This is a genomic window from Mucilaginibacter sp. (assembly GCF_036568825.1).
In the GTDB taxonomy this organism is placed as follows: domain Bacteria; phylum Bacteroidota; class Bacteroidia; order Sphingobacteriales; family Sphingobacteriaceae; genus Mucilaginibacter.
The window spans coordinates 57,672-173,014 of the sequence record NZ_DATCRU010000007.1; the positions used below are offsets into that span (position 1 = coordinate 57,672).

Consider the following 115,343-nt stretch of genomic DNA (forward strand, 5'->3'; position numbering starts at 1 on the left):
AGGCAAACCAGGTATAGGAGATCACGAACATGTGCAAGAACTTTTGCAACGCGTTCAATCGGTATTAAGAGCTAAAGAAACTAAGTATGTTGTATTGAATATTCATAGAGATAACCTGGATAAGGCAATCGCGTTACTTCCAGGTATAAAAAGTCCATCAGTTGTTCCACTGGCCGATGAAGGCTGGGTTGCCGTACACACAGTAATACCTGAAGACGATTTTTGGGACAGGATCAACCAACTGAGACAAGCCGGCGCACAAGGCATTACGGTAATGCCGATTGAGAAAATCATATTTTAGAAAGTTGGCAGTTACCAGTTTGCAGTTTGCTTTTTTAACTGCCAACTGCACACTGCACACTGCAAACTGAACAATGAGGACATACAACTATTCAGATTTAAGCAAACAGGATATTCAAAAATTGGTTCAGCGCAATGTTGATCCGGCAGATGAAATACGCAATGTGGTTGAAGACATTATCAACAATGTCCGCATCCATGGCGATGCTGCTTTACTGGATTATGCTGCTAAATTTGATAAGGTTGAACTGAAAAGTTTGTTTATTGGAAAAGATGAGTTGGCTCAACTCGCTTCTGAACTGCAGCCGGAGCAAAAGAATGCACTTGATACTGCTTACAACAATATCAAGAAGTTTCACGAAACGCAGCTTCACACCGAATCAAAGGTAGAAACCATGCCCGGTGTAACCTGCTGGCGCGAGTTGAGGCCTATTGAAAGAGTTGGTCTTTATATCCCGGGTGGAACGGCTGTTTTACCAAGTACTTTCTTAATGTTGGGAATACCTGCCCGAATTGCAGGCTGTCATGAGATCGTGGTATGCTCTCCACCTCAAAAAGATGGTAAAATCAATGCTTACATCGCTTATGTAGCTCAGTTACTGGGAGTAGAAAAGGTATACCTCACAGGTGGCGCACAAGCGGTTGCAGCTATGGCATATGGCACTGAAAGTATCCCTAAAGTTGACAAGATATTTGGCCCAGGTAATCAATATGTTACCAAAGCAAAAACGATTATTCAATCTACTACCAATACCGCTATCGATATGCCCGCCGGGCCATCGGAAGTTTTGGTAATAGCTGATGAAAGCGCCATACCTTCCTATGTAGCTGCCGACTTACTAGCACAAGCTGAACATGGAGTTGATAGTCAATCAGTATTGGTTACTACTTCACATCAGTTTGCAGAAAAAACAGTTGAAGAACTCAATAAGCAATTACCAGTATTACCACGTGCTATAATAGCAGGAAAGGCGATTGATAACTCCTATATCGTTGTAGCAAATGACTTAAATGAAGCCATGCAATTCAGCAATGAATATGCACCGGAACATTTGATATTGGCTACCGATCAATGGCAGCAAATAACAGGGAAGATCATCAATGCAGGCTCTGTATTCTTAGGAAATTTAACGCCGGAAAGTGCGGGTGATTATGCCTCAGGGACCAATCACACCTTGCCGACAAGTGCTTATGCGCGGGCTTACTCGGGTGTATCGGTTGATTCTTTTGTTAAGAAGATTACGTTTCAGCACATCAGTCCTGAAGGGATACAAAGCATAGGCCGCACAGTAGAGGTTTTGGCTGAATTGGAAGGTTTACAGGCGCACAAGAATGCAATAAGTGTAAGAACACGATTAAAGGATTAAATAGATGACCAGGATCAATCTTAAAAATCAATAAAATCGTTCAATCGTGTTCAAAATGAAATAAGACAATGTTTGACATCAACAATATATTAAGAGAAAATATTAAAAACCTAACCCCCTATTCATCCGCACGTGATGAGTTCCAGGGTGAGGCCAGCGTTTACCTGGATGCTAATGAAAATGCATTCGGTTCTCCACTAGAGCAGAATTATAATCGCTACCCTGATCCTTTACAGTACGAGGTAAAAAAGCGTTTGAGTGAGATCAAAGGTGTTCCACCTCGAAATATCTTTTTAGGTAATGGCAGTGATGAGGCGATAGATATTTTGGTAAGAGCATTCTGCAATCCGGGTGTTGACAATGTAATTCTCGTGCCGCCAACTTATGGCATGTATGAGGTATCGGCCAATATCAATGACATCAAAATAAAGAAAGTACCGCTTACAGAAGAATTCCAATTAAACCTGGAAGGTATTGCAGAGGCAATCGACAATCACACCAAAATCATCTTCGTTTGCTCACCGAACAATCCGACGGGCAATTCGATGAACCGCGACGATGTCGAAACGCTCCTTGCAAACTTCAATGGAATTGTAGTGGTTGATGAGGCTTACATCAACTTCAGCAGACAGAAAACCTTTATTCAGGAACTAACAGAATATGCCAACCTGGTAGTTTTGCAAACTCTTTCAAAGGCATGGGGTCTGGCGGGTTTGCGTGTAGGCATGGCTTTTGCCAGCGAAGAGATCATTGAGATAATGAATAAGGTAAAACCTCCTTATAACATCAATGATGCATCACAGCAGCTTGCTTTGAAAGCGTTAGAAAACGTCGACCAGGTAAATGGTTGGATCAAAGAAACTTTGGTACAGCGCGATAAATTGGTACTTGAATTAAAAGATTACGATTTCGTGGTCGATATTTATCCTTCGGATGCTAATTTTATACTGGTGAAAACAACTGATCCACGGGGCATTTATACTTACCTCGTGGAACAAGGTATCATTGTTCGCGACCGTTCAAAAGTGACTCTTTGCGAAGGCTGTTTGCGGGTGACAGTTGGAACATCTGACGAAAACAACATCTTATTACAAGCTTTAAAAAACTATAAATGAGCGCACCAAAAAAAGTATTATTTATAGACCGCGATGGTACGCTGATATTGGAAACAGCAGACGAGCAAATCGACTCGTTTGCAAAACTTGAATTCTACCCGGGTGCTTTACCGTGGCTATCCAAAATTGCAAAGGAACTGGATTTTGAACTAGTGATGGTGACCAACCAGGATGGTTTAGGCACATCGTCGTATCCTGAAGATACTTTCTGGCCAATACAGAACTTCGTTGTGAAAGCATTTGAAAATGAAGGCGTAAAGTTTTCGCATTTTGCTATCGACAGAACTTTTCCGCATGAGAACGCTCCTACCCGTAAGCCAGGTACAGTATTGCTTACCCAATATATTGGTAATGATCAATATGACCTAAAAGGTTCATTTACTATCGGTGACCGCAAAAACGATATTTTACTGGCTAAAAATATAGGCGCAAAAGCCATCTGGTTAAACAATGGCTCGAACCTGGGCGGTGCTGAGTTTACGCAGGAGCAACACGATGCTCTGGAGGATGTTATCGCTCTTGAAACAACCGACTGGCAAAAAGTTTACGAGTTTTTGAAAGTAGGTGAACGTGTTGCCGAACATCGCCGCACTACCAAAGAAACTGATATTTATATCAAACTTAATCTTGACGGCAAAGGCACAGCCAAAGTATCTACCGGCGTTCATTTCTTTGATCACATGCTGGATCAGATCGCCCGTCATGGCAATATTGATCTGGAAATTGAAGCTAAAGGTGATCTGCATATCGATGAGCATCACACCATTGAAGATACAGGTATCGCATTAGGTGAAGTGTTTGCCACCGCATTAGGTGATAAAAGAGGAATTGAACGTTATGGCTTCTGTCTACCAATGGATGATTGCCTTGCGCAAGTAGCCATTGACTTTGGCGGAAGAAACTGGCTGGTATGGGATGCCGAATTCAAACGTGAGAAGATCGGCGAAATGCCTACGGAAATGTTTTATCATTTCTTTAAGTCATTTTCAGACGCTGCAAAATGTAACCTAAATATCAAAGCCGAAGGACAAAACGAGCATCACAAAATAGAAGCCATCTTTAAAGCTTTTGCCAAAGCAATAAAAATGGCCGTTAAACGAGATGTGAATAACATGGTGTTACCTTCCACTAAAGGAGTACTTTAAAGAGTTGGCAGTTGCCGGTTTGCAGTTTGCATGATGTAGACTCAAAACCAATGTGCCAACTGCAAACTAATAACTGCAAACTGAATGATTGGAATAATACGATACGGTGCCGGAAATATTTTCTCACTAACTGCCGCTTTGGACAGGTTAGGCATAAAATATGGTATGGTTCATAGTGAAGCAGATTTTGAACAATTTGACCGCTATATCATACCCGGTGTAGGACATGCCGGCGCTGCCATGAATAAGTTGCAGCAAAGTGGTATGGTTGAAAAAATAAAGGCTATACAGAAACCTACGCTTGGGATTTGTGTCGGTATGCAACTGCTTACCGCTCATTCAGAAGAAGGTGATGCTAACATGCTGAATATCTTTCCGATAAAAACCAAACGGTTTACGGACAGTGCCGAATACAAAGTTCCGCACACCGGCTGGAACCAGGTCTACAGCGAAAAAGAGAGCCCGCTGTTTAAAAATATTCCAATCGGATCACATTTTTACTTTGTACATTCATATTTTATTGAGTTCAACCCGGCATATACGTTGGCCTCAACTAATTATAGTTTAAAATTTTCGGCATCAATTTGGAGAGATAACTTCTTTGGAGTTCAGTTTCACCCCGAAAAGTCGGGCAAATTTGGCGAAACATTACTAACTAACTTTTCAAACTTATAAAACGATGTATATAATTCCGGCGATAGATATTTTAAATAAACGTGTCGTAAGGCTGCGTGAAGGTGATTACGAGCAGGTAACCGAATATGATGTTACCCTCGAAGAAATGATCGAAAAGTACAAGTCGCATGGTACCGATTTCATTCATATCATCGACCTGAACGGTGCAAAAAACGACTTCAGTAATCAGCAGTACTTGTTTGATGTGATCCGCAAAACGGACATGAAGGTGCAATATGGTGGCGGCATACGTAGCATAGATAAGGTTAAAGAACTGATCGATGCTGGTGTACACCGTGTAATCGTTGGCACGCAAGCAATCACTAATCCAAGCTTTTTGCCAGATCTAAGCAAAGAAATCTGCGGAAAGGAGAAGTGTTCAGACCAGGTGATCGTAGCGATAGATGTTCTGGACGAAGTGATCAAATACTCAGGCTGGATGGAAAGCTCCCCTATCAAACTGATGGACTACGTTAACCGATGTTTGCAGTTGGGGTTTTTCCGCTTTTTATGCACCGATATCAATAAGGATGGAAAACTGGCCGGTGCAGGTATCGAATTATATCAAAAACTGCTTGACCGCTCGCCATTTATCAAACTGATCGCATCAGGCGGTATTAGCTCAATGAAAGATATTGAAGAACTGAGTAAAATAAAAGTGGAATCAGTGGTAGTCGGCAAGGCGATTTACGAAGGGCGAATCAATATAGACGAGATCAAGAATTGGAATTTGAAATCACTAATTTCAATATGAGCCTCGCAAAACGGATTATTCCCTGTCTGGACGTTAAAGATGGGCGCACAGTAAAAGGTGTGAACTTTGTAGACTTGCGCGATGCAGGTGACCCGGTTGAATTGGCCTGGAACTATTCTAATCAAGGAGCTGATGAATTGGTGTTCCTGGACATTACAGCAACACATGAGCGTCGGAAGACGATGGTGGAATTGGTAAAAGCAGTAGCACGCCAGATCAACATCCCTTTCACTATAGGTGGGGGCATTAATGAAATTGCTGATGCAGATGCTCTTTTAAACGCAGGTGCCGATAAAATATCCATCAATTCGGCAGCGGTGCGCCACCCGGCATTGATAGATGAATTAGCAAAAGCATTCGGCGTTCAATTTGTTGTAGTGGCCGTTGATACACGTCATGTTGATGGTAAAAACATTGTTCACCTGAATGGCGGTAGAATACCTACTGAAAAAGAAACGTTTGACTGGATACTGGAAGCAGAAGATCGTGGTGCGGGCGAAATATTGCTCACCTCGATGGATCATGACGGAACAAAAGGCGGTTTTGATAACCAGTTTTTGAAGCAGGTGAACGACGCTGTTCATATACCGGTAATTGCATCAGGCGGTGCGGGTAAAGTGCAGCACTTTGTGGATGTATTTGAAAAGGCTAATGTGGATGCCGCATTAGCAGCTTCTGTGTTCCACTATGGCGAAATATTGATCCCTGATCTGAAAGAGATATTAAAGCAAAATCATATTGAGATAAGAAACCTCTCCTAGCCTCTTCAGAGAGAAACCTATAATAAAAACATAAAATGGCTATTGATTTTAACAAAAGCGACGGTTTAGTTCCGGTGATCATACAGGATGAGCACACTCTTGAAGTGTTGATGCTTGGCTATATGAACCAGGAAGCCTATGATAAAACTGTTAAGGAAAATATTGTTACCTTCTTCTCGCGCTCAAAAAATCGTTTGTGGACAAAAGGCGAAACAAGTAACAATTTCCTCCATGTAAAAAGCATAGCGCAGGATTGCGACAATGATACTTTATTAATAAAAGTAAAAGCCGACGGCCCTACCTGCCATACCGGGGCAAGAAGCTGCTTTAATACGGAATACAATCAGAATTTCATTCTGCAACTAGAGCAGATTGTTAACGACCGCTATGAGAATCCGCAGGAAGGCTCGTATGTAAATAAACTACGTGAAAAAGGCCTGAATAAAATAGCCCAAAAAGTAGGTGAAGAAGGCGTAGAAACTGTAATAGCTGCGTTGGCGGAAACAGAAACAGATATGATCAACGAAGCATCTGACCTGGTTTTCCATTTGATTGTTCTGCTACGCGAAAAAGGCCTTAGCCTGGAGACTATTGCTAAGAATTTGGAAAGCAGGCATAAATAAGTTGGCAGTTGCCTGTTTGCAGTGGGCAGTAAGTTTAACTGCAAACTACCCACTGCAAACTGCAAACTGACAAAATGATCACCACAACTAAAATAGCAGAACTCACCGGCCACGGTAACCCGATATTTTCACTGGAGCTATCTCAAAAGCCGGGCATATTATTCACCGGCGGAAATGATAAAGGGTTGGTGGAATGGAGCCTGAAGGATAATGCCTTTATTAAGGTAATGTTCCCGGTGAAGGCATCTGTTTATGCAATTTACTGTCCGCAAGGTTATCCTCTCCTTTTCGCAGGATTACGAAGCGGCCATGTGTTGGTTTTCAACTTTATCGAACAAAAGATCACTCACGTTTTACACGGCCATCAGGCGCCTATCTTCGACATTAAATCAGTTCAACGAAAAAGCGAATTGCTGGTAGCTTCCGAAGATGGTACTGTGTCAGTATGGAACCTGAAAGACCTGCAAAAAATTTATACCATTCCGGTTTCCCAGGATACTATTCGCAGTATCAGTGTTTCTCCGGATGAAAAACAAGTGGTTTTTGGTTGCAGGGATAACTCCATTAAGATGTATGACGTAGAGGACTATTCTCTTATTAAAAGTCTTCATGGTCATACCATGGCAGTATTCGCTGTTCAATATGCGCCGGATGGCAGCTATTTAGTATCCGGTTCGCGTGATGCACAAATCAAAATATGGGATGCACTAAACTTCGAGCTTGTCAAAAACATTCCTGCTCATATGTTTGCTGTAAATCATATCGCGTTTCATCCATCATTACCCTACTTCGCGACAGCAAGTATGGATAAAAGCATCAAAATATGGGGTGCTGATGATTTCAAATTATACAAGATCATCAGTCGTGAAAAAGGCTATCCGGGCCATGTATTATCTATAAATAAACTTGCATGGGACGGAAATCACCTCATTTCTGTAAGCGATGATAAACGCATCATCATATGGGATATTCAGTTTGATGCTTCCTGATTATGCCTCATTTTTATTTTGCCACAAACTTATTACACATGCCAATTAAGTATAAAAAACATTAATTTGCATCCGATAATTTTTAACTGATCATCATGAACAAATTACTCCTCGCTATACCACTCCTGGCGTTGGCGGCAACGGTTAATGCCCAGCAAGGGCCTCAGTTAACCGCAAAAGATTACGAACACGCCGAAAAATTTCTAAATTATAACACCGCCCCGCTCATCGACCATGAAAACGTAAATGCGGTATGGTTTGACGGTGATAAATTCTGGTATCGTGTACTAACTGCAAAAGGCAGTGAGTTTATATTGGTTGACCCCGCTAAAAAAACACGCGCGGCAGCATTTGATCAGCAAAAATTAGCAGCTTCTTTATCAAAAGCTACCGGTAAACAATACGAAGCCGATATGCTGCCATTCAACTCTATCAGCTTTTCAGCTGATGGTAAAGCAGTAATTTTTGAGGCCGATGGGAAACAATGGAGCTGCAACCTGCAAACCTATGCTTGTCAGCCTGATGACTCGCATACAAAAACAGGCAAAGAAAGAAGTCGTGGACGAAGAAGAGCTGAAATAGAAGTTACATCGCCGGATGGTAAAAAGGTTGCTTACATAAAAGATTATAACCTGTGGGTACGTGATGAAGTAAGCCATAAGGAAATCCAATTAACCACCGATGGTATAAAAGACTTTGGATATGCTACCGATAATGCTGGCTGGAAACACAGCGATGCAGCCATTCTGCGCTGGTCGCCTGATTCAAAAAAGATTGCGACTTTCAAACAAGATCAACGCAATGCAAGCGATATGTACCTGGTTTCGACCAATGTAGGCAAACCAAAACTAAAAGAATGGAAATATCCATTACCAGGCGATAAGGAAATTGCGATGATCCACCGTGTTATTATTAATGTTGATGAACCTAAAGTGATCAATTTGGATGTAGCTCCTGATCCGCACAGGGCAACCTTAAGTGATGATATTTCAAGCAGCGGCACTTTCGATGATGTGGATTGGAGTCCGGACGCAAGTCAGCTGGCTTTCGTTTCTACCTCTCGCGATCATAAAGTGGAGAAAATGCGCATAGCTGATGCAGCTACCGGAAAAGTCAGAGAGGTGTTTGAAGAATCAGTACCGACTCAGTATGAATCCGGCTGGGGTACTATCAACTGGCGTTATCTGTCTAAAACTAAGGAGATCATCTGGTTTTCAGAACGCGACAATTGGGGACATTTGTATCTATATGATGCAACTACCGGAAAAGTAAAAAACCAGATCACTAAAGGCAATTGGGTAGTTACACAATTATTAAAATTAGACGAGAAAAACCGTGTAGTATACTTCATCGCCGACGGACGCGAGGCTGAAAACCCTTATTTCAGCCAGCTATGTAAAGTAGGCTTCGATGGTAAACATTTCGCTGTGCTTACTCCTGAAGTTGGCAATCACCAGGTAACCTTCTCGCCTTCTGAGAACTATTTTATCGACAGCTATTCACAACCGAATGTGCCTCCTGTAACTGTTTTAAGAGACCTGAATGGTAAAATAATCACCGACCTCGAAAAAACAGACATATCAAGGCTTGAAGCTACCGGCTGGCATGCGCCAACTCCGGTTAAACTGATTGCACATGATGGCAAAACCGATATTTATGGTTTAATGTTTACGCCAACCAAAATTGATCAGAATAAAAAATACCCGGTAATAGATTACATCTACCCGGGCCCGCAAGGCGGAAGTGTTGGCAGTTGGTCGTTCTCTGCTTCAAGGGGCGATAACCAGGCTTTGGCTGAATTAGGTTTTATAGTTGTAGCAATAGAAGGCACAAGTAATCCATTGCGTTCAAAGAGCTTCCATGATATGAGCTATGGCAACATGGCCGAAAATACTCTGCCAGACCAGATAGCGGGCATTAAACAACTGGCAGAAAAGTATGGCTATTTGGATACTACCCGTGTAGGTATCTGGGGCCACTCGGGCGGTGGTTTTGCTACAGCGACTGCCATGTTTCGTTACCCTGATTTCTTTAAAGTTGGTATCTCAGAATCCGGCAACCACGATAACCGTAATTATGAGGATGATTGGGGCGAAAGATATGATGGCTTGGTAAATAACTCTAACTACGATGCACAGGCTAATGAGAACTATGCTAAAAACTTGAAAGGCAAATTAATGCTCGCACATGGTTTAATGGATGATAATGTTCCACCACAAAATACTTTATTGGTGGTTGAAGCACTGGAAAAAGCGAACAAGGATTACGACTTAGTCGTTTTCCCAAATGCCGCACATGGCTACGGGGGCTTTTCGCCATACATGATGCGTCGCCGCTGGGATTATTTCGTAAAGAACTTACTAGGAGGAACTCCACCACAGGAGTATCAGCTAAAATCCAAGCTGGATCCGCGCAATGCGTCGAGATAATCAGGTAATGTGCAGACATATGAAAGACCACTTTCCTTAAAAGAGTGGTCTTTTTATTTTTAATTAAAAAAACTATATTGCGCTTGTAATGTTATGCTACGGTGTTCATTACTGTGGAGTATATGGAAAAAGTGATCAAAATCAATGCTGATAACCTGGCTGCGCTTAAAAACAAGCGATCAGATCATCCAAAATATTTAAATGACCTGATTGCATCTCTGCATACCTGCGCAGAAAATTATAAAAAGCTGGCCAGTCAATCTGACCTGTCAGAATTAAAGGAAATTGCCGACAAACTGGCTTCTGAACGTACTGAATTTGCGATCACACTTAAAGAAGGCTTTCGGGACAAAAGCAGGAAAGATCGTAATGCATTAAATAAGATCAAGCCATTATTGGTTAAGCTTGTAAAAAGTGTAGCTCAGTCAAAAAGCGATCAGGCTATGGTCAGCACAATATTGAAAAATGAACTTAATGCTGCCAGGAAATACAATGCCTACCTTTTTAACCACATCCCAACGGTAGAACAACTGCACATACTTTTAGAACAAAAAAGAGCTGTGAATGAGGCCATTGATATTTTCAGAGCTGGTTATACTTTACAGGTCCAGGGAATAAGTATGTTGGCAACAGAAATTGCCTGATGTTATTTACTGGCGGCCACCGCAATTTTCGAATCAGCTGTACCATAGTATAAATACCATACGTTTTTAAACTCAGTTAATCCCTCCAGGAAACAAACCTGGTTCACCTGCCCGGTTATTTCATAAGGTTTTTCAGGACGTATAAACCAGGTATCCATACGCCTGATGATCTTCGTTGGGTCGTTCTTATCAAATAATACCTGAGCAGCAGCATAAGTACCATCGGGTAATGATTTATCACCGTACTCTCTCATATTTCTGCTATTGTAGATAAGCCGTATCCCTTTATCGGTTAGCATTGCCGGAGGTCCTGATTCAACCAGGTCGCTATCAAACTTGCCTTCACGGGTTGGTAATACTACTTTCAGATCTGGCATGGTTAAGGCTTGCGATCTTAGTTTTACCGGCGGATGCTCACCCGCCTTCATTTCTACCGGCGTCCAGTCAAGCAGATTATCTGAATAAGCACACCATATTTGTGTATCGCCCCAATACATCCAGTATTTACCATTGATTTTGACAGCCACTGGCTGACCATCTTTATAAACCGAGACAATAGAACCGGATTTACTCCACAACTTCGCATATTTGCCACTATAAGCTTTTGCAAATACACTGCCGTGTTTTGCCCAGTGTTGCAGGTCTTTTGAGGTGGCTTCCAGTAATCGTGCAGTTTGGCCGTCATATGCTGTATAAGTCATATAATAAGTACCTAGGCTATCTTCAACCACACGCGGATCTTCACAACCGCCCTCCCATTCCAGTTTTTTATACTGGTCATTATCCGGGTACAGTACAGGTGCGGGCATGCGGGTAAAGTGAACGGCGTCTGTACTCACTGCTAAACCAATTCGTGATGTACCACCTGGCTTTCCTATTTTATCCTGGGCGCGATAAAGCATATATACTTTACCACCCTTCTGAACTATCGCCGGATTAAACACATCCTTTTCTTCCCATAGAACTTTGGTTTTGCGTATCGGATCGGTAAAGCTTGCAGTACCTGGCTGTAAAATTGGGTTCACGCTGTCCAGCTTTTTAAATGGAAGCAATGCCCAATCGGGTATTGAATCAGTTTTCGTTGTTGATTGTGAAGCTTGGTCTGATTGAGACTGATTATTGCTGCAGCCACAAATAATTAAACAGCTAAGAATAAAAGGTAAGATATAGCGCATCATAGGGCTGGTTAAATTGGTTTACCAAAATAAAAAAAGGCAGCCATTTATTCAGCTGCCTTTCACAAATCTTAATATCAAAACTTTACTTTTTCATCATCAGTTTCTTAACAACAGAGTCGCCTACAACCGTACCGAAACCATGTGACACTATACAGGAATTATGAAAGTGTATACCGCCGTAAAACCGCGCCAGGACATTTTCTTCCGCTGCATCTTTGAATGATTTATAGGAGCGATTTTTTATCCCGAACTCCAGTTCGGATGTATCAGTGTAAGCAATATGATCTCCTAATACACTGGTAAGCGCCTCCGCTGCTGCTGCTGATATAGTACAGTGGCCACACGTGTATTCCGGGAATGGTGGTGTTTGTAAATGCGGTCGCCAATTCTTATCAAAAAACTTATTGATAATGGTTTCAGGACGTGCTGTCTTATAAACGTACTTGGCCGTCCACGACTCAATAAAGGCATCAAACAAAGCGATAGCGGTTTTTGCATATGCACATACTGTAGTATTAAAATCAGCATTAACTTTTTGAGCCCCAATACCTACAATGCTCATCCAATGCCCCGGGGGTGAGAATTTCTTAGTCACAAACATCACATGGCCCGATACATTTAATTTGCCTGGATTATCATCCCAAAAATCAGCGATGTGCGCCTGCTCAGGGCTCAGGCTATCGACTGTATTTTTTATATAAATCACCTCCTTGTAGTACTGGCTTTTAGGATCGGTAACATTGAAGGTCGGTGGCGGCGGACAGCTATACTCCTTCGCATCGTGCATTACCATCGTCCTGATCTCACCCCAATGCGGTTCAATGGCTTCCGAATAAGCAGGAGGGGTTGGAACCCATCTCCATGCGGAGTCGTTTACAGCAAACTTAGGAGCGCTCCTGGTTTTGGCATAATTATCCTTTTTGCTCCACGCCATAATAGAAGCAGCAACTGCATTGGCATAATTTTCGGAATTGGTGATCATTTCTGAAGGCATGCCATGAGTAACTGCGACCTGGTGCAGGCTGTCGGTATAATCCTTCATACTGCCTTCTGGAAAGGTTACCGCCTCGCCTACTTTACAAAACGCCAGGATGGATGCGTATTCGTAATCTATCTTTTCACCCGCAGCTGGCTTAGCTACTTTGGTCAATCCGTTAACCTGCCCTACTAACGAATTATATTTATCGGGGTGACCTGCAGCAATTACTTCATAGCCTGCAATAGCAGCATAGGCATAGTTGCGGGAAGCTACCACCGGTGAAAAGTTATTACCCATTACTACGGCATTAAGATCATGAACGGTCCGGCTGTACAGGGTTGGGTCATGCAGTATCTTCTCATAGTCTGGCTTTTTACACGAGGTAAAAAACACAGTGGCGATCAGCACAAAAAATAAAAAACGTCTCATAAATATTAATAGTTTAAATTGGTCATTTGATGGTATAGGTCTTCTTGTCCACCCCAACACCGGTTATTGTTACCGATTTCCATTTAGCTGGCAGGGTGCTCTTCACCTGAACAATTCCCTGAGGTGTTATATCCAGTCCGCCGAAACCCATCAACAAGCTTTGAACTATGCCTCCGGCTCCGGTTGCAAAATAAGGATTGGTACCGCCTTTAGTCTCAGCAATCACCCTGAACGGTGGATTAAGATTTGGCTCATAAGCATCTTTAAAAAAATGTAATGCTTTATCCCCATTACCGAGCCTTGAATATAATAACGCGAATATGCCCTGTGTCATTGCCGGCGTACCTTCATTTGGCACACGTGTTTCGTAGTATTCCAGGTCTTTCTTTATTTGCGCCTGGTCGGTAATGGTTTTCAGTGGATAAGCAAGCAGGTTAACATCGGCTTGTTTAATACCTTCGCCTTTATAAGATGCAAATTCTTTGGTTACTCCATTATCCATTTTCAGGATTGGAATATTTTGAGCCACCACTTCCCAATCCGGGTCAGCTTTAAGACCTAATATTTTAGCTGCTTCGGCAGCATTGCGTAAGTTGGCAATGGCAGCAGCATTGGTAAAGGCATCGTTGTCTATATTTTCAGCCCATTCATCGGCTGCAACTACGTCTTTGATATCATAATGCCCGGGGCCATTCCGTTCTACCCTGCTTGCCCAAAAATCGGCAGTGGCGGATAATATTGGCCAGCCTTTTTCCTGCAGCCATTGCTTATCCTGGGTTACACAATAGTAATTCCAGGCAGCAAAGGCAACACAGGCTGTGATGTGATGTTCAAAAGGCCCGCTCAATGCCCACACAGGCGTTTCTTCTACCCCGCTGTCGGCACTCTCCCATGGGAACATAGCGCCTTTATAGCCGTGAGAAAAAGCGTTTTGCTTAGCAACAACCAAACGTTGATAACGGTATTCAACCAATGATTTGGCTATCTCAGGATGTAACACCAATAAGGCAGGATACATCCACAAATCGGCATCCCAAAACACATGCCCATTGTAGCCTAAACCCGATAAACCCATTGGCGAAGGCGAATAAGCAGTTCCCGCACGCGAGAATGAATACAGGTGATATAACATGCTATGTATATCTTGCTGCGATTGAGGATCGCCTTCAACTTTGATATCGCTTTTCCAGAGTTCATCCCAGGCTTTTTCGTGGTATTGCACCAAACGGTCGCGACCTTCCAGTTTGGCGAACATGGTTAAACGTTCAGCCTGGTTCAGCGGGTCAGCATCATGTGCAGAAGTAATGGATGATCCGGCAACGGCATATTTATAGGTTTGGCCAGCATCGATCTTTTTGCTGAACTTCATCAGGTGCATGTTATTGTCCCACATTTCGTGGATCACACGGGGTTCCTGTCCATGAGCTTCATTAAACAGGAAAGTATTTGATGCACACAACAGCAATTTGCCGGTAGGACTTTTTGCAGTTGAAGTGAGCAGACTGATGGTCACATGTGGACGATCAATCTCATTATAATAATTCTGTACATCCTTTAAAGCATCCGGCGCTTCCATAATGCTGGCAGTAGTGATGTTGATAGGCTTTTTAGCGGTGATGGAAATATCCATTAAGACAGTAAAAGGCAGATGGCGCAGAGAATAGTAGGTGTATTTGATAGAGGCCTCGTCACTATAATCAAATGTGGTGGTGAAAGCAGCATGCTGCATATCCAGTTCCTGTTTAAAATTGTGGATATTCTTTGCCTCAACCCTGTGGCCATTGATCTCCAAATACATATTGAGCAGGTTAAAGCTATTCAGGAAATTACTCACCCTGCCCCTCCCATAAAGATCATACGCACCAGCCAGCACCACATTTTTCACTTTAAATGGCTCTGGTGACGATACGATGCCGATCATACCATTAGCAACTGTAACGCCATAATAGTCTGACGGATCGATCTTGTCTGCCTTTATCACCCACTCATCTTGTGCATGCACAACCGAACTGTACAAAACAGCTATACCTACCAATAACCTGTATATTTTATTCATTTCTGTTAGTTTGGTTTGAAAAATTCAATTGGTCTGTTATTTATCGCCACCGCATAGATCGTCCCTTTGGCTGTACGGATGGCCTTAATATCACGCACTTCCCCCCTTACTAAAAACTCTGACGCTATAGGTGAAATAAATTTATAATTTCTTGTTTTATCTATCAGCAAAACATCGCCATAATCTGCATCGTAACGCCCCTCAAAAGGCACTACGCCGGAGTAATTTCCTCCTGTTATTATTCCCATACCCGGTAATGCAGCCAGCCCAAACAGCGGCGCCACCTGCATATTGGATGGCAAAGCCTTAAATTGAAAATTACCGTGTCCCTTATTGTAGAATATGCCTGACGTAAATGAATTGGCTATCCAAGGCTTATTGCTCAGTGAATCTCCAAATATTTCCTGCACCGTTTTCCCGGCAAAATCGTGGTAGTACAAGTACTTCTTTTTAAGAATAGGCACTTGTTTTTCAATATCTCCTTTGCCTAAAAAGGTATAGTCCTTTTTGTCGATACTGTAAGTGAGCATTGGGTCGATAGTACCATTTTTGTCCAGGTCAGTTAAAAATAGTTTTACAGGATCTTCAGCTGTCGGTTTTAATTTTGAATTCCAGCCATAGTTACCGGCTATGATGTCTGTTTTACCATCACCATCCACATCAGCCAAGGCAATACGTTGCCACCACCCTGAGAGTTTATCCAGTTCATCATCATGCTGTTGCACAAGTTTTCCTTTGTGATTCATGAATATTTTTACAGGCATCCATTCACCAGCTACAACCAAATCGGGCCAGCCATCTCCGTTCATATCCGCGAAGCCGGCAGATCGAATAAGTCCGGCATATTTCAATTCATCCGGTATCTGCGCTTTTTGATAATGTCCATGACCATCATTCATCAAAAGATAAGATTCGGGTATTGTTCCATAACCCAACACAGGGGGAGCACCTGCAACGAAAATATCAGGATATCCATCATGGTTGATATCAGCAACCGCTACCGCCGACTTATTCAATCTAATTACAGGGATATCATTTGATTCCTTAAAATTTCCTTTACCATCGTTAATATATAAATGATCAGCCAGAGCCGCTTCTCCATCGGGTAACTCACTGCCACCGCTGACTACATACAAGTCAGGAAAACCATCGTGATTTGCATCCAGGAAAACAGCATCAACACCTTCACTCAAGGCATCGTTTACAAATGCTGGCTGCTGAGATTGTTTGAACCTGCCATCCGATTGCTGAATAAATAATGCTCCTGGCTGGCCTTTTGCACCGCAGATATAAAAGTCGTCCAATCCATCGCCATTCACATCTGCAACAGCCATTCTTGGCCCTTCCTGCGATTGCATATGCGGTATTAACGGTTGCAAATTGAAATCGACAAAGTTGTCTTCCTGGTGTTGCCATTTGATACCCACCTGTTTAGTGATATTAGTAAACATGGGCGCCTTAGGCGGAAAGAATTTGCTATAATTAAAATGACCGGCAGCATTTTTCTGGTCGGCCGTCAAAGTCTGATCTGATTTTACATTTCTGATAACCTGGTAGGTCTGATCAGGCCAAATAATCAGTAAACTATCTACTTTTGGAGTATTGCCCAAGCCAAAATGCAATTTTGGTTCTACAGATGATTGGAAACCGCGGGTTAGCATTAGTTGTTCGTATTGCATGTGCCCGCCTGAGAATGCATAGGCTTTAGCTCCTATTCCAAATCGATTATCTTCTTTACCATTAAATTTCAAGCTAATGTAATGTGTGCCTTTTGATTGATTTTTGTAGATACAGGCCTCATGATTCATGTTGTTGGTCACTAAATCGAGATGACCATCATTATTGAGGTCGGCATAGGCAGCGCCGTTTGAGATCATTGCATCTTTAACTCCCCACAGCAGACTTTTATCAATAAATTTCTCGCTGGATGTACCTTTAAAAATATAGCTATGAGATTCCCCGCCCGGCATTTTATCAATTACAGTGTGATCCAACTGGTGCGATGAATTGAGTATGGCCTGTACCGAGAAATTGGAAATAAAGCTTACATAATCCATATCTGTGGGCCTGCGCTTAATTCCGTTGGCTATGAACAGGTCCTTTATTCCATCATTATCGAAATCAGCCAGTAATGGGCTCCAGCTCCAATCAGTCGCATCGACGCCATCCATCAAACCAACTTCACTGAAGGCCTCTCCATTCCCAAGATTTTTTTGCAGGCAATTTCGTGAATATTGATATTGAAAGCCACCATTCAGTATTTTCACTTTATACTGATCGTATGATTCGTCACCGACATAGGTCTTCAGTATTTTCTCATCGCCGGGCAGCATGTCAGCAGTCACAATATCCAGTTGGCCATCATTATTAAAGTCTGCCATATCATTACCCATGCTGAAACGGCTGTAATGGTTAAAGTGCTTTGCGCCTGCCTCGGTAAATGTGCCGTTGTGATTATTGATGTAATAATAATCGTTCTCGTGAAAATCGTTACCTACGTAAATATCTTCCCAACCGTCATTATTCAAATCGCCAACAGCCACACCTAAACCGTAGCCTAATGCACTGCTGTAGATACCCGATTTAAGCGTAACATCAACAAAATGCCCGTTTTGGTTCAGGTACAATTTACTGCCTGCCTGGTTATTTACTTTCCTGCGCAGACTAGTATCCCCATAGGTCTCGACAGAGTGGTTAGATTGATTGAGCAGAAAACAATCCAGCTTACCATCGTGGTTATAATCAAAAAAGGCAGCTTGGGTTGAATAGCCTGAGAAGTCGAGGCCGTATTCGGCAGAACGTTCCGTAAACGTACCATCATGATTATTGATATAGAGCAGGTTATGGCCTTTCAAATCAAGCTTTCCTGCAACTGCACAAACGTAGATATCAAGATAACCGTCATTATTTACATCGGCCATCGTAACGCCTGTACACCAATCGGCGGTACCGTCAACACCAGCTTTATTTGTGATATCTTCAAACTGATAATTGCCCTTATTCAGGTAGAGTTTATTGCCACCTTTTTTATTTGAGGTAAAATAAATGTCAGGTAAGCCATCATTATTAATATCTCCTACGGCAACGCCACCACCATTATAAAAATATAAATATTTTAAAATTCCGGGGGCATCTTCATCACTCAGTTTATTTACAAAATGGACATTGGTTTGTGATGACGGCAGTAATTCGAACAGCGGTTGCTCTGTTTCTTTTTTCTGGCACGAAGAAATTATCAGCGCAATTAAAATAAGGACAGGTAACAAATAAAAAACCTTCCATCTATGGCTCACACAAACAAAGCTTATGGTCATTTATTATACCTCTATTTTTGAAGAAACCGAAACAAACAGGAAGTAATAACAATGTCGTTTTCAGAATAACTTCTCGGTCTCATTGGTGTAAATTTTTAGGCGGTTAAAGCGATAAAAGTATTAATTAATAGCAATGAAACCAAGTTTGCGGCGGAACAAAACTGTTAAAAAATTTCGGTCAAATATTGCCCTGTTATACTCAGAAAAGGTTTTTTTTCTATACTTTCGGATTTGTTCTGCTACTAAACTTAAATGAAGAAGAAAATTATTATTCTGTCGTTGCTCATACTGATCGTCGCTGCTTGTTTTATACCTATTACCCTGCAAAAAACTGTCTCTATAAAATGGTCGTTCATTAGTGTCTATCGCGAACTGATCTTACCAACAAACTGGGCCAAATGGAGAACTGATCTACGTAAAGATTTTGCCGCTGATTCGTCCAAAATTGACATCAAAAAAGAGAATTCTTCATTTGCTATCCGATATCAAGATAGAGCGTTAAATGTAAGTTTTAATGAAAACGTATTTAATGTTACAGATGGCTGGAATAGCAAAAGGACCTACACTTACACTGTCGTTCCCCAAAAGGATTTAAAAAAAACTTCGGTCATTGTATCTGATAAAACCACTTTGATTGGCTACCTGCTATCAAAGTTAAAATCGAAGCCGCTTGCCTACACTCATATTGACGATCTGAAACAATTTATGGAAACAGACAGCCTCCTGTATGGCTTTAAAGTTTTCCGGAATGGCGTTGCAGGCAGCTATATGCTTGAAATAAAAAGAAAAGTATTGACCAAAGATCAATTTACTGAGGCTTCAAAAATGCATGCAACATTACAACACTACCTTGAAACGCATGGATTGAAAAAAACGCAACCACTAATAGCACAATTTTTACCTACCGGTACCGATTCTACCCAGGTGAATGTAGGTTTCTATATTGATAAGGAAACGGCCGTCGAAAAAGGTGATATTATTTTTGCCCGAATGCCTAAAGGCGGTCCGCTTTACTCCGTGAAATACAACGGGAAATTTAATCAGCGATCTAAAGCATATATAGCCCTTCGTCAATACTATACTGATCACTATTACCAGTCTGCTATTTTGCCTTTTGAAACCTATCTTGATGACAGACTCCCGGCATCGGATACTGATAAAGTAAATATTCAGGTGAACTTCAGCGGTTTTTTTTAGCGGTTATAAATAATTCAGCCCGGATCGTACAACTTCCGGGCTGAATTATTACTTCTCAATTCCCTTTAAATAATTGCAGTGCATCATTATTACGGGCCACAATAATTTCTTTGCCGCCTTTAGTATTGATCAGAGATGCATCCCTCACTTCGCCCAATACAAATAAGCCGCTTTGTACAGGAGGTAAATAATCAAATCCATGTTTTTTGTTGCCCAGGTAGGTTACCCCATAATTTGCATCGTATCTTCCGATTTCCGGTTTCAATCCATAAAAATTACCACCTAAAAACAGATCATTTATACCATCGTGGTTAATGTCCGTTACCAAAATGCTGAATACCGGCGAAAACTGAGCTCTAATCGGCAATGGTTTCATATCAAATGATCCTTTACCCCTGTTATAAAAAACGCATGTCTGGGTTTGATTTACGGTTAAGACCAATGCATTTTTTAGTTGCTCTTCGGTGAATATCTCATCAATGCTTTTACCTGCATAGGCGTCATACCGCAAAAATTTCTTTTTCATAGCAGGCAGCTGTCTGATGATATCATCATGCAGGTTGATTGGGTATGCTTTACCATCTGTTTTATAATAAACCGGGATACATTCTACCTGTCCATTGTTATCAAAATCAGACACATACAATTTAGCCGGATGATCAGCATCTGCTTTTATTTTTGAATTCAGCCCATTATTACCCGCAATCAGGTCTGGTTTGCCATCACCGTCGAGATCAGCAACTGTCAAACAATTCCACCAGCCGGATGAATTTTCCAGTTCTCCTGTTTTTTGTAGTTTGCCATTTACATATTTAAGAATAGTTACCGGCATCCAATCACCAACTACAACCAGTGCTTTTTTGCCAGAACCATCAATATCCACCCATTGCGCATCGGTTACCATGCCCAGTTTTTGCAATTCTGGTGCAATGCTGGCTGTTACATCAGTAAAATTCCCATGCCCGTCATTTCGCAAAAGTTTACTCGATGGTATAACTCCATATGTACCCGGCACGCATCTTCCTCCGATAAACAGATCACCGTTATTGCTGTTCAGGCGCACACAAGAGGCATTGATAGGAACAATAGGCCAGCCGCTTAGCTTACGGGTAAAGTTTCCTTTGCCATCATTTATGTACAACCGGGCAAACAGATTTAGTGAGCCTTCCTTTTCCAGGTTACCGCCTGATACCACCACCAGGTCCATATCGCCATCGTGATCGACATCAACAAATAAAGCACCGATATCCTCGCTGTTTTTATCCTGTTCAAATGCAGACTCGCGTTTTCTAACAAAAGTGCCGTTTGGCTGCTGGATAAAAAGTTTTGCCGTATCGCCTGTTGCATTTCCGACAAAAAAGTCTTCCAAACCATCGCCATTCACATCGGCAACAGCCAGTTTTGGCCCTTCGGTTGAAAGCATTTTAGGTATCAGCCTTTGATCATCAAAATCTTTATAATCATTCTCTTTATGATAAATGTCACCTTTAAAACTGGTAGCAGTAATATTCTTATAAAATGGTTTAGCTGTTTGAACCGCGGGTGCAAAATTCAACTTCGCATCCGACTGTTTCAAAGTAATTGTAGTATTGGTATTGATATTCTTCAATATCTGCATTTTCATATTTGGCCAAACAATTTTTAAACTATCAATAGTTTTATAAGTACCTGTACCAAAATTTAATACGGGTTCAACACTGCTTTCAAATCCCCGGGTAGGCATTTGTTCGAGCACCTGTTGCATGCCCTTGGTATAAATAGTAACCCTGGAACCGACACCGAAAGTATTCATGCCCTCACCTTTCAGGTTTATTTTAAGGTAATGCGCATGTGTGCGTTCGGAAGTCATATTCCTGTAGATGAAAGCCTCGCCGTTTTCATTATTCACCACCAAATCGAGGTCACCATCTCCATCAAGATCGCCATAGGCTGAACCATTGCTAAAGCTTGGTGTAGAAAACCCGAGCGGAATACTTTCGTTTTTAAATTGGAGGTTCTTTTGATTGACAAAGCCATAACTGGTAATTGGCGTTTTCGGCATTTTATCGAGCAGTTTCTTAGCCTTAAAACCGCCATTTCTGATTTGCTGCATTACTTCGTCACTGCTGAAGTAGGTCAAAAAGTCCTGATTTGTTAAATCACGGCTGATACCGTTGCTTACAAAAATATCTTTCCAGCCATCATTATTAAAATCAAATGCCAGTGCACCCCAGCTCCAATCTGTAGCATTTACTCCTGCTAAATCTGCTATTTCACTAAAAGTTCCGTCGCCATTGTTCAGTTGCAAACAGTTTTGGGTGAATTGGTGATGAAAACTGTTCTTCAGCTTGGCATTGTAAATGTCGTATTCATCAAATTTCGTAGTTGTTTTAAGACGATAATCGCCTTCAGGCAGCATGTCTGTGGTAAAAACATCCAGGTTTCCATCGTTATTGAAATCTGCCATATCCGACCCCATAGACGATAAACTCATATGCCGGATAGCCTCATTGCTTACCTCGCTGAATTTACCATTATGCAGATTTTTATATAGATAATCGTGCTCAAAAAAATCGTTGGAGATGTACATATCTGTCCACCCATCATTGAACAGGTCACCGGCGGTTACACCCAAACCAAAACCAATTTCACTACCATATATGCCAGCCTCGGCACTTATGTCTACAAACTTTCCGTTATCATTCCTGTAAAAACGGTCGCCATTCTGTGGGTCGCGTACATTACGCAAATCGCGGTCATAACCAAAGCTGCCTATTGCCCTGTAGCTATTGTTCAATACAAAACAATCCAGGTCACCGTCATGGTCAAAGTCAAAAAATATGGCCTGGGTAGATAATCCTTTATCTGCCAACCCATATTTTGCTGCTTCCTCCTTAAAAGTGCCGTCTTTCTGATTAATATATAGCTCATTTGCCCTGTCGGCATCTTTCATTCCCCCGCTGTTTGAAACATAAATATCCAACCATCCATCGCCATTAATATCTACCATCGTTACGCCCGTATGCCATCTGTGATATCCTTTTACTCCGGCTTTTGCGGTTACATCCTCAAACTTCCAATTCCCCTTGTTAAGGTAAAGTTTGTTTTCGCCCTGGTTAGAAGTAAAGAAAATATCTGGCTTCCCATCATTATTCACATCACCAATGGCTACTCCGCCCCCGTTATAAAAATTTCGGTAATTAAATACGTTAAACTCGCCATCGTCAACCACCTTGTTATCAAAGGTTATACCTGTTTGGGAAGATGGCTGCAATTGGAACAAAGCATCTTCTGATTTAGGTGCATCGGTATGCTTGCAGGAGATTAAAAATAATGGAACTGCAAAAAACAGTAGCGGGGAATAATATTTTCTCATCATTAGTTGGTAAGCGAATATACAGAACTAAAATGGAGCGGTAATGTTATTGCCGCTCCATTTAGGATTTATTCTGTTGAATATTCTTATTGAGTATAACCAGGATTTTGTTTCAGGTTTTTATTTTTCTGAAGTGCTTCCTGCGGAATTGGGAATATCCATGAATGCTGATCAGCATCAGGGGTCTTAAACTGTTTTGCATCACCAAAGTGACCATAGCGAAGCAAGTCTTCTCTTCTCCAGCCTTCCCAAACAAATTCGCGGCCTCTTTCAGATAATAAACTGTCGAGGTTAAACGCTGCTGTAGTAAAGTTTGATAAGCCTGCTCTTTCCCTTACAGGTCCAACGTAAGTTAAAGCTTGTGCTGCATCTCCTGTTAGGCGCATTATACACTCTGCTTTCATCAGGTATACATCTGAATAGCGGAATAATGCAAAATCGGCGTCCTGGCTCTGGAAACCCGGAGTGATCTGCCATTTTTGCTGACGTACGCCTTCAGCTTCGTGCGCATTGCTAAGGCTGGTAACCGTTGGTTCAAAATCCAAAGGTCGTGAACCATCACTCGCACGCGTTGTCAATGGGGTAACTCCATCTGCATCGTATTGCTGCCCTACCTGCCATCCGTTCCTGCGCGTATCAGCGCTGTTGAATTTGCCGTAATAATCAGCATTAGCGCAGAAACCATTCCAAGGCCCACCGGTAGATCCCCAGTTATATTTGTTAACCTGGTTATAGTGGAAGGTCATCATTTGTATTTGCAAACCTTGGGCATAGATATGATCGTAAGGTATTACGAAAATATTTTCAGTTGAGCCCGTATTATTGCTTGAAAAGTTATCAAGGAAATTCGGCATTAAAGCATACCCAGCTCCCAATAAAGAATCGCACAAGGCTGAACATTTTGTGTAACCATCAGTACCACTTGAGCCGGTGATTACGTTCTGATTAAGGTATAATTTTGCAAGCAAAAAATAAGCTCCCCATTTGTTAAGTCTGCCATACTGGCTTGGATCTTGAGCCGGCGTTTTGGCACTCAGCGTAGGTGCTGTTGCCTGTAGCTCTGATACGCAGAAATTGTACACATCTGTCGGAGTGCTTTGTGACACCGTTGATGCATCCTGACTCGCTGATTTCAGCAGTGGCACGGGGCCAAAGTTTTTTACCAGAAGATAATAGTAGTATGCACGCAACGTTCTCAACTCATTAACTGAGTAAGCAGTATTTGGTGTAGCCGGCAGTCCCTGTAATAACGAGATGGTGATGTTTATTTGGCCCAAAGCGTTATAACAGTTGTCCCAGGAGCTTGAAACGTTGGCATGTCCCGGCTCATAAGTGTGCAGCCATAATGTAGACCATTCGCCACCGTCTGACCAGTCCCCCCCCACACGCGTCGGGATGATCAGCGCATCAGTGGTTTCCTCGGAGGTTAGAATGATATTGGTATTACCGGTAATGCTTTGTAATTGCGTATAGGTACCCAATACGATCGATTTAAGATATGCAGCGCTTCCGGCAGCTGCAGTCTGCGTAACGGAATCCTTGGTTGGATTTAGCTCTTTTTTACAGGAATAAACTCCTGCAACAACCAAGAGAGCCGCTACGATTACTAAATGTTTCTTTTTCATTATAATATGATTTATAATTATTTCAATACCATGTTAACACCAAATGATAACTCTCTTGGACGCGGATAAATCGCTCTGATATCAATACCTTGCGAGCTGCCCGTTAAAGCGAATGCATTATTTACTTCCGGATCTACACCTTTATATTTGGTAAAGGTATACAGGTTGTTACCTGCTACATATATATGCAGTTTATCAATGTACTTGTTGTCATTTATCTTAAAGCTGTAACCCAGGTTCAAGCTCTGAACTTTCAGGAACGATGTGCCCTGCCACCAGAATGATGATGGTTCTGATGCACTCTTAATACCATATTGTGTGGCATCGGCCAATACTCCATAAGTACCTAACTTAGCCAAACTGGTATAGTCCATCGCAGCTTCATTAAAGGCATGGCTGCCGTATTGGCCGCGAAGGAAGATATTCAAATCGAACTGTTTGTAAGTAAACGAGTTGTTGATCGAATAGGTGAATTTAGGATCGGTAGTATAGAACTTGCGGTCCTGGGTACTGCCGTCATCAGAATAATTAAGCGTACTTACATCTGTAGTAGCCGTCCTTGAACCGTCGGCATTATATTTCCAGAATTCCTGTTGTCCGTCAGCAGTTATGCCTGCATATGTTGGCAATAACAATGTACCTACAGGATAACCAACTTTCAGGTATGCAATATTTGATATACTACCGCTGATACCCAAACCTGATGTGCTACCCACATTGGCTTGTGTAACATTGAAGGTAGTACCATTCAAAGAACCTGAAAGGTTCAGGATCTTGTTACGGTTAAGACCGAAGTTGATACCCGGAGTCCATGAGAAGTCGGAATTGCTTACGGCTTTATAATTCAGGCTGAACTCAAAACCTTTATTGCTCATGCTGCCTATGTTAGCAAGAATTGTAGATACAAAATACGTACTTCCTGTTGGTACAGTATACGGATATAATAAGTGGTTGGTTTTTTTAGAATACCAGTCAAAAGTACCATTTAATCTGCCGTTGAACAGGCTGAAATCAGTAGCAATGTCGGTGCTGGTTACCACTTCCCATCTTAATGAAGAGTTTGCATTTTGTACTGCAAACGCTGCAGGCAAAAATAATCCTGATGTACCATCATAATACTTCTGTCCATTAGGACCGAACAGGAATTGAGAGGTGTAATCGCCGATAGCTCCCTGGTCGCCCACAGAACCATAACTGGCCCTTAATTTCAATGAGTTAATCCATTGCACGCCTTTCATAAAATCTTCCTGGCTGATGGTCCATGATGCACCAAAAGAAGGGAAAACACCGGATTGATTGTTCAAACCCAGCTTATTAGAATTATCATACCTGATGTTTGCGGTAAAATTATATTTATCAGCAAGATTATATTCCAACCTACCAAATAATGACTTAAGTATATATTGTGCATTATTTGAACCTATATCAGCAGTTGATATGCTGTTGGCAGAACCGATCGCTTCATTTGGCTGATTAATATCATTGAAGTCGTGGGCACCCACACGGAATTGCGAGTATGCTTCGGTGTAATGCTCAGCACCACCTAACACATTGATCCTGCTCTTGCCGAACGTCGCTTTATAGTTAATAGTACCACCGTAAGTTGCGTTGGTATAATCCAGCTCACCTTTGTCCACATCACCATGGCCGGTTAAGGTAGGTGTGTAATTAAGCGGATCAGTTACTGCGCTTAATAGACCCTGAGTAGGCAGGAAACTTGTTGCGCTTGTTGGAGGATAATAGGTAAAATAGGTTGATACTCCATGAGCAACGTTAGCGTAAGGGCTAATGGTCAGTCCTTTTGCCAGAGTATAATCCAATTGAATTCTTCCATTAAGCACGTCAGCAACACGTTTGTTCTGTATGTAAACTAATTGGGGCACAGGGTTCGCTTCCTGCGTATTATTGATAAACTGGTAATAATTTGGATGATTAGGATCCGTCACCGAAATTACCGATGGCACGGCCGCCGCATTAAGCACCGCGTTTTTATCAGCTATGTCCCCATTAGTATGCGTACCTGATGCGCTGATAGTGATCAATAATTTATCATCCAACGCTTTCTGATCGAAGTTAAAACGTCCCTGCAAATCTTTTCTATCCGAACCTAATAAGATACCTGGTTGGTCTGTATAAGTTGCAGAAGCACGGTAATGTCCTTTTTCTGTACCACCAGATAAAGCAAGATTTTCATTGTGTGTAAAGGTGCTTCTTGTAATTTGTTTAAACCAGTTGGTATTAGCTCCCTGATCTGCAGTAGTTGACGGAGTATCCGGTACAAACGCTTTCATCGGATGTCCATAAAACGATTGATAAGCAGAAAGGTATTGAGTCCTGTTCATAAAATCAGGCAGCTTTTCTGGTGATTCTGAAGCTATGTAAGAGTTAAATTCAACACGCATTCTGCCTGCTTTACCTGATTTGGTAGTGATCAGGATAACACCACCTGCAGCACGTGAACCGTAGATGGCTGCACCTGACGCATCTTTCAAAATGTCATAAGATTCGATGTCGTTTGGCGATATACTTCTTATATCAGCGCCAACAACACCGTCGATAACGTATAACGGGTCGTTACCACCTGATAATGATACAGTACCACGGATACGTACGGTTGGGTTATCATTCGGGTCACCGCTTGAGGTATTGATAACCACGCCTGCGGCTTTACCCTGTAATTGTTGTAATGGGTTAGTAGTAACACCTTGTACGAAATCGCTTGAAGATACTTTTACAACAGCACCCGTAGCGTCTTTCTTGCGTACGGTACCGTAACCTACTACCAACACTTCGTTAAGAGCAGTGCTGGCGGCGTCTAATGTAATGTTTAATGGCGCACCGGTTAATGGCACGTCCTTTTTGTTGTAACCAACAAAAGAAACGGAGATTGCGGTAACCGAAGAAGGTACTGAGAGTTTGAAGTTACCATTCACATCGGTAACCGTACCTGCGGTTGATCCTTTAGCTACAATGGATACTCCCGGAATGGGCGAACCATCTTTTGAGTCTGTTACTTTACCTGTAACTACTACGTTTTGGGCCAAAGCAGGCAGCGCAAATAAACATAGCAAGATAAAGCAGCAACTTACTTTGAGTAAATTTTTAAAATGCATAAAATTTGGGTTGAACGGTTTATTGATTAGTTAGTTAGTTTTAGCAATAGTAAACCTATTTGTTATAAATATTTTGAGATGTAAATATTCTGATATAACTAGTTTACACTCGGCTGTTTGGCTAAGGGGGAATGTTGGTATCCTTTCTTTTTTTCATTTAGTTATTGGTTTACAAATCGGTTATAAAATAATACAGCATCTCGCATAACCTAAACTATTCAGTTACTTGAAACCTTAAAACAAAAATTGTAAATACAATTAATGAACTAAGTAATTACACTTTTGTGTGCCGGTAAATTATTTTATTTGGTTAATTGGTTATTAGGGAAAATCCGATGTAATCTAAGTTACTACTTTTTAAAATTACAAGCAACTTTTTCGTTACATCATATCCTATTTAAAGCAAAGTAATAAATACACAGCAAAATTACCTATTTGTTTATGTAGAATATAAGAAAATAATGAATTTTTTAAATTTAAATATCTCATTTTAAGATACTTACAAAAAAATATGCTTTAAAAAATATAAACGTTATTTAGGGAAATAAGGTACTTATTTAACCCTTTTGAGTATTAATTTAACAGAATAATCAATTGCAGATGTTTGGGAAAACCGCTTTTTACGCGTTGTAAAAAGCGTTGTACTTTGCAGTAATTCTTTTTAAAGGATGATTTAATCCTGCGTTTTACTTAGCACTTCAATGGCCTTTATATCCATAATACGGTGGTCAAATTCGTCACTTGGAACTAAGGCTTTGGCCTTGATACGCATTTTGTAAACATAGATGGTATTCACGGAATACTCCAGGATATTAGCTATAGTTTCCACATCGCTGATACCGAGCCGCATCAGAGCAAAAATTCGCAAATCCGTATTTAATACTTCATTGTCTTTTGGCCATATCTGGTCTTCTTTTTTAAAAAGGGAGTTGAAGGTGCTTATGAAGTTAGGGAAGATTTTGAGGAAGATATGATCAAAAGTATAAAAAAGAGTCTCCCTTTCCTTTTTAATATTGATCTCATTTACAGAAACTAACACATCATCATATTTCTTTATAGTGATCTTCCGCTCAACATTTCTTTTCAGCTTTTCAAGCTTTAATATATATCCGGATATAACGTTGAAGAAATAGCCGATATATTCTTCTTTGATATGAGTATCCTCTATCAACTTCTGGTTGATCTTTTCGAGCAGCACATTTTTTTCTTCAATTATACGCTCCTTTACCTTCAGCCTTTTCAGTTGAATAAACACGATAAATGATACCAGGGATATTATGATCGCCACAACTGTGATAGACAGCAGGTAGATCAGGAATTTATTCTTTTCATTCTCTGTGATAATGATCTTTTGTGCTGCAACAATGGGTAAAACAGCTCCTATTTCAATTTTACGCAACCTTGCACCATAAAATTGCGCATCCTTGTCTGCCTGTTTTATAAAATCATAGGCCTGGTTTACATTACCTTGCTTAAACAGCTCCTGGCCCAACTTAAAAATGGCCAGCGTTTCCTTAGTTGACGAACGGATATCATTTATTGCACCTACAGCCAATAATCCTATCCTGTCTTCCGCGTGTTCCGGTCCGGGATAGAAAGAACTCAGTGCGGTTGCCGACATTGCCCTTTGATGTGCTGTAAGCGGATAATGGTCTAAAAGATCAATATAATATCTGGATGGTAACTGCGACTGGCCCAATCGTATTTGCCGGTCACCCAAATGACGCAGCAACTCAAATGAATTAGGTTTGGATAAGGCAATGGCCGAATCCAAATATTTAAGCGATTGCACCTTATCAAAAGGCGCAAAGAATTTATCGTTATTATAATCTGAAAGATCAGAATAAGTGCGCTCTCTTATGGAATAATATTCCAGTTTGGAGCTATCATTGAGCAATCGGGTATTGATGTGCTCAAGACTTTCGAAAGTTTCTTTGAACATTCCCGCAGACATTAAAAGAAAAGCGACCCTGATCTTCGTATCATTTTCCCAGGTAAGGTTATGCGATGCCTTACTTATGTTCATTAATTTTTGGGTATAGGTATAAGCGGTTTCAAACTGGTATGATTTATATTCTTCATACAATTGGGTGCAAATACTATACTGGGTATTATAATCGGTCTTTGGGGCTGCGTCTAACCTGGCTTTTAGCCTTTTAATCCTGAATTCCTTTTGGCTGTCATACATCCTGATCTTTGATAATTCAACTTTTAATTGTGACAAAAGGCTATCTGTTTTTGCAGATGAGTATGCTGAGTATCCAAGAAATGACAAGAACAGGGTTAATAAAAATATTCTCATGTCTCAACCAGGGGTTTTAGATGCCTAAATCTATACTTAAAAAATGAGTTTCTGCTTAAAAATGATAAAAACAATTTTAAATTTTATCAATCAAAAACATTGATAGCGCATTAGGAAGGTCATTTTCATTCATATTTTTTTTATAAAAAATTGGCACTAAACTCTTAAATAGAAATTCTTTATACCTTGCTTATTATTAATATCTTACCAATTTCTGACCTGTAATAACCTAACACCTGTTATAAGCATGAAAAAACTATTATTAACATTATTTCTGTTTGTTGTTTTTGGCGTTTCATATGCCCAGATACATACCCCACGACAATTATTTCCAGGTTTATTTGAAGCTGTGCAGCTATCTGATATTTTCCCCGATAATAAAACCTTTGTTGATGCTACCCCACGTCGGGATCCTGAACTGATCATGAAGGATTATAATGATAAAAAAGACAAACCTGGATTTGATCTGAAACAGTTTGTAACTGAGAACTTTGTAGTGCCCGGGCCAAACTCCAACGTTTTTAAGACCGACGTTTCTCTGGGCATACGCAAACATATTGATACGCTATGGCATGTGCTTTACCGCAGGCATGATACGGTTTCCAAATGGTCGTCCCTGATACCTCTGCCGAATGATTTTGTGGTACCAGGCGGGCGTTTCCGTGAGACTTACTATTGGGACTCTTACTTTACAATGCTTGGTTTACAGGAAAGCCATCAAACGCAGATCATACAAAACATGATTGGCAACTTTGCTTATATGCTTGATAAATATGGCTTCATCCCTAACGGAACACGAACTTATTACCTCACCCGTTCGCAACCGCCGTTCTTTTCAATGATGCTTGATCTGTTGGCCAAAGATGAGGGCGATGGTGTATTTGTAAAATATCAACCTGAACTGATAAAGGAATATAATTTCTGGATGAATGGCGCGGATAAAGTAAAACCCGGTGAGGCTTACCGTATGGTGGTGCGAATGAAGGATGGCGAACTCCTTAACCGTTACTGGGACGATTCAGATCAACCGCGCGAAGAATCCTATAAAAAAGATGTGGATGCAGGAAAATTAACTAAGCAAAAGCTAAGCGATTTTTACCGGAATATTCGTGCGGCGGCAGAGTCAGGATGGGATTTTAGTACCAGATGGATGGATACCACAGGTAAACTGGAAACTATTCAAACCACCTTTATTGTGCCTGTCGATCTTAATTGTTTGCTTTATCATCTTGAGCTTTCTATTGCAAACTCTTATCATTTGCAGGGTAATGGATTAAAGTATAGAGAATACACAACCAAAGCCTTACTACGCAAAAAAGCCATACTGAAATATAGTTGGAACGAACAGCTTGGCTGGTTTATGGATTACAACTGGAAAACCCGCCAAAAGACGCCTCATCAGACCCTGGCAGGAACTTTCCCGCTTGAATTTAAAATAGCTGACGCTAAACAGGCGGCGAAAATAGCTTCTGAATTAAAATCTAAATTCCTAAAATCAGGTGGACTGGTTACTACATTTAAGCGTTCCGGTCAGCAATGGGACAGCCCGAATGCCTGGGCGCCGTTGCAGTATATGGCTATTGATGGTTTGAATAAATACAATTATTCCGGTCTTGCCCGTTCGGTTGCCGAAACGTGGATCAGTACAAATATCCGTGTATTCAACTCAACCGGTAAGCTGATGGAAAAATATAATGTATTGGATACTGATGCAAAAGCCGGTGGCGGCGAATATCCTTTGCAGGACGGTTTCGGCTGGACAAACGGCGTATTGCTTAATCTGCTGAATAAGTATCACATGGATAATTTATAAACTATCAGTTTTTCTTTATCCTGAATGTGTGGCTGCCTGATGGACTATCTACTATGATCCAATTACCTTCGGTAGAGTCGGGCTTTGCACTTTTTCCATCTACCAGCAAGGTGTAATTATCCGATAATTTTGGCAGATATACCTGCGCGGTTGTATTAGCCGGAATAGTTGTATTTAGATTAAAAAAGGCACCTTCATCCTTAGTTAGATCAACCAAAATCTCACCATGAATGCTGGGCAGCTTCATTTTTGCCCATTTCAGATCGCCGGGTTGTGGTTTGATGATGATCTTGCCAAACCCAGGCTCAGCAGGCTGTATTCCCATAATTCTACGCGGAATAATATGTGCCGGCGATGCGCTCCAGGCATGGCTCCAGCTCAAATCCTGCGGATCGTATTTTAAATCCCAGGCCTCGGTAGTCATAGTAGCTCCCATTCGGATCATGTTCAGCCATCCCCGGTCGGAGTCATTTGTCATCAACTCAAGTGCGTAATTGCCCTGTTCTGCATTGTATAAACCTTCCATCAGGTAATTGGCGGCATAAACACCGCAGGCCATCCATTTTGATTTTACATAATTCACTACGCTTTCCTTATACTGATCCGGCACCAAACCAAAAGCAAGCGGAAACAAATTGGCTTGTATGGAGGCATGCCTGCTGCCGATACCATCAAAATAAATTTTGCTTGTCTTGTCGAAAAAGTCTTCATTAAACTTCTTCTTCACCTTTTCAGCCTTGGTTTCAAACATTGAAGCGTCCTCTGGATGATTCGTAGCCCATGCGATTTTGGACATCAACACTAACGCTCTGTAATAGAAAGCATTAACAACCGTATTATAATCCTTGCGCTCGTAGTTATCGGTCTCGCCATTAGGATATATTCCCTGGTCGGCATCCGGCCAGTCGTCAATATCATGAAGCATATCTCCATTATAATGTATGGATTCCAGGAAGCTTTTAGTTTGCAAACCTGTCCGTGTGCTGATTAAACCTTCCGGTGTCTCCAAAGCCATTAAAGTCTTGGCTTTTAAATCGTTATAATAACCCTCGATCAGTTCCTTATTCCCGGTATACAGGTAATCAGACCAAGCCATAAACACGCTGTGATTGATCCATTCGGTGGGCCAGCTTGCATGATAGATCAGGTTTTCTGTACTGTATCGTGCGGTTGCAAAATCACGGTCGATGGCATAATGGCTCATTTGCTGAATGTAGCAATCTGCCTCATACATCATCCGTTCACGCTCGCTGTTGGCATAATCACCATTAAATGTATTAGCAATGGTGGAATATTTGCACATCTCATAGATCTGATTTAAACGATCGTCCGAACAGGAGAATGAAGATGCATTTGGGTTAAACTCTACATATAATGCTTTTTGAATAACCTTATTTATCTTCAGTCCGGGTATCGCCTTAATTTCGGCATATCGAAAAGGAATCACTTCCGGCATCTGCATCGGCATTACCTGGCTATGCGGAAACTGGGGCACAAAACGTGGCAATTCCAATATATAATCATGCATGCCCTTTTTAAGCTTGATCTTGTAGATGCCATACAATATGCCACCGCCTGGTTTGGTATCAATAGAGTCTCCTACCCCCTTTTCGCCTATAGCAACTATCAATGAGTCGGCGCTATATTTCTCTTCATCCCAGGTTAGATTCAGTTCCAGGTAAGCAAAAGCATCTTTCTTGAAATCATAAAAGAAATTACCATTCTTTTGAACAACCGATTTGATTGGGGGAACATCATGAAAATTTACCGGTTCACGGTTTTCAAAGGTCCATGCTATTTTGCCGCCTTCATCACGCAGGTCGATCCACCTGCTTTCTCCCGGCCATTTTCTTGCAAGGTCAAAATCTGAAGTATTAAACCGTTGTATAGCACTCCAGCCTGATTGCTTACCTATTCTGCCCCAGGTGCAAACGCGCCAGTAATATTTTTGGCGGGGCTGGAGTGCTTTACCATTATATTTTATATTAATAGATTGACTTGAACTGATCTTTCCTGAATCCCATAGGTCAGGATGATTTTGCTGCAGAAGTACAGCACTGGTCGCTACCTGAACTTGATAAGCGGTCTGATAATCATCTTTAACACCCGCATTTACAATCCATCCAAAATCAGGTGTTTTATTGGTGATCATGGCCAGTTCGGGATGCGGAAGCAGGTCGCATAGCAAGCCGGTTGGTGTATCTTTTTGAGCGAAAGCATTTAGAGAGATAACGGAAAATAAAAACAGAATCAGGTATTTGTAGTTCATACTTGTCCCGGCAAAAATGAATTATAGTTTACGTTTATTACGATGATATATCAGGGGATTTTGTGCATCATCATTCAATGCATCCCCTACTTTGATGGTTTGCAGGTAATCATCAGGTAAAATATTTGGTGTGCCGTTATACACATTTCCTTCAGGCATATAAGCACAGGTCATCGCCCTGCGGTATCCGCTGGTCATATTAGCATTGGCGCCATGAATGGTTAATCCATTATGAAACGAGCAACTGCCGGCCTTCATTGGTGCTGCAACGGATTGTGATTTGGCCAGATTCGGATAAACCTGGAAAATGCCATCCATATTTTTACCGATACCTGCGTTTTCAAAAGAGGTTTCGGTATGCGAACCTTTTATAAAATACAGACAGCCGTTTTCCAATGTGGCATCGTCCAGCGCTATCCAGATGGAAAGTGCCTTCCGGTCTGAAAATGACCAGAACGGCGTATCCAAATGCCATGAAGTAGGATTGGCCCACGGTGCTTTGAACAAAGCCTGATCATGCCAGATACGAATGCCATCCACCCCGGCAAGATCGGCAGCCATTTTGCCGATGCGCTCATCTGTCATCAATTCCTTTACACCTTCATCCGTTTGCCAGAGATTGAGCAACTGGTCAAACACTTTTCCAAAATAAGCCGCATCTTCATTAATGCCGTCTTCCTCTCCGGTTTTTACCTCTTTACCGGGCATTTTCTGACCATTCCTTTTTTTCACAGCATTCATTACCGTTGCTCGCCAATGTTCCAGTTCATCAGGCGAGAGGAAATCCTCAATAACGATAAAACCATTCTGCCGAAAAAAATTAATCTGATCCTCAGTCACACTGTGATTCATAGGTTATAGTATTTGTTGATGTAGGGGCCTGATTTTAAAAAATTGCCAACCGGAGTTACCAGCTACCGGTTGGCGAGCACTCGATAAAATTTAGATTCCTTATCAAAAATACCCTCTCAAAAAGCGCATAGGTTATCTAAAGCGGGAATGTTTTTATACTTTTTGACATTTTTACTTGTAACTAATTACTTATTTTTAATGTCTTGTTAGGTAAATGCACAACTTTAATAAATATCTTACGCCTTCTGCGGCCGATGAAAAGTGGGGATTTTCCATCACAACCGTTGGCTATTGCAAGATAGACAGTCATCAGGCGTACCCTAACAATAAGGAGCACCCCGCCACCCATGCATTTACCTGGAACAAGGGCAGAATACTTGATGATTATTATTTGGTTTACATTTCTAAAGGCCGGGGCACTTTTGAGTCGTCTGAAACAGACTCACGCATAGTTACGACAGGAACTTGCTTTTTCTTGTTTCCTGGAGTATGGCACAGGTACAAGCCCGACCTGCAATCGGGTTGGGAAGAATATTGGATAGGTTTTAAAGGATTGTATCCCGAACATTTAATGAAGCAAGGCTTTTTTGAGAAAGGAAAACCATTTATCGATATCGGCCTGAATGAAGAGATACAAAAGTTGTTTCATAGGTTGCTCGATAGTGTAAAATCATCCAACCCCGGGTACCAGCAAATTGTGAGTGGTATTACGATGGAAATTTTAGGGCTGATAAATAGTATCACCTTAAATAAAGATTCAGGAAATGATATTACGGGCAGATCAATTACCCGGGCAAAGTTCCGGATGAATGAGTCGATTGAAAATCCGATTGGTATCGATCAATTGCTTGAAGAAATCCCCATGAGCTATTCCAAGTTCAGGCAGGTATTTAAAAAAGCAACAGGCCTCTCCCCTAACCAGTATTATCTGGATATCAGATTAAACAAGGCTAAAGAATTACTCACCTCAACTTCACTTAGCGTAAATGAGATCGCCTACCACACCGGGTTTGAGTCGATCTTCTATTTCTCCAAACTATTCAAAAAGAAGAACGGTGTATCTCCAAAAGATTTCCGTTCATGCAGGCAGTTATTGACTGATTGATTTATAAAGTAGTCTTTTTAAGCAATTTCAGGCTAATACCCAACTCAAAAGTATTGTTGGCATAACTGCTCAGCTGACCGGTATTGTAGGTATAAGTAAATAATAACCCCAGCGTATGATAGTCTATGCCAAAGCCCCATGAAAGGCTATTGTCGCTATGATAAATTCCCTGCAGGTTCAATTGGTAATTATCTTCAAAAGTTGTTCTGTAAAAATTAAAGCCTACATCAAAAACGTTACTGTAGCCCATTATGCCACGATAAGCCACCTTTGGTTCAATACTATAAATACTGTAGTTGTTAGCATAATTTAATTGTATTTTATAGCTCATTGCTGCATAAAATGTCGATGCCTCCACATCTACCGCATCCGCCTGGGTTTGAAAAAATGCTCTTTTAAGATTAGGTAATGAAAATTGTGCATTAAACTTTGGGCTGGTGTATGCGACACCTATATCCCCATCAGCATATACCCCATGGGCGTTAAACTGGGATACTGCTAAATCGCCCTGATCGCCTACAACATCCCCCTCATTGACATGTGCATCGCTAAAACCAATTGATAAACCCAGGCTTAATTTAGACCCCTTATCATTTAAAGGGATGTGATAAGCATAAGTCCCCATTATCCGCGTCCTGCTGATCAATCCTGCATTATCGCCATAAACATTTAAACCCAGCCCAACTTTGTTTCCGGAATTATAATCAGCCGTAAAAGTTGTCAATGTTGGACTGCCGGGCACCCCTATCCACTGTTGATGGTAATCCATATTCAGGTTTAGCTGCGGTTCCATACCCGCCAGGGCCGGGTTTGCCAGGTATTGATTCTGAAAATAGATCGATTGTATGTTAGTCAATTGTGCATGCGCATAATTTCCGCAGAACAGAATTATAGCGGCACAACCGGTCAATCTTCTCATCAGTGCAATCGCCCTATTTTTATTCTTTGTTATATTTTGATTCAGCATTTTGTCATTCAAGGTTTTGTCGTACCTAATTATCGTCTTTTAAGTACTGTGATGTATCCTTTGATCTTTTTATCACCCGGCCCCAGGTCGATTACATAATAATAGGTATCCTCTTTCAGCGGCTGGCCATTGTAGTTTCCATCCCAATCATTGCTGTATCCCTTTTTGGTATACATTATCTTGCCCGAATGGTCAAACACCGTAACTGTATTATTAGGGAACAGATCAATATTCTTGATAAACCAGGTATCATTCTTGCCATCCCCGTTAGGAGTCAGCAGATTATTTGCGATCACGTCATTTTGCGGTACATTCCTGGTAACTACGACTGTGTAGGATACCGTAGTGATACCATCCTGCGCCAGAACATCCACTGTAATTGTATTATCGCCCGGATCTAAATCGATCACCCGGCTTGGCTGGCCGCTGAATGCTACTACGCCATCTACTTTTATGGTAGCATTTGCATCGCTGGTAGTTGGCGTTACAGTGATGGAACTTACGCTATAATCCACACTGGCGGTGTAGCTCAATGTACTGCTTGCAAATACCGGTTTGAGCGTTCCCTGGCTTAAGGTAAGATTACTCAAAGTTGCAACGGTTGTTCCTGCCCTCGCAACTGTAATAGTATAAGTTGTTGATGCGCCACCCGGAGCGGAAACAATTACTGTAATAACATTGGCCCCGACATTTAACGATATTGGTGCAGAAGGCGTACCCGATCCTGTTTGCACACCATTTATAGTAATGGTATTTGTAGGATCGCTTGTTGTAGCTGTTACTGTCAGGCTGGTTGTTGCGTTTGCTACCGCAGATGCATAACCAAAGACAGTGCTCGAAAAATCAGGAGCCAATGAGCCTGAACTGATCGTCAGGTTAGCCAATACTACCGACGTTGCGGGCGTGCGCGATACAGTGATTGTGTAAGTAACCGTAGTGCCATCCTGCGCGGTTACTATAACATTGATTATATTACTACCTACTTGTAGTGGAATAGAGCCTGAGGCACTTCCTGATGCTACAGCAGTTCCGTTTACAGTAATGGTGGAGGTAGGATCAGTAGTCGTCGGGGTTACCGTAACGCTGCTAACTGCATTTGCGACGCTCACTGCATAACTGGTAACAGACGTGTTAAAATTAGGCGCAAGTGTCCCCGAGCTGATGGTCAGGTTACTTAATGTAGCTGTAGATGATGCCGTGCGGGTAACTACTACTATGTAGGTTGTTTTTGTAACGCCATCCTGCGCAGTTACTACTACGGTAACCGTATTCGGACCGATTACCAAAGGTATGCTTCCTGATGCTGAGCCACTTGCTACAGCTACGCCATTGACGGTCACTGTTGATGTCGGATCGGTGGTTGTTGGTGTTACTGTAATACTCGTAGTAGCATTGCTTACCCCTGCTACATAGCTTAAAGTACCGCTTGCAAACACAGGTGTAAGCGACCCTGAGCTTAAATCTAAATTGCTGAGTGATGCTATGGATGATGGCGCCCGGTTAACAATTATAGTATAGGTATCCGTTGTTGTTCCATCCTGTGCGGTAACAACTGTTGTAATAGTATTGGCGCCAACATTAAGATTGATAGCGTTCGAGGCCGTTCCGCTTGTCACTGCAGTACCATTAACGGTTACCGTTGCTGTGGCATCCGTTGTGGTTGGGGTAACGGTAATGCTGGTAACCGTATTGTCAACATCCGTAACGTAACTGGTGGTGCCGCTGGTAAAGGCCGGAACCAGTGTCCCCGAACTTATGGTCAGATCACTCAATGTGGCTATTGATGACGCAGCCCGGTTAACAGTAACCGTATATACGCTTGAAGTAACACCATCCTGGGCAGTAACTATTACAGTAATCGTGTTTGGGCCTATAACTAACGGTATCGAACCCGATGCGGTCCCGCTTACAACCGGGGTTCCGTTCACTGTCACCGCAGCTGTCGGATCGGTTGTTGTAGGCGTTACGGTAATACTTGTTGTTGCGTTAGTGACATCTGCTGTGTAGGCAGTAACTGCACCGTTAAAAGTTGGTGTTAGGGTTCCTGAACTGAGGGTCAGATTAGATAAAGTAGCCGTTGATGATTGCGAACGGTTGACTGTTACCAGGTAAGTATCCGTTGTAATCCCATCCTGAGCAGTAACCAAAACGGTTATTAAGTTTGGACCAACGATCAATGGTATCGACCCAGATGCGGTTCCTGAAGGAACCGGGGTACCATTCACCAATATTGTTGAGGTCGGATCGGTAGCAGTTGGCGTTAAAGTAATACTCGATACCGAGTTAGGAACTATCGCTGTATAGATATTGGTGCCGCTTGCAAACGTTGGATTAAGGGTTCCTGAGCTTAAGATCAGGTTGGATAACGTCGCTGAAGACGAAGGCGCACGGGTAACTACAATAGTATAAGTATCAGTCGTTGTTCCATCCTGGGCGGTTACAATTGTGGTAATTGTATTCGTCCCCACGTTTAATCCTATGGCACCTGATGCAGTACCGCTTGTTACGAGCACTCCATTTACAGTTACCGTGGCATTCGGATTATTGGTAGTTGGTGTAACTGTGATACTCGTAGTCGCATTGGGTACGATGGCTGTATAATTGGTAATACCGCTCAAGAAAATAGGAAGCAATGTTCCGCTGCTAATTGTCAGGTTTGATAATGTGGCATCAGCAGACGGTCCGCGGGTAACATTTATTGAATAGGTTGTTGTTGTTAACCCATCCTGGGCGGTGACTAATACATTGATCGTATTAGGCCCGACATTCAATGGGATCGGCCCGGATGCGCTTCCCGATGTAACCGGCACCCCATTTACTGTAACAGTTGCTGTGGGGTCTGTTGTAGTTGGAGTAACGGTTATACTTGTCGTTGCATTCGTAACGCTGGCCACGTAGCTCAATGTCGAACTGCTAAATGCAGGTGTAAGTGTACCGGAACTAATTGTTAAATTGCTTAAGGTGACTATAGACGAAGGCGCCCTTGATACAGAAATAGTATAGGTATCAGTTGTCGTTCCGTCTTGTGCGGTAACCACAACAGTGATTGTGTTTGTGCCAACATTTAAAGCTATTGATCCTGATGCACTACCTGATGCCACCGCCGTACCATTAACCGTTATGGTCGAGGTAGGATCATTAGCTGTCGGTGTTACCGTAATACTGGTTGTTGTGTTGGCAACGCTGGCAGCGTAACTAACAGTTCCACTGGCAAATGCAGGCGCCAGTGTTCCGGCACTAATAGTCAAATTAGACAATGTCGCATCCGATGAGGCAGCACGGGTTACTACAATGGTATAAGTAGTTGTGGTTGTACCATCCTGCGCGGTTACTACAGTTGTAATTGTATTGGCTCCGACATTTAAAGTAATTGCCCCCGAAGCTGTTCCGCTTGTTACAGCTGTACCATTTACTGTTACTGTCGATGTTGGATCATTCACAGTTGGCGTTACTGTAATACTTGTAATCGCATTGCCTACGCTGGCAGTATAGCTGATCGTTCCACTTGCAAATCCTGGTGTTAAAGTTCCTGAGCTGATGGTCAGATTAGATAACGTTGCATCAGATGATGGCGCACGGGTTACTACGACTGTATAAGTGCCTGTTGTCGTGCCATCCTGCGCGGTTACTACCACTGTGATGGTATTCGCACCAACGTTCAGGCTGATCAGTCCTGAAGCATTTCCGCTTGCCACCGCTGTACCGTTAACGGTGACTGTTGATGTCGGATCATTAGTTGTAGGCGTAACCGTGATAGTTGTTGTTCCATTAGTTACACTCGCTGTATAACTGATCGTTCCGCTGGCGAAAGCCGGAGTCAGCGTGCCTGAACTTAGCACCAGGTTAGACAATGTCGCATCCGATGACGGTGCGCGTGTGACAACTACCGTATAAGTATTGGTCGTCGTTCCATCCTGTGCAGTGACTACTGTTGTTATTGTATTCGGACCAACATTTAAGGTGATCGGTCCTGACGCGTTTCCGCTTGTAACCGCAGTACCATTTACGGTGACTGTCGAGGTGGGATCAGTTGTAGTCGGGGTTACTGTAATACTTGTTGTCGCGTTGGCTACTGAAGCGGTGTAATTGTTGGTCGCGCTGTCGAATGCAGGGTTTAATGTTCCTGAACTCAAAGTCAGGTTCGATAATGTCGCTACGGTCGAAGAAGCACGCCCTACATTAATTGTATAAGTATTAGTCGTTCCGTCCTGTGCAGTAACTACGATGGTAACTATATTCTGACCAAGAGATATCGGGCCGACAAGCAAAATCAAAGGTAACGATGTTCCTCCAGAGGCTACCGCAACCCCGTTTACTGTTATTGTAGCATTCGGGTCATTAGCAGTAGGTGATACAGTAATTGAGGCAATGAGATTAGCCACATTGTCTGTGTAAGAGGTAACTGTACTTGAAAAAGCAGGTGTTAGCGTTCCTGCGCTAATGGTCAGGTTACTCAATGTCGCATCTGATGAACCAGCACGGGTTACTACAGTTGTATAGGTATTTGTCGTAGTTCCATCCTGTGCAGTGACCACTGTTGTGATCGTATTCGCGCCGACATTTAGAGTGATAGGGCCTGATGCATTACCGCTGGTTACCGCCGTACCATTCACCGTTACTGTCGAATTAACATCTGATGTAGTTGGGGTTACGGTGATGCTTGTTGTCGCATTACTTACAGAAGCTGTGTAGTTGTTGGTTGCACTGTCAAATGCAGGAGTCAATGTTCCGGTACTTAAAGCAAGATTAGATAACGTCGCTACTGACGATCCCGCACGGGTTACAGTGAGCGTATAGGTGGTTTGAGTGGTCCCGTCCTGAGCGGTCACTACAATGGTGACCGGATTCACACCTACCGTCAAACCACTGACGGTGGACGGGTTTCCGCTTGTTGCAGGTGATCCATTCACAGTCACACTGGCATTTACATCCGTTGTCGTCGGGGTGACAGTGATGCTTGTTGTTGCATTGCCTATACTGGCTGCATATGTCTGGTTGCCACTCGTAAATCCGGGTGTTAATGCTCCGGCACTGGTAGTCAGGTTCGATAATGTTGCTACTGCTGATGCTGCCCTGGTTACATTGAGTGTATAGGTAGTTTGAGTTGTTCCATCCTGAGCAGTGACTACTATTGTAACCGGGTTCACACCTACCGTCAAACCACTAACTGTAGACGGATTTCCGCTTGTCGCAGGTGAGCCATTCACGGTCACGCTGGCATTCACATCCGTCGTTGTCGGGGTGACCGTAATACTTGTTGTTGCATTGCCTATACTGGCTGCATATATCTGGTTGCCACTCGTAAACCCGGGTGTTAATGCACCGGCGCTGGTCGTCAGGTTCGATAATGTTGCTACTGCTGATGCTGCCCTGGTTACATTGAGCGTATAGGTAGTTTGAGTCGTACCATCTTGCGCGGTTACTACGATGGTAACCGGGTTCACACCTACCGTCAAACCACTAACGGTGGACGGGTTTCCGCTTGTCGCAGGTGAGCCATTTACGGTCACACTTGCATTCACATCCGTTGTTGTCGGGGTGACAGTGATGCTTGTTGTTGCATTGCCTATACTGGCTGCATATGTCTGGTTGCCACTCGTAAATCCGGGTGTTAATGCTCCGGCACTGGTAGTCAGGTTCGATAATGTTGCTACTGCTGATCCCGCACGGGTTACATTTAGCGTATAGGTAGTTTGAGTTGTACCATCCTGAGCGGTGACTACGATGGTAACCGGGTTCACACCTACCGTCAAACCACTAACGGTGGACGGGTTTCCGCTTGTCGCAGGTGATCCATTCACAGTCACGCTTGCATTAACATCAGTCGTTGTCGGGGTGACGGTAATGCTGGTTGTTGCGTTCCCCACACTAGCTGCGTAAGTCTGGTTTCCGCTTGTAAAGCCTGGTGTCAATGCCCCTGCACTGGTTGTTAAGTTACTTAAGGTTGCTACTGCTGATCCCGCGCGGGTTACATTGAGCGTATAAGTAGTTTGAGTTGTTCCATCCTGAGCGGTAACCACTATCGTCACCGGGTTCACACCTACCGTCAAACCACTAATTGTGGACGGGTTTCCGCTTGTTGCCGGTGAGCCATTTACGGTCACGCTGGCATTAACATCCGCCGTTGTCGGTGTTACGGTGATGCTGGTTGTCGCATTGCCCACACTGGCTGCATAGGTCTGGTTCCCGCTCGTAAACCCTGGTGTCAATGCACCGGCACTGGTCGTCAGGTTACTTAAAGTTGCTACTGCAGATCCTGCACGGGTTACATTTAGCGTGTAGGTGGTTTGAGTTGTACCATCCTGTGCTGTTACTACTATAGTAACCGGGTTCACACCTACTGTCAAACCACTGACTGTAGACGGGTTTCCGCTTATGGCTGGTGCTCCATTCACGGTTACGCTTGCAGTTCCATCCGTCACTGTTGGGGTGACGGTAATACTTGTTGTTGCATTGCCAACACTTGCTGCATAAGTCTGGTTAGCACTCGTAAAACCGGGTGTTAATGCACCGGCGCTGGTGGTCAGGTTCGATAAGGATGATACTGTTGATGCTGCACGGGTTACATTGAGCGTATAAGTAGTCTGAGTGGTTCCATCCTGTGCGGTAACTACTATAATGACCGGGTTCACACCTACTGTCAAGCCACTGATTGTAGACGGGTTTCCGCTTGTTGCCGGCGAGCCATTCACGGTTACAGTTGCAGTTCCATCCGTCACTGTTGGAGTGACGGTGATGCTGGTTGTTGCATTGCCTACACTGGCTGCATAAGTGAGGTTGCCGCTCGTAAATCCGGGCGTTAATGCCCCGGCGCTGGTCGTCAGGTTCGATAAGGACGATACTGTTGATGCTGCTTGAGTTACATTTATCGTGTAACTGATTTGGGTTGTCCCGTCCTGTGCTGTTACTACTATGGTGACCGGGTTTACACCCACTATCAAACCACTAACTGTGAATGGGTTTCCGCTTGTCGCAGGTGAACCATTGACAGTTACGGTTGCGTTCCCATCTGTTGTCGTCGGGGTTACGGTAATGCTTGTTGTCCCATTACCTACGCTTGCTGCATAGGTCTGATTGCCGCTTGTAAATCCTGGTGTCAATGCCCCGGCACTGGTGGTCAGGTTGGATAAAGAAGCATCTGTCGATGCCGCCGCTCGTGTTACGGTAATAGTGTAAGGATCTGTAGTTACACCATCCTGGGCTGTTACTAAAATATTGATCGTATTGGAGCCAACATTTAGGCTAACCGGCGTTGATGGGCTTAAGCCGTTTACAGTTACCGTTGCATTTACATCATTGGTGGTTGGAGTTACTGTAATACTATTGGTCGTAAAACCTACATTCGCTGTATAACTGTTTAAACCACTATTAAAGGTTTCATTCAGTGAGCCCGGGGTAATCGTGAGATTGGATAAGGTAGCATCTGTCTGCGCAAAAACATTCGTGGCTGACACCATCAATGATGCGAAGACCAATATCACCAAAAAAGTCTTTGCCCACAGGCGATTAATCTCACTCTTACAAGCAATTACCGTTCGGTTTTCTTTCCCTGTGACTTTGCTTTTTGGTGATATAGTGTATAATCCAAGTATAAGTTTATCCATTTGCTTCGACTAAAATTCCATCCGGAAGGCCACCGCTCTCCGAAAAACAACTATTATTCTGCTATTGCCGGTTAAAAAACTGCCCGGGAATAACCATCCCCTCAATTGGCCACATAGGAAGTAAAGATGGTTTAAAGATAATTATAATCTTTAAAAGAAAGATTATTGAAACAGAAGGAGATAGAAAATTTCATTAAAGCTAATCTTTCAATATCTGTTGAATACGAAAAATGAGACTATAAGCAGGGAAAAGAATAAGATCGTTATAAAAACTTCTATGAATTGTTCATTCGTAGCATCCCCTCCAAAAACCGCTTTGAACGATTCCCTGAGTTTTTGAACAATAAGTTTTGGATGCAGATCTTTCACAATCCCTTATACGTGAGGGAGTTATAAGAAAGTTACATTTCCATCAATTCAAGTATTTGAAAATGAGATAATTAACAGGTTAACAGCTAAAAACAGCTGCAATATAAACCTGTTTTCTCACGAATAACGCTCCTTTAGCAGTTGCATCATAAATACATTTATATCCCATTGATTGGCAATCGGCTCACCCGTTACGGGCAAATGAACCATGTACGGATGCGGCCCGAATTCAGGCGAAATCGTTACCAAATTATCTCCTTCCTGGTTACTGATTCTGTGGACAACCTTATCCCACCACTGCAAATGATGGTTCAATGCTTCCTGCCATTCCGGTACGCGGGGATCTGCTACCTGCGGACCTTCAGGATATCCTACACGGGCATGCAAATGTCCCGCTCTTTCCAATGCCAGTTCAACAGCTTCGGGTTGATTTTCAAGAAATGATTCGGCCACATTCACCCAATGAGATATGTCGAGAGTCAATTTTAAGTTAGGCAGTTTTTGCAGGTATTCTTTAGTTATGTGAGCAGCGAAAGTAAACTTTGCCCTGTGAGTTTCATGGTACACAGGTATGCCTGTCCTATCGGCATAGGCAGCAGCTACATCGATCAGTTTCTTATTTTGTTCAAAGGTGAAAAAATCTTTGCCGGTTTGTGAGTTGATCTTTATCCAGTTAAAGGGTTCGATTTTCCTGAACCACGCAGCGAAATTATCAGCATGAACATCGATATCGAGATCACTTGTCTCATAGTGCTGGGCAATGACCAATAAACCTGCTTGTTCAGCCTTTCTGCATACCATTTCGAGCTCGCTTGCGGGTGTACTATTAGCTATTCCGTATTCGATGCCATCATATCCGGCATCTTTTACTTTTGAGAGAAAATCATCCCAAGACAATCCCGTACTTCCCCAGCGCGGACAAAAGAATTTTATGTTCATTCGGTTTTTATAGATTGATGAAGCGCAAGTTCAAGATAAATAATGAAATAAGCTAAACCGCATTCATATTAAATGGCAGTTTGCGGATACGCTTTCCGGTCAGGTCAAAAATAGCGTCAGTCAGCGCCGGAGTGAATGGCGGAAGCCCCGGTTCTCCAACGCCCCCGGCATCTTCATTATTATCCATCACATATACATCCACTACAGGCACATCACTCATCCGCGGCATCTGGTAGGCGTAAAAATTTCTCTGTTCAGCTAAGCCATCTTTAAAGGTGATCTCATGCGTTGTTGCGGCCCCCAAAGCCATTACCACCGAGCCTTCTACCTGCGCCTTGATAATATCAGGATTAACATACCAGCCACAATCCATCACTGCCCATACATGATCGATCTTAATACCTCCGTTACTTTTTCTTGAAACTTTCACTACCTGGCCTACGGTGCTGCTAAAGCACTCAGTAATTGCCACACCATACCCTTCGTTTTTACCACGGTTTTTCCATCCGGATACCTCTTCCATCTTATCGATCAGGCGCTGACAGCGTTCATCTTTTAAATATTCACGGCGAAAATCAAGCTGATCCTTTCCTGCCAATGCGGCCATTTCGTTCATAAAACTTTCATAAGCAAACCCATTGGTAGAGGCATAAACCGAGCGCCACCACATGTTAGGCAACGGCATTTCATAAGGCACATCAGCAAAGCTGATATTCTTAATACTATCAAAATAAGGCTTTAAAAAACCTTCAGAGGCGCTGTCATTTGCTTTATCCCGTTTGTCGCTTTGCCAATGACCGATATTCTGCCCGGCCATTTTAAATTTCAAAGCGGTGACCTGTCCATTTTCAATAGCGCCTTGTCCGCGATAAGATATCCCTGCACGATAAGGCCCCTGGGTCATATCATCCTCGCGGGTCCAAACTACCTGCACGGGTGCACCGATCTCTTTTGAGATCATTACAGCTTCATGTGGGTAATCCATAAAAGCTTTCCTGCCAAAACCACCACCGAGAAAGGTCATATTGACGATCACATTTTCCTGCGGAATCTTGAGCCTGCCGCTGATGTCTGCCTGTATCCAATCTGGCGCTTGTATAGGCCCCCATATCTCTACCTTATCTCCCTGGTAATGTGCAACGCAATTTAAAGGCTCCATTGCAGCATGTGCCTGGTAGGGTGTCTGATAGATCGCATCAAGTGTCTTTGTACTCTGCTTCAAGGCCGCATCGGGGTCACCTTGTTTTTTCGCGAACAATCCTTCGCTGGTTTTAAGTAATTCTTCATGCTTTTTATAGATATCAGACGTATTCACATGCTCAAAACCGCTATCGTCCCATTCTACTTTCAATGCTTTCTTTCCTTCTATAGCTGCCCATGTAGAATTGGCCACCACTGCAACACCTTCGCGAGCGGTATTAAAAACCGCCATCTGCACTTTAAAGACTTTTTGTACGCCAGGAACCTTCTTCGCAGCTGTATCATCAAAGCTCTTTATTTTGCCGCGCTGCCTTGGACTTCTTTCAACTGCAGCATAAAGCATTCCGGGCAACTTCTTATCTAAACCGAATATGGCTGTACCATTAGTTTTTAATGGTGTATCCTTGCGGTTCAGCGGTTTGCGGATCAATTTATATTCTGATACTTTTTTAAGCTGAACATCTTTGGGTGCTTCCAATTTTGATGCGTCAGTAACGAGTTCGCCATAATGAAATTTTTTACCTGATGGTTTGTGGATCACATTACCAGATTCTGCGTAACATTCCGATGCCGGAACGCCCCATTTGGCAGCAGCAGCAGCAATAAGCATCTCGCGCGCTGTCGCACTAAGCTGTAATAACTTTTTGTATGAGCCGCGTATAGTAGAGCTTCCGCCTGTAATCTGGCTTCCGTATTTTTTATTATCGCCCTGGGCAAAAATGATGTTGATGTCTTTCATATCCACCTCCAGCTCCTCAGCAATAATCTGGGGTACTGACTGATATGATCCCTGCCCCATCTCGGCCCGATGATCAGTAATGGTCACTTTGCCGTCGGTATCGATATTGATCCATGCATTCATCTGGATTCCCGACTTTTCTGCATCCGCCGCATGAATAAGCTGATCTTCTTTGGCACTTGCTGAAGAATAAAAACCTAAACAAAGCGCAGTTCCGGCCAGACCGGAAACCCTGAGAAAATTTCTTCTTGATATTGCGTTAGTTTCCATTTTTCGAAGCTATTTGTGGGAGGTCAATCCCGGTTCTCAAGCAATTTCTTATATCCTTTTATTTCACTTTAGCACTTGGCACATAAGCACCCTTCGCAATCCATAAACGCGTTTGTGTTACCAGGGCGGCCCTTGTCATTGGTGGCAAGGTACGTCCCTCGCCGGGATGCCATGCCCAACCCACCAGGCCGTCATTAGTTATATGATCAAGTATCTGTGCTTTAGTGCGGCCACCATTCTGTTTAGGGTCAAGCAGTTGTATTGCCAGTTGACGCGGGGTACGTCCCTGGAACACCATCCGCATAGTTGGTGGAGGGAGCGCCCATTTAGGGTTCCCCGGGGGTAAATGCACACCCGGATCATTTTCAGCCTGGTGGCAATTACTGCAGCGCATTGAATAAACGCCATGTCCATCAACTCCCCTTTTTACATTCATGGTATGGATATGACTGTCGTCACCCTGTAAAGGCTGATCACCTGCCGGATGGCAGTTCATGCATCGCGGACTCATCAGCACTTTATAAACAGCCATAAATGCCTTCACAGAGCCTACGCTATCTTTCATCCCTATCATATTGTTCTTTTTCCTTGCAGGTTCTGTCTTGAAGGATAATGCTACGACGCTTGTGATCGCCAGTATTATGCTCAAAAAGATCAGTTTCTTCATGACTTGGCTCCCTCCTTTGCCAAATCCGCAGCCCTGTGAATAGCTGCCCTGATACGCTGATAGGTACCGCAACGACAGATATTGCCTGACATTGCATCGTCAATATCCTGATCGGTCGGATTGGGGTTTTCACGCAACAGCACCGCTGCAGACATCAATTGCCCGGATTGGCAATAACCGCATTGCGGCACGTTCATCTCGTTCCATGCCAGTTGTAAAGGGTGGTTGTTGTTAGCAGAAAGCCCTTCAATCGTAACAATCTGCTGACCGGCCGCACGGCTTAATTTAGTACAGCAGGAACGTATGGACTCGCCATTAAGGTGTATCGTGCAGGCACCGCATTGTGCTGCCCCGCAACCATATTTTGTACCTGTAAGACCAAGTATATCCCTGATGGCCCATAACAGGGGCATATTGGGGTCGGCGTCTATATCGTGCCGCTGCCCGTTTACTGTGACGGTAATCATAAGTTATGTATTGGTTTGAACTGTATCTATTGTTAATATAAAGTTCAGAAAATTTATGCGTTTATAGCTAATAAAAATCAAACAAAAGTTAAGGGTCTCAAACAAATTACATGAAACCAATTGACTATTTAAGAAAAAAGGAATCGTGTTTAAGGTAGTTGCTCTTTAAGTGGCCTTCCCTCAAGCGCAAGGCCGATATTCGTGAGCAGTTCCGGCTCTACGTGATGGCCATCAACTACCCGCCATACGCCGGACCGGTTGGCAATAAAGAACTTGTTTCCCATAGCATTAATAATATGGAAACCATGATCGCTACCCAACCTTTCCGGTCTTGCTTCAAAACGTAACAAGGCACCGGTTGAGGGGTCTTTAACAAAAAGTTCCATAATTAATAGTTTTAATTACTGATATAACCGGGATTCAGGCTGCTGGTTTATCAAAAAATCAAATAGCGGGAGCTGTGCACTTCAGGAATAATTTCAATTGATGCTGTGCCTTTGATCGTCTATGTAACGTTGCCACTCTTCTTTAATGTGAGCACCGGCTGATATCAGCATCTCCATAATTTCGGAATGCTTAAGTTTTTTATGATTATAAAGGCACCAAAGTGTTTGACTCAGCACCGTTCCGCCATAGGCATTAATTGCTTCCATATCCGCTTTCCGGTCGAGCAGAAGTTTTACAATTTCAGGATGTCCACCAAAAGCAGCCGAATGCAGAGCGGTCATGCCATTTGAGCGGGTGTTTACATCTATTCTTTTTTCGAGCAGGTATTCTATAATATTCATATTGCCACAATCGCAAGCCCAGATGAAACACGCATCCAGTTTGCTCTTAAGAGTATCATCCGACAGACGTCCATCGGTATTAAAATACGACTTCACTTTTTCCAGGTCATCCACTCCCCCCGCGGCTTCTAAATCAACATACGCACCTTTTTCTGCAAGATATTTAATCGGCTCACAGCGACCGTTATGCAAACAGGCCAGTATCAGTATACCATCCGTATAATCCGGAGCGACTGCATGATTTGGATCTGCGCCATATTCGATCAATACCTCCATTATTTCCTGCTGAACACCTGTAATAACAGGATGTACACTCGTAGCTACCAAACCTAATGTCGAAGTTCCTCGGTACATATCCCCCCAGGCATCCACTTCAGCGCCCGATTCCAGAAGTAATCGTGCTATTGCTGAGGCATTCTTAGGTGTTTTCTGACGAAAACCCTCAAACCCATTTGCACCTATATAATTTAAAAGGGTGGAATGATGATTACGGACCGAACGCATGTGTATTAGGTCGGGATTTTTATGCAATAGGCTTTTAATCGTATCATAGTCGCCTGATGCTATTGCATCAGCAACCTGCTCAAACTGCCATAAAGCTGAATTTGTATCTTGAATCGCTATTTGAAAGTGCTCATACTCTGCCCAGGAATTAAAACAATGTATATGACGAATGATCTGGCGGGCATTTTCCCCAGGACTGGCATTAGCAAGATAACCAGCATCTTTATACCAATTCGTCAACTGTTCTTTATCAGGATAGTTTTTAAGGAGACCAGCTAATTGATCCATATCCCCCATTTGGACCACTTTATCCATATCAGCTTTTGAAAACGGAACTTCAGCCATCTTAAAGGAATTTTAAGTTTACACGAATATACTGATTGAAATTATATAACCCTTTAACCAAAAGTTTACACAAACTTTGCTAGTTTTAACAGCTTCTTTTTAAGAGGACTTATACCTGATGATCACATTAAATGAAATAGCTGATATTTATTCAAATGAGCAATTATTTCTGTTACTGATAAGCAGGGTATATTTTTCAATTTCGTCAGCCGATGAACTAAACGATTTTATTGCGACACATGACATTGACTGGAAATCAGTTAAAAAAATAGCCAGGACTCATAGTATCCGGCCTTTCGTATATCATGTTATCGAGCAACACAAATTAAATGTACCCATCAATTTTAAATCAAGCCTCAAAGATGATAGCCAGCTGGCGCTTAAAAAAAATATGATAGAAGCGGTGGTTGCAGCAAAGATTACCAAAGATTTGAAGGAGCTTGGAGTTAGTGTTATCAGCTATAAAGGCCCGTTGCTGACATCACAATATTATGAGAACATGGCCATGCGCGAAAGCGTGGATATTGATTTTATTGGGGATCAAAACGATGTCGGAAAAATTGAAGATTACTTTATTTCGTGCGGATACCTGGCAAAAGAAACCGTTCCAAGAAGCTATTTGAAGTTATATCTTCCATTTTTCAGAGATATAGCTTACCGCATACCGGCCTATAATTTCTGCGTTGAAATTCACTGGGCACTTTTAAACAGGTTCGCGGGCAGGTATCCATCGTATGCATTTTTCAAACAGCATACCATGCCATATCATACAAAATATGGAGATTTTACCATACTCTCCCCTGCTTATGATTTTCTGGCGATAGTTTCCAATCACTTCGTTAAAGATATGGGCACAAAATTTAAATGTCACATCGATATCGCCTGCATACTGTCCAAATACCCTGATTTATTGAATGACCCTGTAATATTAGATACCGCAAAAGAGTACGGTTTTGAAAAGAAACTAAAAAAAGGCTTATCTGCAGTTAAAGACCTGATCGGTATAAATATTCCGGATAGCTACCAATGGCAACTTACTCGCGAAGACCTTGGCGTACCATTAGCATGCCCTATTGGTATACGGAAGTTTCAATTTGACAATCCGGCATACATGAAGCGGTCGCTGGCATTACAGGATAATTTCAAAAACAAGTTCAGACTACTTACAACCTGCTTCCTTTATATTTTTATCCCGTCACATATCGATATCAATACTTTTCGTCTTCCGGCGATTTTCTATCCAGTCTTGTTTATTTTTAGACCGTTCAGGTTATTATTCGAGCGGATCAGACCGACGCACAAAAAACAGTAGCTATTTATGACCGAATTTCTTTTGATTGAGCTCTACTTTTGAATCGAATAAAAATTGTTTTTGCATCAGGCTCAACTGGCTTTCGTTTGCTTTCACATTAAAATGATGCAGTATAGTTGGTAACAGATCGGCATTAAGAGCTTTATATTCAACAGGCATAAGTATTTCAGGCGGATATTTGCCGGCTTCTTCAAAAAAGCATTGGGTGATAGCTCGCGGATCATCGGTATCAATTCCGGCGATTTCTTTTAAATATACTGAATTACCAGACTGAAGCCAGCCCGGTAATTTTTTGTTAAAAGATTTCAATATATCTTCAATATCCCTTCTCATGAATATCGCAGGCACATCAGGGAAAGCGGGATGTATAAATTCAAAAAACAGGATGTTAAAGGAAGTGAACTTGATAAAATAGTTTTGATGCACACTTCCCGGCCGGCCAAATGCCAGCACCAGATTTGTGAATATTTTCTGTTTGTCGTTATCGTTAAGTTTTTCCTCTGCAAAGTATTTCCAGATGCTGTTTAATGGCTCGGCTTCGCTAATCACATGATTTTCAGCTGAGCGCGCCAATACCTTGGCCAGCAATGTAGAACCCGAACGGCTTGCATGAAAAATAAAACCTGCAGGATATAAACAGCCTTCCCTAATCCTATCGTCAAACAGAATATCCAGATCAGTAACAACATAATGAACCTGTTCTTTTTTCAATGCAGAAAACAGGTTGATGGATTTATGAAAAAAGCCTTCGTAAAAGTGATACTGCTCAAAATCAAGCCATTTCATTTTATTCTCCTGCACATCAATTGATACAGGAATATACCTCTTGCCAGACTTTAGTTCCCCGAAAAATACCTCATTTGTGATCACGCCGGTCATATTCCAATAATTGTTTTTAGCCTGAAAGCCAGATCAGTAAAAAATACAAGATAAATGGGGCCCATGTACTTCAGGTAATTTATCCTCATAGTTATCAGCGTTCCCATGTGGAAAAGCAACGCAAAACCAACGTAAATAAAAGTAAGCTGCGGCAGAAATAAAACAATACCAAATGTCAATTCGAAGGTTAACACAAGTACGCTTAATATGGCACATAACACTCTATTAGAGGCTACCAGCACAGCTGTATTCCTATCTGTCCACAGATAATTTTCTAGCAAATAGGCTTGCAAATATTTACCATTAAGCCAGCCCAGGCCTGAGTGCCTTATTTTTTGTACCCCTGCGGAAAAGTAAACCTGGATGAGTACTATTTTAATCAAGACAAGCTCCCAGATGGCAGACGCAAAGGATAATGGCTTGTCTAACGACGGGGAAAATAACAGGATCAATAAAACAATAGGAATAAGATTAGCCTTACGCTGCACATAGGCTAAAGAAATGATCTGGCTGAAGTACAAAAAATAACAGATAAGGGCGATTGCAATCGTTGCATACGGGTAAACGTTTAACACAACAAGCGATAAGCATAAAATAAAGCATACTCCACTAGTTAGAAATTGGTACCGGTTTAAAACAGGTAATGATATTAACCCGAGCAGCTTCGGACCTTTTCCATATAATTTTGACGGTTGGGTAAGAAAATAGCGATACTGCTGAACGAAATTAAAAGATACCAATAGCACCACTGCCGCACAAAACAACCTGGCGAACATAGCGGTGCTATTATCGGGTGTGTTTGTATTGAACAAATCGGGCAGTATCATCTTTTTAGACGATTTAATGGGATAATCTCAATTGTCTTATTCACAGGTTTCAGGTTAGCATTTATGGTTCGTTCTATAATATGAAAGGCACTATATTCATGTGTATTGATGTTCTCCTTTTCCATTATTTGTAAAACTGAAATCAACAAACGATACTGTTCCAATTGAAGAAATATCTCCTGCTGCTGATTGTTGATCCTCGCTGCCCAGAGTTGTTGTAATTTTCTGCCTGAATATTCCGGATACCTGTAAAATTCAGATTGCCACCATACTATACCACCATCTTTCTTTTCAATTGCGATCCGGAAAACGCTGATATTTTTCAGGTCATGCGGAGCTGAGTACATAGGATAGTAAGAAAAAGGATAAAGCTCTTTCCCTGCAATAGTTACCCATAAAAGCAAAATGCAGACAATCAAAAAGAGAATGATAGGAATGCTCATTTATCTTAATTGTATTATTTATCGCTGAGTAATATAAATTAGTGCAGGGTAAGTTGCCACCCATATCCAAAAGAATTTCCCCAACCTAAGACCAATGGCAATGGTAACATGTAAAATTATTCCACCAATGACAAAGCACCAAAGCACACCCCGTCCGGCAAAAAGCACTACCGGAAATGCACATTCAAAAACAATAATCAGCCAATTAATCGACCTCGTAAGGGTTTTATGCTCTTCAAAAAAAATATTTACCTTTTTTATTGATGTGTATTCATAAGATGTTGCAATGCGTTTAAAGCCGTTTCCATTGCGCCAATTAACATTCATTAGTTTGGAAATCCCGGCTGTAAGATATGAAAGACAAGTTTGTAAGGCAATAAACCACAGCGCTGCCAAAGTTACCATATCCGTTGGTACCAGGCTCCGGAGTAAAAGTGCTCCTATAATTATAAGCGAAAATCTGTTTTCACTCTCTGCACCATAAGCCAGATTGCGCAAATTCATAAGTGAACCGATGATGAATAATACTGCATATGAACACACCAGCAGTGGTGACGCGGTTGGCAAAACAAGTAAACTCAGGCAACAAACTATTCTTAGTGCTATCAGAAAAAACCAGGGGCGGGCAGGGAAAATAACATCAATAAAATTTCTGAAAGACTCTGACCTGGAAGTAAAAAATGAGTTTTTACGTAACAGGCTCCAGCTAAATAAGCCCCCTGTTAAATATTCTTTGTAAATAGAAATTTTCTCAAAGGAATCAATCAGTATATAAATAACCAGGAAAAGGTTAATTAACCCCAGCGTTTGAGCAAGTGATAGTTGTAAATTCATTCGTTGTAGAAATCAGAAATAAAAACCTCATTATTTTCTTTATCCTGAATTCTAAACTGCCTTCCCAAAGAGCCTTCATTTTGCGGGTATCGTTTCAAAAAATGAGATAGTGCATGATAAATAAACCGCTCCTTTATTTTTTTCCGCCCAAAACCTGAATGATCTTTTCTGATTATGTGTACCAGGTCAGTCATCATCGATTTAGCACAGTCATCTATAGCACGGCCCGGAAACCAAATAGCATGGTATGATCGCCATTGCTGATTAAGAATTACTAACTCCCATTGTGTAATTGATTGATCGGCTAACATGTCCCGATAGGATAATTGAAATGATTCGATATTCCTTGAAAAAAGCTGAAAAGCAGACAACCACCTGAATAAGTCAATTCGAAAAGTATAATGTGCTATTCTTTTATTCATTAACGAATAGCAGACATTTGCCACTAACCATACGATTAAAATCAGAATAATAACAATTTCCCAAATCGACATAAATAATAAATAAGTTAGTTGATCATTATTGCTATTAAGTAATTTAAACTTCCTAAATTTACTAATCTTTAAATAGAATATTAACTGTATCGCAAACCTTATTGTTTTACCCATCTGATACGATGATCGCAACCGGTACTTTTATCGATGAAGCTTTAATACAGCATTACAGGGAAGAATTTGCATCGACCAATTGCATTTTGGTGCCGGGTTTTTTATCGGGGAATGTTTTAGAAAGTATTTTGAAAAAGCTGAACCTGGCTCCATTTCAAACCAAATTTGAGATGAATGAGATGAATAAGTTTGGCAAAGTGCTATTTGTTCCGGTAAACGCCCCTGTGGTATTTACGTTCCAATTGCTGCTTAATAACCCAGACCTTTTTTCGATGCTGCAGGATATTGCACAATGCGATCATATCGGGAATTTTACAGGAAGGATACATCGCAGTGAAGAAGGCGGCGATCACGCTATCGGTTGGCATTCAGACAACTCAGATAACCGTTTGCTGGCAATAACACTTTGTTTGGGAACCGATGATTATACGGGCGGCAAATTTCAGATCAGAAAGACTGGCGACGAACATATAATAAAAGAATTTGGTCAGTTAAACGCTGGCGATGCCATTATATTTAAAATATCACCTGACCTGGAACACAGGCTTACCACCCTCGAGAACGGCAGGCGCACAGTTGGCGTGGGTTGGTTCCGCTCACAGCCCGATTTTACCACTTTTGCATCAATGCATTTGAAACCTTATTGATAAATGAAAACAGGAAAAGTTGAAGCCGGTAAAGCATTGTTTAAAGCCATGCTTGAAAAAGAGGGGTTTTCAGATGATGAAGTCGCCCTGCGCTTTAAAAATGCCAGTTCACCTGATTATTGGCGTAAACTAAATCCGCAGCTAAATATTTGCGAAGGACTAAATTTTGATAATTTCGAGGAAAACCCTTTTTCACAGGAAGATACAGACAAGTTGCTTCATCAACTTAAATATGAAGGATATTTTTCATCCGGGCATTCCCTGATCAGTGATGAAATTACTTCCAGGATGCTTCTTGCTGTCGAGAATCTAAGAAACGCAGGCTGGCACGAAGTATGGGCATTTGTATACGACGAATTTTGGCAAGTTACCAGGACACCATCTATGCATAGACTGTTATCTGGCCACCTGGGCAATAAATATATGGCCCTGCCCCATGTGGTCGTTCATTACGTTCATCCGGAAACAGGTGCAGGGTGGAACCCGCATATTGATTTTTCAGACAGGGATGATAGGTTTACAGTTTGGTTCCCGATCAGTGATTCCACACTTGATAATGGCTGCATGTATGTTGTTGCAAAAAACAGAATACCGGCTGCTTTAATTCAGAAGTTTGTACATGCGAACGATTTAACATGCCAGGAAGTCAGAGCGCTTTTGCATAATACAAAAGCGCTCCCTGTACCGGCCGGCAGTATGTTGGGATGGGAAGGCGATGTGGTGCATTGGGGCGCAACATCGACTAAGGAAACTCAACCCAGGGTAAGTTTATCAGTAGTTTATGTTAAAGAAAACATAGATCCACTACCTGATGAAATTCCGTTACTTTTACCAACTCAAATCCCTGATTACCCAACCCGGATGATCAGCATCGCCAAAGCCATCAGATATTATAAAATTCATGTTTTAACACTAAAAAAATTCGATGGAATAGCAAAACTGGTAATAGATACTTTCAAAGAAGAGGTTTTGCTTAAGTATCAATAAAATTGCAATACCCTAAGGAAATAAGGCAAATAAATTGTTAGACAAACAACCAAACTTTACCTATTATGGAAAATCTTATCTTACCTAAAACCGTAAAAATTTCAAACAATGTACTGTTTCAGCACATTAACAATGAGTGCGTACTGCTGGATATGGACAGTGAGCAATACTATGGCCTGGACGATATAGGTGCGCGCATGTGGCAGCTACTTTCAGAGGATGGCGATACAGGAAAAGCACTTACGCTGCTGCTTGCCGAATATGATATTGATGAAAAGACCCTGCGCCAGGATCTGTTTAACCTGATCACGGAACTTGGAAACGTAAAACTGATATCAGTTGAAAACTAATTGGTTCAATATTCCGCCCCGAAGTTTCAAATATGCTGATAAATGGCTTTTTTGGCGAACTATTTTGCTTGCCCTTACTTTGCGTTTATTATTAAAGCTGTTCAGTTTTAAAGCTGTGGTCAGGTATTTGAAAAGATTTGAGAAACCTTATGACGATACAGCCGGTCCGGTAATTACAGCGGGTGAATTTAAAATGTATCGTATCATGATCAGGCTTTCTTATAAATTCTGGCCGGTTATCAATTGTTTGTCTTCTTCCCTGGCTTTTAGACTAATGTTACAAAGAAGAGGTATAGACACAATTCTTAGATTCGGGATATTAAAAGACGGCAAAAAACTGCGTTCGCATGCCTGGCTGGAACGGGATGGATATCCGGTTAATCCCGATGACGGCATGATTCAAAAATATATAACTTTTGCGGAAGCTATTTTGTAGTTATATTATAATTATTAATTAACTTTATCCTTGAATAGATAATTAAATTTTTTATGGAAACCAACGACAGGATCGATAGTTTGCAGGATGAAGGCAATACTACCGGGCAGAAAAAACCTTATCATACACCAAAACTTCATCATTATGGTGGTTTAGCAGAATTAGTGCAAAATAATCCGCATCGCGGAGCTGATGGTGAAGTGAGGTGGGTTGATTGCACATCAGGTTAATGACCTGCAATTATTTAATCAGCCGGTCATTGATTGCCTTCCTTATCTCTAAATATAATCAACAAGAAACGGGGCCTATTCCCAATATGATTGATGACAACATTTTGCGGTGTATTCAGCCTTGATGAAAACGTTTCCATTGCTGAAGTGGAAAACATATTGGCATTTACAGGCGACGATCCCGCAAGCATCCGTACAACATGGGGTTCTAATATCATTGCCCTGGGGCAATTAACAGTATTTAATACTCCTGAATCTTTCCATGAAACACTACCTCTTTACGAACCTGATAATGAACTCACCATTGCCGGCGATATCCGTTTGGACAACCGGGTTGAACTATGCAAACAATTAGAACTTCCGGGGATTAACACTTGTGGTGATGCTTCCATTGTTCTTTCTGCCTATAAAAAATGGGGAAAATCTGTTGCAGAACATCTTACAGGCGACTTTGCTTTTGTGATATGGGATAACAAGCAACGAAAATTGATTTGTTGCACTGACCATTTGGGTTCACGGGGCATATTTTATTATTTCAATGGCAAAAAATTCATATTTGCCTCTACTCCCAATCCTATACTTCAACACAGTGAAGTGCCGCATACTATAAACCTGAACAAGCTTTCTACCATAGCCTATCCTTATGCCAGTCAATTATTTTGGTCTGAGAGCTGGTTTAAAAATATATTTCCAATGCCGGCTGCAACGGTTATGACCGTTAGCACTGATGGGATAAGGAAACAAAAATACTGGGAGCCTGATGATACCAAAGAATTGAATTTTAAAAGCATAAATGATTTTGAAGATTCTTTTAAAGATGTGTTATTCAGGGCTATTGGCAACCGGATGCGCAGCAACTTTCCGGTTACAGCATCATTAAGCGGTGGCCTGGACTCGTCAGCTGTAGTTAGCGTTGCCGCAAAAATACTCGAGGAACAGAATCGTGGGCTGGAAGTTTTTTCAGCCGTATTACCGGACAATTCTGACCCGTCGCTGACTGATGAACGCTATTATATCGATCTGTTTAAGAGCTTCCCCAACGTCAAAATTAACTACATCACAGCGCCTGGTAAGGGTTTTTTTAGCGATTTGGAAACATTAAAAACAGATGTTTATTCGCCTAATCTTATTTCACGTCATTATTTATCCACCGCATTTATTAAAGCCGCACAATCTATAGGATCAAGAGTATTATTGAATGGCGGGGGCGGCGAAACGGGAGTATCATTTTATGGTACAGGCGGATATGCCGAGCTTTTTAAAAGGATGCAATGGCGCACACTTGGTTATGAATTAAAATGCCGAAAGCAGTTGACAGGAGAGCCATTTTTGAGGGGTATGTATTCAAATGTTATAAGACCGCTGCTTCCTGTAAATTTTTTAAAGAAAAACGTTATCGGAACCGGCAAAAAACGATTAAGTTGTTTAAGAGATGATTTAGCGGAAGATATCAGAATGCATTTGGAACCGCGAAAACATGAATTGGCAAAACACTTATCAGATGTCTCCTCATCACATCGTGTCAATCATGCAAACCTGATCAGGCTTGTTCAGAAAAAAACACGTGGAAAAGTTGATTTCGGCACAGTTGATCCAATCAACCCTCTTCTCGATAAGGAATTATTGGAGTTTTGCCTTGCCATCCCTCTTGAGTTTAAAATAAAAAATGGCTACAAGCGATACACAGTAAGGGCCGGTCTTAACGGCTTGCTTCCGCACGAAATACAATGGCGAAATACTAAAGGACCTTTTTCGCCTGATTACGATGCCAGATACAGGGCGCAACTGCCGGAGGTCAGATCTTTTCTAAACGATATTTTGCCTAACGATCCGGTAAGGCAAATTGTAGATATTGACAAATTAAAGGCCTGGACTGATATATCGTTACGCCCGGGTGACCTGCCGGGGAATATAGCGCTGGACGTTGTACCCGAAGGCATTTACCTCATTCATTTTTTAAGACGTTTTCCCGAATACAGACTATAATAAGCATGAGCCATTACTACAAAATTTACGGTCTGAAAATTAAAAGCTCAAGGGAGATTGATCTGCTATATGAGCAACCTGAGTGCGACATTGATCTATCAGTTGACTGGATTTTTGATACAGAAAATGCGTCTGAACCGACGTCGGAATGGGAGCAGTTAACCACACGTCAACTTCAAACCAAAAATCGTATCTCATTTTTCAGATCCCGAACTGCTGAAGGCGAATATGTCAAGATATGTTTTAAAACGGAATTTGGTCAACTGGCCGCTATACTCGACCCTGCTAAAAAAAACCTGTGGATATTTCATAACGAAAGAATACCTCAGTCGCACATGAACTCTTTCTTTGTAGGTTCAATCCTTGGTTGTGTGCTCAGGCTTAAAGGCATACTATGTTTTCATGGCTCAGTAATCAATATCGATGGACAGGCTGTGGTGCTGATCGGGAAAAAGAAAAGTGGAAAATCAACAACAGCTTCGGCTTTCTCAAAATTAGGTTTTAAAGTTTTGAGCGATGATATCGCCGTAATCAGCATGATTGGCGAAGAGTTTTTTGTAGAACCCGGTTATGCTAAAGTACGCTTAAGGCCCAAACCGCTTAAGCTTTTTTATCCTGACAATAACTACAACTTTGTATCAGTGTATTCACATCGCGACAGCAGATACTCTGACCTGAACGACAGTTTCTGGGATACATGCTTGCCACTCGGTGCCATATATGTACTTGGTGAAACGGAAGGGCCAAACGACCGGCCTTTTGTAACGACTATTTCGGCAGAGCGGATCATTCATCTGCACAGCAATACTTTCGTCAGTTACATAATCACTCCGGATTTACAGAAACAGGAATTTAATGCATTGGCACAAATAGCAATAAAAATACCTGTACAACACCTCCATTTTGGGCACAATGTGGAACTTGTTTATCTTCAGTGTGAAGCGATATTGGAAGATTTTAAGCAACTAAACCGGTTAAACGCAGAGCTATAAACGTATGGACATTTTCAGTTTTCATGAGCTGATTGCTCCGCTTACTATCGAAGATTTTTTTCACCGGTACTGGGAAAAGGGATTTGTGCTTAATAGTCATAACAACCCCGCCTATTTTGATAAGGTATTAACAATAGCAGATATAGATGCTTTGCTGAGCCAGCAAAACCTGATTCCGGAAGGTATCAAACTGATGGATAAAGGAATAAATATTCCTTCTGAAAAATGGACCAGGTCAGATACTTTATTAAATGGTACCATACGTATTGTGGTTGACCCAAAGAAACTATTCGACCTTTTTAATAAAGGGACTACCATTATCATCAATTCTGCAGAAAGATCGATACCACGCCTGGCTGATGTATGCCGCAGTATTGAACAGGAATTAAAATTCAGAGTACAAGCTAACATTTATATTACTCCACCGGGTTCGCAGGGTTTTGCTTTACATTATGATCCTCATGATATTTTTTTAATGCAATTAAAAGGTCCTAAAACCTGGCTGATCTATGATTCGAGTGAAGAATTGCCCATAACCTATCGTGCCTTCCGGGAAGAGCCAAAACTGATCTCAAAATTCGATATACATTCAGGTGATTTCCTTTATATACCACGAGGCACACCTCATGAGGCTTATTCGTCAGATTCATCAACTGTTCATGTTAATTTTTCATTAAAACCAGTATACGGATTTCACCTGATCGGGGAACTTGCCCGTATTGCTGCCGATAACGAGAAATTTTTCAGGCAAACTATCCCTCATGGTTTTCAAAATGAGGAAGACGAAAAAGGCTATCTGAACCAGTTTAAAGAAAAGTTAAGCGAACTGATTGCCACGATTAAACCCGAGCAATTACTGGAAAAACAAAAGAACGATTTTGCAAAGGATCAATTACTGAATTTTCAAGGCAGGCTAATCAATTCCCTTCAGCTGGAAAACATTACTTCTGAAACGGTGGTTTCACGGCTTAATGGATTTACTACAATTGAGGAAAATGTTCAAAACGCATGGGTAATTCGGTTTGGGGAACAAAAGGTAAAGATTCCGGCTTTTGTGGAGAAGGATATATTTATGCAGGATCAGCCATTCCGTATCGGGCAGATAAAGGGCCTGGTTACTGACCAGGGACGTCTTGACATAGCGCGCCGGTTGATTGAAGCTGGTTTTTTAAAAATAGAACGACTTAAATAGCAGCTATCCATGAGGATTATTCTTACAGCAAAACACGCAGATTCTGTCTTGTGTAATTTCCTATTAACTCAGTTGAATGGAATAGATTGGATAGATTGTTCATGCGTAAGCTTTGTTGATTTGAATAAGACCGGGGATGCTGACCTCTATCTCAATGTTTTTGAAAATAATACTCTAAATGAAATATTAAACCACTGTGCTTTTTTAAGAACACGACAAAAGCCTTCTGTTTCTGTTTCTTTCTGGAATAAAATATTAATAACAGGACCAACCCATTTTCCACTAAAAAGTGCGGGCATGGATTCTGCATTTGTTATTCTGCGACAGGAATATAAGGATACAACTAAAGCAGATGATTACTTTACAGGCCAAATCAGTTCAGATGATTTTCAACAAAATGCAGGCTTGTTTTACAGTGCTTTTGCTGATATTATCAATGAGCTTAAAATTATTCACGAAGACAAGCCCGATCAGAAACTAAAGTTTGTCGACAATGTCTTGCTGTTTCAATTGGGTAAGCAACAGATAAAAAATAATACAAGATATATCTATCCGATCTTTGATAGTGACAGTCAGGCAAGTTTTCACAGCTCCAAAGACTATAAAATATTGCATGGAAAATTTGAATGTTCAGTATCACAAATAAAAGAGCATTTTTTCTCTGACCAGGTAACAGAAAATAGCAAAGAGGATGAATACAGGAATGTTGCAATTATTGGTGGTGGAACAGCGGGATATCTAACCGCACTATTGCTTAAGGCTGAATACCCTCACCTGCCGGTAACACTGATCGAATCTTCAAAAGTACCGGTGATCGGTGTTGGAGAAGCTACATCTCCTGAAATACGGCACTTTTTATTTGGAATCTTAAAATTTCCGGCGCTTGAGTTTTATCAGAAGGTAAAACCTACATGGAAGCTGGGTATAAAATTTTTTTGGGGCTTGCCCGGCGATTATTATTTCAATTATCCTTTTGGCTGGCCTGATATAAAAAGCGCTTATTGCGCAGATGGCAATATCAATATCAGCTCCCTCACTTCAACTTTGATGGATCAGGACTCCTCATTCGTGGTTGGTACCAAGGGCCTGCACGGTGAAGAGCAATATTCAACACTATCTGATGATCTGTTCTATGCACTGCATTTGGATAACATGTCCTTTATCAATTATCTAAAAACAAAGGCACAGGAACGGGGCATATTGTATGTTGACGACCTGATAGTTGATGCCGAACGAAAACAAGGCTCAGATGAACTGCAAACGGTGATAGGAGAAAACGGTACGCGTTATGAATATGACTTTTACGTGGATTGCAGCGGTTTCCGCTCACTTTTATTAGAAAAGACATTAAAATCGAATTTCATGCCCTATGATAAAAGTTTGTTTACCGATACAGCAGTAACAGGCATTATTCCTGATGTAAAAAAAATAAAAACGTACACCTTCGCTGAATCCATGAATCATGGCTGGTGCTGGAATATCCCTATGCGGGGAGAAGACCATCGCGGATATGTTTTTTCCTCTTCCTACTGTTCTGTTGAGGAGGCAACGCAAGAATTGCTTAAAAAAAACCCTGGTATTAAAACTACCGGTATCGTAAAATTCAGGACGGGCCGTCACCAGGAGATATGCGTAGGCAATGTATTTGCTATAGGCAACTCCTTTGCATTTGTTGAGCCGCTGGAATCTACCGGAATACATATGATTATTACGGAGGCTAAGGCGCTGGCCTACAATTTCAGACAACTTAAAAAATCGCCTGCACTTAAAAGAAAGATTAATGCCCACATAAATGATAACTGGGATTACCTGCGCTATTTTCTATCGATCCACTATAAATTCAATAAGAAGTTTGACACAAAATTCTGGAAGGATTGCCGTGAATACACCGACGTTAGTGGTTTACAGGACATGGTAGATCTTTATTATGAAACAGGGCCTTTGAGTTATGCCAATAACAGCGTTCTCCATTCGATCAATTCTTCAATTAAGGACAATATATTCGGACTGGTTGGCTTTGATGTAATCATGATGGGCCAGGGTGAAATGCCCCGAAATTTTAATTGGACCATTCAAAACAAACACATTTGGGAAGCCAACGTACGAACCTGGAAATCTATACGCTCACTTACTGTTCCTGTTGAAAAAGATATTGATATTCTGAATGACCATCTTGAAAGTAAGTGGTAAATCATGCGTACATATTTTTTTCGCAGCTCCATCTAATCATTTTTGGGAAAGGTTCGGCATTCAATCGTTCAGCCGTTTTCAGATCATAGCACATGCCGCACCATTCAAGTAAGGGCACACCAAAATAGTTCCCGTCGTTAAAATTATCAACAATGTTGCTGCCGCTTCCTTTGTACCCATTTTCGTGAAACACTACTTCCGGCTCAATTCCAAGATGTAAACATGCTGCATAAGACCAGGCTATGGCCATCATTTCTCCGCCCTGGTTCAGGCTATTGTTTTCCAGATCGCCGGTCATTGTTTTTCGGATATCCGGTGGCATACAAGCGAGGTGACCTGCTTCATGCAATATATCACCCTGGTAAAGCAGTTTATCAGGATCGATGATTAGCGCTCCTTCTCTAAAATCAAGTCCGGGAAGAAATGTTTTAGCTTCAATAGTTTCAAAATGATACTCCAGGCCAATTTCCTTTATAAAGTTGAGCATCCGTTCCATTATTTTATTACTCATTCAATTCCCTTTCCATTTTATCTGCCAAAATGTTTGAAGCCTCCGTACCGTGCGTTCTTAAGGTTTGGATAATGTTTTTTTGTAAGTCCTTATTTAGAACCTCATCCCGGCATTTTTTGTCAGAGTCTTGCAGCGTTTCTTTTAGCCAATCGTTTACTTTGCAATCTATCACGAGGTGTATGCGATCACTGGCGCCTTTATTTGTCACCCGATGAGGAAGATTGGCATTGATATACCAGCATTCACCTTCTTTCATGGTAACAGGATCGCCGTCTACATAAAATTCAACCTGGTCGTTAGTGAAAATCGGAATATGTAATCTTGCCTCACCATGTTCAAAAGCCAGCTCATAATCCCGGTGTTCTTTGATAATTGCCCCGGCCTTAAGATTAAGTAACCTTACTGATAATTTTTCACAATGCAACTCTTCAAGCAGCTTTCCGATTGATGGCAATAATTCCATAAACTTCGTATCCATAAATGAGTTATCGCTCATTAGCTCAGCAAAAGGTTTATTTAGATCACCACTCGGAGTTCGTAATGGCAGCACATTCCAGTCGCCATCATAATGTTTCTGATTATAATGAGGCCGCCATTCATCAGACTCCAGTAACCGCCCGATTTCCTCCTGTAATTGTTTTACAGGAACTTTAATACCGAGTTTAGCATAACATATCATGACTATTTCCTTATCATAAAATTATCAATGACCAACACATCCATTGCACCGGAAAAAAAGAGCTCAATTGCTTGTAAGGGTGTCTCTACTATTGGCATGCCTCTTTTATTGAGAGAGGTATTAAGCAGAACGCCGATGCTTGTCTTTTCTTTGAATTTAGTTATCAAGTCGTAAAAAGCCTGGTTCCATTCAGGTGTAACTGTTTGCACCCTGCTGGTCTTATCCTGGTGAACAACACCTGCAAGTTGTTGCTTCCATTCGGACTTAATTTTATCCACAAGGATCATATAAGGGCTCTCCCATCCGTAGACAAAATACTCGTTAACATCTTCCAGCCTAACTGCAGGCGCAAACGGCCTGAAATCTTCCCTGAATTTAATATTGCTATTGATATGCTCCTTTACACCTGCAATCCGGGGATCGGCCAGTATACTGCGATGCCCCAATGCTCGCGGACCGAATTCTGCTCCGCCATTAAACCAGCCTATTACTTTACCATCAGCCAGCAGGCTTGCCGCTTCTTCTACCACATCATCGGTTTGCTTAACGCAAAGCTTAATGTTGTGATCTGCCTCGTATAAGGATATAGCCCTTTCTATTTCTGATACTGTATATGAGCGCCCTGAAAATGGAGATAATGAGCCATTCGTTTGTTTAGTATTCTTTAATACTTCATACCATCCATAATAGGCACAACCGATAGTCAACCCATTGTCCCCTGCTGAGGGTTGTACAAACAGATTCTCCATCAGCCCGGATTTCAACAGCAGATGGTTAGTCACCGCATTTAATGCTACACCTCCTGTATAAACCATATTTGGATGAGGGTTCAAAGCAAGACGCTCTTTAAATAAATAAAGAACAGCCTTTTCTGTCTCATGCTGCACCCACCGGGCCATATCGGCATAATGGAGAAAATCCTTCTTGAAATAATCATAACCAACGGAAGGATTTATGAAGTGGGCATTTATCGAATCATAATTTACTTCAATCTTACCGTTTTCTAAGTTAAATAACGAAGGTTTTCCATTTAATCGTCCATAAGGCGCCAGTCCCATTAATTTACCGGCATCATCCATATTGCCAAACATATAAAAACTGGCAGCGCTATATAAACCGCCTATCGAATGATAATTTGTCGGCAGTTTTAACCTGTGTTTATCTTCAAAAAGTCTGACTTCCGAAAAATCCTTATAAATAGGTTTTAATGTTTTTCCGTCGAAATAATAAAAGCTATCTTTCTCACAAAACATTCCATGTCCTGGTATTTCTGACTGATCAATATCTATACATTGCTCATAAGGACTTCCGGCACCATCTATCACCATCACATTACATTCTGAAAAGGGAGATGTTGCAGCGGCGCCCCATGCATGTGCCAAATGATGTGATATTGTTATAACCGGAATAGCTATATCAGCATCAAAATAGCGTTTTCCCTGGTATTGATCGGGCTTTATCTTGTTTTCAAAATTCGAAGCTTGCACAATCAGCGAAACATCTTTCAATTCAATACCGGCATAATCGAGACAATATTTTACAGTAAGGAAATCGTTACCGCCGTCATGTTTTATACGGGTTAAACGTTCCTTCTCAATGGCTATAATAATTTCTCCATCTTTCAATAGACAGGTTGAACCATCATGTGATAATCCGGTTCCTATAATGCAGGTACTCATTCGACAAAGTCAGGCAATTTTATGTTAAATATTGGTTTACATATCAATTAATCATTAAACAAATAAGAACTTAATGTAAAGAATATTAACTGACATGTTTCCCATTACTAAAGTAATATATTTATTAGGAAACTGTGGATTAATTAATAGAACACAGGATTTGTTTTTTTCAAAAATTATATTGTAGCTTTACTAAGCTATTAAAAGATGCCTGTAAGGCTCTTACGCGACTTACTTAACTTTATCTATCTCTTATGAAATTTTCCCAGGAACAGGGTATATGAAAACGCACACTACCTATTTACATATACCTGGTTTACTTAATGCTAATGAACTTGGAGACATCGCCAATCTGAGCGGGCAGGCGGTTTACGAAAACGGTAAACTGACCGCTTCTGATGCTGCCCGGGATGCTAAGAATAATCTTCAGCTTAGTAACAGGGATCAGGCTTATATTTCTATACAACAAATTATACTGCAAAGCCTGAATTGTAATGCCTTATTCAGAAATGCCATATTACCTAAACAAGTCTATCCTTTTTTAATAAGCAAATACCCCCGGGGCATGAATTATGGATGGCATGTTGATAGCCCCATAATGGGTGATATGCTGAGAACAGATATCGCTATGACCATCTTTCTGAATGGCCCAGACGGATATGAAGGTGGCGAGTTGGAGTTACAGACAGCTTTAGGTCCGGCAAAATTCAAGCTCAACGCGGGAGATGCCATTTGCTACCCCTGTTGCTATGTGCACCGGGTAAATGAGGTTACAGAAGGATGCCGTCATGTGGCCGTAACCTGGATACAATCCCTTGTACAAACATTGGAAAAACGCGATATACTTTTCGGGCTATCGCAGGTAACTGAAAGTTTATACGCTAAGAACACAGCTACAGAAGAACTAAGCCTTTTACAACAGCAGTACAGCAATCTGCTGCGCATGTGGGCCAATTAATATCGAAATAAAAAAATGTCAAAAAAATTAACAATAGGTGTGTTATTGGCGAACTCGACCATTTTACCTATGGCTGCGAATTTTAATTCGGGACTTAAGCATGGGCTGAACGGGCTGAGTTTAGAAAATGATATCGAGGTGGAGATTGTTCCCGAATTCATCGGTCAGGGCTCAACTGCACAGGTTGAAAGCGCTGTTAATAAATTGATCGGGTTTAACGATTCAAATATCATTACTGGTATTATTTCCAATTCAGTCAGCGCAGAATTGGCAGAGAAATTTGCGAAATACAAACGCCCTATCATTATCAATAATATAGGCGAGCATCTGCCAAACCCTGGTGCATCAAATGATTATGTATTTCTGAACTCCATGCATAGCTGGCAACAGGTATGGTCAATAGGCAAATGGGCAGTGCAAACTTTTGGAAAAAAGGGTATGCTGGTATCCGGGCTTTATGATTCGGGGTACTCCTTCCCTATCATGCTGCGGAAAGGGATGGAAGCAGCAACAGATGATGCTACTTTGCCTTTCGCAATAGCGCCTGTAAGACAGTATAAAGGTTTAGCAGATGTAACTTCGGTTATCCCTCAATTGATTGAGAAAAATCCTGATTTTGTTTTTGCCACGTTTTGCGGTGAAGAAGCAACTATGTTTCTTTCGGAATATGTAAAGCATGGTCTGCACAAAAGAATACCACTTTTAGGATTGCCTTTCCTGTTAGAAGCTTTTGACGGTGGTGGTGAATCGGTAGATATCTATACTACGATATCCGCTTACCGGGGCATTTCGGACGCGGATGCAGAACAATTGGGTCGCATTTCTTTGAACCCCTTCCGGCAGTTTGGTATCGAAACCGGTTTAGTAATTAAAAATGCAGTAAAAAGCTCTTTAAACGGCTCATTGCAAAAAGCATTGGCTGATACAGAAGTAAACGATGTGCGCGGCAAACTCGATATCTCATCACGCACCACAGGTAACAACAGTAAAGTATTTGTGATAAAAAATACCTATGCAGGTGACAAAGAAGAGGTAGCCACACAACTGGTTGGTGAGGTAGAAACAATAGGTATTGACAGTGAAGTGGTGGAAGAAATTAACAGTCAGCCATCTTCGGGCTGGTTTAACCCCTATTTGAGTATTTGATTATGAAAATGGCGATCATCTGCAATTCTGATTCACTTGCCTTTCCAACAATTGGCGCATTGCTAAATCGTGGATGGATCGCAGGAGTGGCTATACTGGCTCGTAACGCTAATATGCTATATCAACCTCTGATTAGTACAGGTATACCTCAGCAAAATATTTTACTGCTGGAAAAGGAGAACTGGCAGACAGTAATGCAGAATTGGCTAAGCAGCTTAAACCCTGATATGGTATGGGTATTTGGGTTTCCATGGCGCATACCGGAAAATTTATTGAGTGTTCCTCCGGGCGGATTCCTGAACTTTCATTTTGGAAACATACCGCAATATAAAGGTGCTGATCCGATATTCTGGCAATTAAAAAATGGCGATGGTCAAGCCAGCCTTGTCATTCACAAAATGACTGCTTCTATTGATGCCGGGCCTATCATAATGAAACGGGAATTACCGATAATGAAGGGCGAGAATTACGGATTATTTTGCCGCCGGTTAGGTTACCTGGCTGCAGAATTAGCCGAACCATTAGTAAATGATTATCTCAACAATAGACTGAACGAACGGGAGCAGCAACCAGGCGATGCTCCCTTTTTTAAAAAGCCGGGTAACAAAGCACTGACCATTCGTTGGCAAGAGCAATCGGCAGATGAGATAGAGTGCCTGGTTAATGCTGCCAATCCAAAATATGGCGGCGCCTCCACTTTTCTAGGGAATACGGAATTAAGAATATTGGAAACATCTCCGGCTGATATAAAAACAGAAAATGGTTTTAAGGCAGATCCGGGTACAATTGTATATGCTGATGCCCTTTACGGATTGATAGTGGCTTGCCGCCAGGGGCAATTTTTAAAGATCAATGTGGTCCATACTGCAGACGGGTATTTTTCGGGAAGCAAGTTGTTCGGTATGGGTATTAAATCAGGAGAAAAATTCACTAATTTAAATTAAATACTATGGAAGGAACAATGTCCGAAATCCGGCTCTTTGCGGGCACATTTGCGCCCCGCACCTGGGCATTTTGCCAGGGGCAAACGTTGGCAATTCAGAGTAACCAGGCTCTGTTTGCATTAATCGGTACCACCTATGGCGGCAATGGGGTTACCACTTTTATGCTTCCCGACCTGAGAGGCAGAACTATCGTCAGTACGGGCCAGGGGCCAGGTTTATCCAGCTACGTTTTAGGTGAAGTGCTGGGTGTAAATACCGTTACGTTAAATATACCGACGATGGCATCGCACCCCCATACTACTGTCATAACGCAAAGTAGTACAAAAGGTACAGGCAGTGCAAAACTGAATGGCATTAATGATGCCGGCGGCCAAACACAACCCGGAGGCAATTACCTGGGCACGGATACAACAGGCGGGGCTAAACCTTATTCACACCCTACGGGTACACCGGTTCCAATGGTAGGTAATGCTATAACCTATAACAGTCTTACCGTGCCATCTCCGACGGTTTCAGGAATAAGCAATACAGGCAATACTCAGCCGCATAATAACATTATGCCATCTATTGCCATGAATTATATTATTTGTTTACAAGGAATTTTCCCATCAAGAAACTAAACTAAAAACTAAAGAAAATGGACGGAACAATAGGCGAAATACGCGCATTTGCGGGCACTTTTGCGCCCTTGAACTGGCAGCTTTGTCAGGGACAAACATTGTCAATTTCTGCATATACAACACTTTTTGCTATTATCGGCACAATCTATGGCGGCAATGGTCAAACAACGTTTCAACTACCGAACCTGCAAAGCCGGGTTGTGATTGGGACAGGCCAGGGTATTGGGTTACCTAATTATGATGCCGGACAAACATTAGGCGAAGAAGGGCATACACTAAATATAAACGAAATGCCTTCACATAATCATACGGTGACTTCTCAAACAGATAACACACCGTCCAGCGCAACATTTACATTGAACGGCATCAATGCAACGGGAGGAAAACCCGACCCGCAAAACAACGTTCTTGCCCAGGATAGCGGAGGCAAAACGATATATGCCCCTAGTGGCTTAACTATTTCCCCCATGAATGCGGGATCTGTAACGCTAAACAGCTTTACAAGCTCGGTACCTACCGTGACCGTAAACATGGCAGGCAGTTCCCTACCGCACTCCAATATTCAACCGGTATGCGCAATAAATTACATCATTTGCGTTCAGGGAATTTTCCCATCACGCGATTAAAGATTATAGTCACCTAAAAATAACATTAAAAAACTTACTGACATGGAAGGAACTATAGGAGAAATAAGAGGATTTGCCGCCAACTTTGCACCCATGAACTGGGCATTGTGCCAGGGACAAATTTTATCAATAGCATCAAACACAGCATTATTTTCAATATTGGGAACGCAATATGGCGGCAATGGTCAAACAACTTTTGGCCTGCCCGATCTGCGTGGCAGGGCCATAGTGGGTACTGGCCAGGGCAATGGGCTTTCGCCTTATACAAACGGCCTGCTGACAGGTACAGAAAGTGTAACATTAATATCAGGCAACCTGCCTCAGCACAATCACATCGCTACCGTTACTGCAGGTACAGGCGGCAGCGGGCAAATTGTACTGAATGGGTCAAACGGACAGGCCGGACAGTTATCCCCGGGTGGCAATATACTTGGTAATGATGCTGTTCAAAATGTGAGTTTATATGCCGCTTCAGGAACACCGGTGGCATTGGATGCAAGTACGATTGCAGTAACCAATGTAGATGGTCCACACTTATCTACGGTGACACTAAATCCAACAGGTGGCAGCTCACCACATGAAAACAGGCAACCATCACTGGTAGTAAATTACATCATTTGCCTTATCGGAACTTACCCATCGAGAAACTAATATCCGGCAATTATATTAACTGATTCATTGTCAAATTCCAGGCGTAAAACCCTGGAATTTTTCTTTTTAAATACACATTGAAGTGATCATCAAACCGAAATTTTTCCATCACCCTTAATGGGGGATTTTTATACCTCATAATATTAAATTCACAATAAAATACTTACCTTAATACATCTTTTTAAAAAGACAAAATCTACGTATATCAGCTTTCTAACGATTTTTTCTCTAAAATCTTAAAGCATATGATCCGGATTTCAGACATCGAAAAGTTCTACCATACGGAAGAACTGGAAATTACCGCCTTAGACAAAGTATCTATCGAAGTAGAAGAAGGTGAATTTGTGGCCATCATGGGCCCGTCGGGCTGCGGAAAGTCAACCTTACTCAATATTTTAGGTTTTCTTGATGATGCTGACAAAGGCAGCTATGTTTTCAATGGCGTGGAAGTAAGCCATCTGAATGAACGTAAACGCGCCGATCTGCGCAAAAATAATGTTGGGTTTTTATTCCAAAACTTCAACCTGATCGATGATCTGACGGTGTTTGAAAATGTAGAACTTCCGATGATCTATACGGGTTTACCCATGTCGGTGCGTGCAAAACGGACTGATGATATACTTGACAGAATGCATGTTACCGAGCGGCGAAAATCTTATCCTCAGCAATTGTCTGGCGGTCAGCAACAGCGTGTTGCGCTTGCAAGAGCAGTGGTGAACCGGCCAAAACTGATACTTGCCGATGAGCCCACAGCCAACCTGGATCATGACAATGGCAAAGAAGTAATGGACCTGCTAAACGAACTAAATAAAGAAGGAACAACCATCATTATGGTTACCCATTCAGAAGATGATGCTAAATATAGCCATCGGATTATCCGGATGCCTGGTATTCCGATTGGGCCAATGAAATAACAGGTATTATGATACCATTCCCTGCTGCGCAGCAAACTGCCGGATATCTTCTTTATTGAATGTTACCAGTTCGATGATATTTGCACAGTGCCTTAAAAATGGCGGAACAACCCGAAGGGCTTCTTCTTTATTTTCAAACTCACTGATGAAATAAGATTTGTGAACACCGGATTTGCAGCCCCAAAACGCATGTGAAAGCAGATGCGAACCAGATTCTACAAACAATTTGATCACATGCTGGCACTCTACGGTGTTTTCTGAATGTGGTATTTCGATTAAATAAGTTGTCATTTTCTTTAAGTTTAATTTGATGAACAGTTAAATTCCTATAGCCCAAACCAACGGGCTTTTCTGCTTGAGCCGAAATGTTCTTTATCAATTACCAGTGCTTCGGATGCGTCATGGTGAATTCCAAACGGTTTTGGACCTGAGAAGAAATCAACATCTACACGTGCAACTTCGCCTTTGCCGAACTCGATATAACAAGACCCTGCCCCTGTGTAAGCTGCATCATTTTCTTTGCCCTTATAGTTTGATATAATAGATGCAGCAGCAACTTTTGCAGCGCCTTCGGCAAATACACCTGCCTTTGGCGTGCCTACGCTGGTTACATCGCCGATGGCGTAAACATTATCAAACCGGGTCATCAGGTTTTGGCGGCTAACCGGGATCCATCCTTCAACAGCCAAACCACTTTGAAGCACTACATCTGGAGTAACGTGCTTTGGAATGCCGAGGAATAGGTCAAAAGGCAATTCGGTGCCATCATCCAGGACAGCTGTATTGGGACGCAATGAGGCAATTTTATGCTGTGGTATAAACCGGATGCTTCTTTCTTCAAAGGCCTTAATTAATGCTTTAGAGGAATCCGGCGATGGAGGAATAGGAGAACCGTAAGGAATTACGAGACTTATTTTACAAGCCTCGCGCACGCCTGCGCTAACCAGGTAATCATGCAGCATCAACGCGCCTTCACTTGGTGCAGGCGGGCATTTAAATGGCGCACCGCATACGCCTACAATTGCATGACCTTTTTTAAAGTTCGGTATCACATCCCTGAGTTTTAGAGCGCCTTCAAAGGAATAGTATTCATTACCATATTCAGCAAGGCCGGGCGTTGCCGCCATGTCATAATTAGCACCTAGCGCCACCACCAATACATCGGCTTCATAGGTTCCGTTTTGTGTAGTAACAACTTTTGATTCCGGATCAATAGCCAGAATGGTTTCTTTACGAAATTTCACACCTGGTTTGACAATGCTACTATAAGGTATTTTGACGGCATCAGCTTTTTTATGACCAAACATCACATCCAGCTTCGAGAATCCGAAGAAGAAAGTATCATTCTGATCTATCAGAGTTAGATCAAGGTTATCGCCAATGGATTCAGAGAGGATTGAAGTAAGCTCCAATCCTCCAAAACCTGCGCCTAACACCACGACACGTAGTTTCATGCTGCTATGTTTTGATTTAAAATAAAAAATGCCATTTCGAACCCGTTGAGTGAGCCTGTGCTGTGACACGGGTGAGAAAACTTATACGATTTGCATAACGCACTTTTCGTGTCGTATAAGTTTTCTCCTCACTCTAAGCTCAATCCAGCCCATGTTCGTTCGAAATAACATATTTTATAATAAGTGTAAAATTTAAATATCTTCTAAGATTAGTTATTGCCCTGGCTGAGGAACGTAACGCAGGTAAGGCTTTACAATCTTCAAACCAACTGGATATTTCTCCCTTGCTTCTGCCTCAGGTAATGCAGCCGGAATAATTACATCATCTCCAGGGTTCCAGTTTACCGGAGTAGAAACTTTGTGTGCTGCGGTAAGCTGCATGGAATCAAGCACGCGCATAATTTCATGGAAATTGCGGCCGGTTGACATTGGATAGGTTAAATGCAGCATTACTTTTTTATCAGGATTAATGATAAACACAGTGCGTACTGTCTGGTTGGTCACCGGTGTTCTGCCTTCTGATGTACCTGGCTCATCTGCAGGAAGCATGTCATATAATTTTGCAATAGCAAGTGTTGGATCGCCGATCATTGGGTAAGTTACTTCTGTACCCTGGGTTTCTTCAATATCTTTTTCCCATCTTAAATGGCTTTCTACCGGGTCTACGCTAAGACCGATAACTTTGCAGTTCCTTTTAGCAAACTCAGGGGTCATTTTTGCCATATAGCCCAGTTCGGTGGTACAAACTGGAGTAAAATCTTTTGGGTGCGAAAACAGGATAGCCCAACCGTTACCGATCCAATCGTGAAAATTGATGGTACCTTTTGTTGTTTCGGCTTGAAAATCTGGTGCGATGTCGCCTAATCTAATGCTCATGACGTTTAGTTTTTAATTGTTGATGATAATGGTGAAATAGAATATCTGGTTATAATAAGATGTGTTTCTTTTTGCAATTCTCACATTCGTAAACCTTTGGCTTTATGGTTCCGAATGAGATCAGCCTTATAAAGCTTTTTAAAAAACTTTTTTTTTATAATCGACCAGGTTACCTCCACACGCTGTACAGCGTATCCCGATAACCGTTCTTTTAATAATGATCTTATCTAAATCGAGCAATGCCATAACGAGCGTAAAGTTGTACCCGATTCGAAAAAATCTGAAATAAAAGGGATGAACACCTCTCGTTAGGGATGAATGAGTGAAGATTAGTGAAGAGATAAAACCAGGATCTAAACTTCCTTTATTCCCAAAGCTTTAAAGAGATCATCGCGGTATGATTTACCAATAGGAATTTTAGTCCCCTCAACAGAAACTTCAGTAGGAAAAACGTCGTCAATAAGGTTAATATTTACTGAATAACTGCGATGGATTCGTATGAACTTTCCGGCATCCAGTTGCTCAATAAAATCATTAAGCGTAGATCGCACCATCACTTTTTTCTGCGACTTGAGGTGCAGGGTAATGTAATTGGCGTCGCTCTCAAGATATAACAGGTCATTAAAAAATATCTTTCTAAAAATATAGCCATCTCTTACAAACATGTAATCCTTTGCCGGGAAAGAGTCGGTAATTTTTGGTTCTGTTTTATCGCGATTGCCTGTAAAATTACTGAATGCTATCTCAATAGCGGCAAACAATTCTTCTTTGGTAAATGGCTTAACTATATAAGCATGCGGACGTACTTTTTTTGCCCGGTCAATGGTTTCCCCATCACTGTTGGCAGTTAAAAAAATAAAAGGGATGGGATATAGCTCATTCAGCTTTTCGGCGACATCTATGCCGTCCTTTTTGCCCGATAACTGAATGTCCAACAATAATAAGTCAGGCCTATCCTGCTCCAGCATTTCTATTGCCTCGGTATAGTTTATTGCGGGTCCGCAATGAGCATAACCCAGTTCATTAAGCGTATTTAAAATGGTTCTGGCTATTACCAGTTCATCTTCTACTATGCCTATTTTTAAAACGCTCATGGGGTTTAATCTTCTTGTTTGCGTAAGTTTCGGTTGGTAAAATTAATGATAAATGAAGCGCCGTTTTTATACTCATACCTTACCCTTCCTCCAATTTGCCGGCTAAGATCGTGTATTAGTTGCATACCCAGGGTGATTGTGTTATTTAGGTCAAAATTTAAAGGCAAGCCCGGACCATTATCTGAATAGATCAATTCATATTTACCTTCTTCAACCACCCGAATTTCAATATCAATTTTTCCGGCAACAACATCTTCAAATGCATATTTGAATGAATTGGATAGCAATTCATTCATAATCAAGCCAAGCGGCACAGCGGAGTCAATATCAAGGTACAGCACAGGGACGTCAATATTCATCGCAATCTTGTTTTGTTTTTTATATACACTTTCCACCTGCCGGCACAGGTCATTTACAAAACGTCTCAACTCAATGCTACTGAGGTTTTCAAATTGATAAAGATTCTGGTGTATCAAAGCAATACTTCTTACACGATTGCGGCCTTCCATTAATGCATCTTTCGCAGCATCATCATTTACCGTTTTGCTTTGTAATTCAAGCAAACCAGAAATAACCTGCAAATTGTTCTTTACCCGATGATGAATTTCCTTCATCAATATATCTTTCTCCGAAAGCAATCCGGCCTGCTCAGATAATGATTGCTTTAACTGGCTTGTTCTCTCGTTTACTGTTATCTCTAACCTATTTTTTTCAATAGCCAATTGTTTCGTCCGCCATTTTATTATCCAATAAACAGTAGCTATTAATACAATGACAAGCAATGCAATAAACCACCATTTAAGATAGAATGGCTTTAAAACCAGCAATGGAATAGTTAATTCGCTCCTGCTCCAGGCCCCTTCCCGGTTTTGCGCTTTGACGTGGAGTGTGAATTTTCCATAAGGCAAACCGCTGATACGGATTGAATTTTCATTGATATAATTCCAATCTTTATCCACGCCGTCGATCTTATAGGCATAGTGATAGGCTTCATCTTTTGCAAAATCCAGTAACTGGAATTCGAGCGTAAAAAAGCGATCGGTTGGCGCAAGGATAATTTGTGAAGTGCTTAGCAACTCATTGGTCTTATTCACCAGTTGATTTTGCGAACCGATAAACTGGTTAAATGCAATGATGCGCAGCGGTACCTTAAATGAGTGTGAATCTGCGATAAAGTCCTTAGGGTTGAATTCAATAATGCCGTCCAACCCACCAAAAAAGAGCCGCCCATCCTTGGCTTTAAAGGATGAGGTTCTGTTAAACTCGTTGTTTGTAATGCCATCTGCAGTGGTATAGGTATTTACAGCGAATGTTTTTTTATTAAAACGGATCAGGCCATAATCAGAGCTAATCCAAAGGTTGTTATATTCATCCGGCTCTATCCTGTACAGCACATCCGAAGGTAAACCGCTTGCAATATTAAATTGCTGAAAAGTGTTTGCTTTTTTGTCCCATTGGTATAAACCTTCACCATTGGTCGCCAGCCAAAGAATACCATCACTATCTACGTAAGCATCCTGCAAACTTAACTGAGCAATCAACGGCGACTGATCATTCGTAACGGACCAGTGCCCGGTCTTATCATTCCTAATCTTGAACAAGCCATTTTCTGCAACTGCCCATATCGCTCCTTCCCTATCCTTAAAAAACCTGTATACAAACTTAGCTTTCGGTTGCTTTTTGGATTCATATCGAAGCGAATCAAACTTTTTACTGTTGGAGTTGAACATTGTAAACCCGTTCGTTCGTCCCAGCAAAAGCAGGCTATCATTCACAGAAAGCATCGACCATATTTCATCGCTTCGCTTATCGGGGTAGTTGGTCAGCGTATTTTTATCAACATCATAGCTAAACAAACTATAACCTCCACCATACAAAATTCCATGATGCATTGTGAGCGCATATTTATACTGCTCGTCCCTGGCACTTTGTATTTTATCGCCCTGTTGCTGAAAGGTGTGGTACCATAGGTTAGCTACGACCCTTCCTTTTTCATCTGCATATATTCCCCGGACCTGATTATTGGTTTCGACCGATTGCTGTTTAGTAGTAAAGTATGGTTTAAAGCGGTTCTTTTCTATTTTCAACTGCAACACGCCCCATGAAGTGCAAAGCCACATATTCCCGAAATTGTCCGGAAAAAGTTTGTAAAGAAATAGGTTTTCAAAAGTCTTTATTTCTGATTTTTCGGCGATTTTAATGAATGTACTTTCATTCCAGAGATAAAGTCCGTCGGTTCCAATATACAATACGCTTGATAGGCCATCTGTAGAACATGCTCCCTGGTACCAGTATTTCACTTTGATACTGTCTATATTATATTGTCTTGCATCGACCGGAAATGAATTGCCCCCCTTATTTCTGACTATTCCGACATCAAACGTATTGAGGCGAGTTGCAGTATTGTAAGTAATCAAAAGGTCGTTCTGCCTGGTGAATCCGATAGGAAACCACCTTAAAGCATCGCCTGGTTTAAATGCGATAACAGTATCGTTAGAAATTAAATATTGAGTAGATTGATTAGTTGACCTGATCAACGCCTTTCCTCTTGCAAAAAGACAAAGCGCCCCGGTTCTTTTATAGTCATCAACGGAATTGGCGTCCAATTTTTCGTTCCAGTCCCTGATCTGGTACCGTAACTTAAATCCGCTTTTGGTTGAATATTTCCAAAGCCTGAAAGGATGTGCTGTAAGAAAGCTAACCTGGTCAGTGCCATCATTTGATACCCAATAAACATCCTCCTCCTTAAAAGGCAAATTGGGAAAAGCAGCGGTGAGTGTCTTGACTTCCTGCGTTGCCGCATTCATTATATCTACTTTGCCATTTGTAGTGAGTTGAAAGCCAGTGCTGCCATACTCAATAAACAAATTATTGGCATCATCTTTTGCCAGCTGAACTACCTTGTTGTCCTGCAAATGATTACGATTGCGGGTAAAAAGCAAACAATTCTTACCATCATAACGGTTCAGTCCATTACGCGTACCGAACCACATAAAGCCAGCTTTGTCCTGCAGTCCGCAAAATACTTCGTGCGAAGCCAGGCCATCTTCAATGGAAATCAATCTTTTGGAGACGGTATAAGTAGATGTAATGTTATTTCCGGATTTGTTTTGCCCAAAAGCAAGATAACTGGCTATTATTAAAGCCAGCGTAAAGAGATTGCGAAAAAGGTGTGAGCGGTGCATTACAAGCTTGAAGGTACATTATTTTACTGATTATCATTTACCTCAATGCACCGCTTTTAAGAAAAATCCGGAAAGAAAAGATGGCTTTAGTGAGTTACCAAAACCACCCATGCGCCCACCTTGGCTCGAGCCGGGGCCAAAAAGATTATAAGTTTCACTCGGCTTTTAATTCATCATGCCAAAAAACTTCATTTATGAATGCTTAACTTTAAAATAAGCTTTGTAGGCCTCAAGTCGTTTTACCAGGTTACTATTCTCGTTTACTATTTTTGCAGCTTCGGCTGAACCTGCAGGCATAATAATAAAACCGTATGGTCCTTTCCTGCCCCCTAAAACCGAATTGCTTGGGTTGTTTACAAAAGGGCCATTTGTCGTATCCCCGCCGATGTCAGCATTATTTATGTACGGGGCGTAAAACATGTAATGCGGCATATTCATCGTCATTATTTGATTGTTAGGTGGCAGGCCCGGGTATACACGCATAAGTGGAGCGAGCATATAAGATATCCCTGACCTTGACGGCGCTTTATAAATGCCTTTCTTGATCCTGTCTATTACAATACCCTGGATCTGTTTCGCGGTGTATTTTCCGGATGCACGCATAGCCGCCACATCCATCACTACGGTAAAAATCGTCCTGGCCCCCTCTGCATCATAACTAATTGGTGCGGCGACGTCTTTCCTGAACTCTCCCCATTCCCATGATGTTCTTTCGATGTAACAAACGAAGCCGTTTGTGCCCTTCTTTGCAACGTAATAGCCTTTTGCCGGGTCTAACAAATAAACCGTTGCTTCCTTTCGCAAATGCGGAGGGAGTGCGCTTAATGCAAAATCGCGCTCCAGGTCAGGCGGCCATTTCTCAAGTTTCGTAGCTGCTGTTTCCTGGCAAAAAGCGGTTGAGGGCAATAACAAACTCAAAACGGATAATATGGGCACAAAAAGGATACACAGACCTTTGGCGAATGCTTTTGTTAAATTGGTTGAATGAATCATGATTAAAGGGAAATGGTGTTATAACCCTATAAAGTTATAGTAGAAATACCTCTACAAATGAGGGGTAAAAATGCCAATCGAGGGGGTATTTTGCGACAGTTAATAATCGTAATTAGAATACCTGTTAGCTAATATCACCAATTTCGGGCAACTGTTTTTCAGCATCGATGGCCAACCAGAGCAGACAGCCCACTATTAGTACAGCACCTACTACATACACCGGATAGTCAAAACGATGCGTGGCCTGTACGATCTGCCCAAAAATAAGGGCAAGAAAGAAAGCGCCCATCTGCCCGAAAAAGTTCATAGCGCCCGTGACTGTACCGGCATTATTACGGCCAATGTCGGCGCATACTGCGTAGGATACCATCACCCCGAATGAGAAGGCAAAATTTGCACCGATGAGGCAGCATGCCGTCAGAAGGTTATTAGGAGAAAATCCGGCTATAAACAGTAATACCCCGCAGCAGCCAAGGCCAAGCATGCCGGTAAGTCGGCGGCCTATTTTGAGCCCTTTATATTTCAGGAACCAGTCGCCGGCTGCTCCGCCTGTTAAAAAGCCAACTATACCCACCACAAAAAGCAGGGAGGTAACTTGTTTCATGCCGTTCTCTGAAAAGTCTCGACCTTCCTGCAAATAAACCGGCATCCAGGCAATAAAAAAGTAATTGGCCCACTGGCAGCAAAAGTACATCAGCATCAACGGCCATAAAGTGCTATTGCGGAAGATGAGTTTCCACGGAACTAAGTGTTGGCCTTGTTTATGACGGCATTGTGATTTGATGAGTTCTTTTTCGCTATCAGGCATCCCTTTCATTTCTGAAGGAAAATCGCGGAACCAAGCGTAGCATATACTCGCCCATAATAAACCAATCGCGCCAACGGCGAAGAAAGGCATTCGCCATCCGTATGCCACCGCCAATGGCACAATGATGAGTGGGGCCAGCGCGGCGCCTATTTGTGAGCCAATTCCAACCCATGATAATGCCTTGCCCGTTTCGCTTACCGGGAACCATCGGGATACCGTTAATATGGCGTTTGGGTAAGTGCCCGATTCGCCAACACCAAATAAAAAGCGGATTACAAGCAAACTTATCAGCCCGTTCACCAAGCCCGTCAAAGCGGTAAATATCGACCATGCTATCACGATACGAATAAAGACTTTTTTAGGCCTAATGCGGTCGCCAAGCATACCCGAAGGAATTTCGAAAATGGCATAAGCCAGTGCGAAAGCAGCCAGCGCCCATCCAAATTTTTCGTTGCTGAGGTGCAGATCAGCTTTGATGCGCACACCAACAATGGAAATACAGATGCGATCCATATACGTTAATGTGGTAAGCGAGCAAAGCAATACCAGCACGCGGTAACGGTACGGCACGGATAGGCGATTCAGAAGTTGATTCATTGAGCCAGGTTAATAACGGTTCAATAAAATAAAGATTAATTGGGTAGAAGTACAAGAGGATAGGTAATACCGAATGCCGGCTTATATCACATCTTGATAAAAAAGTATAGGATCAGCAAATGCAGGTAATTCCCCATTGATGTTCTGAGTATGCGCAGCGCTTTGCGCATATGTTGTTCAACCGTATTGACGGATATATTGAGGTGATTTGCTATTTCTTTGTGAGGAAGGCCTTCTTCGCGGCTTAATAAGAAAACGGTACGGCACTGTTGGGGCAGTTTTCTGATTTCTTCTTTCAGATGTGTCTCCAGCTCTTTGCTGTGTAAATGCGCGGCTGTGTTGTCACTTAGTTGCATTTCTTGCTGTGCAATGTACTGCTCATATCGTTTATGAACATTTTGATGCCGGTAATGATTCAGCACACGATTCTTTAAGGCAACATGTAAATAGGCCAGCACTGAAATTTCAGGGTTTAAAGAATCCCTGAGCTTGAATAAGCTAATGAACACATCCTGCACAAACTCACGCGCAGTTTCGTAATCATCAACTTTTTTAGAAGCAATTGATAACAGCTTTACCACATACCTTTTATAAAGGGTTTCAAAGGCATACTCGTTCCCCTCTTGCCAGAGTTCGACTAATTCTGAATCGGTATGTTGACTAAGGGGGTTAATAGCTGTCTAAAATAAAGTGGTTAACAATTAGTTGGTATATCATGCTGTAAATGTTTCACATAGTAAGCATGTTATGACGACGATATTAGTAAAAAATAATTAATACTTAGTATAATTCGACTCAAAAAAATTAACAAACTACCTCAAATTCCACTTATTTTTTAGAAAAGATGGAAAACTTATTAAAAAATAAAAAAATAATAAGTTAAAGTAACGGTAACATTCCGGTTAAGTGTTATATAATGTGTAAACACTTAAAATGGAACCTCAACGACTCCGCTATTTACTTGACCAATATCATAAAGGACTCTGTACTCCCAATGAAGAGCAGGAACTTAATGATTGGTATCACCATATTCAATTTGACGATCAGGAGTTTCAAAACCTGTCACAATTAACCGGCCATCAGCAGTTGGCTGATGATATGTATGATGAATTTAAATCCCAAACCAGGGATAAAGTTCGATCGTTAAATTCCAGGAAATGGATGATGCGTGCTGCAGCGGTATTAACAGGGTTCTGCCTGCTAGCCGGTGGGTATTATTTAATGAACCGGAATGGATCAGTATCTGAGCAAATTACATCAATCAAACCGGCAAGTGCAAATGAAAACCAGTTCATTACCCTGTCGGACGGAAGTAAAGTGGTGCTGCGCCACGGAAGTAAACTTAATTATCCAGCCTCATTTGCAGGAAATACACGCGAGGTCGAACTGATCGGTGAGGCTTATTTTGATATTCATCATGATAACAAAAAGCCCTTTATCATTCATACAGGTGCTGTAAAGACAACGGTTTTGGGTACTGCATTTGATATCTCGGCCTATCCGTCGCAAAAAAAGGTGGTGGTTACTGTTACACGTGGTCGTGTAAGAGTTGATAATGACCATAAGGCTTCTGTTATACTTACTCCAAATGAGCAGGTGGTTTATAACAATCCAACCGATGTGGGCCAGAAAAACACTGTTGAAGCCGCAAAAACACTTACCTGGGCCAGCAGCGATATGGTTTTTGACGGTATGCCATTTAAATCGATAGCAACTTCCCTTGGCAAACGCTACAACGTGGATATTCAGTTTAAAAACCCTGCGCTTGAAAACTGTCCGATTACTGCTTCATTTAACGGCACTGAATCATTAAAAGATATTCTGGAAATACTATGTACTGCGCGCGGTACGACTTACAAATTTGAAAACCAACAAAAAGTTACCATTGATGGCAATGGATGCAACTAACTAAACAATAACTAAACAAACAACCCTAAAACAACTAAACTAAGACGAGTATGAAGAAATTTAACCTGATCAAATAGCGCTTATCGCAATGTGCGCCTTTTGCCATGCAGAGGGCGTAAAAAAACAAACTCCCCGCCGGGAAGCAATGGGAGTTTGTAGTTAAAAAATTTAGTGAAAACTTTTAAACATACAAAGAATGCAAAAAATTACCGCTTTTGCAAAGTGGCGGCTTTGTGCCACGCAATTATGCACTCATACCGGATTCCGATTTCTAATGAGATTAAGTATTTGCTGTTGTACCATACTTCTTATTACCGTCCAACTGTTGCTGGCAAAGACGAGCAACTCACAAAGCATTAAGGACGAAACAATCACTATTGGTGCAAAAAATGAACCGCTGAAGAAAACCCTTAAAAAGATCGAAAAGCTCTCGGGGTTCCAAATGGCCTACCCTTCCGAAAAAATAATCCAGTACAAAAATATCTCGCTGGAAACCGACACCAGGACAGTCGAAAAAACGTTAAAGTTGATCCTTGACAATACCGACCTCGATTTTAAGCAATTTGAAAAGAAGATCATCATTTTTGAAAAAAGCACCATTAAAAGTAAGCCTGCTGAGGTTAGTACTATCCAGGACAGACCCTCGGGATACATCGCCGGCCAGCTAACCGGTAAAGTTTTAGATGAAAGCTCTGCCCCGGTTCCAGGTGCGTCCATAACGTTAAAAGATGACCCGGGTGTCGGAACTGTCACTGATGCTAATGGGGCATTCAAGCTGTCTGTTCCGGACAGGTACAAAGGCAAGGCGTTTACTATTATTGTAGGCTTTATCGGTTATAACAGAGAAGAGGTGCTGGTAACCAACACTGATGCTGCGATAATTGTAAGACTAAAATCAGCTTCCAGCTCGCTTAACGAGGTTGTGGTAACTGCCCTCGGTATCAGTAAGCAAAAAAAGTCGCTTGGCTATGCTGTAACAGAGTTAAAAGGAAGCGAATTTACCGAGGCCCGTGAAAATAACGTAGCGAACGGCTTATCAGGTAAAGTTGCGGGTGTTAATGCTGCAGGTCTGTCAACCGGACCTGGTGGTTCTAGCCGTATAGTTATCAGGGGTAATGGCGGTCTGGCCGGCGACAACCAGCCATTATACGTGGTAAACGGTATGCCTATTGATAATAGCGTACCTGGAGGTCCGCCAACTACAAACGGATCAACCAATAATGTTGACCGTGGCGATGGTATTGCTGCTATAAACCCTGATGATATAGAATCGATCAGCGTACTGAAAGGAGGTACCGCGGCTGCCTTATATGGTTCTCGAGCAGCAAACGGTGTAATATTGATCACCACCAAAAAAGGCCGCGCCCAAAAAGGTATAGGAATTGAACTCAACTCTACAGCAACCTATGATAACATTGCCGTTTTCCCTGATTACCAGTATGAGTATGGTCAGGGAGACGGTGGTGTGAAACCTACTACCCTGGCTGAAGCGCAAGCAACAGGCAGACGGTCATGGGGCTCGAAAATTGATGGTTCAACCGATTACGTGGCCGTTGATGGTAAGACACACCCTTATGTCGCTCAGAAAAATAATTTAGAAAATTACTATCAAACAGGCAGTACTTATACCAACAGCCTGGCATTTGTAGGCGGCAGCGAGGGTATTAATTACCGTTTTTCATTAGCAGATCTTTCCAGCAAAGGTATTTTACCGGGAACTACTTATGATCGTAAAACCTTTAATCTTGCTTTAAATGCCAAATTAAACAGTAAAATATCTGTAGAGGCCCTTGCCCAGTATAATATTGAAACCGGTCATAACCGTACCGGTGCAGGCGATGCATTAGGTAATCCCAACTGGACACCGCTGGAAGTTGCTAATACAGTAGATGTACGCTGGTTGAAACCTGGGTACGATGCCAGTGGCAAGGAAATAGTTTGGAATGATGCCTCCATCGCTTCAAACGGCTACTTCGTTATCAATAAATTTAAAGAAGATGACGTTAAAGACCGTTTTATCGGGCAAGGCTCTGTTTTATATACCCCAATAAAAGACCTGGTTTTCAAGGCTACTTTAAGCCGCGACTTTTATAATTATACTTATTCAAACATATTGCCAACGGGTACCTTGTATGTCTTAAACGGTCAATACCAGGCAATAAAGGCAGATGTCTCTGAAACCAATGAGCTGGTTACCGGCAGCTACAAAAACACAATTGTAAAAAACATAAACTTTAGTGTTTTAGCCGGGGTTAATGGCCGTCAGCATATTACCGATCAGCTAACCACTGATGGTTCTCAGTTTGTTATACCTTATTTCTATAGCACTACAAATCTGGCAACCATATCCAATACGCCATATTATGCTAAAATAGTTACTAATTCAGTTTTCGGATCGGCTGATCTTGATTACAAAAGCCTGGTCTTCCTATCATTTACAGGCCGTAAAGATTGGTTTTCAACGCTTAGCCCGGAAAACAACAGCATTTTCTATCCGGGCGTAGGCGGTAGTTTTATACTATCTGATGCGGTTAAACTGCCTGAATTTTTCAGCTTCGCCAAGCTAAGGGCTTCATGGGCCCAGGTTGGTGGTGGCGCGCCGGATCCGTATGTAATTAACCTTGCCTATAAAAGCGTTCCAAGCGCCGGGCAACCACTGCAAAACGTTGCCAGCAATGATATCACCAACAGTCATCTTAAACCTTACACGTCCACAACAACGGAAGCAGGTATCGAATTACAAATGTTAAAGAACAGGTTAGGTTTGGATTTCGCCGTGTATGACCGTAAAACCACTAACGATATTGTAAACACAGCTATATCATCAACATCAGGCTATAACAATGTGATCCTAAATGTTGGCGAGGTGGATAATAAAGGTATTGAGGTGCAGCTGAATGGTGTGCCTATTAAATCCTCTAAATTCACATGGAATGTTAATTACAACATAGCTTATAATGATAATAAAGTTGTAAGACTTGCACCTGGTTTATCATCCATACAGCTTGCCGCTACGGTAAACAACTATGGCTTGCTAAATAACACCGAAGGCATGTCATTTGGTACCATATACACCACAGGGATGCTGAAGAATGCCAGCGGGCAAGTGGTGTTCAACTCTACCACAAATTTGCCTGTTGCTACGCCTTATGTTCCAGTCGGAAAAAGCGTTGCCCCGGTTACAATGGGCTTAACGAACGAATTCAAATACAAACGGTTCTCGCTTAGCTTCTTACTGGACGGAAAATTTGGCAACAAGGTATTTTCTGAAATGGAGGTATATGCCACTCGCCTTGGTTTGACAAAGATGACCCTGCCCGGTCGTGACAACGGGTTGGTATTAAACGGTGTTGACCAAAACGGCGCCCCATATACCCATACCGTTCCAGTGAGTGGTTTGCGTACATACTATGATAACTATAAGATCTATTCAGATTTGTTTTTACACGACGGAAGCTTTGTTAAGCTGCGCCAGGTTATCCTATCTTACAACCTGCCTCCGCTTGATCTGAAAGCAGTGCATATTCAGTCAGCTACTATTTCATTGGTATCGCGTAACCTGTGGATATTATATAAAAAGACGGATAATTTCGATCCCGAACAAAGCTTTACTAATAGCAATGACCAGGGATTTGAATCAATTGGTCTGCCACGTACACGTTCAATCGGCGTAAACCTAGCTGTTAAATTCTAATATTTAAAAATGAGCACGATGAAAAAATATACTTATTGTATGCTGATGATACTCGGCATTATTACAGTACAATCATGCACGAAAGACTTTGTGAAGGATAACACAGATCCGAATAGCTCGCCTAAACCGGTTCCGGGGTATATATTCACCAAGGCGGAATATGATGGCGTTTCGAGCATGCCGGACCTTTTGCTTGGCACCATGCAATATACAACCAGCTTTAACGATGTGGCAGGTTTTGGATCAAAATACATATTGGCCCAGGCCCAGTCGTCGGCAGCAGCATTTACCAGCTCTTATCCCAACCAGATAAACGAGTTGGTAGAAGTGCTTAAAGCAACAACCGGCGACCCATCGCAAATCAACCTCGTTGCCGAGGCGCGTATCTGGCGGGCATATTGCTTTGGCAGGCTTACTGATCTTTATGGCGATATCCCTTACTCACAGGCTGGCCAGGGCTATAACAGCGGGATTTATAAACCTGCTTATGACGCGCAAAAGGACATTTATGCCGATATGCTTAAAGAGCTTGACGAGGCAGCAACCAGCCTTGATGCTTCAAAAGCTACCTTCGGCGATGCGGACCTGATATACGGTGGCAAAACAGACCAATGGAGGAAATTTGCCTATTCACTGATGTTGAGGTATGCTATGCGCATGACCAAGGTTGATATTAATGCGGCACAGACCTGGGCTACGAAAGCCATTGCAGGCGGGGTTATTTTAGAAGACGCTGATATAGCCAAAGTACCTTATGTTGGTTCTGGCCAGGATATCAATAAAAATCCGCTTGCAAATGACCTTTGGAACAGCGATTACATAGCACAGGACGGTGTTACAAATACAGAAGGTGGCAAATACCAGGATGTATTTATCAACTATCTTAAAACCAATAAAGACCCGCGTTTAGGTGTAATATCTATCGTGTATAACAATGGAGTTGCCGATACTTCATTTGCACTGCAACAAGGAATGTCGGCTATGCTGAATACAAAACCAGTTAATTTTGGATCGTTATCTGAGCCTAATCCAAAAACTGTACTGTTATTAAGCTCCCCACGCCTTGTATTCACTGCTGCCGAAAGCTATTTCCTATTGGCCGAAGCCGCTGCACGCGGTTGGTATAATGGATCAACAGCTACTGTAGCCTATACGAACGGAATTGCCGCTGCTATGCGCCAATGGGCTATTATTGGCGGCGCGCCGGGCACGATAACCGATAACCAGATCAATGTTTATATCGCGAATCATCCATATAATGCGGCCGGTACGCTCGACCAGCAAATGGACCTGATATACACCCAGTTCTGGGCTGCCATATTCCCTGACGCTGAGGAAGCTTTCTCCAGCTACAGGCGCACAGGATATCCTGCACTGGTGCCTAATAATTACACAGGTAATGCTACAGGAGGTAAAATTTTCCGTAGGCTGTTGTATCCTATAAGCGAACAAAATCTTAACGCCGCGTCCTATAATGCCGCAATAGCCCGGCAAGGCCCCGACGATTTCCTGACCAGGATATGGTGGGATAAACAATAATTGGTTGAGTTGAGTATTTGTTGATCAGGAAGGGGGAGCCCTTCCTGATTTTTTTGTTTAAGCGCTCAATTTTTTTACTACTTTTTCTCCAGTACCAATACCACTTTATTGAAGTCAGATGAAGCATTGATTACCTTTCTGAAACTATCAAATTGGGTAATCGGATAAAGCAAATTACGGTACTCTTCCATAATATGTACAGAAAGTACGTTGCCTTTCACTTCATATTTAGAAACAAAACCCATTGTGAGTTCGCCGTTATCCTTGTAAGTCTGGTCAATATTAAGGTCGTTGAGATTACTTATCATATACCCATCTGGTATCACCATGTCTATCTTGCGTTCTTCCACATGCCCAAATTCAATATCTACCGGCTCCTGCCTTGGTTTCTCCTGGTACATTTCAACCTGCGGCCCAATAGCCATGCCTATCTTGATAAGGATTTTGTTGCCTGCTCTTTCTACCAGTTCGCTTGATTTGGTTTTTATGTGCAACACCAAAGGCTCATTGCTGGTAGCTTTGTCAAATTCCTGGTTTAATATCTCTTTAGAAAGGATATGATCTGTGCTGGCAAATGATTTAGCCAATTCTTTAATAATATTGGCCCGCTGTTCGTCATTGGTATAATTAAATGCGTCTCTATACCCGGTTGCAACATACCCTGTAAATATCTGACGGCCGTCCATGGTTAATGAATCAAGAGCTGGATTCAGCTCTAGTTTAGTCTCAATATTGTTTACAGATTTCGTATAATCCTCCAGCGAAATATTTTTCACTTCGGCTATTGCGGTCGAGAAGTTGCCAAGCGCCATGCGCTTTAAAAAAAGGCCGTTTGATCCACCCCAAAAAGGGACTATCCATGGATAACGAAAATCAGGCCTTGTTGGAGCTATAAACTTACCCTCAGCTGGAAAATAGATTAATATATTCTCGCAATTGTTCCAGTTTTCAAAGCCCTTGTCTATAATATATTTACTCCTGTCACCTGTCAGTACAAACTGAAAGTTTACACCCAGGTAGTCAAAGATCGACCCATATAATCTTAAAGTACCTATTTTGCCGGCAACTTTGCTTACTAATATAGGCGCAAGCGTGTTTTCCTCCTCGCTTGTCAGATCGTCATTGTACGAAAAGGTTCTTTTTACATAGTCCTCAACCGCCGTTATTTTAGCTACCTCATCGGTTAATTTCGACCATCCATTAGCAGCAACAATATCTGCTACTTTTTTCGCGCCTTTATCTCCATAGTCAGTGTAAATCGCAAACGCACGTTTTGCCATTTCGTTCCATGTAAACAGCCGTTCACCTTTTCGGGTAACATCATTATAAGACAGTTTGAACTCCAAACGGCGAAGATTTCCCTCATAATTGGCATATTTTTCTTCTTCCATTCCTCGTGTTTCACTAAAGGTACATTCTGTTATCCGCTTGTTGCTGATCACCGTATCAGTGGGCACCACGGTAAAGTTGTAAGGCTTCATATCAAATCTGAGACGGTCGGGCGCAACAATCTGGAATGTCGTTTTTATTTCAGGTACAACCGTTTGTACTATTTCCCGCCCAAAGTATGAAACCGGCCTTTTAAAGGTATAATAATACTCTATCTCACAGCCTTTTTCAAGGCCATCCATAGCAAATATCTTGTACATATTGCCGTCCTGCTCTTTAATATCCTTTATATTGTTTTTATCGAGTTCTATTATCTTGCCTCCGGGAAGAATCGTCCGGCCCTTGATTTCCACGATGTCCGCATTTTCGGTTATACCCAGGTATATTTTATTGAAATATTCAATACCCCTGTCATCATTAATATGTACAATCTTATGCTCCGTATAATATTCCGCTACGTCCTGTTTTGATTCGTCGACATATTCGATTTTCCGTTTATCAAATAGGATCACGGCAGACTCCTTGCCATACTTTTCGTCTATTTTGGTAATGACAGGTTTGTCGAGCCATTTCTCCGGTTCAATTTTAGGAGCCTGAGCGTGCAAATATTGTGATGACAACCAGGTTACCATCAATAAGGATAAGGTTCGTTTTATCATATAATTTTAAATTTTTGTAAGGCTTAGCGTTTCTTTATATAATGGAAATAAGTTTTCCAGCACCTTATTCCATGCTTCAAACTGATCGCTGGTAAGCATAAGGCTATCGTTATCAAATACCTGCGTTAAAACTATCCAGTTTCCATGCTGTTCATATTTGAAATCGAAGCCCCAGATTTTATTATGAAAGGATTTACCCTGCGGCAGGTAACCTAGTTTGTAACCATCGGGTATCTTCATTAATGTAACATACTTCTTAACATATTTGAAGCTGTATTCGATTGGCATTTTCCTGCGAGGGTAATCTATTTCCTCGTGCTCAAAAAATTTGAATAGGTTGAGATTCAGGTAATATTCGTTTCCTATCTTCTTCGCGTAATCAGGAAGGCTAAAACCTGCGGTCACAGATATCCGGTCAGTTGTCGGATTTTTAAACACCTGGAATGTATCAAGTTTAAACTTATTGGAACCACGTTCAAACTCATCTTTCATATCTTCTTTCAGGTTTTTATTGTTCCAGTACATCAGCTTACCATACATAGTCATGGAAAGATAGCCCGAAAGGTCTTTTTTGATTCTTCCTTTTAGCCCATCAGGTGTCAGTTCAAGCCAGGTTGTATCCACTTCCATATTCCTGTCTTTATCAATCACCGGAACCTTGAGTATTTTATATTCTTTTTCGCTGATCCCAATCATCGCTTCTTTATCCTGTATGGCCGACGACGGCATTCCAAACACGCAGGTTGGATCTGTGCCATCGAGGAAAATAAATTTACCGTTTAAATTAATTGTGCAGATCATGTGATTGCTAACCAACGGCAGAGGCTCTTTACTGAATTCATATGGCATATCCCGCGTTCCTATCCAGGTAAAATAAGCTGGTACACCTGCAGCATTCAGCATTTCAGTTAATATACTGGCCATGTCTTTACAATCACCAAATCGGCGACTGCACACCAGGCCTGCATCGCGGGGCACGAAACCGCCCATGCCGTCTTCAAATGCTACATATTTAATATGGTGCTGCACCCACGAATAAATGCTGCGGGCTTTACTTTCGGGCGTAGACAAATTAGTGGTTAAGGTATCAACGATATGTTTCAGTTCGGGATTTACTGTTGTGTTCACGGATTTAACAAAGCCATAATTTAGGCGATAGAGATCATCCGCGTTTGACAGGTACGGAATAGTTGCGCCCTTATCATCTTTATAATTTTCGATGTAGAAAATTACATGTGGAGAATACCACGCGAAACCTGGTGCATCAGCGTAACGCTTATCAGCAGGGCAGTTCTTATAAAGGAAAGTATAAATATTACTATGATGTTTGTGATCTACCGTTACGATGATATTAGCGGTATCCTGCCCCATTAGTTTGTATTTCAAAGATATACCTTCCGCTACTGTCAACTTCAGCTGACTATTGATAACCGGCATATATCCAGAAAAGTAGTAGGCTGATAATAGGTGTGGATCGGTATTGCGCCAGGAGACCTGCAGATTACCGACAGCCCCTGGTTCAACGGCGGGAAAATTGAAGGTCGTTTGTTTTACATCATCATAAAAAACAAAGCTTTCCTTATTGATGCTCGTTTTAAACTCGTTTACTTTTAGCTTTTTATCATCAGGTGTGCGGGTAAAGGCTTCATAAGCCACTAATTGTTGAAAACTACTATGAAAAAAGCTATACTCACTCATAAAAGACGTTGCGCTACCCAGAAGATATTCTATCTGTTGCGTCTCTTTGCTTTCTACATAAGGTTTATCGTCTTTAACGCTGATATTGTACTCTAGTGCTCTGTTCAAAAGCACTGCTTTCTCATCAGGAAACTGTTTGCGAATAGACTCAAAAGTTTGCCCGCCGGCGCTATTGCTATATAAGCATAAGCAAACACATCCCCCAACAAGCAATCGCGCTATTTTATTTCTCATCTTTTACTGTTACAAGCGATCCAAAGAGGTATTGCAATGTTTTTACAGGCTTGCCTCCAGAATCAAAATATTTAACCATTCCCTCGTATAACCCATTGTCATACGGTTCTTCCTTTTTCAATGTTCCGGTCTCGTAATATTCCCTGCAAACACCGTCTACATTATCAACCGCATAAGGGTATTCAAACTTTAATTTTCCGTTCGGGTAATATTCAGCATAACGTCCTTCCGAAATGCCGTAAACGGCTGTATCCACAGACCACACTTTCCCGTCAGAATAATACATAATATCTTTTCCATTCTTTAAACCATTGGAATAGGCACACACCCTTGATAATTTTCCGTTTTGAAAATAGGCCTTTAATGTATCGTTAACCTGCGACAAAATCACAGGCGTTACTAATTTTCCGTCTTTACCCGGATAAGTGTACGATCTGGCAAAACCATCCTCAAAATTAATTTGATAAGCCAAACTACCGTCGGAATTATTTTTCACATAAACACCGTCAAGGTCACCATCTTTGTAATTGGATATTTGATCTTTATTACCATCCCGGAAAAATCGCACCTCCGTTCCGTTTCTTTGGTCATTGGCATAGGTTGTTGTTGTGTGCAATTTCCCATCCTCCTGATAAAACTTCCACACACCGGTTCTGTTACCACCTTTATAAAAGCCTTCTATACTCTTTGTGCCATCATAATAAAAGCTGAAATAAGTGCTATCCTGGATACCTTTGCTATAGTGCAGACTTGTTGCCAGCTTGCCGTTAAAAAAATAGGTTTTGTAAGATCCATCAAAATCGCCATTTATATAATTCGACTCCGCCATTACTTTTCCGTTAGGATGATAGAGAACAAATTTTCCGGTTCCCTTCGGAAATGAATCTACCGCCATAACTTTTCCATCCGGATCATATTGTGTCATTCGTTCCAGCCATCCGTTATAATATTTTTGTTCCAGGTATTTTTTACCATTGCTATGGTATTCTTCTCTATAACCGCTGAAGTCGCCATCGCGGTAATACGCTTTAACTGTCAACCGTCCTTTTTCGTCATAATAATCCCATTCGCCTTCATTGCTTCCATCTGTTACCCAACCCTCTGATTCAATTTTACCATTAGAATAGTAATGTGTGGCATATCCGTTTTCTTTGCCATCAGTATAGTTTGTCTCTGATTTCTTTGTTCCATTTAGGTAGTAGGATACCGTTGCTCCATTTTGTTCACCTTTATCATATTGAATAATCTCGCTGACCTTCCCGGATGAATAAAACAGGGTATCAGGGCCGGTAAGGTCACCTTTGTTGTTATAGGTCATCCGTTCTCTTTTCCGTCCCTTTATACTATAACTTACAATGTCGATCAGATCGTTCTTCATCTGCGACGCGTAAATCTGTGCACCTGCTTCATTAAAGAATTTTACGGATTTGATTACGCCATTATCATACACATATTTTGAAAGCACCTTGCCATCCTCATAATAAAAAGTAGCGTCGCCATTGATCTTCCCCTTTTTTAGCACGTAACTGCCCAGCAACTGCCCATTTTCAAAATATTCTTCGTGCAGGCCTTCCTCCTGGTCATTCGCATAATTACGCTTTTCTTTTATTTTGCCATCGTCATAATAATACTTCCATTCCCCATATCCTTTATCTTTTATGTTTTGGCCCACTACTGATGGAGTACCTGTGTCATGAAAGTTCTTATAAACACCGTCTGCTTTACCATTTAAGTACTCTTCTATTGTTTTAAGCACGCCGTTTTTGTAATACTCTTTTGATGTGCCGGTAAGCACATCCCCCATGTAATTGGTTACGCGGTAAACATTGCCATTTGAATAATATTCTGTTGATTCACCTTCTTTTTTTCCCTGCTTAAAGTTGGTTTTTGTCCTTACGTTTCCGGCATAATAATAAGTAATGGACAAGCCATCCTCCTTACCGGCCACATATGACTCTCTGGCAGATAAGTTACCGTTCTCATGATATTGAACAACATCTCCTTCCAGCTTGCTATTCTTGTGTGGCTCGACTGACTTTGGACTGCCGGAAGCATAATAGAACTTCCAATCTCCATCTCTATCACCCTGTGCGTTGTATTCTCCTATTCCTTTCAAATTACCCGACGGATAATAGAATTCCCAATGGCCGGTGAGTGTTTTCCCATTATTGGTCAATACACCTTTACCTATCAGTTTTCCATCCTCAAAATAATATCTGTCGTTTACGACATCTCTTTTCTTATAATTCAATTCGCGGGTTGCCCTGATAAGGTTAAAGTAGTCTCCTGCTCCGTTAACGAAATTGTCGAGTTCCTTCTTGTACTTTTTATTATAATCCTGGACCTGAGGAACATTCACATTAGAAAAAGCATGATTAACAAACAACTCAAATTTGCCTTCGGAAAATATCTTCTTGTAATATGGGAAGTAATATTGAATATAGAAATCGTTATTCGTATCACTGTATTCCAATTTTTCAAAGATGGCCTGCATTTGCCTGGATATTTCGTCATCAATGGCAATGATAGGCTTATAGTTTTTATCCAGGGCTATTTTTGAAAGTACGATATCCTCAACCGCCTGGTAATTTTCATCAGGAGCGGTTGTCCTTTTTTCTTTAAAAGCCAAGACCTCGTCAGTAGCCCTTGCTATTTGGCTGAGTGCAGTAATTGATTTAGACCAATATTTGCCTGCGGGGTTTACCAGCAGATAGCCTGTAAAAGAAAGATAAGCAGGTATGATTTTCCCCTGTCTCAAAGCTGCAAGGCCCATTTGATAGTGAGCGCTATACATATAAGGGTTGATCAGAAGTGCCCTCTGAAATAAAGCTTCTGCTTCAGCATATCGTTTTTGATCCATCAGAACGATGGCTTTATTAAAGTATAACAGGGAACTGGAAGGATATTTGGCTATGGCGGCATCAAAAACTTTGATCGCTTTTTCAATCTGACCATCGTCGTGCAATGTATTGCCGTAAACAGTATACACATCAGGAAGATATTCCCTTTGTTCGTGTAAGGATAGTGCTTCTTCACAATATTTTATAGCCTGCTTATATTGACTGTCGGCTTCGCACGTCATGGCGCGCTCGTATAACGATCTTACATAGTTTGTGTCGCTACGCGTGATCTTGTTATAGATCGACAAAGCTTTTTTGTATTGTGCAGAATCATGAGCAACAGCTCCCTGTTTGAGCAATTCGCCGGAATTTATAAGTTCAATCTTTTGTGCTGACGAGATTTTGGGTAGTGTTAACACTGCAACAAGCAGTACCACAAGGTATTTCATGTGAATCGGATTTAAGTTGAGGCCTAAGGTGAAATTAAAAAATTTTCTTTTAAAAAGAAAACGCATAATGATTTGGTAAAAATTAAGATACTTTAACGGATGCTGTATGCCGGGGGTTAGGTTAAAAGTTGAAAAACATAGATGTACTTTGCTCTAACCATTGAGCTATTGAATCAATCAACCCCAAAGAGCTCTGCTTAGAATATTCTAATTCCCTGATCGGGATGTGGGATAAACAATAATAGGTTGAGTTGAGTATCTGTTGATCAGGAAGAGGAAGTCTTTCCTGACTTTTTTGTTTTATCCCAGCGCTGTTGAAGTTTTACCCTTTCGCCAGCCTGAACATTGTAAACAAATGATGCGCCTCATGCAAAAGGAAAAACTCTGTCCATTCAGTAATGGTCAGTGTGCCGTATTTAGGATGAGTGCCTTTTAGCTCAAGCTGATCATCGGGTAGGTTGGTGATCAACTCCAATATCTGGCGGCGGTTGCCGTTCAGTTTGCTGAGCAGGTCATTTAGTGAATGGCCGCGAGCTTCTATAAAATCAGGTTCATTATCAGCACGGTAAGCATTAAATACAGGTGTATCGCCTTTTAGCATCTGATGTACACGACCAATGAAAACGGGCTGATAACTTACGAGGTGGGCGATGTTGTCCTTAATGCTCCATTTACCGGGCTCTGGGTGTTGGTTAAGGCGTTGTTCATCTAAATGTTTTACTATCTCGGCTACGGCGAGGTGCTGGGTTTTGAGGCGGCAAACTAATGCAGAATAAAGCATGATAATGGTTTTATTGATTGAATAAATTATTGTATAAACTCCAAATCCCAGTTTTTACCATCGTAAAATTTTTTATTATCGAAATCATAGTCTACAAAAAAGCCAGCTTTTAAGGTTTTATGAGTGGATTTAATGGTCTCTCTAAGACTACCAGGCATTCTCGCAAGCAAATCGAGTCTCTCCAAGGAAGGCATCTGCAAAATGCATTCATATGACTTATCAATAATAGATGCCGTTGAAATATCTAGGTGTCTTAATTGCTTTAAATTCACATATGGTTTTAAACTCTTTAACATGAGATTTTTGGGAGCAAATGTATCTCCGCAAAGCTCAAGCCCAACTAAACCGGTTAATTCACCTATAATTTCATAGTTCTCAACTTTAAAGGAGTTTTCGATTGATAGAATTTTTAGATTCTTTAGATTGGAAAGTGGTGAAATATCAGTCAACCGGGTAAATGAGTGTAGATTTAACCGCTGCAGATTTGTAAGTTTTTTAATGTTTGAAATATCTTCAACGCTCGAACCAAAAAAGAAAAGCTGCTCTAAATTGGGTATTTGGCAAACCAGATCGAAAAAATCTTGCTTTAAGCGATGATGAACTGTAAGTTTTTTTATCCGGTGTAGTCTGGGTAAATTATCAAACCAAATGTTTTCTATCTCGTTTTTCGTTTTTTGGGATGCTCTTTCAGGATATGCGAGTGCAATTGAAATAGCGTCTAAACTTGCCACCTCAAGGAAATTATCTCTTAAATATTCAAAAGTTACATGAGGAAATCCATCTCCCCAATAATTCCCATGAAATTGATTTAGATTATAGCGATCATTCATATAAGGTATCACTAATATCCTAAGTTATTTTGACTTTCTAATAAGATTACATTATTGGATTTTTCGATATTCTCTTTGCATCACTCTTGCCGTTTGGGTACTGCCATCATGGCTCCATCCGGGTGGATTGAACAAGTATTGCAGCTTGGCTTTTAGAGATGGCGCTTTTCTAATATCACGGAATAAAGCTCTCCACTCATGAAATAGTATGTTTACAGGTCCCATATCTTCCGGCTGTTTAGTCAAGCCAAATTTAATAGGCTCGGGGATGTTTTCTTCCTGGAATGTACCAAACAGACGGTCCCATATGATAAACATCATACCCATATTTTTATCCAGGTAAGGAATGTTCGATGCATGATGCACGCGGTGATGCGATGGTGTTACAAATATCCAGCCATACCATTTTGGCAGGTTAACTTGATACTGCGTGTGGACAATATTGCCGTATAACTGGGTAATCAGGTAAGCATAAAGGATGTCAATAGCATTAAAACCCATTAGCGCCAGCGGTACATAGAAGAACACACGGTACAATGGTTCAAATACTGTAGACCGGAAACCGGTGGTTAAATTAAAATGCTCGGACGAATGATGCGTAACGTGCATGGCCCAAAATAGCCTGCAATAATGCCCCACGTAATGCAGCACCCAGTATAAAAAGTCCTGAACTACAACTAATATCACCCAATAGACAACAGCATTCTTTATCTCGAACAGCCGGAAACGCCAGGCATAATCCAGAATAACGAAAGTGGATGTTTTTACAGCCAGGTTTAATACGAAGGCCAGCAGCGTCAGGTAGATATTGGTGAAAGTGTCGCGCTTCTCGTAATATTTGCGGTTTTCCCAATAGCTGAGCCCCATTTCGACAAGCGTAAGCACTACCAGCATGGTCACCAGGACCGCTACTGCTTCGCTTCGTTTATCAAGAGAATACATTGTTCAATGTGGAATAATAGTTCAATCCAGCATAAAGTTCGTCTTCTGTACAGATATTGTCAATACGGCATTGTCCGATGCTTGTCAATAATGTACAGTTGATCTTGCCCGATTGGTTCTTTTTATCCTTCTGCATAATGCTGTACAGCTCTTTGTAGCAGGATTCCGAAATTGTATAACGCGGATACAAACCAGTAATTACTTCAACGATCTCAGCCAGGTCAGCATCGCTCAATCCAACTTTCATGTTAGATAGTTTGGCTTCACAAATCATACCGATAGCAATAGCTTCACCATGAGTAAGCGGGTCTTCATCATGCATCAGTGAATAAGTTTCAACAGCATGGCCAATGGTATGGCCGAAGTTGAGGCTCTTGCGGATACCTTTCTCGTGCGGATCTTCGATCACTACATTATTCTTGATCGCAACCGACTTGTAAACTAATTCTGCAGATGGGTTTTGTAAATTGCTGATCTTTAACTCATTCCAATAACCCGAATCGAATATCAAACCATGTTTCAACATTTCTGCCAAACCTGAAAGGATCTGTCTCGCCGGAAGTGTTTTTAAGAATGAAGGCTCGATAAAAACTGCTTTAGGCTGAGTGAATGTGCCGATGATGTTCTTAATATTATCCAGGTCGATGCCTGTTTTTCCGCCCACAGAGGCGTCTACCTGCGAAAGCAGGGTAGTAGGTACATGGACAAAGTCTATACCTCTTTTATAAGTCGAAGCTGCAAACCCGCCCAGATCACTGATTACACCACCACCAAGGTTAATTAATAAGCTTTGACGGTCGGCACTGAAATCGATCAGCATTTTCCAAACGCCCACGCAGAAATCGATATTCTTATTTTCTTCACCTGCGTTGATCTCGATGATATCAAAATTGTCCAGGTTGTCAATATATTTCCTGATCAGTGGCAGGCAATGTTTGCCTGTATTCTCGTCGGTCAGGACAAAAAAGCGTGAGTAATTCCCTTTATTAATAAAACTGACCAGCTCGGTCAGCGTGTCTTCAAAAAAAATCGGATAGCTGATGCTATTTAATGTCTTCATAACCTATATAACCTTGATCTTCGTCCCACGAAATTCAACCAGATCGCCCTTTTTTACTTTTAATCTCTTGCGATAATCTACCTCACCATTGTACAGCACTTCGCCTTCAGCAACAACAATTTGCGCCTCTCCGCCGGTTTCAACCAGGTTGGTGGCCTTCAGCAATTGTATCATCGGGATGTAGTCGCCTTCTACTTTAAACGTTATCATGGGGCAGCAAAAATAAACTATTCAAAGGATAATGAGTTATTTGGTTTGCATTTTCTAATTTTGCGCCATGCTCAATAATGAAACTGTTGCTGATCCCGGCAAGGGGCGGCTGTCTTTTGAAAATACTGAAATAGCTTTTCGCAATTCTACAAACGCCGACCTGAAACGTGCCTACTGGCTTTTCAGGATGATCAATATCAATTTCTTTGTTAAGATGGGGCCGCCGATAACCAACTTCGCCATGAAGATCGGTTTGCCTATCAAATCCTTAATCAAAGCTACCATATTTAAACATTTTTGCGGCGGCGAAACCATTGAAGAATGTGATGCTACCATCAAAAAACTCTATAAAGGTGGCGTAGGAACCATCCTGGATTATTCTGTCGAGGGAGAAGACGAAGAACATATTTTTGATGCGACACGTGATGAGATCATCAAAACCATTAAACGCGCTGCGGGCGATAAAGCTGTGCCGATCACCGTATTTAAAGTAACCGGTGTAGGCCGATTTGGTCTGCTGGAAAAACTGGATGCAAAAGATCAGTTATCAGCACAGGAAACTGCCGAATGGGAAAAAGTACAGGCAAGAGTATTAGCTATTTGCAGCAAAGCTTATGAAAGCAGTGTACCGGTAATGATCGATGCAGAAGAAACCTGGATACAGGATACCATTGATATGCTGGCGTTGGATATGATGCGTAATTTCAATAAGGAAAAGATTATTGTTTACAATACTTATCAAATCTATCGTCATAATAAACTGGCTTCATTAAAGCATGATCACAGTGTTGCCGTTAAAGAAGGATTTATTCTTGGAGCAAAGTTAGTACGTGGCGCCTATATGGAAAAAGAACGCAAACGTGCTGCCGAAATGGGTTATGAATGCCTGATACAGCCCGACAAAGCATCAACCGATCGGGATTATGACGCCGCATTGCACTTCTGTATGGATAACCTAAACAGCTTAGCGTTTGTAGCCGGAACGCATAATGAGAATAGTTGTCGCTTATTAGCAGATTTGCTGAACGAAAAACAGATATCGCATAACCACCCGCATGTGTATTTCTCGCAATTGTTGGGTATGAGTGATAATCTGAGCTTTAACCTGGCTGATGCAGGTTACAACGTAGCTAAATATGTGCCCTATGGACCGGTGAAAGCCGTTTTGCCATACCTTTTCCGTCGTGCACAGGAAAACACAGCAATCGCCGGACAAATGAGCCGTGAACTTAGCCTGATCATCAAAGAAAGAAAACGCAGGAAACTTTAGCCCCTCTAAATCTTCCGCCAACTGGCGGAGAGACTTAAAATCTGATGATGTCGGTATCAACAGGTGTATAACCTAAAAGCCGGCTCATAGTTAATATCTGTCCTTTGTGATGAAATTCGTGCGTGATTACGTGAGTGAATAATTGCAGTGGTGAAAGTGTTAAAGTGATGCCTTTCCGCGCAATGTGCTTGGTCATGGCAGATTGGTAATCGTTCTGGTATTTCTCAAAAAAATCATTTACAATCAGATCAACCTCGTCAAATATTGCTTTGATCTGATAAAGGGTTTGCACCTCTTCATTGCCATAAAAAGCGCGGCTGCCATCCAAACCAAAATTATCCAGCCAACTGATGTAAGTGTTTGCAATATGAACCAATAAGCCTCTTATTGAATTGTCATTGAAGGTCGGGACCGATTTAAAGAAATCATCACCTGTGGTCGAACAATAGGTAAACAAGGCGCTTCTGGATCCTTTAACTAATTCATATTGAGACTGTAATAGCTCTTTCATTAAAGTAAACCCTCGCGTTTGATAAAATCCTGAATGGTGTCACGTGCGGTCATCATAAAAGTTTGAATGCCTAACTGTTTTGCCGGTTCCAGGTTGGCGGCTATATCATCAATAAATAGCGTTTCCTCCGGAACTAAACCATTCTCACTCAATACTTTTTCGAATATGGCCTTATCTGGTTTCCGAATACCTATCAGGTGAGAGTAGTATGTCTTCTCAAATAAATGATCATTATTTTCAAACCCGAACTCATCTTTCAAATAGTTCATGATATAGTTGTAATGAATTGGGTTGATATTGCTCAGTAAAAAGGTACGGTACTTTTTATTCAACTCTGCTAAAAGCTCATGAGTCCCTTCATCAACGCCTAATAATAAGCTGTTCCATGCTGCATCTATATCTTCGTCAGTCAGGTCGGCGTTACCGATCTTATTCCTTAAAAAATCCCTGAATTCGGTTTCTGTAATTAACCCGCGGTCAAACTTATCAAAAATGGGCTCCTGCACACCGTGGCTGAAAAACTTATCAGGATCTTCAATAGCCAGGCTTTTCCAGCCTTCTTTTAGTTTTTGAAAATCGAGCAGGAAGATGACATTGCCATAATCGAAGATGATATTTTTGATGTTTTGCATGAGATGATTGTTTGCGGTAAAAATGTCAAATTAGTCTGTTAAATTAAAATCGGGCAATTCAAAATTTCAATAATTTTTCTCCAATTTTATTACAAAATCGCTGTGTAAATAGCATAAAAAACCTCAACATGAACGCTCTGAAAAAAATTACTCCTATACTGTTTTTCGCGGTTGCAATTGCAGTTCCTTTCAAATCCTGGTCACAAAAAACAACAGGCTTTAAAGTATTGAACGATTATAAAATATCAAGCCCGGGAGGATGGGACTATATTTTAGCTGACGGGGCTAATAAACGCGTGTATGTATCCCATGGCATGCAAGTGAACATCATAAGCACTACCGGTGATTCATTAGGATATATTCCAAAAACAAATGGGGTACATGGCATCGCGTTAGTGCATGCGCTTAATAAAGGCTTCACCAGTAATGGCAGAGGAAATTCGGTTACTGTATTTGATCTGAAGACACTTACTGCAACAGGCGAAATAGCCTTACCTGTAAAAAATCCCGATGCTATTTTTTATGATGAGTTTTCAAAGAAGATCATCACCTGCGATGGCGGCAGTCACGATCTATGTTTTATCGATCCGGCAACCGAAAAAGTTGTAGGAACGGTACAATTAGGCGAGAAGTTGGAAACGGCTGTATCTGATGGAAAGGGTAAAATATTTGTAAATGGAGAAGATAATAGCACGGTACATGTAGTTGATGCAACCACGCTGAAGAAAATCACCACTTACAAAATTGACGGCGGCAGTTCACCTTCCGGACTAGACATTGACCGCAAAACCAACCGTTTGTTTATTGCCTGTGGTGACAGCAAAACCATGGTAGTGATGGATGCATCGAACGGAAAAACCGTTGCGAAATTTCCAATTGGCCGGAGCGATGGATTAGTATTCGACCAGACTTTGAAAATAGCCTACGCCTCCAATGGTGAAGGTACCATAACAGCGGTAAAGGAAATTAATGCCAATAAATTTGAACTGATTGAAAACATCACCACCGAGCCAGGCGCCCGTACCATTGGTATCGACCAGGTAACGCACCACCTGTATCTGCCCACAGCAAAAATGGAACCCGTAGCACCAACCGCAGAGAATGCGCACCCACGACCTAAAATGGTACCGGGAACATTTCATGTGATTGAGGTGGGGAAATAGGGTTAAAAGAGTTATAAACGTTGTAGAGGTTGAAAAGGTTTAATTCTATCTTCTTTAACCTTTATAACTTTTACAACCACTTCAACCTCTACAACCAATTATACAGCCCTAACAATTAACCCCTTATAAGTATAACTAAAAAACGTTTTTGAAATTCGGCTGTGATTCCGTAATATTGCAGCCGAAATTTTTAGAAACAATTTCAGCGCCTATAGCTCAGTCGGTTAGAGTAGAAGACTCATAATCTTTTGGTCCCTGGTTCGAGCCCAGGTGGGCGCACCCAAGCGGGCAAGCATGTTTTTTCATCGCTTGCCCTTTCTTTTTTCTCTTGTAACTTGCTGTTAATCTGCCACATAACATTAGCAACTTCGTTGACCCGAGCGGTTCGATGTAGTAAATTTTCAAACGTGAATTTTTCGGGGTACATCGAACCAACCAGTTCCCGGTTCAATTTTCCATCTTCCAGACTTACCAATCCGTTGATAGACGACAAAGCCATAATAGCTTTATCTAAATCATCATCTATGCTATGGTTGTCCATAGCAAGATCACTGATTTTGGCTTCTAAGGCATTTATTTTTGTTTCGCATTCAGACTTTATCTCCCGGTACTCAACACCATCCAGGTCGCCCTTTAATAATAATTCTCTTGCATTTTTCTGCCGTGCTGTTAATTCGTCTATCCGAGCGATTAATTCTTTGCGGCCATCACCCTTAGCCTCATATTCCTGTTGATAGACATCCAAGATGACCTCTTTGCAGACTTCTTCCAGACCCTCTTTAGGTGCATAGCGTTTGATTTCGCTCAGGAAAATATCGTTAACTTCCTCTGCTTTATAGCGGCAGCCGCATTTGGAAGAACAGTGATAATAGTAATAATATTGATTACGTCCTTTCGATGCGCTGCCTGTAAGCACCCTATTGCATTTCGAGCACAACAGGAAACCTCTTAACGGTAATTCGTCTAAAGAAACGAATTTTGTACCCTGCTGACGCTTACGCCCATCCATAACATCCTGCACTTCGTAGAAAAGATGCTCGGAAATTAACGGCTGATGTAACCCCTGTACCAGGTGCATTTCCTCGTCCTTATATTTCGGCACCGTAATTTTGCCACAATACACTGGATTTCGCATCGCCAGCAAAAAATTATTTTTACCACACCCCAAGCCGTTTTGACGGGCAGCCTTCCAAATTTGTTCGGTAGAAAATTGTCCGGTGGCAATCTTTTCAAAAGAGAATTTGATGATAGAAGCTTCCGGCTCTTTCGGTACGATCATCTTTTTACCGTTCTCTGTCGTGATATTTTTATAGCCGACAGGTGCTGATGCCATCCATCGCCCTTCCTTCCGCGCACGACGCATACCATGTAATACATTTAATGCCCGGCGGTCGTTCTCCACTTCCGGCGTCGAAAGATATATGGCCAGCATCAGCTTATTTTCAGGAATGGATAAATCCAATGGCTGTTCTATCGCCTGCGGCTCGATACCATAATTTTTTAGCGTACTTATCATTTGATAGGCGTCACCGGCATTGCGACTAAAGCGGTCCCATTTCGTAAATAGCACCAGGTCTGAAAACCTGCCTTTGGTTTTTTTAAGATCAGCTAACAGATTTGTCCAGGCCGGACGATTAAATGTTTTGGCGGAATGATCCTCAAAAATCACCTTTCGTATTTGAATACTATGAAACGCACAGTACCTTCTCAGAACCTCCTCCTGGTTACGTTGGGAGTAGCCTTTATCTGCTTGTTCATCGGTACTCACACGGATATATAAATCGGCTATTTTCATCGTTTTAATACTGTTTCAAGCGTTAATTTAGCGAATTTATATAAGAAATCCAACATTATTTTCGCTTCTTCAATTGTGATTTCAGAGCCGGATTTCCTCATAATCTCCACAGCTTTTTCGGGTGTAACTTTCCTTTTATTATCCATTTCACCAACTCTTTTGTCACAATCTTCCGCCAATTTCACAACAAAAAAGTACACCTGTACAGTTTCGCTTTTCCGGCTTTCCACCTTTGCTTACAAACTAATCAAATGAAAAAGCAAGCACATACTCCCAATATGCAAGACCGTTCGTTCAAGGGCAAACTGCATTTGAAGATCAGGCGGGTGAGACAGGAACCACGTCAAAAAATCCGGCAGTTATTAAGGTCATTCATGCCGCTCAACCGACTGGAACAAGCACCCACGGATGCGACGCATTCCGGTCAGAATTGACCATCGGCGTAGCCGTCAAACAATAAAATAAATCCTTAGCAAAGCCCCGGTGCGCAGCACCGTTGAAACGCAGTTCCGCGCACTCGGCAGAGTGCAGCAAAGATGTATTTCCGTATACGGAAACATCTTTGCCAGTCCTTGCGGCCTGGGACTTTGCTCGGAACTCGCAAAGTCTGGAACCACCGAGAAGCCATTCATTATGCCACGAAAAAAAGCCGCCAATCCCGAAGAGGTATTAAGCCATCCCATCATTATCCGGGTCACCGAAACCGTATTCAACCGGCTGGAGGAGTTACGAAAAGAAAGTCATTACAACAGTATCGGTGAAGTGGCACGGCGCATCCTATCCAACCGCAAGGTCAGGCTATTTTATAAAGACATCTCGATGAACGGCCCGATGGAAGAAATGGCGCTGATCCGTAAGGAACTCAAAGCCATCGGCATCAACATTAATCAGTTGACCCGCAGTTTTAACCAGGACAAAGCAGGCACACACCGGGCTTTCTATTTATTAAAGGTAGCGGAGCAATATCAGACTGTTGGCGAAAAAGTAGAGCGCCTAATCCAGATCATCTCCCAACTGGCGGAACAATGGTTGCAAAAATCGTGACAGGCAAAAGCATACGCGGTATCCTGCATTACAACGAGCATAAGGTGGCGGCAGGCGAAGCTAAGCTCATTTTAGCCAGCGGCTTTGCGGCGGATATTGAGCGAGTGAATTTTAAACAGAAACTGGCCAGGTTTGAAAATCTCAACCTCCTACGGCCAACCGTCAAAACCAATGCCTTACATATCACGCTAAATTTTGATGCCAGTGAAAAGCTGGACAACAGTAAAATACAGCAGATCGCGATGGCTTACATGGACAAGATCGGCTTCGGCGACCAGCCCTACCTGGTTTACCGGCACGATGATGTGGCGCACCAGCATATTCATATCGCCACGACCAGCATCCAAAGGGACGGTAAAGCCATCAATCTCAATTATATCGGCCAGGATAAATCCGAATCGGCGCGAAAAGCCATTGAAAAAGAGTTTAACCTGGTCGTAGCCGAAAGCAAGACCTATAAGCAACAGCCGGGCATCAAATGCGCCGACCCGGAAAAAGCCTTATATGGCCACTTGCCCACCAAGCGGGCAATGAGCAACGTGATCAGCGCGGTAATGAGCCAGTATCATTATATCTCGCTGGCGGAATTCAACGCTGTACTGAAACAGTTCAACGTCATAGCCGAACGCGGTGCGGAAGATAGCCTGATGTTTCAGAAAAAGGGCCTTATCTATTCTTTATTGGATAAGCAGCGTAATAAGGTGGGCATACCCATCAAAGCCAGCGCCTTTTACATCAAACCGACCTTAGCTAACCTCGAAAAGAAGTTTGCCCGGAACCTGGAAAAACGCCAGCAATACAAAGAGCCGCTAAAAAAGACTATCGAACAGGTCTTCAGCCATTACAGCAGTTTAACCCGGCAATCGTTTGTCGCTGAAATGCAAAAGCAGAATATCAGCGTACTGTTCCGCAGCAATGATAAGGGCTTTATTTATGGCGCGACGTTTATCGATCACCGTCACAAAACCGTGTTCAACGGCAGTGACTTAGGTAAAAACTATGGTGCAAAGGGTTTGCAAGCGCGTTTCGGCACGACAGACCGAATTAAACAAGTCCAGGCGACGATCACAAAAACCAAAGAACAGCAGCACCAGGAGCATTTAAAGCCCGAGCAGCCCGTCCAGTATTTAAAGCTAGCAATGGCCCAATATCAACCGGGCATTGCTCCAGCCGCGCCACGCAAAAAGAAAAAGAAAGGCCTCGACCAGGACCAAGAACTAAATATTTGAACCATGCAAACAGGAGAAGACACCCAAAGCTTACGCAAGATCATCGAGTTTACCCGACTGATCAGCATTTTTATTCTGGCTATTCATTTTTATATTGGCTGTTACCAGGCATTCGCGCACTGGCATTGGACAGCTACGATCACCGACCGCATCGTGGGCAATATCGCCCGGACGCATTTATTTAATAGTTGGTGGAAACCTAAACTGGCGGCGCTGATCGCCTTAATAATTTCGATGTTAGGCGTAAGCGGCAAGCCGGATGAAAAGGTCAACTGGAAAAGTATAACGGCTTACTTGGTCAGTGGGTTATTGGTTTACTGGATAGCCGTCCTGGTATTTTACCTGCCGGTCAGTTTACGTACCATTGCTGTATTATACATGGTATTGACCGCTATTGGCTACATGCTGATGATGACCGGCGGGGCCTGGTTAACACGATTGCTGAAAGACAAACTGCATAAGGACATCTTTAACACCGAAAATGAAACCTTTCCGCAGGAAGAACGCAAACTGGAAAACGAGTACTCCGTCAACCTGCCCGCGAAATACAACTTAAAGAATAAGGTCAGGGATAGCTGGATCAACGTCATCAATCCATTTCGCGGCTTGCTCGTTGCCGGTACGCCGGGCGCGGGTAAATCCTATTTCGTGATCCGCCATATCATCGACCAGCATTTGAAAAAAGGCTTTTCCATGTTCCTGTACGATTTTAAGTTCGATGATCTTTCCGTAATTGCCTATAATAAATTACTGCAATATCAAAACAACTATAAGATCTGGCCTAAATTCTACCTCATTAATTTTGACGATCTCAACCGGACGCACCGCTGCAACCCGCTTGACCCGCAGAGTATGCGCGATATTACCGACGCAACCGAGGCCAGCCGGACGATCATGATGGGCCTGAATCGGGAATGGATACGCAAGCAGGGTGACTTCTTTGTGGAAAGCCCGATCAACTTTTTGACGGCGATTATCTGGTATTTACGAAAATACGAAAACGGTAAATACTGCACACTACCCCATGTGATCGAACTGATGCAAGCCGATTATGATAAGCTTTTTGCCGTGCTGCTGAAAGAGCCGGAGATCATCGCGCTGATCAATCCATTTATTTCGGCCTATAACAATAATGCCAAAGCACAACTCGAAGGTCAGGTAGCCAGCGCCAAGATCGGTTTGGCAAGACTGGCCTCACCGCAATTATATTATGTCCTGTCGGGTAACGATTTTACGCTGGATCTGAATAACCCTGATGAGCCGAAGATCGTCTGCGTGGGCAACAACCCGCAAAAACTGCAAATCTATGGGGCGGTATTGTCGCTGTATATATCGCGCATGATCAAATTGGTAAATCAAAAAGACAGGTTAAAAAGCAGCCTGATCTTTGACGAATTCCCCACCATCTTCTTTAATAATACCGACAGCCTGATCGCCACGGCCCGCAGCAATAAGGTTGCGACCACTTTGGCGGTACAGGACTTCAGCCAGCTAAAAAAAGATTATGGCGTGGAGCAGGCAGATGTGATTACAGGTATTGTCGGTAATATTATTTCAGGCCAGGTCACCGGCGATACGGCAAAGAAACTGTCCGAGAATTTCGGCAAGATCATGCAGGACAAGAACAGCATGACCATCAACAGCAGCGACACGTCAATATCCAAAGCAACCCAACTGGATTATGCAATACCGGCCTCAAAGATTGCTTCGCTTTCATCCGGTGAGTTCGTGGGTATCGTAGCCGACAACCCGGAGCAAAAGATTGAACTGAAGATGTTTCATAGTTCTATTCAGAACGACCACGAGGCCATAGCCAAAGAGGAAGCCGGATATAAACCTATCCCGGTGGTGGAATATGTCAGCGAGGAAACCGTAACAGAGAATTACCAACAGATCAAGGCTGATATTGCGGAACTGCTGAAAAATGAGTTGGCGGAATTAAAGCCGCAGGAAGATGATACCAAGCCCGGGGATGCGAATATCCCTGTTAAAGGGCCGGATGGCCGGCCGCTAAGCCGCAGACAGCAGAAACGCCTCGATAAGCGGCAGCGGCGGTTGGATCGTTCGGCTTTGCGCAAATTAAAAAATCAGCAGCCGGATGATGAACCGGAAAAACCGAAGAACAATGTATCTAAGTCGCCCGTTAAATATGATAATACGGAGCAAACGTTGTCAATGTAATGCAACTAAATCAACTAAGTAAAAATCCTTTTTCAATTAATTGGGCAACTTTTTTAGAGTGCAAGCGATTGCATTGATCCGTTCTCTCTTTAATCCATAAAACGTTCTATATCCTTTCATTAAGGAACCATCTGAAACGATTTCAAGTAAAAAGGTGGAATATGCCATCCGGCTTTTGGTGCTACATTTGAGGAAAAGGGTAACAAAACGATCCTTGATTTCACCCTCTATGTTATAAAAGATGCAGTCGCTTGTTTCATCATCCATGATAAGGGAAGATGTTGCTTTCCCGGAGAGTTTATTTGCCCTTTGCTTTATTTCTAGCACTGTGTTACGCGTGGCGCTCAAAGTGGTCTGGTCGGCGGTTCTATCGTCAGCCATTTCGATTGTCCATTTTTCACCAATGTAAATTCCTTTATATAAAAGAGTTTCAATAAATGGGATTATCATCCTATTCCACACCAATACTACCCCAAGTGTAATTATGGACGCTACGACGCTAATACAAATGGTTATAAGCGTACTGGTGATTTCGTGATATATCTGATCACACATGTTGATTATTAATCGTCAAAATTTCATTCAGTTGGGCATCACACCGACCATTATCCCCATCATCACAATCGGCGAAAAGATTTTTAATAAATCCAGCTTCGCACTTTTCTTCTTCTTTGTCGCAATTGGCACGCTGTTGCCCACCCGTATCACAGGTGTCTGAAAGCTTTACAGGATAAGGATTATGATGTATAAACCGACCGAATGATTCTATGCAATATTCATGATATTGCCGTGTATGCAAAATAAATACGTGCCATGCTTCATCCACTTCAACCGTGGGGACTGATTTTAAGGATTCTGACGCATTATTTAAAAACGCTTCCAGGCGACAAAATATAGTTTGGGACTCCTCAAATGTGATACCTCGTTTAACAGCGTGGTATTCGATTACTCTTATTGGGATCATAACGATAAGTATTTAGATATTAGATAGATAAAAATAAATAAAATACTTGATTTCAAATATTTATTTTACAAATGAGAGAGTAATAGATAGTTAACAGTCACATTTTTCAATCTCTGTATCACCGCAACACATGAAGCAAATTCCCCGTATCCGAGATTGTATGCGAAACCGTAGAGCAAAACAACAGCAGCATCACCGCCATATCATGGTTTTTCAACAGATACTCCCGCACCAGTTTCATCGATTGTGTCATGTGGCTGTTTACGGTAGGCACCGATATGCCGAGTTCACGGCTGGTTTCTTCGTAGCTTTTGCCCTCGATCTTGCAGCGGGTGAACACTTCCCGGCGTTGCGGCGATAGCTGGTCAATGGCTTTTTGCAGCAGTTCACGGCTTTCCTTGGTTTCCAGCAGCAGGTCGGAATGCAAGTAGTAATCGGTCGCGTTCAGCAGCAATTTGGCGGCAAGCCGCTTGTCTTTAGCGATGCGACGAAAATGATCATAAACCAGATTTTGTGCGACAGTGAACAGATAAGCTTCAAAAGATTGTGTGGGACCTATATCTTCCCGTTTCTGCCATACTTTCAGAAACAAGTCTTGTACCAGTTCATCAGTGATGGTTTCATCCTTAACAAGCGAGAAGATACGGCGGTAGATGGGCCGGAAGCAGGTTTTATACAGGCTGCTGAAGGCACGTTCATCCCCTTTGCGGAGCCGCTCCAGCAGGTACTGTAATTCTGTATCTTCAAATAGCTTCATTGTCCCGGCCAATCTAATGGATGCACTAAAGTAAGCATTTATCAATTACTTTTCAAGTGCTAATAATTTTAGCGAAAATAAATCACAAATCTTTTAGGAAAATTTATTCATTGACTATCAGTACGTTGTATTATAATTCGAAAATCTCCCTTTTTTGATTCATTGGATTTTCGGCGAGCAGCGTATTCCACATATAAAAGCTTGAGACATGGACGAAAGTCAACAAGATTTATGGGAGCGATTTATCCGCAACGAATGCACTTCGGCAGAGATCGAACAATTATTGGCGCAGTTTAATGATGCGGCTAACGAAGCGGATTTGCGCGGACTGATTGGGAAAGCATTGCGGCAGGAAGTTACCAGAATCGATCCGGCCCTGCCTGACCTGGATCAAAAGGAAGCGGCGCTTTATACGGCATTGTTGCCGCAGATACAGGAAGAACGCAAAGTATCGGTATGGCCGCGTATCGCTGCTGTAGCGTCCATTGTCCTGTTCTTGGGCGTTGGTAGTTATTTTGTTTGGCATAGTAAGCTAGTTAAGCAACAACTAGTACAAAACGATATAACGCCTTTTAGCAAGCAGGCTATCCTTAAAACGGGTCATGGCAAAGTATTGCAGTTGGATAGCACACAAAAGGGTTTATTGGCGAGATACGCGAATACGAAAATTCACACATCTGGTTATGCACTTCGATATAGCAATAATACGACTGCTGAATCCGTGGCGATCTTCGATACCCTACAGGTTCCGGCAGGTGGCAAGCCCTACTATCTGCAATTAGCCGATGGTAGCCAGGTTATTGTCAATGTCGCTTCCGCATTGCGGTTTCCGGAAAATTTCCGGAAGAAGAACAACGAGGTACAACTGATAGCGGGTGAAGCTTATTTTGCAATCGCTCATAATGCCGCCGCGCCGTTGCTGATTAAGGCTAAAGACCAGATCATTGAAGATATTGGTACGGAGTTCAATGTCAATACCTATGATGACGAAGGGGGCAGCCGCACCACTTTAGTGGAAGGGGCTGTCAGAGTCAATCACAAGAATTTGGTGCCAGGCCAGCAGGCAATTATTACGTCAACCGGCTTAACTATCGCTAAAGCCGATGTAGAACAGGTGATTTCGTGGAAGAATGGCTATTTCCGCTTTAACGGCGAGGATATCCAAACTATTATGCGGCAACTGGCCAGGTGGTACAACATAGAGGTACAATACCAGGGGCGGCCTTCCAAAGAGGGCTATTACGTTAAAATTTCCCGCTCGATGAATATCAGCCAGGTGCTGCGGGTACTTGAATTAACGAACAGCGTTCACTTTAAGATCGAAGGAAGGAGGGTTTTGGTATTGCATAAATGATTACTCGATCTATCACCCGCAGCATAAAAAAGCCATTCGCTGGCGGCGAATGGCAGATGACCCGGGTGCACCTAATTTTTAAATTATTTGTGAACCGCGAAGTGCTTCGCATCTGGAAAATGACAGCACGACGCTTAACCCAAGCATTGAACAAATGTACACATTTTACAAAAAATCACGGGTATTTCTGTCTGACGGCAGTTCTATCCGGAAATTACTGCTGGTCATGAAACTTACTACCCTATTAATGATCACGGCTATCTTACAGGTCAGCGCGAATGCACTGGCTCAAAAAGTCACTCTCGATGAGAAAAATGCGCCTTTGGTGAATGTCTTTAATGATATTAATGCGCAGACCGGCTACAATTTTGCTTTTACCACTACGACGCTGAAAAATGCGAAGCCGGTAACGATCAGTGTGAAAAATGAAGAACTGAGCGATGTGCTAACAAAGATTTTTCATGATCAGGCGCTGGATTTTGTGATTGAGAATAACAGTGTGGTGATTAAGGAAAAAGAGCAAGCGACGAATAACTCCCATAATAATGATCAGCAAGGATTGGCGCCGGTACCTGTCACGGTTTCAGGCAAGATCACGGATTCAATTGGAACCCCGTTGATTGGCGCTACGGTAATGATAAAAGGAACGACTAAGGCCGTTATTACGAATGAGAATGGGGAGTTTAATATTAAGGCCGAGATCGGGGATCAGTTAATCGTTTCTTATGTTGGCTATCGACCTGTTATTATTCCGGTAAAGGGCAATTTGCCATTCCAGAATATTGCGTTAAAGGAAGCTTCTAGCAAGCTGAGCGAAGTAGTGGTCAGCACGGGTTATCAGCAGTTGCCGCAGGAAAGGGCAACCGGGGCCTTTGATTATATTGATAATAAATTGTTAAACCGGAGTGTAAGCCCTGATATACTCAGCAGGCTGGATGGTGTTACCAGTTCGCTTATTTTTAATAAAAATCAGCAATTAGGTCAAGCCAACTACAACATTCGCGGGGTTAGTACTATTTCTTCCAATCCAAATCCTTTGATCGTAGTAGATAATTTTCCTTATGATGGGGATATCAATAATATCAACCCGAATGATGTGGAATCGGTTACGGTGTTAAAGGATGCAGCCGCAGCATCCATTTGGGGTGCGTTCGCCGGGAATGGCGTAATTGTCATCACTACCAAGAAAGGAAGATATAACCAGGCACCAAAAACTTCATTGAATACCAACGTTACGGTTGGAAACAAACCAAACTTATGGTATACCCCGCAGATCAGTTCAAGCGATTACATCGATGTTGAAAAATACCTGTT

91 protein-coding genes and 1 tRNA gene (2 of these 92 cut by a window edge) are annotated in these 115,343 nt (G+C 41.9%); 43 read left to right on the forward strand and 49 right to left on the reverse strand.

Annotated features, from left to right (window positions below):
• The 11 genes from hisG to VIM89_RS01800 all read left to right on the forward strand — a co-directional run.
• On the forward strand, positions 1–301 hold the final stretch of the coding sequence (hisG, locus tag VIM89_RS01750; protein ID WP_488154400.1) for an ATP phosphoribosyltransferase. 551 nt of this gene lie to the left of the window's left edge; the window shows 301 of its 852 coding nt (coding positions 552–852); the start codon falls outside the window, past its left edge; its stop codon occupies positions 299–301.
• Between the two features lie 73 nt (positions 302–374).
• Positions 375–1,667 (forward strand): histidinol dehydrogenase, encoded by a 1,293-nt coding sequence (gene hisD, locus VIM89_RS01755; RefSeq protein ID WP_488154401.1) that lies wholly within the window; start codon positions 375–377, stop codon positions 1,665–1,667.
• Between the two features lie 68 nt (positions 1,668–1,735).
• Positions 1,736–2,782: a histidinol-phosphate transaminase gene (gene hisC / locus VIM89_RS01760; RefSeq protein ID WP_488154402.1), complete on the forward strand. Its 1,047-nt coding sequence runs from the start codon at positions 1,736–1,738 to the stop codon at positions 2,780–2,782.
• Positions 2,779–3,927 (forward strand): bifunctional histidinol-phosphatase/imidazoleglycerol-phosphate dehydratase HisB, encoded by a 1,149-nt coding sequence (gene hisB, locus VIM89_RS01765; protein ID WP_488154403.1) that lies wholly within the window; start codon positions 2,779–2,781, stop codon positions 3,925–3,927. Before hisC ends, hisB begins: the two co-directional genes overlap by 4 nt.
• Before the next feature lie 84 nt (positions 3,928–4,011).
• Positions 4,012–4,602: an imidazole glycerol phosphate synthase subunit HisH gene (hisH, locus tag VIM89_RS01770; RefSeq protein WP_488154404.1), complete on the forward strand. Its 591-nt coding sequence runs from the start codon at positions 4,012–4,014 to the stop codon at positions 4,600–4,602.
• A 4-nt stretch (positions 4,603–4,606) separates the two neighbouring features.
• Positions 4,607–5,356: a 1-(5-phosphoribosyl)-5-[(5-phosphoribosylamino)methylideneamino]imidazole-4-carboxamide isomerase gene (locus VIM89_RS01775; protein ID WP_488154405.1), complete on the forward strand. Its 750-nt coding sequence runs from the start codon at positions 4,607–4,609 to the stop codon at positions 5,354–5,356.
• Positions 5,353–6,117 (forward strand): imidazole glycerol phosphate synthase subunit HisF, encoded by a 765-nt coding sequence (gene hisF, locus VIM89_RS01780; protein ID WP_488154406.1) that lies wholly within the window; start codon positions 5,353–5,355, stop codon positions 6,115–6,117. Before VIM89_RS01775 ends, hisF begins: the two co-directional genes overlap by 4 nt.
• Before the next feature lie 35 nt (positions 6,118–6,152).
• Complete coding sequence (hisIE, locus tag VIM89_RS01785; protein WP_488154407.1) at positions 6,153–6,740, forward strand: bifunctional phosphoribosyl-AMP cyclohydrolase/phosphoribosyl-ATP diphosphatase HisIE; 588 nt, start codon at positions 6,153–6,155, stop codon at positions 6,738–6,740.
• A gap of 74 nt (positions 6,741–6,814) precedes the next feature.
• Positions 6,815–7,729, forward strand: coding sequence for a WD40 repeat domain-containing protein (locus VIM89_RS01790; RefSeq protein ID WP_488154408.1), 915 nt, complete (start codon positions 6,815–6,817; stop codon positions 7,727–7,729).
• Positions 7,730–7,824: 95 nt separating this feature from the next.
• Positions 7,825–10,158 carry a S9 family peptidase gene (locus VIM89_RS01795; RefSeq protein WP_488154409.1) on the forward strand — a complete coding sequence of 778 codons (2,334 nt, stop codon included), beginning with the start codon at positions 7,825–7,827 and terminating at the stop codon, positions 10,156–10,158.
• A 122-nt stretch (positions 10,159–10,280) separates the two neighbouring features.
• Complete coding sequence (locus VIM89_RS01800; RefSeq protein ID WP_488154410.1) at positions 10,281–10,802, forward strand: hypothetical protein; 522 nt, start codon at positions 10,281–10,283, stop codon at positions 10,800–10,802.
• Between the two features lie 2 nt (positions 10,803–10,804).
• On the opposite strand, the gene VIM89_RS01805 is transcribed toward VIM89_RS01800, so the two are convergent.
• The 4 genes from VIM89_RS01805 to VIM89_RS01820 all read right to left on the reverse strand — a co-directional run bounded on the left by VIM89_RS01805 (position 10,805) and on the right by VIM89_RS01820 (position 18,758).
• Complete coding sequence (locus VIM89_RS01805; protein ID WP_488154411.1) at positions 10,805–11,980, reverse strand: glycoside hydrolase family 130 protein; 1,176 nt, start codon at positions 11,978–11,980, stop codon at positions 10,805–10,807.
• A gap of 82 nt (positions 11,981–12,062) precedes the next feature.
• Positions 12,063–13,388 (reverse strand): vanadium-dependent haloperoxidase, encoded by a 1,326-nt coding sequence (locus tag VIM89_RS01810; RefSeq protein WP_488154412.1) that lies wholly within the window; start codon positions 13,386–13,388, stop codon positions 12,063–12,065.
• A gap of 22 nt (positions 13,389–13,410) precedes the next feature.
• Positions 13,411–15,444 (reverse strand): kojibiose hydrolase, encoded by a 2,034-nt coding sequence (locus VIM89_RS01815; RefSeq protein ID WP_488154413.1) that lies wholly within the window; start codon positions 15,442–15,444, stop codon positions 13,411–13,413.
• A gap of 5 nt (positions 15,445–15,449) precedes the next feature.
• Positions 15,450–18,758: a VCBS repeat-containing protein gene (locus VIM89_RS01820; protein ID WP_488154414.1), complete on the reverse strand. Its 3,309-nt coding sequence runs from the start codon at positions 18,756–18,758 to the stop codon at positions 15,450–15,452.
• A gap of 252 nt (positions 18,759–19,010) precedes the next feature.
• On the opposite strand from VIM89_RS01820, the gene VIM89_RS01825 reads away from it, so the two are divergent.
• Positions 19,011–19,955 carry a GyrI-like domain-containing protein gene (locus tag VIM89_RS01825; RefSeq protein ID WP_488154415.1) on the forward strand — a complete coding sequence of 315 codons (945 nt, stop codon included), beginning with the start codon at positions 19,011–19,013 and terminating at the stop codon, positions 19,953–19,955.
• Between the two features lie 55 nt (positions 19,956–20,010).
• Here the strand turns inward: VIM89_RS01825 and VIM89_RS01830 are convergent, their stop codons facing one another.
• The 4 genes from VIM89_RS01830 to susR form a co-directional block, all read right to left on the reverse strand.
• Positions 20,011–23,313 (reverse strand): VCBS repeat-containing protein, encoded by a 3,303-nt coding sequence (locus tag VIM89_RS01830; RefSeq protein WP_488154416.1) that lies wholly within the window; start codon positions 23,311–23,313, stop codon positions 20,011–20,013.
• 83 nt (positions 23,314–23,396) lie between these two features.
• Complete coding sequence (locus tag VIM89_RS01835) at positions 23,397–24,935, reverse strand: RagB/SusD family nutrient uptake outer membrane protein (protein ID WP_488154417.1); 1,539 nt, start codon at positions 24,933–24,935, stop codon at positions 23,397–23,399.
• A gap of 17 nt (positions 24,936–24,952) precedes the next feature.
• Positions 24,953–28,048: a SusC/RagA family TonB-linked outer membrane protein gene (locus VIM89_RS01840; protein ID WP_488154418.1), complete on the reverse strand. Its 3,096-nt coding sequence runs from the start codon at positions 28,046–28,048 to the stop codon at positions 24,953–24,955.
• 673 nt (positions 28,049–28,721) lie between these two features.
• On the reverse strand, positions 28,722–30,350 hold the full coding sequence (susR, locus tag VIM89_RS01845) for a SusR family glycan utilization regulator (protein ID WP_488154419.1): 1,629 nt from the start codon (positions 30,348–30,350) through the stop codon (positions 28,722–28,724).
• Positions 30,351–30,597: 247 nt separating this feature from the next.
• On the opposite strand from susR, the gene treA reads away from it, so the two are divergent.
• Complete coding sequence (gene treA, locus VIM89_RS01850; protein WP_488154420.1) at positions 30,598–32,163, forward strand: alpha,alpha-trehalase TreA; 1,566 nt, start codon at positions 30,598–30,600, stop codon at positions 32,161–32,163.
• Between the two features lie 4 nt (positions 32,164–32,167).
• Here treA and VIM89_RS01855 read toward each other — a convergent pair whose 3' ends face one another.
• Together VIM89_RS01855 and VIM89_RS01860 are read right to left on the reverse strand one after the other, a co-directional pair.
• On the reverse strand, positions 32,168–34,432 hold the full coding sequence (locus VIM89_RS01855; protein WP_488154421.1) for an alpha-L-rhamnosidase-related protein: 2,265 nt from the start codon (positions 34,430–34,432) through the stop codon (positions 32,168–32,170).
• Between the two features lie 21 nt (positions 34,433–34,453).
• Complete coding sequence (locus tag VIM89_RS01860; protein WP_488154422.1) at positions 34,454–35,284, reverse strand: phytanoyl-CoA dioxygenase family protein; 831 nt, start codon at positions 35,282–35,284, stop codon at positions 34,454–34,456.
• Positions 35,285–35,498: 214 nt separating this feature from the next.
• Between VIM89_RS01860 and VIM89_RS01865 the strand changes: the two genes are divergently transcribed.
• A complete protein-coding gene (locus VIM89_RS01865; RefSeq protein ID WP_488154423.1) occupies positions 35,499–36,389 on the forward strand; it encodes an AraC family transcriptional regulator in 891 nt (296 codons plus the stop codon).
• A gap of 1 nt (position 36,390) precedes the next feature.
• Here the strand turns inward: VIM89_RS01865 and VIM89_RS01870 are convergent, their stop codons facing one another.
• The 8 genes from VIM89_RS01870 to VIM89_RS01905 all read right to left on the reverse strand — a co-directional run bounded on the left by VIM89_RS01870 (position 36,391) and on the right by VIM89_RS01905 (position 51,248).
• The gene (locus tag VIM89_RS01870) at positions 36,391–37,308 is read right to left on the reverse strand and encodes a PorP/SprF family type IX secretion system membrane protein (RefSeq protein WP_488154424.1); all 918 of its coding nucleotides are present in this window, start codon (positions 37,306–37,308) and stop codon (positions 36,391–36,393) included.
• A 77-nt stretch (positions 37,309–37,385) separates the two neighbouring features.
• The gene (locus VIM89_RS01875; protein ID WP_488154425.1) at positions 37,386–44,960 is read right to left on the reverse strand and encodes a cadherin-like beta sandwich domain-containing protein; all 7,575 of its coding nucleotides are present in this window, start codon (positions 44,958–44,960) and stop codon (positions 37,386–37,388) included.
• Between the two features lie 486 nt (positions 44,961–45,446).
• Positions 45,447–46,268 (reverse strand): sugar phosphate isomerase/epimerase family protein, encoded by an 822-nt coding sequence (locus tag VIM89_RS01880; protein ID WP_488154426.1) that lies wholly within the window; start codon positions 46,266–46,268, stop codon positions 45,447–45,449.
• Positions 46,269–46,320: 52 nt separating this feature from the next.
• The gene (locus tag VIM89_RS01885) at positions 46,321–48,477 is read right to left on the reverse strand and encodes a xanthine dehydrogenase family protein molybdopterin-binding subunit (protein ID WP_488154427.1); all 2,157 of its coding nucleotides are present in this window, start codon (positions 48,475–48,477) and stop codon (positions 46,321–46,323) included.
• Positions 48,478–48,535: 58 nt separating this feature from the next.
• Complete coding sequence (locus VIM89_RS01890) at positions 48,536–49,144, reverse strand: hypothetical protein (RefSeq protein WP_488154428.1); 609 nt, start codon at positions 49,142–49,144, stop codon at positions 48,536–48,538.
• A complete protein-coding gene (locus VIM89_RS01895; protein WP_488154429.1) occupies positions 49,141–49,611 on the reverse strand; it encodes a (2Fe-2S)-binding protein in 471 nt (156 codons plus the stop codon). Before VIM89_RS01895 ends, VIM89_RS01890 begins: the two co-directional genes overlap by 4 nt.
• Positions 49,612–49,760: 149 nt before the next feature.
• Positions 49,761–49,997, reverse strand: a complete 237-nt coding sequence (locus tag VIM89_RS01900) for a hypothetical protein (protein WP_488154430.1) — start codon at positions 49,995–49,997, stop codon at positions 49,761–49,763.
• A 93-nt stretch (positions 49,998–50,090) separates the two neighbouring features.
• On the reverse strand, positions 50,091–51,248 hold the full coding sequence (locus tag VIM89_RS01905; protein ID WP_488154431.1) for an ankyrin repeat domain-containing protein: 1,158 nt from the start codon (positions 51,246–51,248) through the stop codon (positions 50,091–50,093).
• A gap of 118 nt (positions 51,249–51,366) precedes the next feature.
• On the opposite strand from VIM89_RS01905, the gene VIM89_RS01910 reads away from it, so the two are divergent.
• On the forward strand, positions 51,367–52,560 hold the full coding sequence (locus VIM89_RS01910; RefSeq protein WP_488154432.1) for a nucleotidyltransferase family protein: 1,194 nt from the start codon (positions 51,367–51,369) through the stop codon (positions 52,558–52,560).
• Here the strand turns inward: VIM89_RS01910 and VIM89_RS01915 are convergent, their stop codons facing one another.
• The 5 genes from VIM89_RS01915 to VIM89_RS01935 are packed head-to-tail and all read right to left on the reverse strand — an operon-like array spanning position 52,561 to position 55,854.
• On the reverse strand, positions 52,561–53,439 hold the full coding sequence (locus VIM89_RS01915; RefSeq protein WP_488154433.1) for a sulfotransferase: 879 nt from the start codon (positions 53,437–53,439) through the stop codon (positions 52,561–52,563).
• On the reverse strand, positions 53,436–54,266 hold the full coding sequence (locus VIM89_RS01920; RefSeq protein WP_488154434.1) for an HTTM domain-containing protein: 831 nt from the start codon (positions 54,264–54,266) through the stop codon (positions 53,436–53,438). The genes VIM89_RS01915 and VIM89_RS01920 overlap by 4 nt, the downstream gene beginning before the upstream one ends.
• The gene (locus VIM89_RS01925; protein ID WP_488154435.1) at positions 54,263–54,709 is read right to left on the reverse strand and encodes a hypothetical protein; all 447 of its coding nucleotides are present in this window, start codon (positions 54,707–54,709) and stop codon (positions 54,263–54,265) included. The genes VIM89_RS01920 and VIM89_RS01925 overlap by 4 nt, the downstream gene beginning before the upstream one ends.
• Positions 54,710–54,727: 18 nt before the next feature.
• Complete coding sequence (locus tag VIM89_RS01930) at positions 54,728–55,543, reverse strand: HTTM domain-containing protein (protein ID WP_488154436.1); 816 nt, start codon at positions 55,541–55,543, stop codon at positions 54,728–54,730.
• Positions 55,540–55,854: a hypothetical protein gene (locus VIM89_RS01935; protein WP_488154437.1), complete on the reverse strand. Its 315-nt coding sequence runs from the start codon at positions 55,852–55,854 to the stop codon at positions 55,540–55,542. Before VIM89_RS01935 ends, VIM89_RS01930 begins: the two co-directional genes overlap by 4 nt.
• Positions 55,855–56,159: 305 nt before the next feature.
• Between VIM89_RS01935 and VIM89_RS01940 the strand changes: the two genes are divergently transcribed.
• The 9 genes from VIM89_RS01940 (at position 56,160) to VIM89_RS01980 (ending at position 65,161) form a co-directional block, all read left to right on the forward strand.
• Complete coding sequence (locus VIM89_RS01940; protein ID WP_488154438.1) at positions 56,160–56,798, forward strand: 2OG-Fe(II) oxygenase; 639 nt, start codon at positions 56,160–56,162, stop codon at positions 56,796–56,798.
• 3 nt (positions 56,799–56,801) lie between these two features.
• Positions 56,802–57,785, forward strand: a complete 984-nt coding sequence (locus tag VIM89_RS01945; RefSeq protein WP_488154439.1) for a phytanoyl-CoA dioxygenase family protein — start codon at positions 56,802–56,804, stop codon at positions 57,783–57,785.
• Positions 57,786–57,850: 65 nt separating this feature from the next.
• A complete protein-coding gene (locus VIM89_RS01950; protein WP_488154440.1) occupies positions 57,851–58,135 on the forward strand; it encodes a PqqD family protein in 285 nt (94 codons plus the stop codon).
• Complete coding sequence (locus tag VIM89_RS01955; RefSeq protein ID WP_488154441.1) at positions 58,125–58,571, forward strand: lasso peptide biosynthesis B2 protein; 447 nt, start codon at positions 58,125–58,127, stop codon at positions 58,569–58,571. The genes VIM89_RS01950 and VIM89_RS01955 overlap by 11 nt, the downstream gene beginning before the upstream one ends.
• Before the next feature lie 53 nt (positions 58,572–58,624).
• Entirely contained in the window at positions 58,625–58,801 is a 177-nt protein-coding gene (locus VIM89_RS01960; protein WP_488154442.1) for a hypothetical protein, read from the forward strand.
• A 93-nt stretch (positions 58,802–58,894) separates the two neighbouring features.
• On the forward strand, positions 58,895–60,787 hold the full coding sequence (locus VIM89_RS01965) for an asparagine synthase-related protein (RefSeq protein WP_488154443.1): 1,893 nt from the start codon (positions 58,895–58,897) through the stop codon (positions 60,785–60,787).
• Between the two features lie 5 nt (positions 60,788–60,792).
• Positions 60,793–61,779 carry a hypothetical protein gene (locus VIM89_RS01970; RefSeq protein WP_488154444.1) on the forward strand — a complete coding sequence of 329 codons (987 nt, stop codon included), beginning with the start codon at positions 60,793–60,795 and terminating at the stop codon, positions 61,777–61,779.
• 4 nt (positions 61,780–61,783) lie between these two features.
• The gene (locus VIM89_RS01975; RefSeq protein WP_488154445.1) at positions 61,784–62,971 is read left to right on the forward strand and encodes a cupin domain-containing protein; all 1,188 of its coding nucleotides are present in this window, start codon (positions 61,784–61,786) and stop codon (positions 62,969–62,971) included.
• A 297-nt stretch (positions 62,972–63,268) separates the two neighbouring features.
• Positions 63,269–65,161, forward strand: a complete 1,893-nt coding sequence (locus tag VIM89_RS01980) for a tryptophan halogenase family protein (protein ID WP_488154446.1) — start codon at positions 63,269–63,271, stop codon at positions 65,159–65,161.
• A gap of 1 nt (position 65,162) precedes the next feature.
• On the opposite strand, the gene VIM89_RS01985 is transcribed toward VIM89_RS01980, so the two are convergent.
• From VIM89_RS01985 to VIM89_RS01995, 3 genes are read right to left on the reverse strand one after another with little or no spacing between them, the layout of a single operon-like run.
• Positions 65,163–65,672 carry a hypothetical protein gene (locus tag VIM89_RS01985; protein ID WP_488154447.1) on the reverse strand — a complete coding sequence of 170 codons (510 nt, stop codon included), beginning with the start codon at positions 65,670–65,672 and terminating at the stop codon, positions 65,163–65,165.
• Positions 65,665–66,351 carry an aspartyl/asparaginyl beta-hydroxylase domain-containing protein gene (locus VIM89_RS01990; protein ID WP_488154448.1) on the reverse strand — a complete coding sequence of 229 codons (687 nt, stop codon included), beginning with the start codon at positions 66,349–66,351 and terminating at the stop codon, positions 65,665–65,667. The genes VIM89_RS01985 and VIM89_RS01990 overlap by 8 nt, the downstream gene beginning before the upstream one ends.
• Positions 66,352–66,353: 2 nt before the next feature.
• Positions 66,354–68,030: a carbamoyltransferase family protein gene (locus VIM89_RS01995; RefSeq protein ID WP_488154449.1), complete on the reverse strand. Its 1,677-nt coding sequence runs from the start codon at positions 68,028–68,030 to the stop codon at positions 66,354–66,356.
• 280 nt (positions 68,031–68,310) lie between these two features.
• Between VIM89_RS01995 and VIM89_RS02000 the strand changes: the two genes are divergently transcribed.
• From VIM89_RS02000 to VIM89_RS02030, 7 genes are all read left to right on the forward strand, one after another.
• The gene (locus VIM89_RS02000; protein ID WP_488154450.1) at positions 68,311–68,988 is read left to right on the forward strand and encodes a Fe2+-dependent dioxygenase; all 678 of its coding nucleotides are present in this window, start codon (positions 68,311–68,313) and stop codon (positions 68,986–68,988) included.
• A gap of 15 nt (positions 68,989–69,003) precedes the next feature.
• A complete protein-coding gene (locus tag VIM89_RS02005; protein ID WP_488154451.1) occupies positions 69,004–70,134 on the forward strand; it encodes an ABC transporter substrate-binding protein in 1,131 nt (376 codons plus the stop codon).
• Positions 70,135–70,136: 2 nt separating this feature from the next.
• Positions 70,137–71,078 (forward strand): methionyl-tRNA formyltransferase, encoded by a 942-nt coding sequence (locus tag VIM89_RS02010; RefSeq protein ID WP_488154452.1) that lies wholly within the window; start codon positions 70,137–70,139, stop codon positions 71,076–71,078.
• A 5-nt stretch (positions 71,079–71,083) separates the two neighbouring features.
• Entirely contained in the window at positions 71,084–71,698 is a 615-nt protein-coding gene (locus VIM89_RS02015; protein WP_488154453.1) for a phage tail protein, read from the forward strand.
• A gap of 17 nt (positions 71,699–71,715) precedes the next feature.
• Positions 71,716–72,324: a phage tail protein gene (locus VIM89_RS02020; protein ID WP_488154454.1), complete on the forward strand. Its 609-nt coding sequence runs from the start codon at positions 71,716–71,718 to the stop codon at positions 72,322–72,324.
• A gap of 42 nt (positions 72,325–72,366) precedes the next feature.
• Positions 72,367–72,975, forward strand: coding sequence for a phage tail protein (locus VIM89_RS02025; RefSeq protein WP_488154455.1), 609 nt, complete (start codon positions 72,367–72,369; stop codon positions 72,973–72,975).
• Positions 72,976–73,220: 245 nt separating this feature from the next.
• Positions 73,221–73,889: an ABC transporter ATP-binding protein gene (locus VIM89_RS02030; protein WP_488154456.1), complete on the forward strand. Its 669-nt coding sequence runs from the start codon at positions 73,221–73,223 to the stop codon at positions 73,887–73,889.
• Positions 73,890–73,895: 6 nt separating this feature from the next.
• Here VIM89_RS02030 and VIM89_RS02035 read toward each other — a convergent pair whose 3' ends face one another.
• The 8 genes from VIM89_RS02035 to VIM89_RS02070 all read right to left on the reverse strand — a co-directional run bounded on the left by VIM89_RS02035 (position 73,896) and on the right by VIM89_RS02070 (position 83,570).
• On the reverse strand, positions 73,896–74,180 hold the full coding sequence (locus VIM89_RS02035; RefSeq protein WP_488154457.1) for a hypothetical protein: 285 nt from the start codon (positions 74,178–74,180) through the stop codon (positions 73,896–73,898).
• Between the two features lie 35 nt (positions 74,181–74,215).
• Complete coding sequence (locus VIM89_RS02040; RefSeq protein WP_488154458.1) at positions 74,216–75,343, reverse strand: NAD(P)/FAD-dependent oxidoreductase; 1,128 nt, start codon at positions 75,341–75,343, stop codon at positions 74,216–74,218.
• A gap of 213 nt (positions 75,344–75,556) precedes the next feature.
• Positions 75,557–76,219, reverse strand: coding sequence for a peroxiredoxin (locus VIM89_RS02045; protein ID WP_488154459.1), 663 nt, complete (start codon positions 76,217–76,219; stop codon positions 75,557–75,559).
• 353 nt (positions 76,220–76,572) lie between these two features.
• Positions 76,573–77,313 (reverse strand): LytR/AlgR family response regulator transcription factor, encoded by a 741-nt coding sequence (locus VIM89_RS02050; protein WP_488154460.1) that lies wholly within the window; start codon positions 77,311–77,313, stop codon positions 76,573–76,575.
• 5 nt (positions 77,314–77,318) lie between these two features.
• Entirely contained in the window at positions 77,319–80,498 is a 3,180-nt protein-coding gene (locus VIM89_RS02055; protein ID WP_488154461.1) for a histidine kinase dimerization/phosphoacceptor domain -containing protein, read from the reverse strand.
• A gap of 192 nt (positions 80,499–80,690) precedes the next feature.
• Positions 80,691–81,491: a hypothetical protein gene (locus tag VIM89_RS02060; protein ID WP_488154462.1), complete on the reverse strand. Its 801-nt coding sequence runs from the start codon at positions 81,489–81,491 to the stop codon at positions 80,691–80,693.
• A 124-nt stretch (positions 81,492–81,615) separates the two neighbouring features.
• Positions 81,616–82,896 (reverse strand): MFS transporter, encoded by a 1,281-nt coding sequence (locus VIM89_RS02065; protein WP_488154463.1) that lies wholly within the window; start codon positions 82,894–82,896, stop codon positions 81,616–81,618.
• Positions 82,897–82,982: 86 nt separating this feature from the next.
• Positions 82,983–83,570, reverse strand: a complete 588-nt coding sequence (locus tag VIM89_RS02070; RefSeq protein ID WP_488154495.1) for an RNA polymerase sigma-70 factor — start codon at positions 83,568–83,570, stop codon at positions 82,983–82,985.
• A gap of 259 nt (positions 83,571–83,829) precedes the next feature.
• Here VIM89_RS02070 and VIM89_RS02075 point away from each other — a divergent pair, with 259 nt between their 5' ends.
• From VIM89_RS02075 to VIM89_RS02085, 3 genes are all read left to right on the forward strand, one after another.
• On the forward strand, positions 83,830–84,804 hold the full coding sequence (locus VIM89_RS02075; protein WP_488154464.1) for a FecR family protein: 975 nt from the start codon (positions 83,830–83,832) through the stop codon (positions 84,802–84,804).
• A gap of 274 nt (positions 84,805–85,078) precedes the next feature.
• Positions 85,079–88,498, forward strand: a complete 3,420-nt coding sequence (locus VIM89_RS02080) for a SusC/RagA family TonB-linked outer membrane protein (RefSeq protein WP_488154465.1) — start codon at positions 85,079–85,081, stop codon at positions 88,496–88,498.
• 18 nt (positions 88,499–88,516) lie between these two features.
• Entirely contained in the window at positions 88,517–90,037 is a 1,521-nt protein-coding gene (locus VIM89_RS02085) for a SusD/RagB family nutrient-binding outer membrane lipoprotein (RefSeq protein ID WP_488154466.1), read from the forward strand.
• Between the two features lie 77 nt (positions 90,038–90,114).
• Here the strand turns inward: VIM89_RS02085 and VIM89_RS02090 are convergent, their stop codons facing one another.
• From VIM89_RS02090 to VIM89_RS02125, 8 genes are all read right to left on the reverse strand, one after another.
• A complete protein-coding gene (locus VIM89_RS02090; RefSeq protein WP_488154467.1) occupies positions 90,115–92,085 on the reverse strand; it encodes a DUF3857 domain-containing protein in 1,971 nt (656 codons plus the stop codon).
• 6 nt (positions 92,086–92,091) lie between these two features.
• Positions 92,092–94,017 (reverse strand): DUF3858 domain-containing protein, encoded by a 1,926-nt coding sequence (locus VIM89_RS02095; RefSeq protein WP_488154468.1) that lies wholly within the window; start codon positions 94,015–94,017, stop codon positions 92,092–92,094.
• Complete coding sequence (locus VIM89_RS02100) at positions 94,007–97,306, reverse strand: tetratricopeptide repeat protein (protein WP_488154469.1); 3,300 nt, start codon at positions 97,304–97,306, stop codon at positions 94,007–94,009. Before VIM89_RS02100 ends, VIM89_RS02095 begins: the two co-directional genes overlap by 11 nt.
• 322 nt (positions 97,307–97,628) lie before the next feature.
• Positions 97,629–98,087, reverse strand: coding sequence for a DinB family protein (locus VIM89_RS02105; protein ID WP_488154470.1), 459 nt, complete (start codon positions 98,085–98,087; stop codon positions 97,629–97,631).
• A 26-nt stretch (positions 98,088–98,113) separates the two neighbouring features.
• A complete protein-coding gene (locus VIM89_RS02110; protein WP_488154471.1) occupies positions 98,114–98,917 on the reverse strand; it encodes a leucine-rich repeat domain-containing protein in 804 nt (267 codons plus the stop codon).
• Positions 98,918–98,968: 51 nt separating this feature from the next.
• Positions 98,969–99,859, reverse strand: coding sequence for a sterol desaturase family protein (locus VIM89_RS02115; protein WP_488154472.1), 891 nt, complete (start codon positions 99,857–99,859; stop codon positions 98,969–98,971).
• On the reverse strand, positions 99,846–100,919 hold the full coding sequence (gene aroB, locus VIM89_RS02120; RefSeq protein ID WP_488154473.1) for a 3-dehydroquinate synthase: 1,074 nt from the start codon (positions 100,917–100,919) through the stop codon (positions 99,846–99,848). Before aroB ends, VIM89_RS02115 begins: the two co-directional genes overlap by 14 nt.
• Before the next feature lie 3 nt (positions 100,920–100,922).
• Complete coding sequence (locus tag VIM89_RS02125; protein ID WP_488154474.1) at positions 100,923–101,129, reverse strand: RNA-binding S4 domain-containing protein; 207 nt, start codon at positions 101,127–101,129, stop codon at positions 100,923–100,925.
• Positions 101,130–101,196: 67 nt separating this feature from the next.
• On the opposite strand from VIM89_RS02125, the gene VIM89_RS02130 reads away from it, so the two are divergent.
• On the forward strand, positions 101,197–102,399 hold the full coding sequence (locus VIM89_RS02130; protein WP_488154475.1) for a proline dehydrogenase family protein: 1,203 nt from the start codon (positions 101,197–101,199) through the stop codon (positions 102,397–102,399).
• Positions 102,400–102,433: 34 nt separating this feature from the next.
• On the opposite strand, the gene VIM89_RS02135 is transcribed toward VIM89_RS02130, so the two are convergent.
• Both VIM89_RS02135 and VIM89_RS02140 read right to left on the reverse strand, forming a co-directional pair.
• A complete protein-coding gene (locus VIM89_RS02135) occupies positions 102,434–102,910 on the reverse strand; it encodes a DinB family protein (protein ID WP_488154476.1) in 477 nt (158 codons plus the stop codon).
• A complete protein-coding gene (locus tag VIM89_RS02140; RefSeq protein ID WP_488154477.1) occupies positions 102,910–103,542 on the reverse strand; it encodes an HAD family hydrolase in 633 nt (210 codons plus the stop codon). The genes VIM89_RS02135 and VIM89_RS02140 overlap by 1 nt, the downstream gene beginning before the upstream one ends.
• A 128-nt stretch (positions 103,543–103,670) precedes the next feature.
• Here VIM89_RS02140 and VIM89_RS02145 point away from each other — a divergent pair, with 128 nt between their 5' ends.
• Complete coding sequence (locus VIM89_RS02145) at positions 103,671–104,705, forward strand: YncE family protein (RefSeq protein ID WP_488154478.1); 1,035 nt, start codon at positions 103,671–103,673, stop codon at positions 104,703–104,705.
• A 205-nt stretch (positions 104,706–104,910) separates the two neighbouring features.
• A tRNA-Ile gene (locus VIM89_RS02150) sits at positions 104,911–104,984 on the forward strand.
• Here the strand turns inward: VIM89_RS02150 and VIM89_RS02155 are convergent.
• The gene (locus VIM89_RS02155; protein WP_488154496.1) at positions 104,944–106,500 is read right to left on the reverse strand and encodes a recombinase family protein; all 1,557 of its coding nucleotides are present in this window, start codon (positions 106,498–106,500) and stop codon (positions 104,944–104,946) included. The two genes, VIM89_RS02150 and VIM89_RS02155, sit on opposite strands and share 41 nt — an antisense overlap.
• Positions 106,497–106,730, reverse strand: coding sequence for a hypothetical protein (locus VIM89_RS02160; protein WP_488154479.1), 234 nt, complete (start codon positions 106,728–106,730; stop codon positions 106,497–106,499). The genes VIM89_RS02155 and VIM89_RS02160 overlap by 4 nt, the downstream gene beginning before the upstream one ends.
• Before the next feature lie 21 nt (positions 106,731–106,751).
• On the opposite strand from VIM89_RS02160, the gene VIM89_RS02165 reads away from it, so the two are divergent.
• The 4 genes from VIM89_RS02165 (at position 106,752) to mobC (ending at position 110,954) form a co-directional block, all read left to right on the forward strand.
• Positions 106,752–106,934 carry a hypothetical protein gene (locus VIM89_RS02165; protein ID WP_488154480.1) on the forward strand — a complete coding sequence of 61 codons (183 nt, stop codon included), beginning with the start codon at positions 106,752–106,754 and terminating at the stop codon, positions 106,932–106,934.
• A gap of 199 nt (positions 106,935–107,133) precedes the next feature.
• Positions 107,134–107,544, forward strand: coding sequence for a mobilization protein (locus VIM89_RS02170; RefSeq protein ID WP_488154481.1), 411 nt, complete (start codon positions 107,134–107,136; stop codon positions 107,542–107,544).
• Entirely contained in the window at positions 107,526–108,773 is a 1,248-nt protein-coding gene (locus VIM89_RS02175) for a relaxase/mobilization nuclease domain-containing protein (protein ID WP_488154482.1), read from the forward strand. The genes VIM89_RS02170 and VIM89_RS02175 overlap by 19 nt, the downstream gene beginning before the upstream one ends.
• Positions 108,774–108,776: 3 nt before the next feature.
• Positions 108,777–110,954 carry a conjugal transfer protein MobC gene (gene mobC / locus VIM89_RS02180; RefSeq protein ID WP_488154483.1) on the forward strand — a complete coding sequence of 726 codons (2,178 nt, stop codon included), beginning with the start codon at positions 108,777–108,779 and terminating at the stop codon, positions 110,952–110,954.
• A 36-nt stretch (positions 110,955–110,990) separates the two neighbouring features.
• On the opposite strand, the gene VIM89_RS02185 is transcribed toward mobC, so the two are convergent.
• The 3 genes from VIM89_RS02185 to VIM89_RS02195 form a co-directional block, all read right to left on the reverse strand.
• Complete coding sequence (locus VIM89_RS02185) at positions 110,991–111,404, reverse strand: hypothetical protein (RefSeq protein WP_488154484.1); 414 nt, start codon at positions 111,402–111,404, stop codon at positions 110,991–110,993.
• 97 nt (positions 111,405–111,501) lie between these two features.
• The gene (locus VIM89_RS02190; RefSeq protein ID WP_488154485.1) at positions 111,502–111,918 is read right to left on the reverse strand and encodes a hypothetical protein; all 417 of its coding nucleotides are present in this window, start codon (positions 111,916–111,918) and stop codon (positions 111,502–111,504) included.
• Positions 111,919–112,036: 118 nt separating this feature from the next.
• On the reverse strand, positions 112,037–112,675 hold the full coding sequence (locus tag VIM89_RS02195) for an RNA polymerase sigma factor (protein WP_488154486.1): 639 nt from the start codon (positions 112,673–112,675) through the stop codon (positions 112,037–112,039).
• A gap of 208 nt (positions 112,676–112,883) precedes the next feature.
• Between VIM89_RS02195 and VIM89_RS02200 the strand changes: the two genes are divergently transcribed.
• Entirely contained in the window at positions 112,884–114,029 is a 1,146-nt protein-coding gene (locus VIM89_RS02200; RefSeq protein ID WP_488154487.1) for a FecR family protein, read from the forward strand.
• Positions 114,030–114,183: 154 nt separating this feature from the next.
• Positions 114,184–115,343, forward strand: partial view of a SusC/RagA family TonB-linked outer membrane protein gene (locus tag VIM89_RS02205; RefSeq protein ID WP_488154488.1) — the 5' end (the start) only. The gene runs 2,350 nt beyond the window's last position; only the first 1,160 of its 3,510 coding nucleotides appear in the window; it begins with the start codon at positions 114,184–114,186; its stop codon lies off the right edge, out of view.

What these genes read in the sequence shown, in the direction of transcription:
- VIM89_RS01930 (WP_488154436.1), bottom strand. Translation starts at nt 55,543, where the DNA reads ATGAATTTACAACTATCACTTGCTCAAACGCTGGGGTTAATTAACCTT.
- VIM89_RS02050 (WP_488154460.1), bottom strand. Translation starts at nt 77,313, where the DNA reads ATGAGCGTTTTAAAAATAGGCATAGTAGAAGATGAACTGGTAATAGCC.
- VIM89_RS02020 (WP_488154454.1), top strand. Translation starts at nt 71,716, where the DNA reads ATGGACGGAACAATAGGCGAAATACGCGCATTTGCGGGCACTTTTGCG.
- VIM89_RS01895 (WP_488154429.1), bottom strand. Translation starts at nt 49,611, where the DNA reads ATGATTACCGTCACAGTAAACGGGCAGCGGCACGATATAGACGCCGAC.
- susR (WP_488154419.1), bottom strand. Translation starts at nt 30,350, where the DNA reads ATGAGAATATTTTTATTAACCCTGTTCTTGTCATTTCTTGGATACTCA.
- hisB (WP_488154403.1), top strand. Translation starts at nt 2,779, where the DNA reads ATGAGCGCACCAAAAAAAGTATTATTTATAGACCGCGATGGTACGCTG.
- hisH (WP_488154404.1), top strand. Translation starts at nt 4,012, where the DNA reads ATGATTGGAATAATACGATACGGTGCCGGAAATATTTTCTCACTAACT.
- VIM89_RS02090 (WP_488154467.1), bottom strand. Translation starts at nt 92,085, where the DNA reads ATGATAAAACGAACCTTATCCTTATTGATGGTAACCTGGTTGTCATCA.
- VIM89_RS02030 (WP_488154456.1), top strand. Translation starts at nt 73,221, where the DNA reads ATGATCCGGATTTCAGACATCGAAAAGTTCTACCATACGGAAGAACTG.
- VIM89_RS01875 (WP_488154425.1), bottom strand. Translation starts at nt 44,960, where the DNA reads ATGGATAAACTTATACTTGGATTATACACTATATCACCAAAAAGCAAA.
- VIM89_RS02115 (WP_488154472.1), bottom strand. Translation starts at nt 99,859, where the DNA reads ATGTATTCTCTTGATAAACGAAGCGAAGCAGTAGCGGTCCTGGTGACC.
- hisD (WP_488154401.1), top strand. Translation starts at nt 375, where the DNA reads ATGAGGACATACAACTATTCAGATTTAAGCAAACAGGATATTCAAAAA.
- VIM89_RS02040 (WP_488154458.1), bottom strand. Translation starts at nt 75,343, where the DNA reads ATGAAACTACGTGTCGTGGTGTTAGGCGCAGGTTTTGGAGGATTGGAG.
- VIM89_RS01880 (WP_488154426.1), bottom strand. Translation starts at nt 46,268, where the DNA reads ATGAACATAAAATTCTTTTGTCCGCGCTGGGGAAGTACGGGATTGTCT.
- VIM89_RS01980 (WP_488154446.1), top strand. Translation starts at nt 63,269, where the DNA reads ATGGATTCTGCATTTGTTATTCTGCGACAGGAATATAAGGATACAACT.
- VIM89_RS02140 (WP_488154477.1), bottom strand. Translation starts at nt 103,542, where the DNA reads ATGCAAAACATCAAAAATATCATCTTCGATTATGGCAATGTCATCTTC.
- VIM89_RS01975 (WP_488154445.1), top strand. Translation starts at nt 61,784, where the DNA reads ATGGACATTTTCAGTTTTCATGAGCTGATTGCTCCGCTTACTATCGAA.
- VIM89_RS02025 (WP_488154455.1), top strand. Translation starts at nt 72,367, where the DNA reads ATGGAAGGAACTATAGGAGAAATAAGAGGATTTGCCGCCAACTTTGCA.
- VIM89_RS02065 (WP_488154463.1), bottom strand. Translation starts at nt 82,896, where the DNA reads ATGAATCAACTTCTGAATCGCCTATCCGTGCCGTACCGTTACCGCGTG.
- VIM89_RS02200 (WP_488154487.1), top strand. Translation starts at nt 112,884, where the DNA reads ATGGACGAAAGTCAACAAGATTTATGGGAGCGATTTATCCGCAACGAA.
- VIM89_RS02010 (WP_488154452.1), top strand. Translation starts at nt 70,137, where the DNA reads ATGAAAATGGCGATCATCTGCAATTCTGATTCACTTGCCTTTCCAACA.
- VIM89_RS01805 (WP_488154411.1), bottom strand. Translation starts at nt 11,980, where the DNA reads ATGATGCGCTATATCTTACCTTTTATTCTTAGCTGTTTAATTATTTGT.
- VIM89_RS02015 (WP_488154453.1), top strand. Translation starts at nt 71,084, where the DNA reads ATGGAAGGAACAATGTCCGAAATCCGGCTCTTTGCGGGCACATTTGCG.
- VIM89_RS02170 (WP_488154481.1), top strand. Translation starts at nt 107,134, where the DNA reads ATGCCACGAAAAAAAGCCGCCAATCCCGAAGAGGTATTAAGCCATCCC.
- VIM89_RS01890 (WP_488154428.1), bottom strand. Translation starts at nt 49,144, where the DNA reads ATGAAGAAACTGATCTTTTTGAGCATAATACTGGCGATCACAAGCGTC.
- VIM89_RS01830 (WP_488154416.1), bottom strand. Translation starts at nt 23,313, where the DNA reads ATGATGAGAAAATATTATTCCCCGCTACTGTTTTTTGCAGTTCCATTA.
- mobC (WP_488154483.1), top strand. Translation starts at nt 108,777, where the DNA reads ATGCAAACAGGAGAAGACACCCAAAGCTTACGCAAGATCATCGAGTTT.
- VIM89_RS02190 (WP_488154485.1), bottom strand. Translation starts at nt 111,918, where the DNA reads ATGATCCCAATAAGAGTAATCGAATACCACGCTGTTAAACGAGGTATC.
- VIM89_RS02185 (WP_488154484.1), bottom strand. Translation starts at nt 111,404, where the DNA reads ATGATAATCCCATTTATTGAAACTCTTTTATATAAAGGAATTTACATT.
- hisIE (WP_488154407.1), top strand. Translation starts at nt 6,153, where the DNA reads ATGGCTATTGATTTTAACAAAAGCGACGGTTTAGTTCCGGTGATCATA.
- VIM89_RS01840 (WP_488154418.1), bottom strand. Translation starts at nt 28,048, where the DNA reads ATGCATTTTAAAAATTTACTCAAAGTAAGTTGCTGCTTTATCTTGCTA.
- VIM89_RS01795 (WP_488154409.1), top strand. Translation starts at nt 7,825, where the DNA reads ATGAACAAATTACTCCTCGCTATACCACTCCTGGCGTTGGCGGCAACG.
- VIM89_RS02035 (WP_488154457.1), bottom strand. Translation starts at nt 74,180, where the DNA reads ATGACAACTTATTTAATCGAAATACCACATTCAGAAAACACCGTAGAG.
- VIM89_RS02145 (WP_488154478.1), top strand. Translation starts at nt 103,671, where the DNA reads ATGAACGCTCTGAAAAAAATTACTCCTATACTGTTTTTCGCGGTTGCA.
- VIM89_RS01915 (WP_488154433.1), bottom strand. Translation starts at nt 53,439, where the DNA reads ATGACCGGCGTGATCACAAATGAGGTATTTTTCGGGGAACTAAAGTCT.
- VIM89_RS01810 (WP_488154412.1), bottom strand. Translation starts at nt 13,388, where the DNA reads ATGAGACGTTTTTTATTTTTTGTGCTGATCGCCACTGTGTTTTTTACC.
- hisC (WP_488154402.1), top strand. Translation starts at nt 1,736, where the DNA reads ATGTTTGACATCAACAATATATTAAGAGAAAATATTAAAAACCTAACC.
- VIM89_RS02080 (WP_488154465.1), top strand. Translation starts at nt 85,079, where the DNA reads ATGAGATTAAGTATTTGCTGTTGTACCATACTTCTTATTACCGTCCAA.
- VIM89_RS01855 (WP_488154421.1), bottom strand. Translation starts at nt 34,432, where the DNA reads ATGAACTACAAATACCTGATTCTGTTTTTATTTTCCGTTATCTCTCTA.
- VIM89_RS01950 (WP_488154440.1), top strand. Translation starts at nt 57,851, where the DNA reads ATGGAAAATCTTATCTTACCTAAAACCGTAAAAATTTCAAACAATGTA.
- VIM89_RS01790 (WP_488154408.1), top strand. Translation starts at nt 6,815, where the DNA reads ATGATCACCACAACTAAAATAGCAGAACTCACCGGCCACGGTAACCCG.
- VIM89_RS01825 (WP_488154415.1), top strand. Translation starts at nt 19,011, where the DNA reads ATGAAGAAGAAAATTATTATTCTGTCGTTGCTCATACTGATCGTCGCT.
- VIM89_RS02125 (WP_488154474.1), bottom strand. Translation starts at nt 101,129, where the DNA reads ATGATAACGTTTAAAGTAGAAGGCGACTACATCCCGATGATACAATTG.
- VIM89_RS01815 (WP_488154413.1), bottom strand. Translation starts at nt 15,444, where the DNA reads ATGAATAAAATATACAGGTTATTGGTAGGTATAGCTGTTTTGTACAGT.
- VIM89_RS02175 (WP_488154482.1), top strand. Translation starts at nt 107,526, where the DNA reads ATGGTTGCAAAAATCGTGACAGGCAAAAGCATACGCGGTATCCTGCAT.
- VIM89_RS02060 (WP_488154462.1), bottom strand. Translation starts at nt 81,491, where the DNA reads ATGATTCATTCAACCAATTTAACAAAAGCATTCGCCAAAGGTCTGTGT.
- VIM89_RS01870 (WP_488154424.1), bottom strand. Translation starts at nt 37,308, where the DNA reads ATGAGAAGATTGACCGGTTGTGCCGCTATAATTCTGTTCTGCGGAAAT.
- VIM89_RS01945 (WP_488154439.1), top strand. Translation starts at nt 56,802, where the DNA reads ATGAAAACAGGAAAAGTTGAAGCCGGTAAAGCATTGTTTAAAGCCATG.
- VIM89_RS01990 (WP_488154448.1), bottom strand. Translation starts at nt 66,351, where the DNA reads ATGATATGTTATGCTAAACTCGGTATTAAAGTTCCTGTAAAACAATTA.
- VIM89_RS02005 (WP_488154451.1), top strand. Translation starts at nt 69,004, where the DNA reads ATGTCAAAAAAATTAACAATAGGTGTGTTATTGGCGAACTCGACCATT.
- VIM89_RS01960 (WP_488154442.1), top strand. Translation starts at nt 58,625, where the DNA reads ATGGAAACCAACGACAGGATCGATAGTTTGCAGGATGAAGGCAATACT.
- VIM89_RS02110 (WP_488154471.1), bottom strand. Translation starts at nt 98,917, where the DNA reads ATGAATGATCGCTATAATCTAAATCAATTTCATGGGAATTATTGGGGA.
- VIM89_RS02105 (WP_488154470.1), bottom strand. Translation starts at nt 98,087, where the DNA reads ATGCTTTATTCTGCATTAGTTTGCCGCCTCAAAACCCAGCACCTCGCC.
- VIM89_RS01800 (WP_488154410.1), top strand. Translation starts at nt 10,281, where the DNA reads ATGGAAAAAGTGATCAAAATCAATGCTGATAACCTGGCTGCGCTTAAA.
- VIM89_RS01985 (WP_488154447.1), bottom strand. Translation starts at nt 65,672, where the DNA reads ATGAGTAATAAAATAATGGAACGGATGCTCAACTTTATAAAGGAAATT.
- VIM89_RS02045 (WP_488154459.1), bottom strand. Translation starts at nt 76,219, where the DNA reads ATGAGCATTAGATTAGGCGACATCGCACCAGATTTTCAAGCCGAAACA.
- VIM89_RS01885 (WP_488154427.1), bottom strand. Translation starts at nt 48,477, where the DNA reads ATGGAAACTAACGCAATATCAAGAAGAAATTTTCTCAGGGTTTCCGGT.
- VIM89_RS02135 (WP_488154476.1), bottom strand. Translation starts at nt 102,910, where the DNA reads ATGAAAGAGCTATTACAGTCTCAATATGAATTAGTTAAAGGATCCAGA.
- VIM89_RS01775 (WP_488154405.1), top strand. Translation starts at nt 4,607, where the DNA reads ATGTATATAATTCCGGCGATAGATATTTTAAATAAACGTGTCGTAAGG.
- VIM89_RS02195 (WP_488154486.1), bottom strand. Translation starts at nt 112,675, where the DNA reads ATGAAGCTATTTGAAGATACAGAATTACAGTACCTGCTGGAGCGGCTC.
- VIM89_RS01865 (WP_488154423.1), top strand. Translation starts at nt 35,499, where the DNA reads ATGCACAACTTTAATAAATATCTTACGCCTTCTGCGGCCGATGAAAAG.
- VIM89_RS02100 (WP_488154469.1), bottom strand. Translation starts at nt 97,306, where the DNA reads ATGAAATACCTTGTGGTACTGCTTGTTGCAGTGTTAACACTACCCAAA.
- VIM89_RS01920 (WP_488154434.1), bottom strand. Translation starts at nt 54,266, where the DNA reads ATGATACTGCCCGATTTGTTCAATACAAACACACCCGATAATAGCACC.
- VIM89_RS02075 (WP_488154464.1), top strand. Translation starts at nt 83,830, where the DNA reads ATGGAACCTCAACGACTCCGCTATTTACTTGACCAATATCATAAAGGA.
- VIM89_RS02055 (WP_488154461.1), bottom strand. Translation starts at nt 80,498, where the DNA reads ATGCACCGCTCACACCTTTTTCGCAATCTCTTTACGCTGGCTTTAATA.
- VIM89_RS01835 (WP_488154417.1), bottom strand. Translation starts at nt 24,935, where the DNA reads ATGAAAAAGAAACATTTAGTAATCGTAGCGGCTCTCTTGGTTGTTGCA.
- VIM89_RS01935 (WP_488154437.1), bottom strand. Translation starts at nt 55,854, where the DNA reads ATGTTAGCCGATCAATCAATTACACAATGGGAGTTAGTAATTCTTAAT.
- VIM89_RS01860 (WP_488154422.1), bottom strand. Translation starts at nt 35,284, where the DNA reads ATGAATCACAGTGTGACTGAGGATCAGATTAATTTTTTTCGGCAGAAT.
- VIM89_RS02165 (WP_488154480.1), top strand. Translation starts at nt 106,752, where the DNA reads ATGAAAAAGCAAGCACATACTCCCAATATGCAAGACCGTTCGTTCAAG.
- VIM89_RS02130 (WP_488154475.1), top strand. Translation starts at nt 101,197, where the DNA reads ATGCTCAATAATGAAACTGTTGCTGATCCCGGCAAGGGGCGGCTGTCT.
- VIM89_RS01905 (WP_488154431.1), bottom strand. Translation starts at nt 51,248, where the DNA reads ATGGCTGAAGTTCCGTTTTCAAAAGCTGATATGGATAAAGTGGTCCAA.
- hisF (WP_488154406.1), top strand. Translation starts at nt 5,353, where the DNA reads ATGAGCCTCGCAAAACGGATTATTCCCTGTCTGGACGTTAAAGATGGG.
- VIM89_RS01995 (WP_488154449.1), bottom strand. Translation starts at nt 68,030, where the DNA reads ATGAGTACCTGCATTATAGGAACCGGATTATCACATGATGGTTCAACC.
- VIM89_RS02095 (WP_488154468.1), bottom strand. Translation starts at nt 94,017, where the DNA reads ATGAGAAATAAAATAGCGCGATTGCTTGTTGGGGGATGTGTTTGCTTA.
- VIM89_RS01970 (WP_488154444.1), top strand. Translation starts at nt 60,793, where the DNA reads ATGAGCCATTACTACAAAATTTACGGTCTGAAAATTAAAAGCTCAAGG.
- VIM89_RS01925 (WP_488154435.1), bottom strand. Translation starts at nt 54,709, where the DNA reads ATGAGCATTCCTATCATTCTCTTTTTGATTGTCTGCATTTTGCTTTTA.
- VIM89_RS01965 (WP_488154443.1), top strand. Translation starts at nt 58,895, where the DNA reads ATGACAACATTTTGCGGTGTATTCAGCCTTGATGAAAACGTTTCCATT.
- VIM89_RS01820 (WP_488154414.1), bottom strand. Translation starts at nt 18,758, where the DNA reads ATGACCATAAGCTTTGTTTGTGTGAGCCATAGATGGAAGGTTTTTTAT.
- treA (WP_488154420.1), top strand. Translation starts at nt 30,598, where the DNA reads ATGAAAAAACTATTATTAACATTATTTCTGTTTGTTGTTTTTGGCGTT.
- VIM89_RS02155 (WP_488154496.1), bottom strand. Translation starts at nt 106,500, where the DNA reads ATGAAAATAGCCGATTTATATATCCGTGTGAGTACCGATGAACAAGCA.
- VIM89_RS02085 (WP_488154466.1), top strand. Translation starts at nt 88,517, where the DNA reads ATGAAAAAATATACTTATTGTATGCTGATGATACTCGGCATTATTACA.
- VIM89_RS01910 (WP_488154432.1), top strand. Translation starts at nt 51,367, where the DNA reads ATGATCACATTAAATGAAATAGCTGATATTTATTCAAATGAGCAATTA.
- VIM89_RS02000 (WP_488154450.1), top strand. Translation starts at nt 68,311, where the DNA reads ATGAAAACGCACACTACCTATTTACATATACCTGGTTTACTTAATGCT.
- VIM89_RS01940 (WP_488154438.1), top strand. Translation starts at nt 56,160, where the DNA reads ATGATCGCAACCGGTACTTTTATCGATGAAGCTTTAATACAGCATTAC.
- aroB (WP_488154473.1), bottom strand. Translation starts at nt 100,919, where the DNA reads ATGAAGACATTAAATAGCATCAGCTATCCGATTTTTTTTGAAGACACG.
- VIM89_RS01900 (WP_488154430.1), bottom strand. Translation starts at nt 49,997, where the DNA reads ATGGAACTTTTTGTTAAAGACCCCTCAACCGGTGCCTTGTTACGTTTT.